This is a genomic window from Pseudoalteromonas sp. SG43-4 (assembly GCF_014164325.1).
GTDB classification, from domain to species: Bacteria; Pseudomonadota; Gammaproteobacteria; order Enterobacterales; family Alteromonadaceae; genus Pseudoalteromonas; species Pseudoalteromonas distincta.
In genome coordinates this window covers 1-88157 of the sequence record NZ_JACJFB010000017.1, presented here as the reverse complement: position 1 = coordinate 88157, position 88157 = coordinate 1, and the positions used below count along the sequence as shown (strand labels likewise).

General features: G+C 38.6%; 79 protein-coding genes, 6 tRNA genes, 1 pseudogene and 1 riboswitch. Of the genes and pseudogenes, 46 read left to right on the top strand and 40 right to left on the bottom strand.

The window, feature by feature from the left end; translation table 11 throughout:
• The 8 genes from H5160_RS15890 to murB all read right to left on the bottom strand — a co-directional run.
• On the bottom strand, positions 1-125 hold a 125-nt coding region (locus H5160_RS15890; RefSeq protein WP_033023824.1), incomplete at its 3' end, for a GTP-binding protein.
• A 129-nt stretch (positions 126-254) separates the two neighbouring features.
• A tRNA-Thr gene (locus tag H5160_RS15885) sits at positions 255-330 on the bottom strand.
• Between the two features lie 11 nt (positions 331-341).
• A tRNA-Gly gene (locus H5160_RS15880) sits at positions 342-416 on the bottom strand.
• A 44-nt stretch (positions 417-460) separates the two neighbouring features.
• A tRNA-Tyr gene (locus H5160_RS15875) sits at positions 461-545 on the bottom strand.
• 40 nt (positions 546-585) lie between these two features.
• Positions 586-661 (bottom strand) — tRNA-Thr (locus H5160_RS15870).
• A gap of 126 nt (positions 662-787) precedes the next feature.
• Positions 788-1498: a type III pantothenate kinase gene (locus tag H5160_RS15865; RefSeq protein WP_182737951.1), complete on the bottom strand. Its 711-nt coding sequence runs from the start codon at positions 1496-1498 to the stop codon at positions 788-790.
• Positions 1495-2487 carry a bifunctional biotin--[acetyl-CoA-carboxylase] ligase/biotin operon repressor BirA gene (gene birA / locus H5160_RS15860; RefSeq protein WP_182737950.1) on the bottom strand — a complete coding sequence of 331 codons (993 nt, stop codon included), beginning with the start codon at positions 2485-2487 and terminating at the stop codon, positions 1495-1497. Before birA ends, H5160_RS15865 begins: the two co-directional genes overlap by 4 nt.
• Positions 2487-3494, bottom strand: coding sequence for a UDP-N-acetylmuramate dehydrogenase (murB, locus tag H5160_RS15855; RefSeq protein ID WP_182737948.1), 1008 nt, complete (start codon positions 3492-3494; stop codon positions 2487-2489). The genes birA and murB overlap by 1 nt, the downstream gene beginning before the upstream one ends.
• A 143-nt stretch (positions 3495-3637) precedes the next feature.
• Here murB and H5160_RS15850 point away from each other — a divergent pair, with 143 nt between their 5' ends.
• Positions 3638-5479: a M1 family metallopeptidase gene (locus tag H5160_RS15850; protein WP_182675545.1), complete on the top strand. Its 1842-nt coding sequence runs from the start codon at positions 3638-3640 to the stop codon at positions 5477-5479.
• 58 nt (positions 5480-5537) lie between these two features.
• Here the strand turns inward: H5160_RS15850 and H5160_RS15845 are convergent, their stop codons facing one another.
• Positions 5538-6137, bottom strand: coding sequence for a DUF2057 domain-containing protein (locus H5160_RS15845; protein ID WP_182693370.1), 600 nt, complete (start codon positions 6135-6137; stop codon positions 5538-5540).
• A gap of 92 nt (positions 6138-6229) precedes the next feature.
• Between H5160_RS15845 and H5160_RS15840 the strand changes: the two genes are divergently transcribed.
• The 3 genes from H5160_RS15840 to H5160_RS15830 all read left to right on the top strand — a co-directional run bounded on the left by H5160_RS15840 (position 6230) and on the right by H5160_RS15830 (position 9797).
• Positions 6230-6598: a histidine triad nucleotide-binding protein gene (locus tag H5160_RS15840; RefSeq protein WP_182737946.1), complete on the top strand. Its 369-nt coding sequence runs from the start codon at positions 6230-6232 to the stop codon at positions 6596-6598.
• A 219-nt stretch (positions 6599-6817) separates the two neighbouring features.
• Positions 6818-7474, top strand: coding sequence for a response regulator transcription factor (locus H5160_RS15835; RefSeq protein ID WP_004334929.1), 657 nt, complete (start codon positions 6818-6820; stop codon positions 7472-7474).
• Positions 7475-7640: 166 nt separating this feature from the next.
• Positions 7641-9797 (top strand): response regulator, encoded by a 2157-nt coding sequence (locus H5160_RS15830; protein WP_182737944.1) that lies wholly within the window; start codon positions 7641-7643, stop codon positions 9795-9797.
• A gap of 29 nt (positions 9798-9826) precedes the next feature.
• On the opposite strand, the gene H5160_RS15825 is transcribed toward H5160_RS15830, so the two are convergent.
• From H5160_RS15825 to H5160_RS15815, 3 genes are all read right to left on the bottom strand, one after another.
• On the bottom strand, positions 9827-11242 hold the full coding sequence (locus tag H5160_RS15825; RefSeq protein ID WP_182696399.1) for a mannose-1-phosphate guanylyltransferase/mannose-6-phosphate isomerase: 1416 nt from the start codon (positions 11240-11242) through the stop codon (positions 9827-9829).
• A gap of 75 nt (positions 11243-11317) precedes the next feature.
• Positions 11318-12091, bottom strand: coding sequence for an amidohydrolase (locus H5160_RS15820; protein ID WP_182716472.1), 774 nt, complete (start codon positions 12089-12091; stop codon positions 11318-11320).
• Positions 12079-13221, bottom strand: coding sequence for a methionine aminotransferase (locus H5160_RS15815; protein ID WP_154903835.1), 1143 nt, complete (start codon positions 13219-13221; stop codon positions 12079-12081). Before H5160_RS15815 ends, H5160_RS15820 begins: the two co-directional genes overlap by 13 nt.
• Positions 13222-13329: 108 nt before the next feature.
• On the opposite strand from H5160_RS15815, the gene H5160_RS15810 reads away from it, so the two are divergent.
• The 3 genes from H5160_RS15810 to H5160_RS15800 are packed head-to-tail and all read left to right on the top strand — an operon-like array spanning position 13330 to position 15181.
• Positions 13330-13959: a methylthioribulose 1-phosphate dehydratase gene (locus H5160_RS15810; protein ID WP_004334937.1), complete on the top strand. Its 630-nt coding sequence runs from the start codon at positions 13330-13332 to the stop codon at positions 13957-13959.
• Positions 13956-14642, top strand: coding sequence for an acireductone synthase (gene mtnC / locus H5160_RS15805; RefSeq protein WP_182737942.1), 687 nt, complete (start codon positions 13956-13958; stop codon positions 14640-14642). The genes H5160_RS15810 and mtnC overlap by 4 nt, the downstream gene beginning before the upstream one ends.
• Positions 14639-15181 carry an acireductone dioxygenase gene (locus H5160_RS15800; RefSeq protein WP_182737940.1) on the top strand — a complete coding sequence of 181 codons (543 nt, stop codon included), beginning with the start codon at positions 14639-14641 and terminating at the stop codon, positions 15179-15181. The genes mtnC and H5160_RS15800 overlap by 4 nt, the downstream gene beginning before the upstream one ends.
• Before the next feature lie 63 nt (positions 15182-15244).
• Here H5160_RS15800 and mtnA read toward each other — a convergent pair whose 3' ends face one another.
• A complete protein-coding gene (gene mtnA / locus H5160_RS15795) occupies positions 15245-16270 on the bottom strand; it encodes an S-methyl-5-thioribose-1-phosphate isomerase (RefSeq protein ID WP_182737938.1) in 1026 nt (341 codons plus the stop codon).
• A 129-nt stretch (positions 16271-16399) separates the two neighbouring features.
• Between mtnA and mtnK the strand changes: the two genes are divergently transcribed.
• Complete coding sequence (mtnK, locus tag H5160_RS15790; RefSeq protein ID WP_182737936.1) at positions 16400-17617, top strand: S-methyl-5-thioribose kinase; 1218 nt, start codon at positions 16400-16402, stop codon at positions 17615-17617.
• Positions 17618-17663: 46 nt separating this feature from the next.
• Here mtnK and H5160_RS15785 read toward each other — a convergent pair whose 3' ends face one another.
• Complete coding sequence (locus tag H5160_RS15785) at positions 17664-19145, bottom strand: FMN-binding glutamate synthase family protein (RefSeq protein ID WP_182721082.1); 1482 nt, start codon at positions 19143-19145, stop codon at positions 17664-17666.
• 175 nt (positions 19146-19320) lie between these two features.
• Entirely contained in the window at positions 19321-21099 is a 1779-nt protein-coding gene (locus tag H5160_RS15780; protein ID WP_182712702.1) for a DUF885 family protein, read from the bottom strand.
• Between the two features lie 334 nt (positions 21100-21433).
• Here H5160_RS15780 and H5160_RS15775 point away from each other — a divergent pair, with 334 nt between their 5' ends.
• The 14 genes from H5160_RS15775 to mdoH all read left to right on the top strand — a co-directional run bounded on the left by H5160_RS15775 (position 21434) and on the right by mdoH (position 37942).
• Complete coding sequence (locus tag H5160_RS15775; RefSeq protein ID WP_004334947.1) at positions 21434-22420, top strand: GGDEF domain-containing protein; 987 nt, start codon at positions 21434-21436, stop codon at positions 22418-22420.
• Positions 22421-22503: 83 nt separating this feature from the next.
• Positions 22504-23259: a bifunctional demethylmenaquinone methyltransferase/2-methoxy-6-polyprenyl-1,4-benzoquinol methylase UbiE gene (gene ubiE, locus H5160_RS15770; protein WP_024597074.1), complete on the top strand. Its 756-nt coding sequence runs from the start codon at positions 22504-22506 to the stop codon at positions 23257-23259.
• An 11-nt stretch (positions 23260-23270) separates the two neighbouring features.
• Entirely contained in the window at positions 23271-23954 is a 684-nt protein-coding gene (locus tag H5160_RS15765; protein WP_004334950.1) for an SCP2 domain-containing protein, read from the top strand.
• Between the two features lie 9 nt (positions 23955-23963).
• A complete protein-coding gene (ubiB, locus tag H5160_RS15760) occupies positions 23964-25565 on the top strand; it encodes a ubiquinone biosynthesis regulatory protein kinase UbiB (RefSeq protein ID WP_182737935.1) in 1602 nt (533 codons plus the stop codon).
• An 80-nt stretch (positions 25566-25645) separates the two neighbouring features.
• Positions 25646-25894 carry a Sec-independent protein translocase subunit TatA gene (tatA, locus tag H5160_RS15755; RefSeq protein WP_004334954.1) on the top strand — a complete coding sequence of 83 codons (249 nt, stop codon included), beginning with the start codon at positions 25646-25648 and terminating at the stop codon, positions 25892-25894.
• A gap of 5 nt (positions 25895-25899) precedes the next feature.
• Positions 25900-26232 (top strand): Sec-independent protein translocase protein TatB, encoded by a 333-nt coding sequence (gene tatB / locus H5160_RS15750; RefSeq protein WP_024599713.1) that lies wholly within the window; start codon positions 25900-25902, stop codon positions 26230-26232.
• A 48-nt stretch (positions 26233-26280) separates the two neighbouring features.
• On the top strand, positions 26281-27021 hold the full coding sequence (gene tatC, locus H5160_RS15745) for a twin-arginine translocase subunit TatC (RefSeq protein WP_024599712.1): 741 nt from the start codon (positions 26281-26283) through the stop codon (positions 27019-27021).
• Between the two features lies 1 nt (position 27022).
• Positions 27023-27538, top strand: a complete 516-nt coding sequence (locus H5160_RS15740) for a hypothetical protein (RefSeq protein WP_138489908.1) — start codon at positions 27023-27025, stop codon at positions 27536-27538.
• Entirely contained in the window at positions 27538-28323 is a 786-nt protein-coding gene (locus H5160_RS15735) for a TatD family hydrolase (protein WP_182737934.1), read from the top strand. Before H5160_RS15740 ends, H5160_RS15735 begins: the two co-directional genes overlap by 1 nt.
• On the top strand, positions 28323-30176 hold the full coding sequence (locus tag H5160_RS15730) for a diguanylate cyclase (RefSeq protein WP_182737933.1): 1854 nt from the start codon (positions 28323-28325) through the stop codon (positions 30174-30176). Before H5160_RS15735 ends, H5160_RS15730 begins: the two co-directional genes overlap by 1 nt.
• A 12-nt stretch (positions 30177-30188) precedes the next feature.
• Positions 30189-31199, top strand: coding sequence for a porphobilinogen synthase (gene hemB, locus H5160_RS15725; protein ID WP_024597079.1), 1011 nt, complete (start codon positions 30189-30191; stop codon positions 31197-31199).
• Positions 31200-31326: 127 nt separating this feature from the next.
• Entirely contained in the window at positions 31327-34059 is a 2733-nt protein-coding gene (locus H5160_RS15720) for an ExeM/NucH family extracellular endonuclease (protein ID WP_182737932.1), read from the top strand.
• Between the two features lie 330 nt (positions 34060-34389).
• Positions 34390-36009: a glucan biosynthesis protein gene (locus H5160_RS15715; RefSeq protein WP_182725046.1), complete on the top strand. Its 1620-nt coding sequence runs from the start codon at positions 34390-34392 to the stop codon at positions 36007-36009.
• Positions 35981-37942, top strand: coding sequence for a glucans biosynthesis glucosyltransferase MdoH (mdoH, locus tag H5160_RS15710; protein WP_182696413.1), 1962 nt, complete (start codon positions 35981-35983; stop codon positions 37940-37942). Before H5160_RS15715 ends, mdoH begins: the two co-directional genes overlap by 29 nt.
• Positions 37943-38413: 471 nt before the next feature.
• On the opposite strand, the gene fusA is transcribed toward mdoH, so the two are convergent.
• Together fusA and H5160_RS15700 are read right to left on the bottom strand one after the other, a co-directional pair.
• On the bottom strand, positions 38414-40498 hold the full coding sequence (fusA, locus tag H5160_RS15705) for an elongation factor G (RefSeq protein WP_004334977.1): 2085 nt from the start codon (positions 40496-40498) through the stop codon (positions 38414-38416).
• 206 nt (positions 40499-40704) lie between these two features.
• Positions 40705-40908 (bottom strand): annotated as a pseudogene (locus H5160_RS15700) (HTH domain-containing protein); the annotation flags it as partial.
• Between the two features lie 245 nt (positions 40909-41153).
• Between H5160_RS15700 and H5160_RS15695 the strand changes: the two are divergent.
• Positions 41154-44132, top strand: coding sequence for a DUF3857 domain-containing transglutaminase family protein (locus tag H5160_RS15695; protein WP_182716482.1), 2979 nt, complete (start codon positions 41154-41156; stop codon positions 44130-44132).
• A gap of 553 nt (positions 44133-44685) precedes the next feature.
• Here H5160_RS15695 and ylqF read toward each other — a convergent pair.
• Entirely contained in the window at positions 44686-45630 is a 945-nt protein-coding gene (gene ylqF, locus H5160_RS15690) for a ribosome biogenesis GTPase YlqF (RefSeq protein WP_004334981.1), read from the bottom strand.
• A 91-nt stretch (positions 45631-45721) separates the two neighbouring features.
• On the opposite strand from ylqF, the gene H5160_RS15685 reads away from it, so the two are divergent.
• Positions 45722-46258 carry a YaeQ family protein gene (locus H5160_RS15685; protein ID WP_024593828.1) on the top strand — a complete coding sequence of 179 codons (537 nt, stop codon included), beginning with the start codon at positions 45722-45724 and terminating at the stop codon, positions 46256-46258.
• Positions 46259-46441: 183 nt separating this feature from the next.
• Positions 46442-47047: an alpha/beta fold hydrolase gene (locus H5160_RS15680; protein WP_149601930.1), complete on the top strand. Its 606-nt coding sequence runs from the start codon at positions 46442-46444 to the stop codon at positions 47045-47047.
• Here the strand turns inward: H5160_RS15680 and H5160_RS15675 are convergent.
• Positions 47044-47253 carry a hypothetical protein gene (locus H5160_RS15675; RefSeq protein WP_024597139.1) on the bottom strand — a complete coding sequence of 70 codons (210 nt, stop codon included), beginning with the start codon at positions 47251-47253 and terminating at the stop codon, positions 47044-47046. The two genes, H5160_RS15680 and H5160_RS15675, sit on opposite strands and share 4 nt — an antisense overlap.
• A gap of 334 nt (positions 47254-47587) precedes the next feature.
• Between H5160_RS15675 and H5160_RS15670 the strand changes: the two genes are divergently transcribed.
• Entirely contained in the window at positions 47588-48061 is a 474-nt protein-coding gene (locus tag H5160_RS15670) for a Dps family protein (protein ID WP_004334993.1), read from the top strand.
• A gap of 282 nt (positions 48062-48343) precedes the next feature.
• On the opposite strand, the gene H5160_RS15665 is transcribed toward H5160_RS15670, so the two are convergent.
• On the bottom strand, positions 48344-51286 hold the full coding sequence (locus tag H5160_RS15665) for a TonB-dependent receptor domain-containing protein (RefSeq protein ID WP_182716496.1): 2943 nt from the start codon (positions 51284-51286) through the stop codon (positions 48344-48346).
• A gap of 238 nt (positions 51287-51524) precedes the next feature.
• Here H5160_RS15665 and H5160_RS15660 point away from each other — a divergent pair, with 238 nt between their 5' ends.
• On the top strand, positions 51525-52277 hold the full coding sequence (locus tag H5160_RS15660) for a LytTR family DNA-binding domain-containing protein (protein ID WP_024597141.1): 753 nt from the start codon (positions 51525-51527) through the stop codon (positions 52275-52277).
• A gap of 22 nt (positions 52278-52299) precedes the next feature.
• On the opposite strand, the gene H5160_RS15655 is transcribed toward H5160_RS15660, so the two are convergent.
• From H5160_RS15655 to H5160_RS15640, 4 genes are all read right to left on the bottom strand, one after another.
• Complete coding sequence (locus H5160_RS15655) at positions 52300-52698, bottom strand: hypothetical protein (protein ID WP_024597142.1); 399 nt, start codon at positions 52696-52698, stop codon at positions 52300-52302.
• 60 nt (positions 52699-52758) lie between these two features.
• Complete coding sequence (locus H5160_RS15650) at positions 52759-54834, bottom strand: S9 family peptidase (protein ID WP_182737931.1); 2076 nt, start codon at positions 54832-54834, stop codon at positions 52759-52761.
• A 137-nt stretch (positions 54835-54971) separates the two neighbouring features.
• A complete protein-coding gene (locus H5160_RS15645) occupies positions 54972-55535 on the bottom strand; it encodes a hypothetical protein (protein ID WP_024597144.1) in 564 nt (187 codons plus the stop codon).
• A gap of 96 nt (positions 55536-55631) precedes the next feature.
• Positions 55632-55719: riboswitch (cyclic di-GMP riboswitch) on the bottom strand.
• 88 nt (positions 55720-55807) lie between these two features.
• Positions 55808-56464, bottom strand: coding sequence for a cytochrome b/b6 domain-containing protein (locus tag H5160_RS15640; protein ID WP_182737930.1), 657 nt, complete (start codon positions 56462-56464; stop codon positions 55808-55810).
• 107 nt (positions 56465-56571) lie between these two features.
• Between H5160_RS15640 and H5160_RS15635 the strand changes: the two genes are divergently transcribed.
• From H5160_RS15635 to H5160_RS15625, 3 genes are all read left to right on the top strand, one after another.
• The gene (locus H5160_RS15635; protein WP_182737929.1) at positions 56572-57276 is read left to right on the top strand and encodes an AzlC family ABC transporter permease; all 705 of its coding nucleotides are present in this window, start codon (positions 56572-56574) and stop codon (positions 57274-57276) included.
• Positions 57273-57572, top strand: coding sequence for an AzlD domain-containing protein (locus tag H5160_RS15630; protein ID WP_004335020.1), 300 nt, complete (start codon positions 57273-57275; stop codon positions 57570-57572). Before H5160_RS15635 ends, H5160_RS15630 begins: the two co-directional genes overlap by 4 nt.
• A gap of 73 nt (positions 57573-57645) precedes the next feature.
• Positions 57646-58143, top strand: a complete 498-nt coding sequence (locus tag H5160_RS15625; RefSeq protein ID WP_024597148.1) for a glutathione peroxidase — start codon at positions 57646-57648, stop codon at positions 58141-58143.
• 118 nt (positions 58144-58261) lie between these two features.
• On the opposite strand, the gene H5160_RS15620 is transcribed toward H5160_RS15625, so the two are convergent.
• The gene (locus H5160_RS15620) at positions 58262-58447 is read right to left on the bottom strand and encodes a PA3496 family putative envelope integrity protein (protein ID WP_007579801.1); all 186 of its coding nucleotides are present in this window, start codon (positions 58445-58447) and stop codon (positions 58262-58264) included.
• 387 nt (positions 58448-58834) lie between these two features.
• Between H5160_RS15620 and H5160_RS15615 the strand changes: the two genes are divergently transcribed.
• Entirely contained in the window at positions 58835-59629 is a 795-nt protein-coding gene (locus H5160_RS15615; RefSeq protein ID WP_182737928.1) for a YggN family protein, read from the top strand.
• A 238-nt stretch (positions 59630-59867) separates the two neighbouring features.
• Here H5160_RS15615 and H5160_RS15610 read toward each other — a convergent pair whose 3' ends face one another.
• Positions 59868-61310, bottom strand: coding sequence for a PLP-dependent aminotransferase family protein (locus H5160_RS15610; protein ID WP_182737927.1), 1443 nt, complete (start codon positions 61308-61310; stop codon positions 59868-59870).
• 102 nt (positions 61311-61412) lie between these two features.
• On the opposite strand from H5160_RS15610, the gene H5160_RS15605 reads away from it, so the two are divergent.
• Positions 61413-62342 (top strand): DMT family transporter, encoded by a 930-nt coding sequence (locus H5160_RS15605; RefSeq protein ID WP_182737926.1) that lies wholly within the window; start codon positions 61413-61415, stop codon positions 62340-62342.
• A 37-nt stretch (positions 62343-62379) separates the two neighbouring features.
• Here the strand turns inward: H5160_RS15605 and H5160_RS15600 are convergent, their stop codons facing one another.
• On the bottom strand, positions 62380-63249 hold the full coding sequence (locus H5160_RS15600) for a diacylglycerol kinase family protein (RefSeq protein ID WP_182737924.1): 870 nt from the start codon (positions 63247-63249) through the stop codon (positions 62380-62382).
• Positions 63250-63573: 324 nt separating this feature from the next.
• Between H5160_RS15600 and H5160_RS15595 the strand changes: the two genes are divergently transcribed.
• The 4 genes from H5160_RS15595 (at position 63574) to H5160_RS15580 (ending at position 64963) form a co-directional block, all read left to right on the top strand.
• Complete coding sequence (locus H5160_RS15595) at positions 63574-63714, top strand: hypothetical protein (RefSeq protein WP_164487637.1); 141 nt, start codon at positions 63574-63576, stop codon at positions 63712-63714.
• A gap of 218 nt (positions 63715-63932) precedes the next feature.
• Positions 63933-64023: transfer RNA gene (locus H5160_RS15590), tRNA-Ser, on the top strand.
• A gap of 51 nt (positions 64024-64074) precedes the next feature.
• Positions 64075-64167: transfer RNA gene (locus H5160_RS15585), tRNA-Ser, on the top strand.
• 307 nt (positions 64168-64474) lie between these two features.
• Positions 64475-64963, top strand: a complete 489-nt coding sequence (locus tag H5160_RS15580) for an RNA-binding protein (protein WP_024597153.1) — start codon at positions 64475-64477, stop codon at positions 64961-64963.
• On the opposite strand, the gene H5160_RS15575 is transcribed toward H5160_RS15580, so the two are convergent.
• Together H5160_RS15575 and H5160_RS15570 are read right to left on the bottom strand one after the other, a co-directional pair.
• Positions 64947-66071: an aminotransferase class V-fold PLP-dependent enzyme gene (locus H5160_RS15575; protein ID WP_182716503.1), complete on the bottom strand. Its 1125-nt coding sequence runs from the start codon at positions 66069-66071 to the stop codon at positions 64947-64949. The two genes, H5160_RS15580 and H5160_RS15575, sit on opposite strands and share 17 nt — an antisense overlap.
• Before the next feature lies 1 nt (position 66072).
• Positions 66073-67242, bottom strand: a complete 1170-nt coding sequence (locus H5160_RS15570) for a monodechloroaminopyrrolnitrin synthase PrnB family protein (RefSeq protein ID WP_182737922.1) — start codon at positions 67240-67242, stop codon at positions 66073-66075.
• A 136-nt stretch (positions 67243-67378) separates the two neighbouring features.
• Here H5160_RS15570 and H5160_RS15565 point away from each other — a divergent pair, with 136 nt between their 5' ends.
• The 4 genes from H5160_RS15565 (at position 67379) to H5160_RS15550 (ending at position 73163) form a co-directional block, all read left to right on the top strand.
• Positions 67379-67834, top strand: a complete 456-nt coding sequence (locus H5160_RS15565; protein ID WP_039488718.1) for an Lrp/AsnC family transcriptional regulator — start codon at positions 67379-67381, stop codon at positions 67832-67834.
• 72 nt (positions 67835-67906) lie between these two features.
• The gene (locus H5160_RS15560; RefSeq protein WP_182737921.1) at positions 67907-70627 is read left to right on the top strand and encodes an ATP-binding protein; all 2721 of its coding nucleotides are present in this window, start codon (positions 67907-67909) and stop codon (positions 70625-70627) included.
• Complete coding sequence (locus H5160_RS15555) at positions 70617-72017, top strand: carboxylesterase (RefSeq protein WP_182737920.1); 1401 nt, start codon at positions 70617-70619, stop codon at positions 72015-72017. The genes H5160_RS15560 and H5160_RS15555 overlap by 11 nt, the downstream gene beginning before the upstream one ends.
• A gap of 6 nt (positions 72018-72023) precedes the next feature.
• Positions 72024-73163, top strand: coding sequence for a GNAT family N-acetyltransferase (locus H5160_RS15550; protein ID WP_138489881.1), 1140 nt, complete (start codon positions 72024-72026; stop codon positions 73161-73163).
• Here the strand turns inward: H5160_RS15550 and H5160_RS15545 are convergent.
• A complete protein-coding gene (locus tag H5160_RS15545; RefSeq protein ID WP_039488722.1) occupies positions 73140-73730 on the bottom strand; it encodes a DUF938 domain-containing protein in 591 nt (196 codons plus the stop codon). The genes H5160_RS15550 and H5160_RS15545 overlap by 24 nt on opposite strands.
• 200 nt (positions 73731-73930) lie before the next feature.
• Between H5160_RS15545 and H5160_RS15540 the strand changes: the two genes are divergently transcribed.
• From H5160_RS15540 to H5160_RS15520, 5 genes are all read left to right on the top strand, one after another.
• Positions 73931-74116 (top strand): hypothetical protein, encoded by a 186-nt coding sequence (locus tag H5160_RS15540; RefSeq protein WP_024596419.1) that lies wholly within the window; start codon positions 73931-73933, stop codon positions 74114-74116.
• A 101-nt stretch (positions 74117-74217) separates the two neighbouring features.
• Positions 74218-74583 carry a hypothetical protein gene (locus H5160_RS15535; protein ID WP_223231703.1) on the top strand — a complete coding sequence of 122 codons (366 nt, stop codon included), beginning with the start codon at positions 74218-74220 and terminating at the stop codon, positions 74581-74583.
• 11 nt (positions 74584-74594) lie between these two features.
• Positions 74595-75971 carry an aspartate ammonia-lyase gene (locus H5160_RS15530; protein WP_182725032.1) on the top strand — a complete coding sequence of 459 codons (1377 nt, stop codon included), beginning with the start codon at positions 74595-74597 and terminating at the stop codon, positions 75969-75971.
• A 109-nt stretch (positions 75972-76080) separates the two neighbouring features.
• Positions 76081-76614, top strand: a complete 534-nt coding sequence (locus tag H5160_RS15525; protein ID WP_182737919.1) for a hypothetical protein — start codon at positions 76081-76083, stop codon at positions 76612-76614.
• Between the two features lie 10 nt (positions 76615-76624).
• Positions 76625-77026 carry a hypothetical protein gene (locus tag H5160_RS15520; protein ID WP_024597425.1) on the top strand — a complete coding sequence of 134 codons (402 nt, stop codon included), beginning with the start codon at positions 76625-76627 and terminating at the stop codon, positions 77024-77026.
• Between the two features lie 29 nt (positions 77027-77055).
• Here H5160_RS15520 and H5160_RS15515 read toward each other — a convergent pair whose 3' ends face one another.
• The 8 genes from H5160_RS15515 to H5160_RS15480 all read right to left on the bottom strand — a co-directional run bounded on the left by H5160_RS15515 (position 77056) and on the right by H5160_RS15480 (position 83080).
• Positions 77056-77241 (bottom strand): hypothetical protein, encoded by a 186-nt coding sequence (locus tag H5160_RS15515; protein WP_024597424.1) that lies wholly within the window; start codon positions 77239-77241, stop codon positions 77056-77058.
• A 15-nt stretch (positions 77242-77256) separates the two neighbouring features.
• Positions 77257-77577, bottom strand: a complete 321-nt coding sequence (locus tag H5160_RS15510) for a hypothetical protein (RefSeq protein ID WP_024597423.1) — start codon at positions 77575-77577, stop codon at positions 77257-77259.
• Positions 77574-78212 (bottom strand): DUF4178 domain-containing protein, encoded by a 639-nt coding sequence (locus H5160_RS15505; RefSeq protein WP_024597422.1) that lies wholly within the window; start codon positions 78210-78212, stop codon positions 77574-77576. The genes H5160_RS15510 and H5160_RS15505 overlap by 4 nt, the downstream gene beginning before the upstream one ends.
• 74 nt (positions 78213-78286) lie before the next feature.
• Positions 78287-78979 carry a PspA/IM30 family protein gene (locus H5160_RS15500; protein ID WP_004335088.1) on the bottom strand — a complete coding sequence of 231 codons (693 nt, stop codon included), beginning with the start codon at positions 78977-78979 and terminating at the stop codon, positions 78287-78289.
• Positions 78980-79003: 24 nt separating this feature from the next.
• Positions 79004-79417, bottom strand: coding sequence for a YjfI family protein (locus H5160_RS15495; protein WP_004335098.1), 414 nt, complete (start codon positions 79415-79417; stop codon positions 79004-79006).
• Positions 79418-79496: 79 nt separating this feature from the next.
• The gene (locus H5160_RS15490; RefSeq protein ID WP_182737918.1) at positions 79497-81218 is read right to left on the bottom strand and encodes a polyamine aminopropyltransferase; all 1722 of its coding nucleotides are present in this window, start codon (positions 81216-81218) and stop codon (positions 79497-79499) included.
• A gap of 3 nt (positions 81219-81221) precedes the next feature.
• On the bottom strand, positions 81222-82121 hold the full coding sequence (locus H5160_RS15485) for a DUF350 domain-containing protein (RefSeq protein WP_024597420.1): 900 nt from the start codon (positions 82119-82121) through the stop codon (positions 81222-81224).
• 26 nt (positions 82122-82147) lie between these two features.
• Positions 82148-83080 (bottom strand): CHAD domain-containing protein, encoded by a 933-nt coding sequence (locus H5160_RS15480; protein WP_182696304.1) that lies wholly within the window; start codon positions 83078-83080, stop codon positions 82148-82150.
• Between the two features lie 259 nt (positions 83081-83339).
• On the opposite strand from H5160_RS15480, the gene H5160_RS15475 reads away from it, so the two are divergent.
• The gene (locus H5160_RS15475) at positions 83340-85433 is read left to right on the top strand and encodes an EAL domain-containing protein (RefSeq protein WP_182737917.1); all 2094 of its coding nucleotides are present in this window, start codon (positions 83340-83342) and stop codon (positions 85431-85433) included.
• Positions 85434-85473: 40 nt separating this feature from the next.
• Here the strand turns inward: H5160_RS15475 and H5160_RS15470 are convergent, their stop codons facing one another.
• Together H5160_RS15470 and H5160_RS15465 are read right to left on the bottom strand one after the other, a co-directional pair.
• On the bottom strand, positions 85474-85935 hold the full coding sequence (locus H5160_RS15470; protein WP_024597417.1) for a hypothetical protein: 462 nt from the start codon (positions 85933-85935) through the stop codon (positions 85474-85476).
• The gene (locus H5160_RS15465; protein WP_182725029.1) at positions 85935-87128 is read right to left on the bottom strand and encodes a porin; all 1194 of its coding nucleotides are present in this window, start codon (positions 87126-87128) and stop codon (positions 85935-85937) included. Before H5160_RS15465 ends, H5160_RS15470 begins: the two co-directional genes overlap by 1 nt.
• Positions 87129-88157 lie beyond the last annotated feature (1029 nt).

Below are 88157 nucleotides of genomic sequence, written 5' to 3'. Positions count from 1 at the left end.
CCGCCGTATACTTTTGCAAGTACGTTAGTGATTGCTGCAGTTAGTGTAGTTTTACCGTGGTCAACGTGGCCGATTGTACCAACGTTTACGTGCGGTTTTACGCGTTCAAACTTTTCTTTTGCCATGACGGAACCTATCAGTTTTGTGTATCTAAATTACATATGAAAATAATCCACCAAAGGTAGATTAAGTTAATCTTTTTCAAATAGTATTTTCTGACAGATAAAGGAAGTAATCAAGGAGATTCTTAGGACTGGTGCTGATAGGCAGAGTCGAACTGCCGACCTCACCCTTACCAAGGGTGCGCTCTACCAACTGAGCTATATCAGCAACACAAGAACTGGAGCGGGCAGCGGGAATCGAACCCGCATCATCAGCTTGGAAGGCTGAGGTAATAGCCATTATACGATGCCCGCATAAAAATCTGTTCTTAAACTACCTCTAACCGTCAAGAATAAAGTGGTGGAGGGAGCTGGATTCGAACCAGCGAAGGCTGAGCCGTCAGATTTACAGTCTGATCCCTTTGGCCGCTCGGGAACCCCTCCACGATAATTCTCTACTAATTCACTTCCGGTAAAAGGAAAGTGGTGCCGACTAACCGAGTCGAACGGTTGACCTACTGATTACAAGTCAGTTGCTCTACCAGCTGAGCTAAGTCGGCACTGCTTTAGTACGGGGCGAGATATTAGAGTAAGGTTTATTGGGATGCAACTATAAAATTAAAAAAAGTGTAAATTTTTAGTTTAAATGCTCAATATTCACGCGAAAACACGTTTTTTGCACTTTTTTATGTTGTTTTGCTTAGCTGGTGCCAGTAATTTAACCCCTTCATTACGAGTAATGAATCAAAAATACTTCCCTCAAATTGCTGTTGTAAAAGCAAGCCATAGCCACCAGCAAAAATTATTTGTACTTTTTGCTCTGTTTTTTTATCCATTAAGTGCAACTTAGCTTGCTCAATTGCTCCAATGGTTGCCACTAAAGCACCATTTTTTAAACCATTAGGCGTATTTTTACCCAGTTCATTAGTAAATAGAGTTTTACCATCATCAAAAACACGTTGAGTATTTTGTGTAAGTGATGAGGTCATTAAATCAAGCCCAGGTAAAATCCAGCCACCTAAATGCAACCCTTCACTACTAAGCACATCAATTGTTGTCGCGGTACCCGCATCAACAACAATGCATGCTGTGTTTGGATATAACGTAAATCCAGCAATAAGTGCAAGCCACCTGTCTATGCCTAAGTTAGCTACATGCTCGTAAGCGCATACAAGATCTCCAAGCGTTTTGTTTACTTTGGCTTCAAAACAAATAATATTATTGCTAGCCGCTTGTGCGAGAATATCGTTTAGTAAATCACTGCGCCCTACACATGCATAAATCACTTCGGTTATTTGTAACCAAGGCAGGTTATTTATATCTGCCGGTTGTGTTTGCTCGTTATGCCACAACACAGCTTTTAATGATGTATTTCCTACGTCGATCAATAATCTCATAATTGCGCCTTTCTAAGGGAGACTTCCCCACCGTAATAACTTTTTACTTCCCCGTCTTGGCGAATTCGTATTCCACCTTGTGCGTCAATACCTTCACATATTCCACGCCAGCTTCGGTGCCCTGTGTTTAGTTCAACATATTCACCAGCAAACGCATTGAGCGAATTCCATTGCTCATACATAGCTTGCAAACCCGTTTGACGATACTGCGCTAAACGCTGCTCTAAATGGTGAGTAAGAGAAGCCACAAGTTGGTTTTTATCGAGCTTTTGAGTATGTTGATTTAAGTCGGTCCACGCTTGGTCTATATGTTGGCTAAAGCTCTCAGGCATTTGTAAATTAATACCGATACCAATCACTAACTGACAAGGTCCTTGCGGTTGTCCATCTAATTCAACCAATACACCTGCAAGTTTTTGCTTATTTATATAAATATCGTTAGGCCACTTAAGTTCTACCTCAACTTGGTATAACGCTTTAATAGCATCATAAACAGCTAGGCCTACCGCAATTGATACGCCCATTGCAGCTTGTAAGCCGTCATCTAAACGCCAAAAGTAACTGTAATACAGATTAGCGCCAAATGGGGATTGCCAAACACGGCCGCGTCTACCACGTCCTGCTTGCTGCATTTCAGCAACAATAACAGTGCCAGACTCAAGCGTTGTTTTGGCCTGTATACGGCGCATAAGCTCGCTGTTGGTCGAATCAATAATAGGGTGTACTTCTACATCGGCAGTATTTGCACCTAGCGCTTTGTAGTGCTGATCAATTTGCGTTTTACTTAAAAGGCCCACCTGACTATTCAAACAATAGCCTTTGCCAGTCACTTTAAAAATATCCAAGCCCATTTCTTGTAACGTTTTAATATGTTTACTTACCGCAGCTCGGCTAATACCTAGCTTTTCACCCAAGGCTTGACCAGATACAAACCCTCCTTGGTTGAGTGCATTTAAAATAGCGAGTTTGTTTCCATCAGGTGCTTTCATTACTTAGGCTCCGCGTTAATATGGCATTCGCTGCGTGCATCCATTAAACGTACTTCGTGCTCTAACATAATGTTGTAACGCCTATAAACAACTTGCTGAATGTGTTTAATCATATTTATTAGGTCGCTGCCTTCACTATTTCCGTGATTAACAAGTACTAGAGCTTGTTGTTGATGCACTTCTATACCTGCCTCGCGGTGCCCTTTTAAACCACTTTGATCGATTAACCAACCTGCCGCGACCTTGTGATGACCTTGCCCATATTCGTAATGAGGTAAATCGGCAAATTGCTTTAATAGTTCAGCTAACTGCTGGTTGGTTATTATAGGGTTTTTAAAAAAGCTGCCCGCATTGGCAAGTGTATATGGGTTAGGTAATTTGCTATTACGCGTTTTTATAACCTGATCGAATACAGCTTGCGGGGTGATGCTTGAGAGCTGCTGCAAAGGGCCATAACTTAATGCTGGTTGCCATTTTTTTGGGAGCGCTAAGTGTACTTGCGTGATCACCGCTTTATTTTTAAGGGCATGTTTAAATATTGAGTCTCTGTAAGCAAATTCACATTGCTCGTTATTTAATGAATGCATAGTGTTAGTGGTTATATCAAAGTACTCTACCAACTCAACAAATTTAGCTATCTCAACGCCATAAGCACCAATGTTTTGTACCGGCGATGCGCCAACAGTGCCCGGTATAAGTGCTAAATTTTCAAGCCCGGGTATATTTTTCTCTAATAAATAGCTAACTAGTTGATGCCAGTTTTCGCCTGCGGCAATACTTATTAGTGTGTCGCTCTCGCGCTCAGTAATTTTAATACCTTTTAAAGCTATTTTTATAACCGTACCCATGTAGTCATTTAAAAATACGGTATTACTGCCCTCGCCCAGCAAACAAAACGGTGCACTAAAATTTTGCGTTTTAAGTTGCTCAAGCTGAGTAATTTCAACAAAATTTTGGCATTGGCTGTTTAATGCGAATGTATGTAAGGAGTGTAATGAATGCGCCACAAAGCTCTCTAAAAATACCGGTAACTAATCGCAATAGTTTACCTCATCGTCGCAAATGTGGCACTAGATTGTAAAAATCACTCAACCCGCCGTGTCAATCGTGATATAAAACCAGCACTTTTTTATTTGTGTTCAGAGTAATGATGAAAATTAAACCTCTTTTTTTAAGCCTCGCTATGGCGGGTATGTGTTCGCAAGCAATGGCTAATGCGATTGACCAAAACTCGTATGCTAACCTTGATGATGTTGTTACTACTCACTTAAACCTTGATTTAGATGTCGATTTTGCCGACAAGCAGTTAGAAGGTTTTGTAGAGCATACTCTTCAGTGGAACAACAGCAAAAGTAGAACTCTCGTACTTGATACCCGCGACTTAGACATTGATAAAGTAATGTACAAAGATCAAAGCGGTAACTGGAAAAAAGCGACTTTTGATTTAGCTAAGCGAGATGACGTTAAAGGTTCAAAGCTTACTATTGTGTTTAAAAACCAAGCTGAAGTAGTTCGTATTTATTACAACAGTCGTCCAGAAGCTTCAGGCCTGCAATGGTTAACACCAGAGCAAACGGCAAGTAAAACGCATCCATTTATGTACAGCCAGTCGCAAGCAATTCATGCACGTAGTTGGATCCCAGTGCAAGATACACCCGCAATGCGTGTAACTTACTCTGCACGAATTCATACACCAAAAGATATACGTGCTGTAATGAGTGCCGATAACAAAGATGCGCTTTATAAAGATGGCGACTACATTTTTGATATGCCACAAGCAATTTCACCTTACCTAATTGCTATTGGCGCAGGTAACTTAGAATTTAAAGCAATGTCGCATCAAACAGGCATATTTGCTGAACCGACAATTTTAGATGCCTCTGTTGCTGAATTTGACGACACCCAAGCCATGATCGATAAAACAAACGCGATGTACGGCGAATATGCATGGGGTCGCTACGACTTATTAATGCTACCACCAAGTTTTCCGTTTGGTGGCATGGAAAACCCACGCTTATCATTTATTACTCCAACGGTTGTTGCCGGTGATAAAAGCTTAGTTAACCTTATTGCTCATGAGCTTGCTCATTCTTGGTCAGGTAACTTAGTAACTAACGCAACGTGGGAAGATTTATGGTTAAACGAAGGTTTTACCTCGTACGTTGAAAACCGCATTATGGAAGAAGTATTTGGCCGTGACCGTGCGGTTATGGAACAAGCACTTGATTCAGCGTCTTTACGCGCACAACTTAAAACAATTGATGCACCAGATACACGCCTTAATTTAAAACTTAACGGCCGCGACCCAGACGATGCATTCAGTTCAGTGCCTTACACTAAAGGTCAATTATTTTTAATTTACCTAGAAAACAAATATGGTCGCGATAAGTTTGACCCGTTTGTAAAAGCGTACTTTAAAGAGTTTTCGTTTAAATCACTTACTACCGCGCAATTTGTTACTTACTTAAAAGCTAACTTAATTGAAAAGTATCCTGGTGTTGTAAGCATGGATAAAGTAAACGAATGGATTTTTGAACCTGGATTACCAAATGATGCGCCAAACCCTACTTCTGATGCATTTGATAAAGTAGATACTGCAACAGCAGCATGGCTAAAAGGCGACACAACTGCAGCTCAACTGCCAACAGCTGATTGGTCTGTGCATGAGTGGCTACACTTTTTAAATAACTTACCACGTGATTTAAGCCAAGAGCACATGGTAGAGCTTGACTCAGAATTTAACCTAACACAGTCAACTAATGCTGAACGTGCATTTGCTTGGTTTATGCTAGCAGTAGGAAATGGTTATCAACCAATTTACCCTGCACTTGATAAGCACTTATCAGGTATTGGCCGTCGTAAATTAATTGTCCCATTATATAAATCCCTTATCACTAACGGTAAAAAAGAGTGGGCACAAAGCGTGTACTTAAAAGCACGCCCTGGGTATCACCCTCTTGCACAAGGTACTATTGACGCATTATTTGAATAAATAGCGTTAACTAGAAACTAAAAAGGGCCAAATTTGGCCCTTTTGTTTTGCTATTTTTCTACTTTGTCACTTTTTCTAAAAAAGCTTTACGCTCTGCAGTTGTGGCTTGTTGCCACCAAAAATCAAGCATTTGCGGCGCACTTGGCATGCCTTTATCTGTAATGGGTGCTATCGGCTTTATTGGCTGACTAGGACGAGAAGGTCCTGCAGGCATTGTATTTTGCATTACCGGTTTATTGCTTGCTAGCTGCGTGTTAGAAATAACACTTAAAGGCTTAGCAACAGCGCTACTTTTTGCTTTTAAACTAACTTGTGGTGCTTCTGCAAATACTTTTGCAGATACTGCATTTTCAGCACGATTAAACACTAAGGTATAATCTTTACCTGCTTCAACAGTTACACTTACCCAAAATGGTTCCGACTCCACAACTTCATGCGTGTCATAATCATCTTCATATAAATCAGTATATTTTAGCCTAAGCTGGTAAGTTCCTGGCGCAAGCTCTACATCATCAATACGGCTAAACAAAGAGCTTTCTAGCATTTTATCGCCCACTTGTAGTGGTACAATTTCTTCTGGAAAGTGAATATTTTCAGCATTAGCCGAAAAACTAAGTAGTAATGCAACTGCACTACTTATTAAAATTGGTTTAAGCATATTAACTCCTTTATCTGATTTCAGTTTGACACTGCTTTGAAAGTTTGTCATTAGTGAGCTTAAAATTCATAACACTAAATTAGGAACACACTATGAACCAAGAGACTATTTTTACCAAAATAATTAATCGTGAAATTCCGGCCGACATTGTCTACGAAGATGAAGACACCCTCGCATTTAAAGATATAAATCCACAAGCGCCATTTCATGTGTTAATTATCCCCAAAAAAGCAATTGCTACTATAAATGATATAAATCCTGAAAACTCACATTTAGTAGGCAATTTATACGTTGTTGCGGCAAAATTAGCTAAGCAGCACAATTTTGCTGAGGACGGATACCGCGTGGTCATGAACTGTAACGAACATGGTGGACAAACCGTTTATCACATACATTTACATATGCTTGGCGGTAAAGAAATGGGATGGCCACCTTACCAAAATGTAAAAAAAGTAAATTAATTAAAAATTTTTATCTAACTATTCTGCTCAACCAATTAGTTACAAATGTTATGATTTTTCATGGTTATAAAGAATAAATAGTTACTTATTTGCAACATTTTATGTTTAAATAATCGTAAAATCGTATTTGTTATTGAGTGCTTCAGCGACTTTCTAATACAAAAGGTGCGGAAGTCGTGATAAACTTAAACAGTCAGCTTTATAAAAGAGTATAAAAACATGAGCAGTTCAGCCTTTTTGTTATTAGATCAAGAGCCAATTAACACTATTGGTATTAACGTTTTAGAACCTTTGTTAAAAACGCAAGGCCTTGACGTAACCACGGGTACTAATATTTTAGATATACCTGAAGGGACTCGACTTTTGTTTATCGAAACATCTAGCAAGGATGCATGGGGAAAACTAAAAGAACAACTAGTAAACCTACGTATTAAATGCGATATCATATTATTTAATCTAGACGAAAACCCTGAGCTTGCTAATCGTGCATTGTTGAGCGGTATTCGTGGCGTATTTTACACAACAGATAACGCCGATGTATTAATGAAAGGTATTCGTTTACTACTTGAAGATCAGCTTTGGTACCGTCGCGATATTATGTGTAATGCATTAAATCGCATGCTGCAATTTAATAAAGATGCGCTGCATAAACTAACCGAAGGCGATATTGAGCCTGTTAAACTTACTAAGCGAGAAAAAGCAATAATCTCATTAATGAGTAAAGGTTCGAAGAATAAAGAAATCGCAGAAGATTTAAGTATCAGTCCACACACAGTTAAAACACATTTATATAGCGCATTTAGAAAAACTAAATGTCGTAACCGTATTGAGCTCCTATCTTGGGCACAACAAAATATCCCTGATGAAATTCGTTAATCATATATTTAGTTTAAAATTAAAAACAGACACTTAGGTGTCTGTTTTTGTATGTGTTACACACTTATTTAATACCTATTTGCTTGCCTAAGTAATCTGTTTTGATAATTGGTATAAGTGTATACTTTTGATAATCTTAGTTTAAAACTACTTTGCTGGAATATTAATGCTCAACTCTTTCACTCTTTATTTTGCCAGCATTGCCATCATGGTTGTAATGACCTTACTTAACTTTTTAACATGGCGAACAAACAAACAAATATCGGGCACGCTGCTATGCATTTTCTATCCTATATTGCTATTAGGCTCTGTTATTGGTTTTACGCTTGTTGGTGATACACATAACTTAGTAATTATTAGCGCTGCCAGTAGCATGATGTTTGCCGCATCAATAGTGCATTGTTTATCGCTCAGTCAGTTTTTAAATTATCACGGCATTGGTTTTAAATTACTTTGCTCAGTGACCGCTTTTTGCACTGTAATGCTTGGCTATTACACCTTTTTTGACCCATCTTTACACGAAAGAGTGATTGCATCCGATATACAGCACATAGCAGAAGCCGGCTTTTTACTCTTTATATTTATTAAGTACGCGCGCAAACCCTACCCTAATGGCAGCATTGTATACATAACCATTTTAACGCTTGTTGCTTTGAGCTTTATCGGCCGCTCGTTATTTATGGATAACATTGAACAAAAAAATCTTTTAGTAAACGGCTGGTTTAGCTCTTTATTATTTTTAAATGGGGTAATTGCGCCCATGTTTTATGCTTCAGGTATGGCGTTATTATGTAATGAGCGCAGAGAACAGCACCTCAATAAACTCGCCGATAAAGCACAAAAAGATTTAGAAATACGCGGGCTCTTTTTATCAACAATAAGCCACGAAATTCGCACCCCACTAAACGGTATTTTAGGCAGCGCCCAACTTGTTATGAACCAAACAAGTGATACCCGCAATAAAGCCTATTGCGAGGCAATTATAAATTCTGCCGAATCACTTAACTTGTTGGTAGATAAGGTCCTTGATTACGCGAGCCTAGATCAGAGTGACGAAGCGCTTTACGAAGAAGATGTAGAATTTAAAACATGGCTTAATAATTTATGTTTATTACTAAGCCCAATGGCCGAGCAAAAGCAGCTAAAATTTGAGCTTATCTATAATATTCCTGAGCAAGCCTGTTATTACTGCGACCAACAAAAACTTAGACAAATAATTATTAATTTAGTCGGTAACGCTATTAAATTTACAGATCACGGAACCGTTAAAATTCAGGTTGATTTAGTATTAGAAAAACAACTTGAGCACACGATAAAAATTAGTGTCAAAGATTCAGGACCAGGTATAGAAAATGACGAGATAGCCTACTTAACAGAACCTTATGTACAAAGTAGCGCAGGAAAAGAAAAAGGCGGAACCGGCCTTGGTTTAGCTATTACTAGCCGCCTGCTTGAAAAGCTCAGTAGCCGACTCGAAATAGCCAGCCAGCTTGGTACTGGTAGTGTATTTAGCTTTACCGTTACTTTTACTTTAGGTGAATTAAGCCTTGTAGAGCAGCGCCATCAAACTAAAGATTACTTAACAGGTCTTGATGTATTACTGGTTGAAGATTTAGATTTAAATCAAAAAATTGCTATAGAATTTATGGCCGACGATGAGCACAAAATTAAGCTCGCAAAAGATGGGAAAAGTGCCATAGAGCTCATGCAAGCTCACCACTTCGATGTTGTTTTGCTTGATATGAACCTACCTGATTTAACAGGCCAAGAAGTACTTAAACGTCTAAAACGCATTGATCATAAAAATCAACGAACGCCAGTACTCGCATTTACTGCAAGCCTTAGCCCTGACGAAGTAAAAGAGTATTTAAAATTAGGAATAAAAGACATTGTAGGCAAGCCTATTAAGCATGAAAAGCTTCGCCAAGCACTTAGTGACTCTCAATCTAATCAAGCTGCGAGCATTGCAGTAGAGCTTATTGATACCTTGTATGACAAAACAGCGGCCGAAACACTCACCAGCTCATTTAGTGAAGATGAAGTGTCTTCAATTTATAATGAATTTGTGCTTTCAGCCCGCAACAAGCTAATTCGCTGTCAAAAGCTTATTGACCAACAACCAGAGCAATGCATTAAGCTTTTACATCGCCAAGCAAGTACCGCTCTGCAATTAGGGTTTAACCGCTACGGCATTGAGCTTAAAAAAATAGAGCGCCGTTTACTCGATAAAAAGCCACATCACGACATGCTTGATGAAGCGTTAGAACTGTGGCAACGCAGCTTAGAGCAATATTTAAAGTTTGTGCGTGGGCAGTTAGAGTAATAGTGAATTAGCTTTAAAAAAGCTAATGATTAACCCCTTCCATATTTATCATCAAATCGCTCTATATCGCTTTCATCAAGTACAGTACCGGTTTGCACTTCAATGACAATTAACGGGTCTTTTTGATTATTAGCCAAACTATGAATTTGCTTAGCCGCGATATAACACGATTGGTCATGCGTTAGCGTATACGCTTGCTCATTAATACACACATCTGCAATACCCGAAACCACAACCCAATGTTCAGCACGATGCTGATGGCGCTGCGTCGAAAGCTTAGCACCGCTGTTAACAGTAATTTTTTTAACTTTAAAGCCAGTGCCTTCAACCAAAGTACGGTAATTCCCCCATGGGCGAAAAACCACTTGATGATGGTTAAGTTTATCAGCCTGTGTGGTAGCAATTTGCTTAAGCAACAAAGGCAGAGAATCTAGCTCATTTTGGTTTGCAATTAACGTGGCATCATGAGTATGAATAATTGCTAAATTGCTAACTCCAAGCGTAGCAATAGTGTGTTCAGCCTCGTTAATAACTAAGTTATTAGTGCTTTTTTGAGCCATATAATTAGCATTTAAGCTATTACCGTTTTCATCTTTTTTTGTAAGCGCATCAAGGGATGAAAAACTACCTACATCACTCCATTTTAAATCAACAGGCATAACAACTACGTTATTACTGCGCTCTAAAATGGCGTAATCAATTGAATCGCTTGGGCAGTGTTCAAGCGCACTGTTGCTTGGGCGGGTAAACCCTAAATCTTTAGTAAATTGCGCCGCTGCAGCGACACTCGTTGCTATTTTTGGCGCAAACCGTTCGAGCTCTTTTAAATAGGCTGCAGGGGTAAATAAAAACATGCCGCTATTCCAGCTATAACCACCTTGAGCTAAATAGCGGTTCGCTGTATCTACGTCAGGCTTTTCTTTAAATTGTGCAACATCGTAACAACCCGTTCCAACAATAGCCGCGCCTTGTTTTATATAGCCATAACCGTTATGAGGCTCTGTAGGAGTAATAGAAAATGTCACTAGCTTTCCTTGCTCAGCAAGTTTTACAGCTTCAGGGAGCTTAGCCGTTAATACATCAAAGTTTTTAATATGATGATCGGCAGGCATCACTAATAGCGGGCCGGTAATCCCATTTTGCAGCGCATAGTGGGCGGCTAATGCGATGGCAGGCGCGGTATTTTTACCTTTAGGTTCGAGTAATAATGCAGTAGGAATTGAGCTTTCAGCCTGCTCGGCGGCAATAAATCGGTGCTGCTCGTTACACACTAAAATAGCATTATCAAACAACTCATTAGAAACACGCGCCAACGTACTTTGTAGCAATGACATGTTTTCATTTAGTAGTGGTAAAAATTGTTTAGGCATTGCTTGGCGAGAAAGCGGCCACAAGCGAGAGCCTATGCCACCTGCTAAAATTACAGGAGTGATTAAAGTGTTCATAATGTACATTAGCCGCCAACAAAAATATCAGCGACTATTTTAACACTTTATTGGCTCTGCGCTAAATTAACGTGTTTATATTAATGTAAAAGAGTCTGCATCTAAATAGGCAGGAAACGCTGCTTTAAACTCATCCAGTGGCGCTTTTTCAAGCGTGATAGTAACTAGTTGCTCAGTGTTATCTTGCGCTTTAGTTAACGCATCGCCTTTGAAGTCGTATACTGCCGTACCGCCATTGTGCGCCACACCATTACCGTCTTCCCCCACGCGATTAACACCTACTACGTAACACAGGTTTTCCATTGCACGCGCCATAAGTAACGTATCCCAAATATGGCGGCGTACAGCAGGCCAATTTGCTACGTTTATCATTACATCGTAGTCGTTATTATTACGTTGAAATACCGGAAAGCGCAGGTCATAGCATACTTGCGGTAATAGTTTAAAACCATTGATTTCAAAAACTTTGCGCGCTTGCCCTGCTACAACATAATCGCCCTCGCTGCCTAAGCGAAATAAATGGCGCTTATCGTAATAACTCACCTCACCATCGGGTTTTACCCAATAAAACCGATTCGCTTTTTTATCGCCTTGTGCAACAAGTACCGAACCCGCAATAACCGCATCATGTTTATGAGCCTGCGCCTTTAACCACGTCAGTACTTTACCGTTTTCAGGCTCTGCACAATCTAAATTAATGGCAAAGCCAGTCGAGAATGTTTCGGGCAGTAAAATAAGATCGGGCTGATGCGTAATTGCTTCAAGCTGCTTATTAAACATGGCTAAATTAGCATCTTTATCAAGCCAATAAAGCGAGCTTTGCAATGCTGTAATGGTTAAAGTTGACATAATATTTGCGCAGCCTCTATGAGAGTGTTGTCGTTTTTAGCAAAGCATAAACGAATTACTTTGTCGGTTGGTGGATTTTGATAAAAAACACTTAACGGAATAGCCGCAACACCGGCTTGCTCAACTAACCAATGGCAAAATTCAACATCGTTTAAATCCGATACATCGCTGTAATCTAACAATAAAAAGTAAGTGCCTTGGCTAGGTAAAATTTTAAAACGGCTGTTACTTAAATGACTCGCTAATAAGTCGCGCTTTTGCTGATAAAACCCGCTTAGCTCATCTATATGCTCACCTTGCTGCTCGAGCATATCGGCAAGCGCATGCTGTGCGGGGGTAAAACTTGAAAACGTAACGTACTGATGAATTTTTCTAAATTCGACAGCTAAATCGGCAGGTGCAATACAGTAACCCATTTTCCAGCCCGTGCTGTGAAACGTTTTACCAAAACTCGATACAACAAAGCTTTTGGCAAATAATTCATCATCGCGTAATACGCTTAAATGCGGTTGTTCATCAAACGTAATGTGCTCATATACCTCATCGCTTATTACATACAAATTGTGAGTACCAACTAACTCTTTAAGCGCTTTTATATCTTGTGGCTGTAATATTTTACCGCTTGGGTTATGAGGCGTATTTATAATAATTGCACGGGTATTTTTAGTAATTGCTTGGCTTACTACTTGCCAATCAATGGTGTAATTTGGCGCACTTAAAACAATGTGTACCGACTTTCCACCAGCGAGTTCAATTGCCGGTTGGTAAGAGTCATATGCAGGGTCAAATACAATCACTTCATCACTGGGGCGCACAATTGTTTGAATAGCCACAAACAATGCCTCTGTTGCACCCGAGGTAACAGTCACTTGATCAGCTGCGTTTATATCAGCTGCATATTTGCGCTTTGCTAAATCAGCAATTTGTTGCTGTAATCGTGGTACACCACTTGAAGGTGAATATTGATTAACGCCCTGCTGCACATAATAATTTAACTGCGTTTTTAAAAGATCAGGAGCATCAAACTCAGGAAAGCCTTGAGAGAGATTAATTGCCGAAAACTCATTAGCCAACCCGCTCATTTGGCTAAATATACTAACGCCTAAATTTGGTAATTTACTTTCAAACACGTGATGCCCTTAATGATGGTTTTGCGCTTAAAGCGATGCTATCATTGCTTAAAACAGAAGTATAGCCGTCTAAAAACAATTAACTTTACGCTCATTAGTGAGGAATGTATGCAAAACAATACCGCTATTTCACAACTTATTGAAGCCGGAAAATGGGTTAGCCAAAAAGGCTGGGTACCCGCAACAGGCGGAAACTTTTCAGCTCGTACTAGCACTGGCTTTGTTGTTACAGCTAGTGGGCACGATAAAGGCTCACTGACGCAAGAGCATTTTTTGCAATTAGATCATCAAGGCGAGCGCCTAGCAGGAGCTGTAAAACCATCGGCAGAAACACAATTACATCTAAGTTTGTATCAGCTTATACCTGATGCGCAGTGTGTTTTGCATACTCACTCTGTAGCCGCTACCGTACTGTCGCAAATTACCCAAGGGCATCAGCTTGATTTAACAGGCTATGAAATGCAAAAAGCACTGAGCGGCTTTACTTCGCATTTAGAAACGCTGAGCATTCCTATTTTCGATAACGATCAAGATATTGACCGATTAAGCCTACTGGTCAGTGACCATCATTTACACACGCCTATAGAGCATGGCGTACTGATACGTGGTCATGGTTTATATGCAGTAGGACGTAATATTGATGAAGTTCGTCGCCACCTAGAAGCCTTAGAGTTTTTATTTAGCTGCGAACTAGAGCGCCTAAAAATAATAGGTATTCAAGCGGGAGTAACTAAATGATTAAAGCCATTTTAACCGACATCGAAGGCACAATAACCCGTATCTCGTTTGTTAAAGAGGTGTTGTTTCCTTACGCAGCAAAACAGTTACCTACCTTTGTACGTGCCAATGCTAATAAGCCAGATGTAGCTGAGCAAATTAGTGCCGTAAAAGCCCTTATCGAAAAACCAAACGCCGATATTGAAGAGGTCATTAGCACTTTACTTACCTGGATTGATGAAGATAAAAAAATCACTCCACTTAAGCAGTTACAAGGCTTAATTTGGCAAACAGGGTATGAACACGGTGATTTTAAGGGTCATTTATACCCAGATGCATTTGATTTTTTACAAGCTCAGTACAACAACGATATAGCTTTATATGTGTACTCGTCAGGATCAGTAAAAGCGCAGCAGCTACTTTTTAAATACAGTGATTATGGTGACATTCGCAGCTTGTTTACTGACTTTTTTGACACCAAAGTTGGCGCAAAACAAGAGCAAATAGCCTATAACACCATTGTTGAGCTGTTACCGTTTAAAGCAGCAGAAATACTCTTTTTAAGTGATGTAGCCGGCGAGCTTGATGCCGCGCAAGCTGCAGGCTTAAAAACACTACATTTAATTCGTGATGGGCAAGCAAGCACTAAAGCACACCCTTATATTAATGACTTTAGACAATTTAAATTGGAGCAATTAGTATGAGTCAATTAACAATATATGCTGACAACGATGCAAGCAAAGCACTTGTAAGCACATCAAATGCTGATGATATTGCAAAGCAACTAGCTAAAGTAAACGTACGTTTTGAACAATGGCAAGCAAATGCAAATATTAATGAGCACACCACCCACGAGCAAATTATTAGTGCGTACAAAAACGATATAGATCGGTTAAAAACCGAAAATGGCTATCAAACAGTAGACGTTATATCTCTAGCTAAAGGTAATCTTGGCGCATCAGAGCTGCGCAAAAAGTTTTTATTTGAACATACTCATAGTGAAGACGAAGTGCGTTTTTTTGTAAAAGGCCAAGGGCTATTTTGCCTGCATTTAGGCAATAAGGTTTACCAGGTACTTTGCCAACAAGGCGATTTAATTTCAGTGCCTGAACTTACACCGCATTGGTTTGATATGGGAAGCGATCCTGAGTTTACTGCCATTCGCTTATTTAACAATACAGAAGGCTGGGTGGCAAAAAGCACTGCCTCGTCTATTGCAGAGCAATTTCCGCTATTATCGTAAGTTATTCATTCAAAACCTTGGTCCACACTAATAAACATAACGTGGACCAAAAATATTGCGAAGTTACTTAAGCTTTATGAGATCGCCATTTTTAACCTGACTTTGGTTATACACACCTGTATCTAACACCCACCCTGTGACCAGTTTTGCCGGCGTTATATCAAATGCAGGGTTATATACATTAGCATTGGTGGGTGCCCATAAAGCCTCACCAAAGCTACCGCTAACTCCGCGCACTTCTTGAGGATTACGTTGCTCTATTTCTATATCATTACCACACGCGGTGTTGGTATCAAGCGTGGTAATAGGCGCAACTACATAAAATGGAATGTTATGAAAATACGCAAGTACGGCTAAATTATAGGTGCCCACTTTATTAGCAAAATCACCATTGGCAGCAATACGATCAGCGCCTACTACTATTTTATCCACCTTACCTGCAGCCATTAAACTTGCCGCCATATTATCGCAAATTAATGTGTACGGTATTTCCCAGCGCTCAAGCTCAAAGGCCGTTAAGCGGCCGCCTTGTAATAATGGTCGTGTTTCATCAACCCACACATGTACGTTGCCATGTTTTTGCTGCGCTTTGTAAATAACACCCAGTGCAGTACCAATACCAGCGGTTGCAAGCGCCCCTGTATTACAATGAGTTAATATGTTGTCGCCACTATTTATAAGCTCGGCACCACGATTTGCCATTCGTTCACACAGCTCAATATCTTCAATAAACAACCGCTCAGCAGTACTAACAATACCGGCAACATAATCGCTTTGCGTTAAAGCTTTTCGCAATGCCGCCATACAATGCATTAAATTAACCGCCGTTGGACGAGTGGCTTCTAGTTCATTGATTGCTTTTTCAAGCTCACTTTTCACTACCCCTTGCTCAGCTAAATACGCCACTAACAAGCTCGCGCCTAAACCAATAAGTGGGGCTCCACGCACTTTTAAGTTAATGATCAGCTCTTTCATGGTTTCTACATCATGGCACTGATGCCATACCTGCTGGTGAGGTAGTAAATATTGGTCGAGCACACTAAGCGACCCGTTTTCATATTTTAAACTGCTTGCGATTAAGTTTTGCATAATGCTTAAGGTATTAAAAATGCGTAACGTTATTTTACACCACTTTGAATAACTCTCAAGTTAGACTTGTAGACATCTAAACATTTAAAAGTATAGAATGCTTAAAAGCTGATTTTTGAGATTTAAACCATGACTAACTATGTTGTTTTTAATGCACAGCGCGCTATCGATTACGTATCGACATTAATTGAATCTAAACAATGTAATTTTTTTGATTCCGGACAAACCTTAACGGCATATGAGTTTGGTGATGGCAATCTTAATTTAGTATTTAGAATTACTGATGAGCAAAACAATAGTGTTATTTTAAAGCAAGCTCTGCCTTACGCGCGTTGCGTGGGTGAGTCGTGGCCATTAACGCTTGATAGAGCCCGTATAGAAGCACAAGTTTTACTTAACCATGGTGCTATTTGCCCTACTTATACTGCTAATGTTTTACATTATAGTGAAATGCAAGCGCTGACTATTTTAGAAGATTTAGGTAATTTACAAATATTGCGTACTGCACAAAATAATGCAGAGCAATTCCCTAAATTAGCGCAGCACGTAGCGACCTACTTAAGCCACACCGGCTTTTATAATTCAGATTTTTACTTAACCGCGCAAACTAAAAAAGCACTCGTTAGCCAATTTACTAATCCTGAGCTTTGCCAAATCACTGAAGACTTATTTTTTAGCGATCCGTACATTGAGCACGAACGCAATAACTACCCAAAGCAACTACAAAACGAAGTTGACGCAATACAAAAAAACAACGCATTGAAGTTAGAAATAGCAAAACTAAAAGCTAATTTTTTATCTAACCCGCAAACATTACTTCATGGTGATATGCACAGCGGTAGCATTTTTGTTGATTGTAATAATACAAAGATGATTGACCCAGAGTTTGGCTTTTTTGGGCCTATTGGGTTCGATATTGGCTCTTTTATTGGTAATTTACTATTGAATTACTGCGCGCAAGCAGGTCATATTGATGACTTTGTAGCACGTCGCAATTACCAAACACATTTACTTAGCTGTATCGTAGACACCTATAGTTTATTTGAGCAGCAATGGCTTGAATTAATACGCACTAAAACAACAGATGAATCACTAGCGCCAGTAAGCTATGCGCAATACTTTATGAAAAACGTATTGCAAGATGCTGTTGGTTACTGTGGTGCTGAGTTAATTAGGCGCACTATTGGGCTTGCGCACGTAAGCGATATAGATAGTATTAGTGATGACAATGCGCGCCTTACAGTGCAAAAACAAACATTAGCACTAGGCGAGCAACTTATTTTAAATGCACAAACATGCAACAACAAAGAAGCATTCTTTAGTTTATTAATAAGCCAATTAAACTAACAAGCATTAAAAAAGGCGCTATAAGCGCCTTCTAGTTAGTTAAAACTTACTTGTAGTTTTCATAAATTTTATCAAGCGGCTCTGAAAGCCCACTTTCTTGCACTATACGTACATGCTTACGAGCCAACTCTCGTGCACTTGTTACACCGCATGAGTGAGCAATTAAACCGGCTCCGTAATGAATGTATTTATTATAGTTAGCTACTCGTTGCGCTTTATCAGCTACATTTAAGCCGCGTTGCAAACGCTCGTTATGCGTAGTGATCCCGGTTGGACAGGTATCTTTATTACATTGCATTGCCTGAATACAGCCCAGTGCAAACATATGACCACGAGCCGATACAACAAAATCAGCACCGAGCGCTAATGCCCATGCAACCTTTGAAGGAACGATTAATTTACCCGATGCAATAATTTTCACGCGTTCTCGAAGCCCGTGCTTTTCAAGCATATTAACAACAAGCGGCAAGCTTTCGCGAAGAGGTAAACCCACCGAATCCATAAGCGGCTGCGGTGCAGCCCCCGTACCACCATCAGCACTATCAATTGTTATAAAATCGGGTGCCGACTCAATGCCACGATGATTAATTTCTGCAAATAACGTTTCTAACCAGGTGTAATCACCAATAACGGCTTTAAAGCCTGTTGGTTTTCCTGTGGCATTACGTACAGTGGCTATCATATCGAGAATATCGGCTGGATTTTTAATTTCAGGGTGTCCATTTGGGCTAATCGAATCTTGCCCTTCTGGAATACCCCTAATTTTAGCTATTTCGGCGTTAACTTTGCGCCCTGGTAACATACCGCCTTTACCTGGTTTTGCACCTTGGCTCATTTTTAGCTCGAACATTTTGACTTGTTCGTGAGCTGCTATTTCTTTAAGTTTTTCGGTGCTTAAGTTTCCATGCTCGTCTCGGGCACCATATTTAGCTGTACCAATTTGAAATACCAGATCGGCGCCACCTTCAAGGTGGTAAGGGCTTAAGCCCCCTTCACCTGTGTTCATCCAGCAACCCGCTAATTTAGCACCTTTTGATAAAGCGCGCACAGCAGGCTTTGAAAGCGCACCAAAGCTCATGCCCGACACATTAAATAACGAATTAGTGGTGTAAGGTGTTTTACAATACGGACCTAAAGTAACATTACTCGGGTCGAGTGCTTCTTCATCTAAAGTAGGAAAAGCACAGTTCATAAACATAACCGTACCCGTCACTTCTAAGCTTTGTGTTGAACCAAATGCAGCGGTGCGATCGACATCTTTTGCTGCGCGGTAAACCCAACTGCGCTCAGCGCGGTTAAATGGCATTTCTTCTCGATCGAGAGCAAAAAAGTATTGTCTGAAAAATTCACCTTGGCGTTCAAAAAAATATCGAAAGCGGCCAATTACTGGGTAGTTACGCCTAATAGCATGTTTTGTTTGTGTTATATCGCGAAAGTAAAAAATAATAACAGTAAGCACAATTAACCCAAGTGCGATAATAAAAATACTCGCAAATACGTCAATACTAAACATAATGAAATTGCTCATCTAAGGCCCCTTGATGGCTATATTTTTAAATAATACCTATTGCGTAGTATGTGAATATTTTGACGATTGGAGTCGCTAAAATAAACTACATTACTAGGTCTGTGGTATAAAAAAGGTGTTGCGGTCAAAATGACACAACACCTTTGTTTGTTCAAGGTTTATAAGCCCTACAAAGCTAATTTTGCAGCTTAGTTAACTCATTTTTTATATATAAACGTACCTGTGTTTCTAATACTGACAAGGGCACTGAACCATGGCGAAGAACCTGATGATGAAATTCGCGAATATCAAAATTTGGTCCAAGCGCTTGCTCTGCTTCAACACGTAAACGTTTAATAGTTAACTCACCAATTTTGTATGACAGTGCCTGAGCTGGCCAAGATATATAACGATCAGTTTCTGTTTTAACATTATGCAGCGAAAGCGCGGTGTTCTCGCTCATAAAGTTCATAGCTCGCTCGCGGCTCCAGCCATACATGTGCATCCCTGTATCAACAACCAAACGTGCTGCTCGCCACATTTCATAAGTTAAGCGACCAAAACGGCTATATGGGTCTTGATAAAAGCCTGCCTCTAAACCTAAATATTCAGAGTAAAGCCCCCAACCTTCGCCAAATGCCGAAAGGTAAGCATCACGACGATAGCTCGGCAAATTTTCAAGCTCTGCATTAAGTGATATTTGTAAATGATGACCTGGCACTGCTTCGTGCAACGTTAATGCTTCTAAAACATACAGAGGGCGCTTATCTAAAGCGTAAGTATTTACCCAGTAGTATCCAGCTTCATCATTTCGATTAGAGCCAGAATACCGACCTGTTGTGTATTTAGGGGCAATACTTGCGGGTACCGGTGCCACGCCATAAGGTTTGCGCGGCAAGGTATGAAATAACTTAGGCAGCTGTGCATCCATTTTTTTAGCAATGTAAGATGCTTCTTTCAAAAGTTGCTCTGGTGTTGTTGCGTAAAACTGTGGGTCGGTACGTAAAAAGTGAATAAACTCAGCAAATGAGCCTTTAAAACCAACTTCTTTTATTACAGCTTCCATTTCACCTCGAATGCGAGCAACTTCTTTTAAGCCTAGCTCGTGGATCTCTTTTGGTGTCATGTCGGTAGTGGTGTAATGCTTAGCACGGTTTTTATAAAAAGCTTTGCCATTAGGGGTTTCTGAAATACCAATACTTGTGCGGGCGCCCGGTTGGTATTGCTCAGTAAAAAACGTTAAGTAGCCTTTATATGCTGGTATTACTTTATTTTTTAAAACAACTTTAGCTCGCTGTTGAAGTGCATAAAAGTCACTCTCACTTAAACTGGCAGTGTTAGCTAAAAACGGTTTATAAAATTCTGATTGAGTTACATCATCAACAATATAAGTACTTATGGAGTCTTCGTATCCTTCTAACACTGCTTTTGGTTGGGTGAGACCTGTTTCGAGCCCTTTTTTCATCCAATATATATTTTGCTCAAAAAAGCGGGGGATTTGTGCTAAACGTGCAAGGTATGTCTCTAAATCTTGCTCTTTTTTATATTGAGAACTGTTAACGATGTACGACAGACCGGAGTGAAAACCATACTCAGATGTAAGCGGCATGTAATGCGCATTAAACACATATTCGTCAACGCTATTTTGCACCTGAGCACGAATAATACTTAAGTTAATTTGATTTTCGTCACTAAGCTTAGTTGCATCTACGGCATCTAAGTCTGCTAATAATTGAGTATTACTTTTGTACTGCTTTGCTAAAAATTCTGGCGATAAATTGGCAAGTAAATAGCCATCAACCCCTTTTGAACTGCTATAAGGATTTATACTTTCTCTATATTGAACAATAGATTGTGCTACTTGAGTAAACTGCTCATCCGCATTGGGTGTGGTTATTTGACATGCACTTAACGAACATAAAGCAGTTATGCCAAGAAGCGTTTGGCGAAGCGTTTTTGGTAAAAAAAGATTCATTATTATTTAACTTGATGATGCAATAGATTGCATAAAACTATCGTAGGGTAAATAAATAGCAAGTAAATGAGACAAACTAGCATATTAAAATAATGCTACATACGTTAACAGAAGTAAAAACCAGCCGAATTGATGAGAAAAACAGCGATTGGGCTGCTAAAGTAAAATTTAAGTTCCCTAACTATCGTTTTTGCTTTTAAATAGCGCAGATAATGATTACTGTATAAAAAAATAATAAAAAGCTCGGACGCATAACCGCCTCATGGAATGAGATATTTTAAAATTTGCACTTATGCGTACTTAGTTGGTATTTAAAATGATGTTCCATGATTCCATGGCTATTGCACAAGAGAAGATGACTAAAGTGTGTGTGTTTTTAGAGCGCTATGCACTTTCTCCTACGCCGCTCAATTATCAAGTTGTTTATACCTATACTAGCCAAACTAACCTTGAGCTGAACAAAGCCCTAGACCGCGCTATTGCGGTTGAAGATAATATAGACAGTGTTTTAATTGAACAGCTCCATGCTGAATTTTTAAATACCGGTCACACAGAGCAAGTCAACATGATTCAAAATGTTGATGGTGTTATAAGTTCACTTTCTCAAAACTCTCAAGCTACTGAAAAACAGATAATTCGCTTTGCGGGTCAGGTGAGCGAATGCGTACATTCACTAGATGAGAACAACATAGAACAAAGCCGTCAAGCGCTTGAAGTACTTCATAATCAAACCGCCGAATTACTAAATCAACACAAGCAATTTAAGCAAGAACTAAGTAAAGCCAAACAACTACACGAAAAAACAAAAAAGCAGCTAAATCAACTTCGTAAACAACATATTATTGATAGCCAAACAGGGCTTTATAAACGCCATTATTTAACGCAACAAACTCAAGTATGGACTAATCAAAAAAAGTCTATTTGCGCCATTGCGATTCAAATAGATAACCTTGATCACTTTACTGAAAATTACGGTGATATAATTGGTGAAGTTATTTTGAATAAAGTAGCTAAACAAGTGCAAAAATATGTTTTTCAAAGTGGCTTGCCTGGCCGCACAGCTAAAGATCAATTTACTGTTTTACTCGCCGATATAGACCCAGAAACAGCCAATGTTATAGCTGAAAAAGTCCGAAATGGAGTCGAAAAGCTTCGCTTTGTTAGTTCAAAAACAGGGATTAAGTTACCTAGTATTGGCTTATCTCTAGGAATTGCTCAACATCTACAAGAAGATGATTTTAACCAGTTAGCTAAAAAAGCGTCTCATGCGGCTTTTAAAGCGCGGTCATTAGGGCAAAGTAGCTACACTGCAGGGCAATAAATTACCTGATAAATCATATTCAAATTGCACCTACTGCGTACAATAAAGTACACTAACCTCTATTGTCACGATAGAGATTAGTCATGAACGAAACCGAACAAAAGACCACGCATTTTGGTTATAAAACAGTAGCCGAGGGCGATAAAGCTTCTATGGTTGCTGATGTATTTCACTCAGTAGCTGCAAAATACGATGTAATGAATGATTTAATGTCTTTTGGTGTGCATCGTTTATGGAAACGTCAAACTATTGCAAGCTCAGGTGTTCGTAAAGGCCATCATGTACTCGATTTAGCCGGCGGCACTGGCGACTTAACGGCAAAATTTAGTCAACTAGTTGGCGAGACCGGTCAAGTTGTTTTGGGCGATATAAATTCATCTATGCTTAAGGTTGGTCGTGAAAAACTACACAATCTTGGCTTAGTAGGCAATATTGACTACGTACAAATGAATGCTGAAATGCTGCCATTTCCAGATAATAGCTTTGATGTGATCACTATTGCCTTTGGCTTACGTAACGTTACCGATAAAGACAAAGCATTACGCTCTATGTACCGTATTTTAAAGCCAGGTGGCAGATTACTTGTTTTAGAGTTTTCAAAACCAGAGCATGACGTACTTAGTAAAGCTTACGATTTTTACTCATTTAATTTATTGCCAACAATGGGTAAGCTAGTTGCTAACGACAGTGAATCGTACAAGTATTTAGCTGAGTCTATTCGTATGCATCCAGATCAAGACACATTAAAAGCGATGATGGAAGATGCGGGCTTTGAACAAACAACATACCAAAACCTCACAGGCGGAATTGTTGCACTGCATCGTGGTTTTAAATATTAAGGCTAGCAGTTATGGCGCTTGAAAAAATAACAAAAAGCAATAATGGTGCAATGTCATCTGAGTTTTTTATGTTACCTAATTTTGTACTTTCGCTTATTGAGCGTGTACTAAATCAAGCGCTTAGCCTTGACCCACAATTATCTCAAAAGCTAAACGCCGTTAAACATAAGCGCTTAGTGGTTGAAATAAGAGATTGGCAACAAAGCATCCAACTCGTTTATAGTGCTGATCAATTACACTTATACAGTGCCCAAAGTAACGAAAACGCAGATTGTATGATCAGCGCAGATATAGAAACACTTTTAGCGCTCAAAAACCCTGCAATGCTTACCCAATTAATTCGCCAAGATAAGCTCGACTTACAAGGCGATTTAAATATTGCGCAAACTTATAGCAATGCATTTTCAGGTATTGATATTGATTGGCCTGAACAACTTTCTAAATACATTGGCGATGCACCCGCTCAGCAGTTATACCTGCACTTAAAAGAACTAAAACAAAAGAGCAGCAAAACCAATACTAAAATAAGTACCATGCTTACAAGTTTATGCCAAGATGAGCTCGCAATTACTATTCATCCATTAGAACTTGAGCAATTTAAACAAAAAAATAGAGAACTCAAAGGACAAGTCGCTGCCGTTGAGCAACGCATTAACGCCCTCTTAAATTCTTTTTTACCTTCAAACACCCGCTAAGGATTTTTTGTGTCGACTGCACGTTTGTATAACATCTCCAAAACGTTACTTAGCTATGGACTAGACGAGCTAATTCCAAAGCATAAAGTGCCTTGGTTTGGTAAAATAGCCCGTGGTAGTTTATTTTGGCTGCGTAATCAGCACAAAGAAAAACCGGCGGGGCTACGTTTACGTTTAGCATTACAAGAGCTGGGTCCTGTTTGGATCAAATTTGGTCAAATGCTCTCTACTCGTCGTGATTTACTCCCTCATGATATCGCTTTAGAGCTTGCGTTTTTGCAAGATCAAGTTCAACCATTTGAAGGCGAACTTGCACAAAAAATAATAGAAAAAGCGCTCGAAATTAACGATATAAGTGAATTATTTAGTGAGTTTTCACAAACTCCACTGGCCTCTGCATCTATAGCGCAAGTACATACAGCAAAACTTATTGATGAGCAGAGTATTGAGCAAGATGTCGTAATTAAGGTTATTAGACCCAATATTTATGAGCAAATTAATGCTGATTTAGCGCTAATGGAAAAGCTCGCAAAGGTACTTGCAAAAGTACATAACGAATCAAAACGCCTGCGTCCTGTAGAAGTAGTTAAAGAATATAAGAAAACACTCCTAGACGAGCTCGACTTAATGCGAGAAGGTGCCAACGGCATTCAACTAAAACGCAATTTTGAAGGCTCTGATTCATTATACATCCCTGCAGTTTACAGTGATTACAGTCGTAGCAATGTGCTGGTGATGGAGCGTATTTACGGCATACCCGTCTCTGATACCGATGCACTTATGGCGCAAAACACTAATATGAAATTACTTGCTGAGCGTGGCGTAGAAGTGTTTTTTACGCAGGTGTTTAGAGACAGCTTTTTTCATGCCGACATGCATCCGGGTAATATTTTCGTCTCTCGAGAGCACCCTGAAAACCCAATGTATATCGGTATTGATTGCGGTATTGTTGGTACGTTAAGCAAAGAAGATAAACGCTATTTAGCTGAAAACTTTATCGCCTTTTTTAATCGTGATTATCGCCAAGTTGCACAACTACACGTTGATTCTGGTTGGGTACCACCAGATACTAGCATTGAAGAATTTGAATTTGCGATTCGCACAGTTTGCGAGCCTATATTTAATAAACCTTTGGCCGAAATTTCATTTGGGCACGTACTCGTAAATCTATTTAATACTGCACGTCGTTTTAACATGCAGGTACAGCCGCAATTAGTACTACTACAAAAAACTTTATTATACGTTGAAGGATTAGGGCGTCAGCTTTACCCACAACTCGACTTATGGAAAACAGCTAAGCCCTTTTTAGAAGACTGGGTAAAGCAACAAGTTGGACCGCTATCAGTACTGAAGCAAATGTATGCTAACTTGCCATTTTGGGCTGAAAAAATGCCTGAGTTACCGGATCTAATTTATCAAAATTTAAAGCGTGCACCACACATTCAACTTCAAGAACAAAAGGTATCTCATAAACCTTTAATATTGAGTTTATTTGGTAGTGCTACAATGATTATGGCAACACTTTGTTATTTACAGCACGATTTAATAGCTGCAAGTCTTGCAATAAGCTTATCGGCTATTAGCTTTATAGCGGCATGGCGCAGCGCATAAACTGGGTGCTATTTGCGCTAGTGAGCGTATAATTAGTATTTAAAATAAACATTTAACCGTTTTATATATTGGAGAAAACCATGGGTTTTGGTGGTATTAGTATTTGGCAATTATTAATTGTTTTAGCGATCATAGTTTTACTTTTTGGCACAAAAAAACTACGCGGGATGGGTGGCGATATTGGGGGCGCTGTAAAGGGCTTCAAAAAAGCAATGTCGGATGATCAAATGAGCGAGAAAGAGAAATCCGAGCAAATTCAACAATCAGAAAAAAACACTGCTGACAACTCAACCGATACTGAAAAAAACAAAGATAACAATAAGGTTTAATTAGTATGGGGATGTGGGAACTTGTTGTTATTTTTATTGTTGGCTTAGTAGTGCTTGGCCCTGAGCGTTTACCTGTTGCGATTAGAACAGTGAGTAAATGGGTTAAAACCGCTAAATCACTTGCCAACTCAGTAAAAGCCGAAGTAAGTGAGGAACTGCGTATTCACGAACTTCACGAAAACCTTAAAAAAGCAGAACAACAAGAACTAAAAGATTTAAGCCCTGAGTTACAAAGTTCATTAACAGAGTTACAAAAAGCGGCTGAGTCAGTTACTCACAGCTACAAGAAAAAACAACCGGATACATCAAATAACCAACAACTTGATGAAAAAAAGTGAAATTTATCTCTCACTTTGTGGTCAACTTATTACATGGTATAAAAAATAATGGCTGAGGAAGTAAAATCGGGATTTGTAGCCCATTTAATTGAGTTGCGTGATCGGCTAATAAAAGCACTATTGAGCATTTTCATTATTTTTATTGCCATAGTATATTTTGCGAATGACATTTATGCCTTTGTTGCACAGCCGTTAGTTTCGCATTTGCCAAGTACTGCAACTATGATTGCAACCGACGTTACTGCCCCCTTTTTTGCACCTTTCAAACTAACTTTATTTGTCGCTTTATTTGCGTCAATTCCGTGGATATTGCATCAAATTTGGGGGTTTATAGCGCCGGGTTTATATCAGCATGAAAAGAAAATGCTCATGCCTATTCTCGCCTCAAGTATAGTATTATTTTATGGCGGTATAGCCTTTTGTTATTTTGTAGTTCTGCCAATTATTTTAGGCTTTTTTACAAGTACTGGTCCAGAGATGATGACTCTTGCGCCCGACATAAGTAGCTATTTAGGGTTTGTATTAAAACTGTTTTTTGCATTTGGTGTCGCTTTCGAAATTCCTGTGGCAATTATGTTGCTATGCTGGAGTGGCGCAACAACAACAAAAAGCTTAAAAGAAAAGCGCCCTTATATCGTCGTGGGTGTTTTTGTAGTCGCGATGTTTTTAACACCGCCTGATGTATTATCACAAACATTGCTAGCATTTCCGATGCTTCTTCTGTTTGAGCTAGGTCTAATTTTAGCAAAGTTTTATACCGCTAAACCACAAAAAGAATCTGAGGAATAAAATGAAAAAACAACTACTCTCACTATTGGTTTTATTAAGCGCACCGACTTTTGCTGCGCAAACAGAGTTTAATACTCAAGCGTTACAAGCATGTAGCTTTATTGAAAACGATTTTAACCGCTTACTTTGTTACGATAATACCATCGCGGGTAAGTCACTGGTTAAGCCATCAGTAACAAAAACGCTCACACCACCAACAGCTAATAATGTACCTCAGGCAGTAGCCACAACACCAACAGAAGTGAAAAAGACAGCTGATGAGTTTGGGTTAGAGTACAAAAAATCACAGACAGAAAAAGACGCTGAAATTAAAGCGATGGTTGCTTCAGTTGAAGAAGCTGCTTACGGCGAGTTAATTATTTCGCTAGATAACGGTCAACAATGGCGTCAAATTGGCTCTGACAGCATGCGCTTGAAAAAGAACGATACGATTGTAATTAGCCGTGGTGTTTTTAACTCATTTTTACTTAAAATTGACGGTGAAAACCGCTCTATTCGCGTTAAACGTACTAAATAATGTCATATACGTTAATTGATGCTGGAGTTAACTTAACTAATCATCAATTTGATGAGCAGCATCACGATGTAATTACCCGTGCCAATGAAGCGGGTGTTACAAATATGCTTATTATTGGTTGTGATATTGCAAGCAGTCAGCAATCACTTGAACTTGCAACAAAGCATCTTCAATATTCTACGGCGGGTATCCACCCACATGATGCAAAATCAGCCACTAATGAGCTAGAAGCACAACTAACTGTACTTGCAAATAATAAGCATATTATTGCTATTGGTGAATGTGGCCTTGATTATAACCGCGACTTTTCGCCTCGCGATGTACAGCGTAGTGTTTTTAGGCGCCAATTAGCACTTGCAGAGAAATTAGATTTACCTGTTTACTTGCATGAACGTGATGCAAGTGACGACATGCTAAGTATTTTAAAAGAGTTTAGTATTCGCGGTGTACTCCACTGCTTTACGGGTAACTCAGCAGCTCTAAAGCAATATTTAGATTTAGGTCTATATATTGGTATAACGGGTTGGGTATGTGATGAAAGGCGTGGAAAAGATTTACAACAGCTAGTGCCTAGCATTCCTCTAGATCGATTATTAATAGAAACTGATGCACCATTTTTAATTCCACGAACAGTTAAACCAAAACCTAAATCACGTAAAAATGAACCTGCCCTGCTTCCTTATATCTGTCAAACGGTTGCACAACTTTATCAAATAGATGAAGAAGTTGTGGCCCGTAAAACTACAGAAAACTTTCACCGTGTTTTTGGTTTAGAAGATCGTTAATGGCCTATGCAAAGGCACTTTTAAGCCTATTAGTATTCCTTTGCACTTTTTGCTGTTTCGCAAACCCAGTAATAATAAAACACGATTTTAACTCTCAAAACATTAATAACCTGTATTACTCTTTTGAACCAACGTCGCTATTAAGTGCACAACAAAGTAGCCATATACAGTGGCAAAAAAACACAGCAAAACCCCTTAATTTAGGACTAGAGCAGCGTCCTGTATGGATAAAATTTAAAATAAAAAATACACTTAGTTATAATACTGAGCAAATATTGTCACTAAACAATCCTTTGCTAAACGACGTTCAAGTATATCAATTACATAACTCGCAATTACTTTCTTATACTCAAATTGGTGATGCCTACCCCTTATATAAGCGCACAATTAAAAGTGAATCTTTATTAGTTAAACTGCTCAGCCCTGCAAATAGCGAAACGCTTATTATAATGAAAGTGGCGAATAGTTCAGGCTTGCGAGTCCCTTTAACACTGTGGCAACCAGAAGCTTATTTGGCACACAAAGGAAAAATCAATTTACTCTATGGCTTATTGATTGGTTTTATATTTTCTTTGGGTGTGAGTTGCATAGTTTTATATGGTTTTTCACGTAAAGGTTATTTTGTTTATGCTGGGGTTATATCTCTCACATTAGGTAGTGTATTAGCCTACCTTTGTGGTTTTGGCTTAAGGTACGTTCATCCTAATTTGCCTGCATTACAGCAAGTTATGACCCCTATATTACTTATGCTTATCACTTTATTGTTTTTGCCTTTGCAGAAGCAAGTTTGCCATCCCAGGCCCTCTCTTCTGCTAACTATTCAAAAAGTTGTAGTTAACGCTTTAGCCATTTCGTTATTATTTATTTGGCTACTTCCAAACAACATAGTTACATTATTTTGTTTAATCACTACTCCAATCGTTTTAGGCTTTTATATTGTAACTACGTTTATGTGCGTGCGTTTAACGCCTTCTAAACCAAACAAAGCACTATTACTTGTATTGGTTTTTTTCTTGGTGGTAATGCTTTATTTTACTGTTGCAGTAATGGGCCTATACGCCTTTGACAGAAGTACGCTCGCATTTGTATTTGCATGCTTTTTTGGCTGCACTTTTTGCTTATGCTACAGCGTAATGAAGTTATTTATTTTACAACGCGATGAAGAAGTGATTGCTCAACAAACCTTGATTGCTGAAAACACAGCACAAGATACACTACTTAAAGAGCGCTTAAAATTACAAGAAAAAACTCGCCAAGAACTTGAATCTCAGGTGGACGAGCGCACCTTTGAATTACAAGTGACGCTTAGAGAGCTTGAAGAAAAAAACCGCTCACTTGAGTTACTAAATACTGAAGACGCATTGACTGGAATAAAAAACAGACGCTTTTTTGATAAAAAACTGGTAATGGAGCTTCGTCGCTCTCGTCGAGAACAAACGCCGCTTAGCATTGTTATGCTTGATATAGATCGATTTAAAAATATCAACGACACGTACGGCCATATCATTGGCGATCAAGTTATTAAAGCAGTGTCTGACCTTATAAAAGACCATTTAAAACGACCACTCGATGAAGTTGCCCGTTATGGCGGTGAAGAATTTGTTGTGCTATTACCTAATACCCCTAGTGAAGGCGCACAAGACATAGCTGAAAAAATACGAGCTGATATCTCAGTAAGTACAGTAACGGTTGCCAATAATGATATTCAATTTACTATTAGCGCTGGTGTATACACCAGTATTGCTGATGATGTTAGCAACCCTCAAATTTTTACTGAGTGCGCCGACAAAGCACTTTATTACGCAAAGCAGCATGGCCGTAATCAAGTAATTACTTTTCCATTACCACAGTAGGAGCATATTAACATGGCCCAATCAGGATTAGACCTTTTCCCATATACTCGCATGCGCAGAATGCGCCGCAGCGACTTTTCTCGCCGCTTAATGGCTGAAAACCAGCTTAGCGTAAATGATTTAATTTACCCTGTATTTGTACTTGATGGTAAAAATCGCCGCGAGGTAATTGAATCAATGCCTGGTATTGAGCGCCTATCAATTGATTTACTGCTTGTTGAAGCAAAAGAACTCGTTGAACTTGGCGTACCTGCCGTTGCTATTTTTCCAGTAACGCCTGCGGATAAAAAATCATTATTTGCCGAAGAAGCATATAACGATGATGGCTTAGCACAACGCACCGTAAGAGCGTTAAAAGAAGCTTTTCCTGAGTTGGGTGTGATTACTGATGTAGCACTTGACCCTTTCACTACGCATGGCCAAGACGGTATTATTGATGATTCAGGTTATGTTATTAATGATGTCACTACTGAAATTTTAGTTAAACAAGCACTTTCCCATGCAGAAGCTGGTGCTGATGTTGTTGCCCCTTCTGATATGATGGATGGTCGTATTGGCGCTATTCGCGAAGCACTTGAAGCTGATGGGTTTATTCATACTCGAATTATGGCCTACTCAGCTAAATACGCATCTAGCTACTATGGCCCATTTAGAGATGCTGTAGGCTCTGCTGGTAACTTAAAAGGTGCTGATAAAAAAACTTACCAAATGGATCCAGCAAACTCTGATGAAGCAATACGTGAAGTCGCATTAGACTTACAAGAAGGCGCTGATATGGTTATGGTAAAGCCCGGTATGCCTTATTTAGATATTGTACGGCGTGTTAAAGACGAATTTGGTGTACCTACTTTCGCATATCAGGTAAGTGGCGAGTATGCAATGCACAAAGCAGCAATTGATAACGGTTGGTTAAGTGAAGAGGCTACAATAATGGAATCTTTACTTGCATTTAAGCGTGCAGGAGCCGATGGAATATTAACCTACTTTGCTAAGCAAGCCGCAAAATATCTAGCTAAAAAGTAATTTTTTATTAAAAGGCGGTTAAACCGCCTTTTGTTTACATTCATTTACATTTTTGTATTATTTTCGTCATATTTATTCTCTAAACTGGTGTCCCATTTTGGGATTAATACACGGGAATAATAAAAAAATGTTTAAAACAAAAATAACACCACTCGCACTTGTTATAGCAAGTCTCAGTGCACCAGCATCCGCTGATCTAATCATTTCAGAATATATAGAGGGAAGCAGTAATAATAAAGCAATCGAGCTTTATAATAATGCTGATACGGAGCTTTCTCTTGAAGGTTATACTTTAGGACTCTATTCAAATGGTAGCAGTTCGATTGGCAACTCGATTGATTTAACCGGAACATTGGCCGCCAATACCACCTACATTATTTCAAACCCCAGTGCAGCAGCTGCAATACTTGATATTGCAGATGAAACCAGCACAGTAACCTACTATAACGGTGATGATGCCCTTGTTTTAACTAAAGACGGTGTAATTGTTGATAGTTTTGGTCAAGTTGGTGTTGATCCGGGTTCAGAGTGGTCTGAAGGGGGTGTAACTACGGTTAACAAAACGCTGCGAAGAAAAGATAGCATTACCACAGGCCGAACTGACTCGACAGCCATTTTTGATCCTAGCGAAGAATGGGAACAGTTTGATATTGACACCTTTGATGGATTAGGTTCACACACAGGAAACGGCGGTACCGCTCCTGTGCCAGACCCTGAGCCAGAACCACTTGAACCACTAGTTTGTGGTGCAGAAAAAACACTAATAAATGCTATTCAAGGTGACGGCTCTGCTAGCCCACTTGTAGGTACATTAGTAGAACTTGAAGGTGTTGTAAGCGCCGATTTTCAAGGTGATGAACAATTAAAAGGCTTTTTTGTTAACTCACTGGCTGCTGATATAGATGCAAATCCACTTACCTCTGAAGGTGTATTTGTATATTTTGCAGATACTGACGTGAATGTAGGCGACCATGTACGTGTACAAGGTACTGTTGAAGAATATTTTGATGCAACACAAATTGGCAGTGTTAGCCAAGTTGCGGTGTGTGGCACTGGTTTAGCTGCAGCAGCTACAAAAATCACTTTACCTTTAGCTAATACAACTGATTTAGAAGCTTTTGAAGGTATGTTAGTCACATTAGAGCAACCATTAGTAGTGACTAATAACTTTGGTCTTGGTCGATATGGTGAAGTTGAATTAGCAACAGAGCGCTTGTACCAAGGTACTCAGGTTGCGTTACCTGGCGATGCTGCTAATGCAGTTGAAACTGAAAATCTACTTAAAAAGATTTTAATAGATGATGGCTCTACAGTACAAAACTTAGACCCTACAGCTTATCCAACTCCAGGCTTATCGGCAGAAAATACATTACGAACTGGCGATACTGTTAATACTGTTACAGGGGCACTTGCTTATAGCTTCGGTCTTTACCGAATTCACCCAACTTTAGCGCCTTCGTTTATTGCAACAAATGCACGTGAAGATGCGCCTGAACTTAATGCTGAAGCAGATTTACGTGTAGCTAGCTTTAACGTACTTAATTACTTCAATGGTGATGGCCAAGGCGGAGGGTTCCCTACATCTCGAGGTGCAGATACTGAAGCTGAATTTATTCGTCAAGAAGCTAAAATTGTAAGTGCTATTAGCGCTATTGAGGCCGATGTTGTTGGTTTAATGGAAATTGAGAATGATGGCTTTGGCGAATTTAGTGCAATTGCTAGCTTAGTAGATGCATTAAATGATGCAGATAGTGCTAACAACTATGCTTTTGTTGATTTTAACGTAGATCAAATTGGTACCGATGCAATTACTACCGCACTTATCTATCGTGCTAACAAAGTAGAAGAAGTAGGCACTGCAGCCATTACAACTGAGGCTCCATTTGATTTTAGTAACCGTGCTCCAATTGCACAAAGCTTTAAATCAATAGAAACTGATGAAGTATTTACTGTTGCTGTGTCACATCTTAAATCTAAAAGTTGTGGTAGTGCTTCTGGAAATAATGCAGATTTAGGTGATGGCCAAGGCTGTTGGAATGAAATACGCACGCAAGGTGCTAATGCATTCGCAGATTGGCTTGATAGCAAACCAACCGGTGTTGATGACGAAGATACTATTTTAGTCGGCGATATGAATGCTTACGCAATGGAAGATCCAATACGTGCATTTGCTGATAAAGGCTACAAAAATGTAGTTGCTGAAATTGATGGTGATACACTTGGTTATTCTTATAGCTTTTCTGGTCGTGCAGGAAGTTTAGACCATGCAGTAGCTACACAATCATTACTTAGCAAAGTTGTCGCTGCAACAGATTGGCATATCAACGCAGATGAACCTATTTCACTTGATTACAATGTAGAGTTTAAAAGCGAAGGTCAACAATCTAGCTTGTACTCTGAAAGTGCATACCGCGCATCAGACCATGACCCTGTGATTATTGACATTAAATCTGAAATTACTTTAACGCCTGAAGAGCAAACACCTGTAATTGCAGCCGATCAAGTTTTTGCAATCGATGAAAACAGCGCAATTGGCACAATTATCGGCACGCTCGATTTTAGTGATCCAAATGCCGATGAATCACCTGTTGTTAAATTTATTACATCTGATAATGACAGCGTTTCTATTAACGATCAGGGGCAGTTAATTGTTGCTGGAGAGATTGATTACGAATTCGAAAATCGTATTACTTTAACAGTACAAGCTCAAGATAGTGCTGGTAACTTATCAAACATTGAAAAAGTAGCCGTTAAGGTAAATAACTTACGCTCAGATGATGATAATGATGCAGGTTCATTATTATGGTTATCACTTCTTTTAGCACCACTATCAATAGTGCGTCGATTTAAAAAGAAATAATTAAGTAAAATCTAAACATATAAAAAGCCGCTTTTGCGGCTTTTTTATTTTATACAAATGTAATTCAGACAAGCTTCATTAAACTCCCCGTAATATGTTCATACGATTAGTGAGTCTTCTAGTAATTAATCAGTAACAACTACATAATATTGAGTGAATTTTACACAACAAAAACCTCAATGAGTTACGTATATTGGTTTTCCTATTGAAAAATATGAACTTTTATAAGGGTTCACATTTTGCTTTAAGTAAATTAGAAGATACTTACAAAACAAAATCAATATTTACCCTAAACGTAAAAATAAGTCGTGTTTTTATAAAGGAATGAGAATGAAACAACTAACCCAAAACTTGCCTAAATGGCAAAAAAAGTCAGCACCACTACTGGGTCTACTTATTATTTTTTCGACTTGGGGCAATAGCAACCAAGCGATTGCTGCAACTGTTGATGTAGCAATTCCACAAAGTAGCTTATTTGATGTAATTAGCGCTCGCGCTAAAAAGTTAGCAAGCGAAGAATATGTGGCACCTAAAAACATCGAGCTTGAAGCACTAAATAATATTGATTATCAAGACTACCGCTCAATTCGATTTAAAAAAGATAAAGCGGTGTGGAAAGATGAAGGCCTGTACGAGCTGCAATTATTCCACCCTGGTTTTTTATATAAAACACCCGTAACAATAAATACTGTTGATAGCGACTCTAAACGTAGCCGCTTACCTTTCAGCACCGACTTTTACCAATACGATGGCACTGCTGCACCACTACAAGAAGAAATAGCTAAAAGTGTGGCGGGCACTCAACTAGGCCATGCTGGATTTCGCTTACATTACCCATTAAATACTAACGAGTATAAAGACGAAGTAATGGTATTTCAGGGAGCATCGTATTTTAGAGTCGTTGGCCCTCAACAAGTTTATGGCTTATCAGCAAGAGGCCTTGCCATTGATACTGCTGAGAATTCGGGTGAAGAATTTCCAATGTTCAAAGAGTTTTGGTTAGTTAAACCAAAGGCAGAGCAAACACAAATCATCATTTTTGCATTGTTGGATAGTCCATCTATTTCTGGTGCGTACAAATTTAGCGTCGACCCTACAACTAACATGCTAGTTGATGTTGATATGCAGATTTTTGCGCGTAAAGATATTAAAAAACTAGGTGTAGCACCATTAACGAGTATGTTTTATCACGGCGAAAACAGCACCAAATTTTTTGATGACTATCGCCCTGAAGTTCATGACTCGGATGGCCTATTAACTCAATCTGCTGATGACAAGTGGGTATGGCGTCCTCTTAACAACCCATCACAACTCAGCGTTACTTCATTTTCGTACAATAACCCAAAAGGTTTTGGGTTAGCTCAACGAGACCGAGACTTTAATAACTATCTAGACACAGAAGCACATTACCACGACCGCCCTAGCCTATGGATTGAACCACAAGGTGAGTGGGGGAATGGTCGTGTAGAGCTTGTAGAAATACCGACTGATACAGAAACTAACGACAATATCGTAAGTTACTGGGTACCAGAAAAACCAATGAAGGCCGGAGATTCATTAAAATTAAGCTACAAAATGACCACCTTTAATTCAGTTTTAACTCAGCACGAGAAAGCACGTGTACTACGTACAAGAATTGGTAGCGCCGCTTTACCTGGTGAGGACAACCCACCACCAAAAAGCCACCGCCAATTTACTGTTGATTTTACTGGATCAGAAATAAATCAACTGTCTAAACAGTTAAAACTAGATGCCGACATTCAACTTACAACAGGCGAAGTAACCGACGTGAATGTACAAAAACTTCCGGATTCACGTGGATGGCGTGTAGCCTTTAAAATTGCACCACAGGACGATCAACCCGTTGATATGCGTTTATCGTTAAAACTACGTGACAAAGAAATTAGCGAGGTATGGAGCTATGTTTGGTACCCAAATGACATCAAGTAATAAAGGTAGGGGCACTCCAATGCCATTCAAAACACTAAGAGTATGGCTATTTGCCATTGCGGCACTTGGCACATCTGGCTACGGCATATCTATTATGTTTGAGATTTTAAGCTCAAACGGTATGACACTACTTGAGTATGCTCTTTTAATATTATTCTCAATCACATTTGCTTGGATTGTAACGGCCTTTTGTAGTGGCACAATCGGCTTTGTACTACAGTTATTTCGAATTGACCCGCTTACGTTAAAACGTATTAAACCAATTGAGTTCAATAACGAGGCAATTAACGCTCAGAAAACCGCCGTTGTAATGCCTATTTATAACGAAGATACCCACCGTGTTATCGCGGGCTTTGAAGTAAGTCTACAATCGTTAAAAGAAACTGGTCAGCTTGATAATTTTGATTTTTATTTATTAAGCGATACACAAGACCCTCAAATAGTTAAAAACGAGCTAAGTGCATGGCATGCATTGTGCGAACGTTTAGGGGATACAGCAAAGCATGTTTTTTATCGTCGTCGCGAAGATAACAAACACCGCAAAGTAGGTAACCTAACCGACTTTTGTGAGCGCTGGGGAAGTAATTACGACCATATGATTGTGCTTGATGCAGATAGCGTAATGACCGGTAAATGTATGTTAGAACTTACTACAAGCATGCTAAACAACCCACAAGCAGGCCTGATCCAAACGATTCCAATACCTGTTCGTCAAGATACCTTTTTTGGTCGTTTTTTACAGTTTGCGTCAGTGCTATATAGCCCAATGCTCGCTACTGGCTCAGCATTTTGGCAAACAGATAAAGCCAACTACTGGGGTCATAATGCAATCATTAGAGTTGAAGCATTTATAACGTGCTGTGGCTTGCCAACACTCAAAGGTAACGCACCTTTTGGCGGTGAGATTTTAAGTCATGACTTTGTAGAAGCATCACTACTTCATAGTGCAGGTTGGGATGTACTATTACTATCAGATATTGAAGGCAGCTACGAAGAAGTACCAAGTAATATTCTCGATTATGCTGTACGCGATAGACGCTGGGTACAGGGTAATATTCAGCACTTAGGTTTACTATCGTCATCTAAACTAAAATTAATGAGTAAGCTGCACTTTCTATTAGGTGCAACCGCTTATATTTCATCACTAATTTGGCTCTCAATGCTAGCGCTAAGTACTATTGATGCAGTAACGCGCGCATTAAATAGTGATGTGTACTTTAACCGTGTTTATCAATTATTTCCTACATGGCAAATAGCTAAAACCGATCTTATTGATTCACTCTTGTATTTAACTATTGTTATTTTATTAATGCCTAAATTAATGGGCGTAATAGTCACCCTAATACATAGAAACAAACGCTTTGGTGGTTCAATTAAGCTCATACTAGGTTCAATCATTGAAACCGTATTTGCTATTATTGTTGCGCCATTAATGATGGTATTTCATGCTTACTTTGTTCTTTGCGTATTTTTAGGTAAAAAAGTGAAGTGGGATGCACAACCGCGCGAAGGTCGTATGGTTCCGTGGAAAGAAGCGTTTGGTTATACGTTATTCTCTACTATTGTGGCTATAGCATGGGGTAGCACAGCCTACTACTTCACACCTGTATTCTTTTGGTGGCTATCACCTATATTATTAGGCTTAGTATTAGGTGCTCCAATTATCCGTTATACCAGTAGTATCAAACTCGGCGTACAACTAAGAAAGTTAGGTATATTTATTTGCCCTAGTGAAGTTGATAACGACTCAACTCTAGAGGCGCTTAAAGTACATCTAAAAGAGATTTCCGTGCCAGAGGAAGGAACTTACCCACAAACAATTCCGGCACTGCCACAAGAGCATATGGTATCAATGCCTATACAATCTTTTAAAAAGCCACGCAGGCTAAAGATGAAAGCGCTAAAAGCTAAGGCTATAAAAAAGTTTAATTAGCGCGTTATAAAATAAAAACAAAAAAGGAGCAATTAATTGCTCCTTTTTTCTATCTAAATTAAAAAATCATGCGCTGTATTTGCCGCTAATATTTTCTACTTTTTTAGCTAACTTATTACAGTACATTTTAGAAATAACTGATTGCGTTTCATCATCAAGTTGCCAGTTATAAAAATGAAAAACCTTACCATTCTCCAGTTCTACTTTAAAATAGTGAAAAGAAAAAACGAGCTAAATGATACAACAGTAATTTCCTCACTATTGATATAACGCTCTGTGCATAGACGTGTATAACAAATCCCTGCTTTGTAACAATATAAATAAATTGCTCTAGTACCTTTTTATTAATTAAAAATATAGGACTAATTAATAATAAAAAGCAGTTATAAAAAACTATAAAAAATAAAACCAAATTATAGGTAATAAAAAACCCGCAACATGTGCGGGTTTTTTAAAGAGTTAAAGAGCTAATTACTTAGCAGCTTTTTTCTCTTTTTCTGCAGCGATTACTGTGTCAGCTACGTTTTGTGGACATGGTGCGTAGTGTGAGAACTCCATAGAGAACTGACCACGACCAGATGTCATTGTACGTAGTGAACCAATGTAACCGAACATTTCTGATAACGGAACGTCAGCTTTAATGCGAACGCCAGTTAAACCAGCTTCTTGGTCGCTTAGCATACCACGACGACGGTTAAGGTCACCGATTACATCACCAACGTGATCTTCTGGAGTGAACACGTCAACTTTCATGATTGGCTCAAGAAGTTGTGCGCCCGCTTTAGGGATCGATTGGCGGAAAGCACCTTTAGCAGCGATTTCGAACGCGATTGCTGATGAATCCACGGCATGGAAACCACCGTCAAAAAGTTCAACTTCAACGTCTAATACTGGGAAGCCAGCTAGAACACCTTCGCCCATCATTGACTTAAAGCCTTTCTCAACTGCAGGCCAGAATTCTTTAGGTACGTTACCACCAACAACTGATGATTTAAACGTGAAGCCTGAAGCAACTTCGCCAGGCTTGATGCGGTAGTCGATTTTACCGAACTGACCAGAACCACCAGATTGTTTCTTATGCGTGTAGCTATCTTCGATTTCACGAGTGATAGTTTCACGGTAAGCAACCTGTGGTTGACCAACGATAAGGTCTACACCGTAAGTACGCTTAAGGATATCAACTTTGATATCTAAGTGAAGCTCACCCATACCTTTAAGGATAGTTTCGCCTGAATCTTCATCAGTCTCAACTTGGAAAGATGGATCTTCTGCAACCATTTTACCGATAGCAACACCCATTTTCTCATTACCGCCTTTATCTTTAGGCTGTACAGCAATCGAGATTACTGGAGTTGGGAATACCATTGGCTCAAGTGTTACTGGGTGCTTAGGATCACATAGAGTGTGACCAGTTTGCACATTTTTCATGCCTACGATAGCAATGATGTCACCAGCTTGTGCGCTAGTTAATTCGTTACGGTCATCTGCTTGCATCTCAACCATACGGCCAACACGCTCAGTTTTACCAGTAAACGCATTAAGGATAGTGTCACCCTTATTAAGCTTACCTGAGTAGATACGTACGAAAGTTAATGCACCAAAACGGTCATCCATTATCTTAAATGCTAGCGCCTTGAAAGGTTCGTCAGCAGATACGATTGCGAATTCGCCATTTTCGTTACCTTCTTCATCCATAAGAGGTTGAGGATCAACTTCTGTTGGAGCAGGTAAGTAGTCAACAACAGCATCAAGGATTAGTTGCATGCCTTTGTTTTTGAAAGCAGAACCACAGAACGTAGGGAAGAAAGCAAGGTCACGAGTACCTTTACGGATACAACGCTTGATATCTTCGATAGAAGGAACTTCACCTTCCATGTACGCTTCCATAAGGTCATCGTCTTGCTCTACAGCAGTTTCGATAAGCATTTCATGGTATTCATCAGTTTTTTCTACCATGTCTGCAGGAACGTCAGTGATTTCGTAGTTTTCTGGAAGACCAGTGTCATCCCATACGTACGCTTTTTTAGTTAAAACATCTACAACACCAACAAACTCATCTTCGATACCGATTGGTAAAGTCATGATTAGTGGAGTTGCGCCAAGTACTTTACGTACTTGCTCAGTTACACGGTAAAAATCAGCACCCATACGGTCTAATTTATTTACAAAGATAATACGTGCAACTTCTGATTCGTTAGCATAGCGCCAGTTAGTTTCTGATTGTGGTTCAACACCACCAGAACCACAGAATACACCAACACCGCCATCTAATACTTTAAGTGAACGGTATACTTCAACTGTGAAGTCAACGTGTCCAGGAGTATCGATAACGTTAAAACGGTGATCTTTCCAGAAACAGCTTACAGCCGCAGACTGGATAGTAATACCGCGCTCAGCTTCTTGTTCCATGAAGTCAGTAGTAGATTCACCATCATGAACCTCACCTGTTTTATGGATTTGACCAGTAAGCTTTAGGATACGCTCAGTAGTCGTGGTTTTACCCGCATCAACGTGCGCGAAAATACCAATGTTTCTGTACTTCGATAAATCTGCCATTAATTTTACTCTTAATAAAGTCGATAAATTATTCGGCAGGAGTATAACATCACTTAATGCGAACATCACCATACAAGCCGCTTAAAATGCAATCAATTCAACATATTTTTTTTATCGTCAGAATCTATTAAATATCAAACATAACAAAAAAAACGCAAGACATTGAAATTAATAGCGTTTAATACTTAAGTTTCAGATACACCAAGTTACTTCGCTATTTTATAGCAACGTTCAGGACGGCCAATACTGCCATAACTTTGATCCGCTGTTAACTTACCTGATTCAAGCAAATACTCTAAGTAACGGCGTGCTGTAGAGCGACTCACACCGACCAAATCGCCCATTTGCTGAGCAGTAAATGCAGTGGTTGCGTGCTTTATAAAAGCATAGTGTATTTTGCAAAGTAAAATGTGTGCCGAGCAATAAGACAAACAGCAAAGGCATTTTTAGAGATAATTAAATACCTTTATGCTTTCATTGTATTTATAACCCATGCCTATAAATAATAAGCTAAATTGAGCTGAACTTATTCATTATCATAATTATAAATATAAATATGTCGATGGATTCTATTAACATCTCATTGTCAAAAAAGCCTAAATTTGGTACATTATTCCTTCAATAGTATTTATAAAAACAACTATAAGACCCCACAATGAAATGGAACTTCCTTCGACTCAGCTCTTGGCTAATTGCACTTACCTTATTAATTTTCTCTCATAATATTTTTGCGCAGCAATATAAAATAGATAAACCAGCTAATTGGGTTAATACACATATTATTGAGCAACCCAAACATTCCGACATAACCAAGGTACGTGACGGCACACTTTATTTGTTACTCGATAACCAATCCTATATACCGAGCAGACAAAAACAGCAACGCTATACGCGTTTGGTTATGAAAGCTTTAAATCAAAGTGGTGTTGATTATATAAGCCAGCTTAGTCTTGATTTTGATCCAAGTTACGAGTCGCTAACACTAAATAGCTTAACGATTATCAGAAATAATGAGCACATTGATAAGCTTGATAGCGCGAGAATGACGGTTATACAGAGTGAATCTGAATTAGCTGAGCGTATTTATAATGGTAGCTTATCACTCAATATTATTATTGATGATATGCGCAGTGGCGACATACTCGATTACAGCTACACAGTGACAGGCAGCAACCCTATATATGCTAATAAGTTTAGTACAAGACGCACGCTGAACTGGTCGGTACCCGTAGTGCAACAAAATATGCGTGTACTTTGGGGTAAACAAACACCTCTACATATAAATACAATAAACGGCACAGCAGATATTCAAGAAACGCTTAATAAATATGGCAAAGATTATTCTATAACTCTTTTTGAAGAACCTTTACTGGAGCAGAATTCTCAAACCCCAACGTGGTACGACCCATATACACAAGTTTACTTTTCTGAGTTTGACGATTGGGGTCAGGTAGTTAACTGGGCATATCCGCTTTATCAATCAGCCATAGAAACCCCAAGCAGCATTTTGGATATAGCTAAAAAAATAAAAGCAAAACACACAAAAACATCAGATAAAATTGCAGCAGCACTGCGCTTTAGCCAAGACGAAGTTCGATATTTAGGGCTTGAAATGGGCACTAACTCGCATCAACCAACGTCAGCTTCAGAAACGCTTTCGCTACGATACGGCGATTGCAAAGATAAAACAGTACTGCTTATCTCGTTATTAAAAGCGATGGATATAGAAGCCTTCCCTGCGCTAGTTGATACAGAGGAAACCAAACGTTTAAAAGAACTTCCACCTTCTGCAAGTGTATTTAATCACGTTATTGTTACGCTTAAACAAAACGGAAAACGCTACTGGCTCGATCCTACGGTTAGCTACCAGCGAGGTACTCTCGAATATTTAGCACAGCCTGATTATGGCTATGCCCTAATTATTGATAAAGGTGAAAGCGCTTTAACTTCAATGGCGCAAAAACCTGTACATACAAATGTATCTGTAGAGGATAACTTTTTTATTGCTGAAAAAGTATCTGAGTCATCACGTTTTGAAACCCAGTACACTTATGCTGAATTTGAAGCAATTAACCGAAGAAACAATATAGCCAGCAGTGGTCTAAATAGCGTTGCTAAATCTTACTTCGAGTATTACCAAGGTTTTTTAAATGGCTTATCAATCAATGAAGCAATGGCAATTAGTGAGCAAGAAAAAACGGGGAATCTAATAACCAAAGAATCGTATTTAATTAGTGAATTTTGGGAAAAAACAGACGAAGGCTACGAAGCTAGTTTTTATGCGAGTGAAATACAAAATAGCGTTTACGAACCAAAGCAGGTAAATCGTACCGACCCACTTTACTTTGACTACCCCAATATAATTAACACCACAATAAAACTACATTTTGCAGAAAAAGGTTGGGGATTTGATAGCGATCAAGAAGAAATTGACAACGACTACTTCAATCTAAAAACAACTACTGAATTTAATGATAATGTTTTAACACTGAGCTATAACTATTACGCAAAACAAGATCATATTAAAGCGGATCAAATAGATGATTATTTAGCACAGCGTAAAAAGTTAATATCAGCAACCCATTACCCTATTCTAAAATATGCAAAGGCGAGCGAAACGCCTCAAACAACAGCTGATGTGCTAGATAGCTTTGGTTATAGCTGGCTTAAATATGTGTTGGCTGGCTATATTTTAGTGCTCATATTCTTCTTCGCCGATTGGCGATTAGAGTCAGCAAAAAAAGTTAAATTTGAAGATAGTCCATTTTATGCTGTATCTGTAAGTAAGTTTATTATTTACAGTATTTTAAGTTTAGGCATATTTGTTAACTACTGGAGTTATCGTAACTTTAAGGCCATTAAAGAGCGCGATAACTCAAGTATTATGCCTATTGCTCGAGGTATATTTGCATTTTTATGGTATTACCCTTTGTATCTCGCACTTGCACAGCACAGCCAACAACAGTTAAACAAAAATAGAGTAATGCCTAACTGGACTGCCTTAACACTCTGGCTAATGGTACTTGCCAGCGCCTTTGCTTATCGTATGGACGAATACGCAACCATAGTGATTTGTATAATGCCATTTTTATGGTTGCCCCTAGTTAGTTACATTGAGCAAACCGATATAAGTAAAGAAGCCCTACATTACAACTCATACTGGCGAATTAGACAGTATTTAATCTCGCTTGCGTTTGCACCTCTATTATTTCTAGGCGTACTTCAAGAAGTAAATATTTTACCCAATGCTGCAATTATAAAAGGCGATAGTTTATGGCCTTACCAAGTACACTTTTTAAAACGTAATCGCCTAACACCTGAAAACGAAGAAATACTTTATTTTTATAGCGATGCAGTATTTGATTACCGAGAAGACGGTAACGGAATAACCGAGAACTATGTTTTTAGTTACTACAAAAACGATGACGGTAAGCTTGAATCAGATCTTAGTCACTTTAAAGACATAGAAAAAATAGAAACCACATACGGTAAAACCAAACTTGATAACACAAGCATTAAAGTAATAAAAACTGACGGTAGTGATTTCTTGCTCATTGTAGGGCGTCTAAACAAGCAGGATAAAGTACTAGTGGAGCAGATTAATTTACGTATAACAGCAAATAAAGTGCGTTAGTGGCTTAAAATATCCAGTTAAGTACGAATATTTTTAGCCATAAATTAAAGGCTGTTGATCTTTAGGGGCTAAGGTTTTACAAGCAATGCTTTTATAATAAAAATCCATATCAAATTATTTAATAAGTATTAAGCATCTATTTTTTATTCTTAATTGTTCAACCAAAGTAAGTATTTTTATTAAATGTCAGTGCTAACTAGCCGATTTATATATGAATAAAAAACAAACTCACCAATAATAAGAATTATTTGCATTTAGATATTGACAGATAGTTAGATCTAACTGATAATCAATATCAACAAGACGGATTGCATACCACTTGTTAAGGAATGAATTGATTTGTTTCTCGACCCTGAAACAACGTGTGGCGCACGTAAACAGCTATGGTTACTTGTTATGAACCGCAACGCCCCTTGATGTTGATGATGAGTAACCGCCCTACTATTTTACTTGCTACATTGCTCATATCGGTGACGGTAGATATGAAACTAAAAAAGCCCTTACGGGCTTTTTTTATGTCTGTAATTTAGTTGGTTAAATTAAACTAAATCAATTAACGACGGTTTTTACGAGCGCGTGCTCGGCGTTGTTTTTTCTCTTCTTCTTTAGCTGCTTTTTTAGCTTCTGCAGCGGCGCGTAAACCAGCAACCATTACTTCTTCTTCCTCACGCATTTGCGGAGTTTCCATAGTAATACGGCCAATGATACCGTCGCGTAATTCGTTGATTAGTATTTCAGACATTTTATATGTGTCTATTTGATTACCACCACGAATACAGCCGCGTTTTTTCCCCGCCATTTCAACAAATTCCCAATCACTTTGTGGTAATTCATCTATTTTATAACGCGCTTTTAATAACTCAGGGTATGCACGCAATAGGTACTCAGCTGTGTAACTTGCTACTTCTTCATACTCAAGTGCTGTATCACGAATGGCACCGGTGGCGCCTAAGCGATAACCTGAGTTTTCGTTTTCTACTTTTGGCCACAACATACCTGGCGTATCGTAAAGCATAATACCGTCTTCAAGCTTAATGCGTTGTTGTGCTTTGGTTACCGCAGGTTCATTACCTGTTTTTGCAACTATACGCCCAGCCAATACATTAATTAACGTAGATTTACCCACGTTAGGAATACCCATGATCATGGCTTTAATTTGCTTATCTGCACCCACTTTATGCGGCACTAGCTTTTTACAAAGCTCATTAATACGGTGTACTTCAGCTGCTTTATCATGCCCAAAAGAAATCGCTTTAACACCGTTTTCTTGCTCAAAATAATCTTTCCAGATTTGAGTCATTTTAGGATCAGCTAAATCAGCTTTGTTCAAAATTTTGATGACCGGCTTACCTTCACGCAAGGTTGCCACCATCGGGTTTTCACTACTGTAGGGAATGCGCGCATCAAGCACTTCAATGATCACATCCATTTGTGGCATTATTTCTTTAATTTCATTGCGGGCTTTATTCATGTGCCCAGGGAACCACTGGATAGCCATTTTTAACTCCTAACGTATAATTAACCGCTATTTTAACTGGCAATTCATTTAATTGCGCTATACTGGCGCAAATTTTTTCAGATTAGTTGTTATGGCTCTTAAATCCACCATTATGAAAGTGCAGTTATCGCTTAGCGATATGGACCGCCACGTTTATCAAGATTTTAATTTAACCTTGGCTCAACACCCATCAGAAACCGACCAAAGGTTGATGATTCGCTTACTCGCTTTTGCGCTAAATAGCTGTGATGGTTTAGAATTTACTAAAGGGTTAAGTGCTGATGATGAGCCTGAACTTTGGCATGTAAGCTATAGTGAAGAAATAGAACTATGGGTTGAACTTGGCTTACCAGATGAGAAACGCCTTAAAAAAGCCTGTAATAAATCTAAAAAAGTGGTGCTATATACTTATGGTGAAAACAATCAAGCAATTTGGTGGCAAAAACATCAACCTAAATTGTATGAATTTAAAAATCTAAGTATTTTTAGCCTTGATTACGCAGCAACACAAGCACTTGCTGCTTTGGTTGATCGTGGAATTAAGCTCGCCATTACCATTCAAGATGGTGAAGTATGGGTAAATACCGATACAACCAATATTGAAATAAAACCGCTACAGTTAATGTAATTACGGTAGTTATATCAATTGCATTAAATTAGTTATCTATTATAGCGACAAATAAATAAGTCGATAACAAGGCGAAAATTATGACATATAGTTGTTCTATCTAAATAACTTTTAACGCAGGTAGCGGATTATCTAATACGCTAGAATGATCATGTTTTTAATAAAATTGGTATTAGAGAGCATATGAAAGTTAAACACGTTATTGTTTTACATGGCTTGTATATGTCTGGCTTTGTTATGCGCCCACTTTGTTCACGACTTGAAGAGTCGGGTATGACGGTATTAAACATTACCTATAATACGCTCGACCCTCACCGCGATACCATATTTGCACAAATTGATGAGTGTATTTCTAACGAACCTGCAGCGCTTGTATGCCACTCTATGGGGGGGCTTATTGCACGTGCTTACCTAGAGGCAAACTCTCCTGCTAGCCAGAATATTACGAAGGTAATTACACTGGGTACTCCACATAAAGGCAGTCATATAGCGCAAAAAATGAAGCAAAAAGGGTTTGAATCATTTTTAAAAAATAGTGTTGAATTTTTGCTTACTAAAAATGGTAATTGGCCTTTTAAAGCTAAGCTTTACAGTATTGCGGGCGATTTACCTATTGGGCTTATGCCCTTAATAGTCAAAGGCAGCAAATCAGATGGCACTGTATTACTCGATGAAACAAAGCTCAAAGGTATGGCAGAACACAAGGTGTTTCATTTAAGCCATACCAGTATGATTTACTCGCGCCAAGTACTCGATTACATTTTAAAGTGCTTAAACGAGAAAGATTAATCCTCAGCATTGGCTGCTATTTTATAACTAATTAAAAATATCACAGCCAGTATCAGCGGAATGGGCGCCGCAATGTAACCAAAAAAATCTGAGTTCGCAAAGCTTGCTCCTGCTAAGTGCGCGACTAGCCCAAGCACAAATGCGATGACTGCAATTCCTACCACGATTAACTCTGCTTTATTTTGTTTCGCTGTTTTTGCATGCATGTTATCTCTCCTAATTATTTCGACAACATTATTATGCGCCGTTAGGGTGGATGATTTTTGACCTACATCAATAAAAAAATAGCTAAGTTATTACCTTGAATAAAGTTTGTTTTAGATCATGATTTATATACTTCTGGGTTTTATTTATTTTTGAGGGGTAGTATTTTTATTAATCAGTCCCATTTCTATTAATAGTCTAAAGTGAATACAGGTATCAAAAACAGCTAATAGGTTAAAACTATTAACTAGATACATTTAAACGATTTTACTAATTTATCGAAATTAGTAATACTTATCACAAGTTCACAAACAAACGGTTATTCAGGAGCAAGTTATGTCACATGTAAACGCAATTGGTCTAAACAGCGCAAAAAGCGAAGACATCATAAAGTCACTCAATACATTATTGAGTAGCTACCAGATTCAATACATGAACGCGCGTGGCTTTCACTGGAATATTAAAGGCCGTAACTTTTTTGAACTACACGTTAAATTTGAAGAAATTTATAACTTACTACTTCTAAAAGTAGACGAAGTTGCAGAACGTATTTTAACGTTAGATGGTGCGCCTCTACATGCATTTTCTGATTACCTTGAAGTAAGTAAAATTAAAGAAGCTAAAGGTATTAGTGATGGCGTTACAGCCGTAGAAAACCTACTTGCTGGTTACAGCACATTAATTCACATGCAGCGTGATATTTTAAGCCAAGCTGGTGATGCAGACGATGAAGGTACAGCCTCACTAATGAGCGATTACATTTCAGAGCAAGAGAAACTGGTTTGGATGCTAAAGGCTTACTTAGACTAAACCAGCAAAAAAAAGCCCTCAATGAAGAGGGCCACAAATAGGGATAAATCGTTAAATAATCAAGCGATTCGGTTACTATATTAGCCTCCTCCCAATACTAAACAACGCCCCTGTTACCAGTGGCGTTGTTTTTGGTTTAAGTGGGTAGAATGCTCATATATTGGGATAAACAATGTATAAGCATTACTACTACATTATTTTTCCCCATGAAAAAGCCCCAGCAATACTGAGGCTTTGTGAACGTTACGAATTAAGTAACTATATTAGTGTCGTTATTGTTGGTTAGAATTTACTTCTAAAACCTATGTAGAATGATTGACCAATTGGGTCATACGTACCTGCATCTGTTTCAGTACCAGTACTTGAACCGCTCACACCCGATAAAATGCGTGGTGGCTCTTTATCAAATAAGTTACTCGCACCAGCGTAAAGCTCTGTTGAATCGCTGATATGGTAACTTGCTTGAACATCATGATATGTCACTGAACCAATCCCTACTCCACCTGGAGCAATACCAAAACCACTTAAGAATTGATCATCAAAGTCTGCAGCGCCAATGTAAGTTAAGCTCCAGTTAAAATCAAAGTCGTTAAGTTTATAACCAAAGTTCCAGTTAGCTTTATGCTCTGATGCACCAATTTCTCCAGCAAACTCATCTTTATCAGCGCCTGGAAGTGGGATGCTATAACCATCAATTAGGTAAGTATAAGCAAGGCGAGTTCTAAACGCACCTGGGCCAATATCAGTAGAGTACGTTAGTGTTAAATCAACACCTTCTGTACCTAAACCACCACTGTTAGATACACCACTGTCAATAAACTCTAGTGAACCAGCACTATTATTACCTGATGGCGCACTACGACGAGTTACAAAGTCACAAAAGCTTGTATCGCCACCACCATAACATTGGTCAAGAATAAACTGACGAGGTGTTGATACGATTGCATCTGTAATTTCGATATCAAAGTAATCAAGCGTAATGTCTAGGCCTGATATTAGATTTTCTGGTGTAAATACTAAACCTACTGTTACAGAGTCACCAACTTCTTCTTTTAAATCTTGGTTGCCACGGTTAAAACCACTAATACCTTGTAAGTCAGACTGGTTAAGCGTGAACTCGCCATTTGAGGCGATATTAGTTGTAACACCAACATCTGTACGACAAGCATCACCTGCAGCACCACCGCCACTATTAGTAACACCTAAACATGGATCGTTTAAACCACTTGGGAAAGTTTGTGAAGGTGGAGAAAATAGTTCATCGATATTTGGAGCACGTGTTGAACGTGCACGGGTAGCACGTAAACGTAAGCTATCCATTACTTCCCAGTCTATACCCACGTTCCAACTTTCAGTATTGCCTACTGTTGAGTAGTCAGACAAACGAACTGCTGCATTCATTGTTACAGAATCAAGCACGGGGATGTTTGCTTCTACATAATATTCAGTTACATCAAACGAGCCTTCTGTTGCTGGAATTGCATTACCCGCATTAAGGCCAGCTTGCTGTAGAGCATCAAATTCACTACGTGAGAACTCTTCACGGTATTCAAAACCAGCAGCGATACCTACCGTACCTGCCGGTAAATCAAATAAATCACCTGAAATATTACCACCAATGATTTCTTGCTCAACCGACGTTGAAAGTGAGCTAGGTGCACTTACAAAATCAATAGCACCTTGCGATAGCGAATTGAAACCGTAAATGTCTACCGGCGCACAGTTAAAGCCACGTGCTGTCGCATCGATACAAATAGCCTCATCAGTAATACCATCACCATCTAAATCTTGGCTATCGATAACAGCCTCTAAACCTTGACGAAAGCTTTGTACGTTAACTAAACCACCAGAAACTTGCTGCTCTTTTGTTTTACCGTATACATAGTAAGTATCGTAGAACCAACCATCTGCTATTTCACCTTGAAAGCCTAGTGCTAAACGGAATGTATCACGCTCAGCTCGTGCTCCACGGTTACCGATATCACTTAAGCGCTTTGCAAAAAAGATATCACGCATACCATCACCATCGGTGTCGGTTGCTGCGTTATATATATCATCAGGTACAAATGCGTTACGCAATATTTCACCGTTTACATTAAATTCAATTGGTACTTGGCCATTTGCATAGATGTCGTCAGAGGCAAAAGGAAATGGCTCTAATTCAGAAACGGTTGTTGTTGCAGCGTAAGTACCTTCATAAAAAAAGCTATGCTTGTCGCTTAGCTCGTAGCTACCATTTGAGGCAAATAAGTAACGTTCTGTAGGTATCGCTATCGTACGTACGCCACTTCGGTTAAAACCATTTGCAGCTACGCCATCGCCACCGTTAGTACTAAACGAGTTTTGTAGGGTGTTTGCATCATTAAACGTAAATGTTTCATCCCCAGCGCTAAAGCGACCCTGTGGCGGAAATGAAGATAAAAATGGGCTTACAGCATCAAATACAGAACCTGGGTTTGCTACTGGATCATCTTCAAAGAAGATACCTGAAAATTGGTCTACTGCCGAGCGGTCACGGTCACGTGAAAAAACAGCACCTTGATCAGAATACCCAAGATGGAACATCGCGTGCCCTTTCCCATCTGAGCTTGATAAGCCCGAGGTAAAGTTGAATTGACGTGATTCATCATCGCCTTCGCTTGATTCACCATATTGGCCTTCGAATTCAATACCTTCAAAATCATCTTTTAGTACAAAGTTAACTACACCAGCAACAGCGTCAGAACCATAAACAGATGAAGCACCACCTGTCATAATTTCAACACGTTCGATGAATTGACTCGGAATAGTATTTAAATCGACAGCAGAGCTACCTGGTACACCTGATACATAACGACGACCATTCACTAAAACCAATGTGCGGTTAGAGCCTAAATTACGTAAATCAACAGTAGCAACACCCGCACTTGCGGTATTAAAGTTTGAGTTAGTACGGCTAATAGCTGGTGTACCAAATGCAGGGTTCTCTAATAATAAGTCTTGAATATTTAACGACCCTGATGCATCGATAGCAGCACTATCTACAACTTGAATAGGAGCCGATGACATTGCCTCAGCTGAACGAATTCGAGATCCTGTAACTTGTACGCGTTCTATTTTAGTTATTTCGTCATCTTCTGCTGCAACACCTTGAAATGAAAAGCTTGCAAGTATCGCGCTGCTTAGCGCAACTGTTAACGACGATTTTTTAAATAATCGCGCGCTACCTTTGTTAGTTAATGTCATATAATTCCCCTGAATTGTTATTTTTGTAACTAAATGGTTACTTCGCGGATTACAGTAAGGGGATTTATTTAAACACTCTACGGGCATTATTTATGAGGCGTAGTCTTTGGTACGAATAGCAGCTTTTATGGGATGAATCAGTACGTCACAATTATTTTATAAATATATTGTACTTTTCATAACAGTTTTTCCGCTAAGCACGGTCTTTATTATTATATACAGCAAGAGATATAAAATAATGATCGCTTCTTTTCATGCATTAACTTTTGTTAGTAACACTAAGTTTGCAACATTTTTAACAAAGCGTGTGCAAGATCACCGACACTTTGAATCTCAATCTTTTCTTCAAACAAATAGGTTAGATCAAATAGACACAGATCAATACAACGTACTGTTTTACGAACTAACCAACCTAGCTGACCCTATGCAAATAGTGCATTTAACTGAGCTTGCTAAAAAGCTGAAGTTAGTCATTATTGCTCAATCGGGACATTTTGCGAGTTTTGCCTTTGAAGTTGGCGCTGTAGATTTTTTAATATTAGATTCAACTGCATCACGTATTGATAAATGCTTTGATAAGCTGATTCACCTTTGCCCGATTGCAAGTGCGGCCGAACGCCAATACCAGCAAAGCACACAAGCTGAAAAGCCATCATCACACATTGTGGTTAAAGATGTAGGTAAGGTAAGGCTAATTGATATCAATGATATTATTTGGATTAATGGCGCGGGCAACTATGTAGAGCTGCATTTTACCCAAGGTAATACGCCGGTACTACATCGCGAAACCATGAAAAATATTGAACAACAACTAGAACCTGAAGGATTTGTTCGCATTCATCGCTCTACGCTGGTAAGAAAACAAGCTATTTGCGAACTGATGCCTACTGACAGTGGCGATTATAGAGTAAGACTGAAAAACGATATGTGTTTAAACCTTTCACGGCGCTATAAAGGGTGTTTAGAGAGTATTATAAGCCCTCTTCAATAGCGGTTTATAATACTCATATTAATTACCAGTTCTGTTTTATATAACTGTCATTTGGGTGCACTAATAAATAGCTTTCGGTATCTTTATAAAAATTAACTTCTACATCGCTATTTTTCCATACTTTTTCAAACATATTTTTAGCTATGATATTAATGTTTATATAATCAACTCGTTGATAGCCACGTTCTTTTACACCGGCAAAATAGGCCTCTAATGAATCGAGGCCATCCAAAGTTAACAGCTCAAACTCTTTTAAATTAACAACCACAAACTTAATCGTATTTTCAGGGTGAGTGCTCAACTCCTGAACAACTCCATTAGTTAACAGCGTAATGCCTTCATTATTAAAGCTCCCTTTCAATTCTAAATACATCTGAGGGGGCTGTGAACAAATTTGAAATTCACCATGTGCACCAAACATATATCGCCTTACATATATCAACTTCTATATATAGGATAATACAATTTTCCGATTTTGCAGTTAATTTAATAAAGCAATAAAAAAGGCCATTTCGAGTGCTTTTTCCTCTAAACTTTTAAAGCGACCTGATGCACCGCCGTGCCCTGCATCCATATCGGTTTTAAATACTAAAATATTACTGTCAGTCTTAAGTTCACGCATTTTTGCAACCCACTTCATAGGCTCCCAATACTGCACTTGTGAGTCATGAAGACCGGTAGTAACGAGTATGTTCGGATAGTTTTGGGCGCGAATATTGTCATACGGCGAGTAAGCTTCAATTACATCATAAAACTGAGGCTCATTTGGATTACCCCATTCATCATATTCATTTGTTGTGAGCGGAATACTTTCATCAAGCATCGTGGTTAATACGTCTAAAAAAGGTACATGACAGCCAACACCGCAATATAACTCTGGTGCTTGGTTTACAACCGCCCCCATTAATAAACCACCAGCACTGCCGCCTGAGGCAAACACCTTGCTGCTATCACAATAGCCTTGTGCAACAAGCGCTTTTGTCACATCAATAAAGTCACTAAAGCTATTTTGTTTATGCTCTTTTTTACCTTGCTCGTACCACTCGCGGCCTAGCATTTCAGAGCCTCGAACATGTGCTATTACATAAACAAAACCACGATCGAGCAAGCTCAGCGATGAACTTGAAAAACTTGGATCAATCGTATAGCCATACGCACCATAACCGTATTGAAATAACGGATTTGAGCCATCTTTTTTAAAGCTGTCTTTTCGATAAACAACTGATACGGGTACTTTAACTCCGTCGCGAGCAGTTACCATTAATCGCTCAGACTGATAGTCATCCGCATTAAAACTACCGAGTACTTTTTGCTGTTTAAGTAGTGTTTTTTCGCCAGTTGCTAAATCAACATCATATAAAGAGCCTGGTGTTGTTAAACTTGAGTAATAAATACGCGCAGTGCGTGTGTCTGGCTCTGGGTTCATTGCTATTGCAGCATAATAACAAGGATCGGCAAACTCAAGTGCCATACGATCCCCTTGCCTATTAACAACTACAAATCGAGCTTGCCCTTGCTCGCGTTCACTCAATACTAAAAAGTTATTAAATAACTCTACACCTTCAAGCAGTACATTTTCTCTGTGAGCTGTATATTCAACCCATTGTGTTTTATCAGCAATTGTTTCGTTTGTTGCCGTCATTAATCTAAAGTTTTTAGCTTGCCAGTTAGTCACAATATAAAATGTGTCACCTAGCTTATCTACGTCAAACTCGTGGCCATCTTCACGCGGCATTAATGCTTTAAATTCGCCAGTGGGCTTATTAGCATCAAGCACCCATGTATCATTGGTCTCTGTCGATGCTAAATCAATAATAATTAAGCTTTCATCGCGGCTTTTACCAAGTCCCATAAAAAAGCTGCTGTCTTGCTCTTCGTAGACCATTACGTCTTGGCTTTGCTCGCTGCCAAGCTCATGCCTAAATACTTGGTATCCTAATAGCGTTTTTAAATCTTTTTTTACATAAAAAACAGTTTTATTGTCGTTAGCCCAAACAACTTGTCCTTCTGTATTTTCAAGTACATCAGGTAGCATTTCACCGGTCGCTAAGCTTTTAAAGCGAACATTATAAATACGACGACCTTCAGTATCTTCAGAGTAAGCCATAAGCTGCTCGCATGGACTTAGTGCGACTTCGCCCAGCTCAAAAAACTCAAATCCTTCAGCTAAGACATTCACATCGAGTAAAAGCTCTTTATTATCGGCCTTTATGCTCGTACTTCTATAATGACGCGAGTATTCATCATCACCACGAACTTCTGAGTGATACCAGTATTTCCCGTCTTTAACGGGTACCGAATTATCATCTTTTACAATGCGTGCTTTTAACTCTTCAAAAAGTGTATTTTGTAGTGGCTTCATAGCAGCTAACTGTTCATCGCAGTACGCATTTTCAGCATGTAAATGCGCAAGTACTTGCTCATCCTGGCGATCGTCATCACGCATCCAATAGTAATTATCGGTACGTATCTTATTATGAGTACTTAATGTATGGGCTTGCTGTTTAGCAATCGGGAAATTAGGTAATAAACTTAAAGAGTAGACAGGACGAGACACAACAAAACCAATTAAAAAAATAATGTGATTTGCAGTTTATCATAAAAATAAAAAAGCCCATCCAATAGTTGGATGGGCTAAAACGGTAAACGCTTCATTACTAAAACCGCTATACCTTTGGGAAGATAATTTAAGCTTTATATTTGCTGCCAAGCCATAGCCCAGCTTTGCCCTACACCGGGCTCGAACATAGACTTATTATCGTCATTCGTGCGGCAAAACTCATTAAATGGCCAAGGCCTGCATTGATATACATGCCCAGTTTTTGGCTGCAATACCTTTGTACCCGCATTATAGTTTTCACAATTTTCAGGGTACACGTAATCATAAGTATCAAGGTTCTTAACAACACGCTCATCGCATTTTGCAATACAATGAAAGTCGACGTGTGCTTTACATATACCACTGCTTTGCAAAGCAAAAATTTCATTATTTCTATAGGCTACAATTAAACCCTGTTCGGTCATTTTACCTGCGCTAACCAGAGGAACATGCACATTAATATGCTCGGCAACTAAACGTGGCCATGCGTGAGGCTCACCTTGCTCAAGCGAGGTGATCTTGTAATCAAATGATAAACTAACCAGCTCTCCTTGCATGTCGTAAAAGGTTACACTCACCACATCACCAATAAATAATTGGGTATGATGATTTAAGCAACCTATTGTTGACCACTTTCCACAGGCCAACGACGTATGCATAAACACGGCAACACCTTAAGAGTTACAAAATCTTATCCATAGACTATGGATACACAAAAAATACACTGAGGGCAAGTGATACATAACAACACGTTATGCAGTAGTCCCGCTACCATAGCTTTTAAAAAGCCTTAGACCGGAAACTTTGCGTCCTAACCTTTCGGCTAGTTTGCCAGCAATGCGGCGATTATAATTCGACCCCGCATAACAATCAAACAAAAGAATGTAACCAAAAACAAAAACCAACCCTTTAAGGTTGGTTTAATGTGTTTTTAACTAAACAAATAAGTTAAAGGCTCTTTCGCCCACGTAAATACCAGCAACACCAATAAAGATATAAATATTAACCACGCAGGCCAAGACGCTTTAGTTACTTTAGCCTCAGAGTCATCCGCTTTTAACTCTTTTGAGCCTGTGATCATCGCCTTAACTAGCGGTTTGCCTTTTATTCTATAAATGATAATAGCCAATACATGCAAGCCAATAGCATAAAGTAAAATGTCAAAATTCAGCTCATGTAGCCAACTGGCAAAATCAATCGTATCGCTAGACACATATTGAGCAAGCGGCCCGTCAGTTAAAATACCATCACTGCTCATTAAGCCACTTACAAGTTGCGTTATGATCAATATAAAAAAAACTATCACCATACAGCTGCCGGGTGCTGAATGGCCTAACGATTCGCTTGGTGTTTTTAGCGCCTTTAAGATAGCACGAGGAGAGTGCAGTAACCCACTTAATCTCGCGGTTTTACTACCAATAACACCCCAAATTAAACGTGTTACTATAAGTGCTAAAGTAAAAAAGCCAGCAACAAAATGAAGCTCAATCATGCCCTCTTCAATACTAAAATAAAGCACTGCAATACTTACAACCAAAAACCAATGAAAGCATCTAATAAACCCATCCCACACTTTTAACGTCGTCATTGTGCCTATCCTTAAAAAAACAGTATTATTTAATTTGTTAACTACTTTAACATCATAATATTAAGGTATCCTTATGAGCCATTCTACAAGCCGTGAGAGTAAATATCATGCAACCAGTTAAAAAAGCTATTTTAAAAGGCTTTTTAGATATGCTACCACTGTGTTTAGCCGTTGTTCCTTGGGGTATTTTATGCGGCTCTTTAGCGATTCAAAATGGTTTTAGCGCCTTTGAAACCCAAGCAATGTCGTTATTAGTATTTGCAGGCTCTGCACAGCTTGTTGCGATTGAACTTATGGCGGGCAACACACCATTGCTCACAATTTTATTCACAACATTTATTATTAGCTCTCGGCATTTTTTATACGGGTTAGCCGTGCGTCATAAGGTGATTGATCAACCTATGCGTTGGCGCTTACCAGTAAGTTTTGTTTTAACCGACGAGCTGTTTGCGTTTTCTCATCATCGAAGAGCATATAGAACAAAAACACGCTTAATATACGCATTAAGCGCTGGTTTTAGCTTTTATATTGCATGGAATATTTGGACGTTAATTGGTATTGTAGCGGGAACAATGCTGCCCGACCTAACTAATTTAGGGCTCGACTTTGCAATTGCTGCCACGTTTATCGCGTTGGTTATTCCGGGAATCAAAAATTTGGCCTCACTCGTTACGGTAATTGTAGCTGGTGTTAGCGCAACGCTTTTAAAAAGTACAGGATTTGAGTTGTGGCTTGTTTGCTCAGCGCTGCTGGCAATGGCCGCAGGTTACAGCACAGCAAGACTAACCACTAAAAAGGAAGCAACGCCATGATGACAACTATTTTACTCATGGCGTGTATTACATTTTTTACGCGTTATTTATTTTTACACCGCGCTTTACCGTTTAAAGTAGGTCCTAAAATGCAGCAATTTTTAAGCTTTAGCGCACCTGCGGTGCTTACAGCAATTTGGGTGCCTATCGTGTTTTTGAATGAAGATGGCATTAACTTAAACTGGCAAAACCCTTATTTAAGCGCAGCAATAGTCGCCATCATTGTTGCCTATAAAACACATAATATTTATTACACAACACTTGCCGGTATGGGGCTATTTTTAATATTAAATTAGAGCACTCTTTGTACTTTATGAAATACTGTACTCAGGTTAAAATACCAATAACAATAATAAAAAAGACGCCAATATGCACAAATTCCATCAATTAAGCGCAACAAGCTTGCAGGGTCAACCTATTAACTTTAGTGATTTTGAAGGTAGGGTTGTGCTTATTGTTAATACCGCAAGTAAATGTGGATTTACCTACCAATACGAGTCGCTTCAAGCTTTGCATAATAAATATGCTAGCCAAGGTTTAGTTATTTTAGGGTTTCCGTGTAATCAATTTGGTCAGCAAGAACCCGGCGACGCTACACAAATAGAGCAAGGGTGTTTAATTAATTTTGGTGTGAGTTTTTTAATGGCGGCCAAAGTAGATGTAAACGGTAAGCATGCTCACCCAGTCTTTCGTTTTTTAAAATCGGCTTTACCTGGTTTTTTAACACGTAAAATAAAGTGGAATTTTACTAAATTTTTAATTGCTGCAGATGGCACGCCAATTAAACGTTATGCACCTTTTACTAAACCAGAAAAGCTAGAACTTACAATTCAAAAAGCTTTGGCACAAACTAAAAATGCGCTTTAAAAAGTAATAAAGAGGCGCAAGGCCTCTTTATTGCCAATACTACTGAAACTTAAACATACGCATAACTGCACATTTAAACTCTCAATATTAATTGGTATTTTATTTATACTAGTGAAATTTAATCGGTGTAATCGCTTAAATCATCTTCGCCTAGATTTTTACGCAAGCGTTTTTGCTCAAGGTAGTCTTCCAACTTCTTTTTAACCTTTTGCTTGTTCTTATCGTGTTGATTACGGCCGAGCATTTCGTACTCGTCTTCAACAAAATCGTCATCTAGCGCATCGTAACTAAATGTCTTACCCACAACCCACTCCATAAAGTGTTTGAGACCAACCAAGGATTTTATTATCGCAATAGTCGGTAAAATTAAAATGTTTAACGTCAAAATGCTGTGCAAATTAACATCAAAATAAAGCCACGTGACTACTGTAAATAGTCTTCATGTCAGTAATGTGAATAAATAGCGCTAAATTTGAATTGAGGAAAGTGAGAGTTTTTTATCGTATCGATAAATAAAATTTATTAATTTTTATTAGTTAGCCAATTTGACTAAAAAATAGTTATTTATTAATTTATTTCATTTACTAAAAAACAAACAAAAACAGTTAACCATATGTTTTATATTAAAAAATAAAACTGGCATCAAACTTGTTATTAATTAATCGTCATCAACAAAAAGTAGAGAACAAACATGAAAAAATTACTATTAGTTAGCGCATTAATTTGTACGCCAGCCGCTATGGCTCATAACGATAACGATTCTGCAATTTCATTTAGTAATGATGAATGTAACGTCGAATTTAAAAATGATGTGCGCATTAAGCCAAACGAATTGGAAATTTTTACCGTCAACAATAAAACCATGCAGTTTAATACCCATGGTGACTTAACCGTAAATGGCGAATTTGTAGCACTAAATAGCTCACAACGCGAAGCGCTAAACAAGTACTCTGATAGTTTACGCACACAATTACCTGAAGTAGCCAATATAGCGCTAGAAGGCGTTAAAATTGCCGGAGTAGCATTAGAAGAAGTAGGCAATGCATTTAATATTGACGGTCTTGATAATATGTCTGAGCTTATGGATGATATTAAAATCGAAGTAGAAAACACATTTTACCAGCAAGGTACATTTGTGATGGGCCAACAAAGTTTTAATCAATTTGGCGAAAACTTTGAACAACAATTTGAGCAGCAGATAGAAACAGCGGTTGAATCAGCAGTAATGCAATCAATGGGCAGTATTTTAGTAGCTTTAGGTTCTGAGTTACTTGGTTCAGGCGGTGATATGGATGCCTTTGAACAACGTATGGAAAATATGGGTGCACAAATAGAAGAAAAAGTAGAGCTACATGCAAGCGCACTAGAAGAACGTGCCAACTCTTTATGTGGAAACTTTGCTGATATTGCAAAACAAGAAGAGCAATTAGTAATGCAAGTGCCTGAGCTTGAAGGTTACCAGTTATTTAGCTTTAAACAAAATTAGTACAGCAAATGTTATTTAACATCCCTTTGGCAGCACTTAAGTTTACTTAAATGCTGCTTTTTTGTGTTTCGCAAACTTATACCAACCTGCATAAATCTTTGAGCAATTTAACGAATTAAATTGCACTATAACGTCGTTAAAAATTTTTTATTTAGAACAACTCGATACAAAAACTTTTGCCTAGTTCTAGCGTAATTTTCTTAACGTTAAATAGACCCCATATATAAGCAGATTGGTATTACTTTTTAGCTAATAAAGTAAGCTTACCCAATGTAACTATTGCTTGCTCAATTTGCGCGTTCCATTGCACACCATAACTTAATCTTACGCAGCTTTTATATTTATTAGAGGCCGAAAAAACAAGCCCAGGGGTAATACTAATACCAACCTCAAGCGCAAGTAAAAACAATGTTTGGCTATCGTACTCGCCTCCTAAATCTAGCCACATAACGCAGCCTCCTTTTGGATCGCTTATACGTGTATTTTTTGGCATAGCGTGTTGTAAACACCATCGCATACGCTCTTTGTTATCGCGCAGGCGCTGCCTGAGTACCTTTAAGTTACGGTCGTACTCGCCGCTGGCAATAAATTCTGATAACGCCCATTGATTTATTAACGAAGCGGAGCAACTTAGTGCTCTTTTATATCGCCTCGCTTGCGTTGCAAATTTACCGGCAACTAACCAACCTACACGATAGCTCGGCGCAGCCGTTTTAGAAAAAGATGAGCAACTGATCACTAATCCTTTTTTAGAATACGCTAAAGCAGGTGTGCCTCGTTTCGCCGTAAAATATAAATCGCCGTATACGTCATCTTCAATAAGCACTACGTCGTGGCTTTCGAGTAACTCCACCAGCTGCTGCCTGTTTGTATCTGGCATAAAGCTGCCTACAGGGTTGCTAATTGCTGTCGAGAATAAACACGCTTTTATGTCATGCTCATTTAAAGCTCGCTCCAAATCGCTTAACCAAATGCCATTATCTGGACACAGTGGTATTTCGAGCGCTTTAAGTCCCAAGCTTTCTATTAACTCTATAATTCCGTGATAACAAGGAGTCTCAATAGCCACTACATCGCCTGGCTTTGTCACGCACTTAAGCGCAATAGCCATAGCCTCTTGCGCACCATTGGTGATCACAAGCTCGTCCATATCAATACCAATGCCAAAATCTAAATAGCGATGCACTAATTGTTTTTTCAGTGGTACAAACCCATCAGTTGGGCCATAATTTATGGCTTTACTGCCCGCAATTGTCATTACACGGCGCATGTTTCTGGCGAGTGCTTTATCGGTAGGTGCTGCTGCAATTGGGTTGGCGATACCAAAGGGGACTACGTTAGCTTGATGGATCGCGCTATACACCTGCTCTATTAAGGCTTGTTTATTTACCACAACAGGTTCACGACTTAATTTAACTCGCTTAGGTAAATTATGAGCCATGCTAACGACTTTTAAAAAATATCCTGATTTTTCACGCGCCTCTACCAACCCTTGATCTTCAAGTGACTGGTAAGCCTGTTTTACAGTGGGGATACTTATATTTAAGTTATCTGCCATTTTACGCAGTGATGGAAGTTTTTCGCCGGGGAGTAAAACTTGTTGAGCGCTCATATCTCTAATCAACTGAATAACTTGCTGATATAAAAACTCATGCCCTTGGCTATTTTTTTGTCTTATCATCACACACCAAATCTGTATAGGTTACATTTTTACTTTTCTGTATATGGTAAGTATACAGATAGGTCTTAAAATAGCCATTCAATCGGGCTTTGGAGACTAACCATGAAAAGTGCAGCGCTATACATTACAACCGTTTTAATTTGGGGCTCAACTTGGTTAGCCATAGAGTTTCAGTTAGGTGATATTGCGGTAGAGTTATCGTTATTTTATCGCTTTGCTATTGCAGCGCTTTTAATGTGGTTATATGTAGCGTACAAAAAACCCGACATGCGATTTAAGTTACTGGATCATGGCTTTTTTGTTTTATTAGCTATTTGTAATTTTGGATTAAATTATTTAATGCTTTACTGGGCACAAAATTACTTAACCTCAGCCATGACCTCTATTGCCTTTTCAATGCTGCTGGTTATGAACATAGTCAATACTCGGTTATTTTTTGGTAAGCCAATCTCAAAACGAATTTATACAGGTGCTGTTCTCGCTGTATTAGGTATTACGTGTCTGTTTTGGCCACAGTTACAGCAGTTCGACTTGAGTAATGGTGCGTTGGTCGGGTTACTACTTGCCCTTGGTGGCACCTTTGTGGCTTCATTAGGAAACATGGTAAGCGTTCGTAATTCTCGTAAACAAATTGGTGTATTGCAAGGCAATGCATGGGGCATGCTATACAGCGCTATAGGCTTGGCTTTATATGTATTAATGAACGATGTGCAATTTAGTTTGAATGCTCCACCAAGTTACTGGTTATCACTACTTTATCTATCAATATTTGGCACTGTAATCGCTTTTGGTTGCTACTTTGCTCTACTAAGAAATATAGGCCCTGAAAAAGCCAGCTACGTTATTGTTTTATTCCCATTAGTGGCAGTAACACTGAGTAGCTTTTTTGAAGGCTTTGAATGGCACGCAAATACCTTTGCAGGATTTAGCCTAGTGCTATTAGGTAACGCCATTGTGCTTACCCCAACAAAACGAATTAACGCCTTTTTAGCTAATAGAGCAGTAGCTAAAAGTGGCTCCGTCCCCAGTTAGACGCGTTATTAACGCAACTAACACAAAAGCGCCTACCCTACTGTAGGCGCTTTTTTATTGGCATATGAAAAAGTAAAGCCTGCCCATGCACACTAATAACGGCTGGAGTTTTACCTACCAGTTCACCATCTGCTTCAATCAATAACCCTTCAGTTTTTATAGAAGCTGTATTTAAGCGACTGTAGTTAAGATTTTTTATATGCTGATGGCGCTTAAAAAATAACTTCATAAAGCTTATTACATTATAAAAAAGCCCACCCGTTCGCATTTGATAACACTCAAGCAACCCATCAGTTAAATCTGCTTTTGGCGCTATTTCTAGACCACCACCAAAGTACTTATGATTAGCAAATACGGTAATTAAATTTTGATACTGCTGAGCATCGTTATTAAACGTACCTTGTAACTGCTGAGCTTGATAATAAAATAGCTCTTTAATGCTCGTCCAACTGTAATCAAAAGATGAAAAACTAGCTTTAGCATTAATAGCTTTAACTACATGAGCATCAAACCCTACCCCTGCAATATTAATAAAATAGCGGCTATTAATTTTTCCTACATCAATTGCTGTCGGTGTATTAAATAATGCCTTTCGCCAATCATCTTCTTTGCAATTAAACCCTCTCGAGAAATCATTACCTGTACCGCAAGGCAATAATGCTAACGTACAGCTACTCCCTATTAACGCATTAACCGCCAAGCTCAATGTACCGTCTCCGCCAAGTACAACTACTTTGGTAAATTTACTCAGTAGCAACCTTATTTGAGCGCAGTCATCGTCAAAGCTTCCCGTTGTAGTAAATATACAATAAGAAAAGCTGCCTTTTTTACAGATATTTTTAAGCCATGCCAATGATTTTTGGCTCTGTTTTTTGATACTTGGTTTAATAATTATAAGTAGTGACAAGCTTTTGTTTCCAGCAATGTATTTTAGAGTGAGATAACAAACGTTTAATTAAATTTTTTTAATCTGAATAAATAATCAAAAAACATTGTATAAAATGCATAAAAATAAATTAAAAAACCAAAAACCCCAACATCAAGGGGTTAAAACCAACCGTCATATAAATAGCTATGCAAAAACAGTAATGCAACTTACTGAATCGCATATTAATAAAATCAATTCAGATTAGTTTAACTAATCCCTCAGGCTCAATTTTTATCGTTGTATTTTTAATCAAACAACGTGCAAAATGCACGCGATTTCAACAGATACGACCGGAGCAAAATAATGAAACCAATTAATACATTAAATCAAACAGCAGTAGCGCAAGTAGCCGTTAAACCAACTAACCGTAAAGCAAGAATGTTAGCTAAACTTAACACGATTGGTAAAAGACTAGCACTTAGCGGTGCAGCTCAATATAAATAATCACCCAACCATGATTATTTTTCGGTGCAGCGAACACTCAACCACTAAATGAAGTCACTTATTTAGCTCCCATTGTTTGCTGCAACCTATTTATTTTATTAAAAATTGCCTTAATTTCCCCTTATTTACAAAAAAAACCTCATTTACGTATATTTTTTAGGCAAACAGTCATTTTGCTATTTACACAGCGGTATCACCTAAGTATTATTCTGCGTCACGGAGAGATGGCAGAGTGGTCGAATGCACCGGTCTTGAAAACCGGCATGGGTTTATAGCCCATCTAGGGTTCAAATCCCTATCTCTCCACCATATTTTAATTGGTGGCTTTTTTTATTCCATCAATACAACCGGTTATGCGTTGGAGAGGTGTCCGAGTGGCCGAAGGAGCTCCCCTGCTAAGGGAGTATAGAGTTTGTAGCTCTATCGAGGGTTCGAATCCCTCCCTCTCCACCATACTTAATTTAAACCACTTAATTGTGGTTTTTTTGTGCCTAAAATTTAACACCGATACTAAATTGGGAGGGTGAGAACACTCGACATGGTTCGACAAAATGTCTGGAATATTTTAGGCCGCTGCAAGCGTCGCGCAGCGATTGATTACATGGATGTAAGCAAGTCTATCCCTCCCTCTGGACCATACGTAATTTAAACCACTTGATTGTGGTTTTTTGTGCCTAAAATTTATAAAAACTAAACAAATTGTGCCTAGTAATAACTTAGGGCATTATTAACACAACTTTAGCCACTTTTAGGTTTAGCTATGATCCGGTTCATATTGCTATCATTTTGCGCGGCAGCACCATTTTTTACCTTGGCACAAAGTACAACAGTGTATAAGTGTGTAATTAAGGGCGTTCCTACTTTTAGCCAAACGCCTTGCGCTAAAGATGCACAAGTTATTACTCTAAAAGATATAAATGTAATTGAAGCATATAAAAGCTCTACGCCCGGTAAAGGTATTACCGATACCTCTGTTGATGACTACTTAGAGGTTCAGCAAATAGAGCGTGAAATAAAGCGCCTTGAGCTATCTATTGAACAAAGCCAAAAAGAATACGCAGCTAAAAAACAACAAATAGATTATATGACCCAAGATAAGGCCAATCGTTTAGGCGCTTCGTCTATTGCTGATGCTATCGCAACTAAAACAAATTCATTAAAACAAGCCTACGACGCATCAATTAGTCAAACGCAGCAAAAAATAGAGTCATTAAAGCAAAGAAAGCAGCAGCTTAGCCAAAACCCTTAAGCGCTCGTTTTACTATAGAAATAAATTGCGCAACGTCTTCTTGAGTATTATAAATATGTGGCGATACTCGTATTCCAAATTTGCGAGCATCTACACTGACTTTCGCTTTATTAAGCTCTGTAAGTACATGGTCTTGCTGCTTGTTAAAAAACAAAATAACAGTCCCGCTGCATTTATCACCACTCATAGGTGATACAACATATTCGCTTAGTTGCTCATGAATAAGCGTAAGCATCGCTAAGTTATGCACCCTTACCTTGTGAGCTGTTAGCTCTGCAAAGTAGGTAATACTATTTGCGGCAATAATATAAGGCGCTACAGAAGGGGTGCCACCCCAAAACTTGAGCGCACTGGCGTTATATTCAAAGTGGTTAATATCGAACTCAAATGGATTTTGATGCGAAAACCAACCCACATCTTTAGGCTCACAATACTCTATTTGATTTTTGTTAACCCATAAATAAGCTGCACCTGGGCCACCACATAACCATTTAACGCTCGAGCCAATCATAAAGTCCGCATCGAGCACGCTTAAATCAAGCGGTATAACACCCGCTGACTGAGCAACATCAACTATTGATAAACTATTGGTAAATTTACTTATAGCTACAATATCGTATACAGGCGCCTGTACACCTGTATTTGAATATACATGACTTATAAAAACTAAATCGATGTCGGCGGTTATATAACGCTGCCAAACACTAATATCAGTTAGGTTTTCGTGCTCAGGTATAAATATGATTTGCGCGCACTTTGGCAACGCTTTTTGCATTGCAAAACCCATACTCGGAAAATCACTTTGCGCCATAAGCACTTTACAATTTTTTTGCTGTAGCCGTGGATGCGACATAAGCAATTTTGTTAAGCCACTTGATAAATTAACCTGAGGACAAAACTGCGAACTAGGCGCATTAAATAACTTACCAAGCGCGGTAGTAAATTGCTCAACTGCGGGCAGCCATTGTTGCCAAGGTTCTTTATTTGAGCTCTCCCACGGTAAAAAGTAGTGCTGTGCTAAATATTGCTGCGTATTTTTAAGAGGACGCCCTACCGAGTGGTTTAATAAATAACAGCCATCAGCCATACAAAAATCATTTTTAAGCATGCTATTTAACCCATTCTTTAAGTGTATTTAGATCGTCAAAACGTGTTTTTATATCGTCGCGTTTGGCACTGGCTCGCCTATCTCTTAATTTTTCGAGCGAATCAAGTAACACATTAAGCGGCGGACCACTTGCTGTTACCTTGCTCATATGCTGCTGTTGCATATTTTTTGAAGGCTGAGCAATAAACTTTTCAACCAGTTGATTATGATGACCGACTGCGGTGTCCCCATGTAATTTACACACTTGAATAAATAACGTTGCGTGGCTTTTAAACCAATCTGTATTTTTATATGGCTCTGCTTGTAAAAAGTCATCCATAAAGCTTTGCATACGCATGGCTTCTCGCAGGATTTGTTGATCCTCTGGCATCATATATAAAAACTTATCCACCAGCATTTGCGAGTAACTAGGCTCGTTTGCACTACACAGCCCTAACAGCATATCAATCACGTTAATACCTGCAAAGTCACCAGCATTTGCCCCTCTGTAAACCTCTTTACCTACACGGTACGGTTTATAATAAGGGCGAACGCAGTTAAAAAAGCGATCTGTATCGAGCTCAGAATAAAGTGCATTGTTTGACTCAATTACATCTATAAGCGCTTGTTTAGCTACTTTTAATAACTCACCACACAAGGGATGTGAAATACCTAGCGGCAATATTTTTAGTAAAGCATCACTTGCCCGTTTGTAGGCCAAAATACCTTGGGTGTTGTAATCAAGAAACAGCTTTTCATCAGGTAAATTAGTAAATCGTTTATAAATACCGTTAAGTGCTTTGTTATGAGTAGTTAAGTGGGCGGTAGCAAAACGAGGGGTTACGCCAATAGATGCGCCTATATGCATAGCAAGCGCTGAGGCTTCAATTAGTGGAGAAGTTGTTTCTCTGCTTGGCTCAGTAATTTCATGGCGCCTGCACGCTGCCATAAATAATCCTACGTTACCGAGTAAGTCAAAAGCGCTATCAAAGCCTTGATCTGTGTTTCCCTCGGCTAATAAATTGCTAATTAATACGTTGCCTTCCTTTTCTAATTGTTGCTTTAAGGCCTCTCCTATTCCTTCTACATTTGCTTTATCGGTTTGCTGCCAATAAAGCTGCTCTAATTCACTATTTAAAGTGACAAACTCTGTTCGTATCCAGTGATCGAAAATAGCGGTATGTGTGTCCATTGTTGTGCTCTATTATTTTTATAGTTAAATGCTAACAGAGTTCAATGAGGGTAAAACGCCAAAAAAATTAGTAAAAACTACAATACTTAGCAATAATCACTACAAATATAAAAATAATCAATAAAAGCCGACAACTATGTTAGATAAAAAAGACCAGCAATTACTCATTGCACTGCAAAGCCAAGCTCGTATGTCGGTTTCAGATTTGGCCAGCAGTATTAACCTATCGGATACACCTTGTTTAAGGCGTATAAAAAAGTTAGAGCAAGAAAACATTATTACCGGCTACCACGCCGCCATAAATCCTAAAGCACTTAACCTTAATGTGTTGGTATATGCGTTTGTACGATTAAGCCAAAACTCGGTAAGTGCTGCAGAGCAATTTGAGCAACATGTAGAAAAGTTACCACATGTATTAGAGTGTTGTGTAATATCAGGCAGCTATGATTATTTATTAAAAATCATTGCACATGATCTTGAGAGCTACGAAACGTTTGTGAAACATCAACTAGGTGGCTTAAGTTGTATCGCAAATATAGAATCAACAGTTGTGTTAAAGCAGTCATTTAGCAAAAAACAGTTACCTTTATAAAAATAACCAAAATAACTTACTGTTAGCTATACTGATATTTCAAAACGACAATAATAATTGCTTGGACCTTATGTGAAAAATTTTAACTCTAAAAATCATTCCATTATTTTTTACATCATGTTTGCCTTGGCATATTTTTTAGTCGGCATAGCACTCACTAAACTTGCTTTTAACTCGCAAATAATTCCAATTTGGTTACCTGCCGGCATAGCTTTAGTTGGCTGTTATATTTGGTGGTGGCGCTTTATCCCGCCTCTATTTGTAGCTGCAATTGCATTTAATCTAAATATTTTTGATAGTTCAGCTCATGAGCTAGTCCTGGTCGGTAACTCATTTAACGAGGCTATGTATATCGCCTTTGGTGTTGTTATACAGGCAATGGTCGGCGCAGCTCTTTTAAAGTATTGGCTTGGGCACCCGCTGCGCTTTAAAAAGCGCAAAAATATAATTTACTTTATCCTTGTCATAGCAATATTGGTCAGCTTAATTTCGGCTAACTTTGGCGTATTTGCCTTAAGCCAATTCAACTCGGTTTACAGTGTTGATAATCATTGGAAGAATGTTACTTACTGGTGGCTTGGTGATACATTAGGAGTATTAATTGCGACTCCGCTTTTACTTTCTTTATTACCACAAAAGTCTAATCAACATAATATATCGGCGTTTCCGACAATTGCAGTATGCTCTATTTTATTTTTATCAGTCGCGGTAACAACGCAGTTATACGATCAAGAAAATCGTATAAACACTATTAAAATTGCTGAACGTGAAGTCCATGTTATAGAAAACAGCCTTTATAGATATACAAATCGTAGTATTATTGCAGTGCAGAGCCTAGCAAGTCAGGTACAGTCATCTCCCATGCTAAGCCAGCAAGATTTTTATTCTTATGCTAGCCAGTTACTAACTCAGCACGCATTTATTAACGCCTTATCATGGAACGCAAAAATACCTCAAGATCAACGCGACGTCTTTGCCCAAGAAATATCAAACATTTATCATTTAGATATTGATGTAGTTGGCGAACCTCTTGAAAGTAGCGATCCCCTTGTGATAGTAAAATACATAGCTCCTTTTAATGGTAATCAAAAAGCTATTGGCTTTAATGTATTTTCAAACCCTGATCGAAAAAGCTCTCTGCTTAACCCCGCTATAAAGTACATGCCAGTAGGAACTAAAATAATTCAGTTAGTGCAAACCAAACAACCTAAACCAGCCTATTTATTATTTGCCCCTGTGTACTCCCAGTATAGTGATGAAAAAACAATTAAAGGCTATGCCACTGGTGTATTTTTAGTGCGTAGTATTATTGAGCAGGCAATTTCTAAAGAACAGTCTGATATGTTTTCGATTGGTATATACGAAGATACAAACACTCCGCCGTTTTATAGTAATTACTCTCAAAATGTTCAGCAAGCTAAAGGCAGCCGCTTAATGTCGTTTGATGTGGACTTTGCAGGGCAAAAATGGATTGTAAAACTAGCCCTTAAAGAAAGCTTTTTAACACAACATAATAGTCAACTAACTTTATTATTACTCATACTTCAAGTTGCCGTATGTTCTTTAATTTTAATGGTTTTACTGCTGTTTAATCAGCAACAAATCGCACTTACACGTCAAGTTGCAGAGCGTACTCACTCACTCGCACAAGCAAAGAAGCAGTCCGATTTAGCTAATCAGGCTAAAAGCCAATTTTTAGCGAATATGAGCCACGAAATACGAACACCATTAAACGCCGTTATTGGTTTTTCTTCACTTGCTAGAGAAACAGACAATGCAAATACACTCATTGGCTATTTAGATAAAATAAACTCAGCATCTAAAAGCTTATTAAACTTAATTAATGACATTCTTGATATATCAAAAATAGAATCCCAAAAGTTAGTTATTGAATCTATTGCATTCGACTTAGGTGCTTTAATAACACGTATAAACAACATGTTTGAGCAAAGCGCAGTTAACAAAGGTATTAAATGGCAAGTTAATTCAAAGCTACCTGTTGATACCTGGTTTATTGGTGATCCTATGCGAATTGAGCAAATATTACTTAATTTATGTAGCAACGCGATTAAATTTACAAGCCAAGGCAGCGTTACTTTAAACATAGAAACAGAGTTTACCGCCGCCAATAAAGTACAGCTAGTTATAACCGTTAGTGATACCGGCATAGGTATAAAACCAAGCCAACATAAAAAATTATTTAACGCATTTACCCAAGCGGATAGTTCTACCTCAAGGCAGTTTGGTGGTACAGGCCTTGGCTTAACCATAGCGAAAGAGTTAAGCCAACTAATGGGGGCTGATATAACACTTAAAAGTGAAATAAATAAAGGCTCTACTTTTACATTTTCAATGCGATTAGAAACAACAGAACCTAAAAAAGAACATGTTATTACATTTGATAATACTAATATTACTTCGCTAGATATTTTGGTCGCAGAGGATAACCCAGTAAATCAAATGGTTATTAAAGCGATGCTTGGCTCGTTAGGAATTGTGCCGTATATAGTAGAAAATGGCGAACTGGCCGTTGATATAGTTAAAAAGCAGCATTTTGACTTAGTGCTTATGGATTGCCAAATGCCTGTAATGGATGGCTATAGAGCAACGGCACTGATCCGCCAGTTTAAAACTGAACAAGAGCTCCCGATTATTGCTTTAACTGCCGACGTTATGCCAGAGGATAAAGCACATGCACAAGCCGTTGGATTTAACCAGCACCTTGCAAAACCGCTTGAACTCATTAAGCTAACCGAGTGTCTTGTCCAATATGCAGAAGTTAATGAACAATAGTGGTTTAATTTTAAGAATAGTTTTAAGAATAGTTTTAAGAGTCGCTTTTGGTTTTGTTTTAAGTGTTTTTTCGCATATTGCTGTCGCTCAAAACTGTATCTCGCAGGCGAGCGACTTTAAATTTATAACAAAAAGTAAGCAACAAGGCTTATTACGCTTTGAAAAAGAGCACAACCACCAGCGCTTTAATTACCACGCACTTTTACCATTTAACGATTACTTAGATTTTGCATATAAACATATAAATAAAACCAATCCACGTGCAGATATGCCATGCCCTGTTATTACACAAACGTACCAGCAATTAGTAACACAAGGTACGCGAAAACCTGACCCTACTATTGCAGATATTATTGCCCCTTTTGAGCTTACGCATCCAAACAGCAATAAAGTTGCACTACTAATTCACGGGCTAACTGACTCACCCTTTACGTATCACGATTTAGCACAAGTGTATTATCAACAAGGCTATACTGTGCGTACTATTTTATTACCAGGACATGGAAGCGCCGCAAGTGCATTACTCAATGTAGAGGTTAGCCAATGGCAACAGGCAATAAAATACGGTATTAAACGCTCGGTGCAAGACTTTGATGAGGTGATACTCGCAGGTTACTCTACCGGTGCAGCGTTACTTATTGATTACGCAACCAAGCACACTGTTTCACCCAAAATTAAAGCGCTTATGCTTTATTCGCCAGGCTCCGAGCCACATAATAAGTACGGCTGGATAGCAAAGTGGATTGATGACATACCCTTTGTTAATTGGATAGATAAAGACGCCGATGTAGACTTTGCTAAGTATGAATCATTTCCTTTAAATGCAGCTGCCGCGTCGTACGATGCAATGTCACTTGCAAGCGTAAGTAGCTTAAACAAACGCTCTGCACTTAAATTACCTATTTTTAGTGTACTTAGCGATATTGATACCACGATAGATACGCGTGCCACGCTAAAATTATTAAGTGCGTTACACAAAGATAATTCAGTAAAATATAAGCCGCTCGATACTTTAGTACTTTATGGAAACACTGATATTTTACCGCCAGACTTTGCTAGTGACTACACAGTAAATAACCCGCAATGCACATCGCCTCAGTGTAAAAAAGTTCATGGTATGTCGCATATTGCTATTGTTAACTCACCGCAAAATCCACATTATGGGATTAACGCAACCTATCGTAATTGTGGCAGCTTTATTAACGACGAGTCCCTGTACAAAACATGTAAAACAACAAAAAATCCACAACTAGGAGAGCGTACAAGCGCCAACTTAAAACACTATCCGGCTTTACAACGCTTAACTTATAATCCTCATTTTACCGATCTTAAAAAGCAAATTAGTACGTTTATTAAAAACGTAGAACAGCTTAGAACAACTACAAGGTAAGTAGTCATGGGAACGTTTTCGCACCAATGGTTTAGCAGTATTAATGAGATTGATCAGGCGCAGTGGCAACGTTTATTTGGTGATGAACCATTTACTCAACATGCTTTTTTATATGCCCTTGAACAAAGCCAATGCGTAACACAAAAAAGCGGTTGGCAGCCCCATCACCTCGCTATTTTTGAAGATGATACGCTCATTGCGCTTGCACCTGGGTATTTAAAAAGTCATTCATACGGCGAGTACGTATTTGACTGGGCATGGGCTGAGGCATACGAAAAACACGGTTTAGAATATTATCCCAAGTGGCTATCTGGCATTCCCTTTAGCCCTATTGAAGGCAAGCGTATTGCTATCGAGCACGCGAATCCAAATGCGGTGTATCAGTACATTACAGAGCAACTTAATATACACAGTGCTGAGCAAAGGTGGTCGGGGTGGCATGTTAATTTTTGCGACCAAGCCCAAGCAACATCATTAACTGAGCAACATGCCATGCTAAGAGTGGGTGTGCAATTTCAGTGGTTTAATAAAGGTTTTGAAACCTTTGACGATTTTTTGCAAATACTTAACTCACGAAAACGTAAGTCACTTAAAAAAGAGCGAGCTAAAATAGCGCAACAAAATATTGATATTGAATGGCTGCAAGGAACGCAAATTACGCCCGAGATAATGCAATTGTTTTGTGAGTTTTATCAGCGTACCTACTTAAAGCGATCTGGTCATTTGGGCTATTTAAATATGGAGTTTTTTACGCTTTTACATGCATTAATGGCTAATAACCTCGTTATTATGCTGGCCAAAAAAGACGACAACGTGATTGCTGCAACACTTAGTTTAGTAGGTGAGAATACACTTTATGGGCGCTACTGGGGAGCAAGTGAAGAAGTAGATTCGCTTCACTTTGAGCTGTGCTATTACCAAGGTATTGAGTTTGCAATAAAGCATAAACTCAGCTGCTTTCATTCGGGAGCACAAGGTGAGCACAAAATAGCACGCGGATTTGAACCCGTACTTACCTACTCTGCTCACCATATTGTTGATGGCGATTTCAGTAATGCAATAAGCGACTACTTAAAGCGTGAACGCGGCCATATTGATATATATAAAGAGCAATGTAGCTCATTACTGCCGTTTAAAAACGAGTAACTGATTATTTGCAGGCATGGCAGTATCGCTAATAAGCGTAAGCCCTGCTTGCTTAGCTAGTTGTTCAACTGCTTCAAAATCTCTTATTCCACTTAACGGATCGCGCTCTGTTAAAAAGGCACTAAAGTCATCATTACTTGGGCTGGTAAATTCACCTTGGTACTTAAATGGTCCGTAAATACACAACATACCGTCGCTATTTAAGTGACGTTTAACACCGTCAAAAAAACGTTCAACTAATTGCCAACTTACAATATGAAATGTGTTTGCAGTATAAATAGCGTCAACCTTATCTACAGGCCATTCATTATTTAAATCAAGCTCAAGTGGTGCATGTAAATTAGTTAAATTAGCTTCGCGGTGCCATAAATTAATCCCTTCGTGGTTTATAGCGCGATCACTTGTATGCCATTGTAAATGCGGTAATTGCTCTGCAAAAAACACACTATGTTGGCCGGTTCCTGATCCGACTTCGAGGACTGTTTTAGTATTTTTTAATACGTCCTTTAATTGCTCTAAAATAGGGGTTTTATTGTTTTCACAGGCTTGTGAAAATGGCTTTGTCATTACTGTGCACCAAAATTGTAGATTAATGCACAACAGTAAAGCAAATTTAGCTTATTTTGTCGTGATGAAAAAAAGGTAATTTTTAAATACTATAACTATCATATGGTTGAGCTGGCTCATTATGGTTGGTACGTAATATGCTTTTATATTGTTAACCCACTAAAGGGTTTAACTTATATTAAATTTCAAAGGATAAAATTATGCATATACCCCCTTATACCGCTGTAGACGCGGCCATTGCTATAACCGAAAAAACCACCGACGATCATAGTTACGCCGTTGATATGAGAGCTACAGTAATCGATTTACTTTCGCACCCTAAACATAATCAACAGGCGATGAGCAAACATGAAACAGATCAGATATTTATTCTTGGCTACAATTAATACTCAAATTAGTAACGCAAATAATTTTTATAATAACTGTTTACACTGAAACCGATTAAATGTAATGATAACTATTATCGTTAACTTGAGTCGGTTTTTTTATGTCTTCAAATTATGCCCAGCATCGCTACCATCAAGAACTCTCTTGTCATTGCTTAAGACCTGGCCTGCATGCCCCCATGCTCGTTGCCGATTACATAGAAACCGCCCTTAACGTCGCCAAAAAATTTGAGCAACAACATAATCCCTTGCTTCAAGAGTTTTATCTTAGGCGCACACACCATGAAATTATGAACAAAATGTGCGACCCTCTTATACATAATGCTATTCGTAAACAATGTTTAGAGCAGCTATACAAGCCATTATTAGCATTAAAACGGTTTTATAAGGTGCATAACAATACTGCACAATTTTTAATACTTGAGCGTGAAGCTCGTATTCTTAGTCACGAATTCAACCCTTTTTAAGGAGCACACTTATGAGCAACTTTAGAACAGAATCAGACAGCATGGGCGAGCTACAAGTACCTACTGATGCGCTCTATCAGGCGCAAACACAACGAGCAGTTAATAACTTTGCCATTAGTGGCTTATCTATGCCAAAGCAATTTATCACTGCACTGGCTTATATAAAACAAGCTGCTGCGCAAAGTAACTGCGAGCTTGGCCATTTAAGTAAAGACAAAGCAAATGCTATTGAGCAAGCTTGTCAAAGTATTATTGATGGCGAGCATGTTGAGCATTTCCCCGTTGATATTTTTCAAACCGGTTCGGGCACAAGCTCAAATATGAATGCCAACGAAGTTATTGCAACGCTTGCTAGCCGATTAGGCAGTGAAAGCATTCACCCTAATGATGATGTAAACATGGGGCAAAGTTCTAACGATGTAGTCCCTACTGCTATCGCACTCAGTAGCGCAATAAATGTAGTGTATGAATTACTTCCTTCGCTTGAAAACTTATCGCAAAGCCTAGAAAAGAAAAAAGCTGAAGTAGGTCATATAGTTAAAACGGGCCGTACGCATTTAATGGATGCAATGCCTGTTACATTTGATCAAACACTAAGTGCATGGCAGTCACAAGTTAACCATGCCGCAGCAGGAATTAGACATAGCTTAGAGCGTGTATGCGAACTGGCACAAGGCGGTACAGCTGTTGGAACAGGAATAAATGCAGATCCTAAGTTTGCAGCCAAATTTGCAGAAAACCTGAGTGCCAATGTAGGCATTAGATTTACGCCTAGTAGTAACTTTTTTTATAACATCGGCTCACAAGACGCCATAGTAGCGCTTTCGGGGCAATTAAAAGTACTCGCTGTAGCACAAATGAAAATAGCGAACGACCTACGCTGGATGAACTCAGGACCACTTGCGGGCTTAGGCGAAATAGAGCTAGAAGCACTTCAACCGGGCTCGTCTATTATGCCTGGCAAGGTAAATCCGGTAATACCAGAAGCCGCAGCCATGGTAAGCGCACAAGTAATCGGTAACGACGCGACCATTACAGTAGCAGGCCAAGCGGGTAATTTTGAGCTAAACGTTATGCTGCCAGTCATTGCGTATAATATTTTGCAAAGCATAGAATTACTTGCCAATAGCGCACAAGCATTGGGCGATAAAGCCATTGCCAGCTTTAAAGTAAATAAGCCTAATATAGATAAAGCACTCGCTAAAAATCCAATTTTAGTGACTGCGCTCAATCCGGTGATCGGTTATGAAAAAGCAGCAAAAATAGCAAAGCAGGCTTATAAGGAAGCCCGCCCTATTATTGATGTAGCCGAACAAGAAACCGATTTACCACGCAATGAACTCGAAAAGCTACTTAATCCCACCAAACTAACGCAGGGTGGACTTTAATAAACGATATTTTTCACGGCTTTAATTACTTGATAATATAGTTTTTATTGCCGTAAAAAATGCACCGTGTATGATAGTGATGAATATTTCATCACTATCAAGGTTTGTTATGCGTACCCCATTGTTAGCCATACTTTTACCACTTTGTTTAACTGCATGCTTAGATAAAACGCCAACTGAAACGCAGCAAGTAACAATAACCTCAGAAGCTGAAGCACCAAAGCAAGAGCTACAAAAGCTAAAAGAAAACACTCAATTACAAGAAAATACTAAAAAGAACCTAGTTGCTGAAAAAATACCAAAAGCTGATTTAAAAAACGTTTCAATAGACGATATAAAAACAGCTAAAGCCGAATTAAATACGCTAATTACAGATAAGCAATGTGATACCAGCACTCAATGCAGAATAAGTGCAGTAGGCAGTCGCGCGTGTGGCGGGCCAAGTAGCTTTGTTGTGTATTCAACAAAATCAGCGTCTGAAAAACAAGTAGCAGCCCTTAGCGACAAAATTACTAAGCTTGAAAGTAGTTATAATTCACAAAAAGGGATGATGAGCATTTGTCAGCATTTAACAACGCCAAGCACGCAGTGTGTTGAAAATAAATGTGTTAAACTTGAAGGTTCAGCGGTAAGTGCATTTTAAGGATAACGTTATGAGTTGTTTACCATCGGCAATTAAACTATCAATTTTAAGCATTGCTAGCAGCATTTTACTACTAAGTGGTTGTGCTAGTACTGTGACGTCAAATGAGCAAAGTAAAAACTTATCTGACTTAAACTATGATCTGAATAACATGGTGAGTAATAACAGCTGCACTGCAAGCTTTCAGTGCAAAGTACTTGAAGTGGGCGCCCGCGCATGCGGCGGACCGAGTAAGTATGCTGTTTATTCAACGCTGAACACATCTCAAGAAGAAGCAGAACAGCTTGCTCAACAAATAACAAAACAAGAAAAAATACAAAATAAAGCACAAGGCTTAACCGATTGTTCACCAGTACTTGAAGTGCAATCGCTGTGTATTAATCACCAATGCCAGTCGTTTGATATAAAATAAAAACGGTCGCGTATAAGCTAATTTCAGCGTTAACCTAAATACGGAATTAACGCTGAAATTACAACAACCAGCACTACGCAAATACCCGCTTTTATAATGTACTTCATGGGCATTGTTTTAAGCACCCAATATGCATAAATAAAGCGTACAAAATAACTCGCCGCAGTACCAAACAACGCAAAAATAAGTAGATAAGCAATTAGAGTAATATTCATAATAATCTAGTGCAACTACTTAGTTTTTTTAGTGTGAGCAATTAGTAAGTCAGCTACTTGTTGTTTTACGGCTCGCTTATCATCACTTGGGACATCAAAGCGACTGGCTAGTTGCGCAATCTCATCATCATTTAAATTAAACGATAAACGTTGACGCGTTTTTTTAGACTTTACATCTAAGCCAAGTATTTTACGGATCATATCTGACGGCGTTAACTCTTGGTCAATAGCTTGCTTTTTTATCAGCTTTTGAACTTCACTGCTTAGATCAAATGCCATTTGTGTGGCACGTACAGCTTGTTCCTGACGCAACCACTTGTCTTTAGCATCACTCACTTAGCATCTCCGGGAAACAAGTCTACAATATCAGACATTGGACGCATGAGCGTTAGCGATACTTCGGTTTCGCCGCCATCCCAAATTTCGATATTTAAACCAAAGCCTTCATTATCTGATGCTAAACAAATCATTTCGCATGGTTCACCACCTTCTTGCTCATAGCGAGGCAATGTTTGGTTGCGGTAATCTTTATTATGGAAATAACACACATAAGGCGACTCGCTTTGTTGATAACTTTTAGCTAAAAACTGCATAAAGCGCTCTGGTGTATTTTGCACTGTAATGTGGGTTAACGACTCTTCATCAAAAATACGCGCAAACTCATCAAGGCCAAATATCTCTTCAACTTCGTTGCGCTGAATTTTAATAGAAAAGTTAGCCCACTCTTCGCCGTCATCTTGCTCAATTTGTAAAAATACAACTTGGCCGCTATTTGTCTCAAGTACAAATTCAGTATCGCTGCTGTGCTGATATTGGTAAGTCTGAATATCAGTAACACGTAGCGTTTCACCTTTTAACCATGCCGGATAAGCAAATGAGTCGATAACGCTAAACATGTCGCCTTTTTTTAGCTCGCTCGGATGATTAAGCTGACGCTCTGGCTCTTTTTTAGATTTGAAAAAATTAAACATAGGAAGGCTGCCTTCTAAGCAAAAAAGGTAACTGAGCAAAACTCGGTTACCTTTTTAAAGTATAAACGTAATGGTTAGCTATTTTGCTTCGCTTTGATGCGAGCTAAAATATCAGCACTTTTTGGACTTGTGTCGCCAATGCCTGCTTCAGCCATTTTTGCTTTTAAGTCATCGCCATTTACGTCTGACTCAAGTTGCTTTGCAGCACCTAGCTGGTCGCTACGATCTTGTTGACGCTGTTTAATGCGTTCAAGCGATTGACGAGCCGATGTCATAGACGAGCTGTTTGTATTAAGCGTGCTGTTAACAGCCATTGTTGCTTGCTGTACGCTTTCAGTGGTTTTAACCATTGTAAGCTGGCGCTGATTCTCTTTAATTGATTTTTCAGCATCTTTAACTTGCTGCTTAAGCGCAACAATATGGTTACTAAAACCAGATAATACTTGCTCGTTTTCGGCTTTTTCTGCTTCAAAGTCACCAATTTTTTCTGCAATTTCTAATGCTAACGCTTCGTTGCCCTTTTCAAGAGCTTGGCCTGCATACGCTTCATGTTCAGCGATTGATGCATCTACAGCGCTAATTTTACGCTTAGTCTGCATTTCTTTAGCCATTACTTCTGTAAGGCTTTTTTTTGCGCGGTGAAGTGCATTTTGCGCGTCTGCAATTTCTTGCTCAAAAATACGGATGCCATTTTTGTCTACAATTGCTTCGCCTGCTTCACGAGCGCCGCCACGTACTGCTGTAAATAATTTTTTTAAAATACTCATAATCTTAACTCCACTAACTGGCTATTAATCGTTTAAATACAAGGTCACGGCTTCTAGTGCATCGATAGCGTTATCGGCTAAAGTCACTAGTTCGTGGGTAACGTCATCTAATGATGAATTTACCGACAGTGCACCAAAAATCGCGTATTTGTTATCGATTTTAGCAAATGCACTCAGTGGAATTGGCACGTTTAAACGTAGTAATGTTTCGTTTAACTCGTTGCGTAATTCACTCTTAACTTCATCTTCGTCAAACAAGTAGCTAATACATAACAACTGCTCTTGCGTTTGTGTAACAAAAATTGGAAGTTCATCATTTCCATCAACAATGACTTGTAAAACATCTTGCTCGCCTGGGTTGGCAATCAAGAAAGACTCAAAGTTAGCGCCTTCAGTTTCAAAAGAAGCTAATTTTATTGAAAGTTCATTTAATTCCATGTCTCTGCCTTTTGTCGTTTGACATATTATGTCTGAGTTAAGATTCTCATGGTCGACATATTATGTCAACCATGTTTTGTTAGTTTTTATACAATTCGCTTTCTATTTGCCATGCAGTTCGGTAGTAATCATAAAGCTGACCAGATCCTAACCTATTGACCTCAATACTTTTAACTTGTTCAAAGTATTGGTTAGGAAATACAAAACTTGCCAATAAATATTCTTTACTAATCCATCTTGATGGCACAGGCATAGCCGTCGCATCATTAATACGGCCACTAGCCGACTGACCCATTTTAGTGGCTATAGTCCAGCCCCACTGCCCAAACGAAGGTATGTTTTGCTGATACTGCTCAACATACTCAAACCCTGCGGCTTTAACTGTTTTAGCAATGCTTAAAAACGCTTTTTTAGCGTGGTAAGGTGAAGTTGATTGAACCGCCATTGCGCCATCGGGTGCTAATAACTGACGTACATGATTATAAAAGTAATCACTGTACATTTTATTTAGATCAGGGTGATTTGGGTCCGGTAAATCAATTAAGATAGTGTCGAACTGCTTAGATTGATCAAGTAGCTTTTCTACTTCTAAAAATGCATCACCCACAATTATGTTGGCTCGCGAGTCTTGCATCGATTTATTGTTTAGCTGTAGTAATCGCTTATTGATGTGCTCTGGCGGGGTAAAGTCACCGTATTTATGACCAAATAAATTGAGAAGCTGCGCGTCTAAATCTATTAACGTTACTTCACTCACAGGCCATTTTAAAACATCTCTAAGTGCAAGCCCGTCACCACCACCAATTATTAATACACGGTCGTGTCTGTTAGAGGCAAGCATTGCAGGGTAAACCAGCATTGAATGATATATTTGCTCATCAATACTTGAGAACTGCAAACGTCCATTTAAATATAAATCGGTGATTGGCTGAGGTTGGTTTTTGCTTAACCTTTCGGTTAAAACTACGTGCTGGTATTTGGTTGCTTGCGAATAAATTACTTTATCTTTGTATAAAACATTACTTAGATTGTTCATCCAGCTACTGCCAAATACTAAAATAAAGCCAAACAATGCCAACAGTACTATATGGCAAACTAAAAGTGCCTTAGCAAAGCGCACATGGGCATGGTAACGCCATAAAAAAGCGAGTCCTGCGATGATATTAAATAACGCCGTCCACGCTGCAGCTTGCATTATAGGCATTGAGAGCATGATACTTACCCAAATGGCTGCACCAATACCAGCACCGATATAATCGGCACCATAAATAGTCCCTGCGTTGTTTTCTAAAAAACGGCCATAAACGTGCTGACGAATGCGCGCTATAAGCGGTATTTCCATACCAATAAATAAACCCAGTATTAAACCAAAAACATAAGGTAGAAAACGTGACCACTCTTGTAGCTTTTGAAATACGTAACCATTAAGTACAACGTCTGGGGGTAAGTTAAAAATGCTCGAAAATAAATGAGGAAGAGAATAACTTACAGCTATTACACCCGCTATCGCTAAAATGCAGCCCATGCCAACCAAAGCAATAATGCTTTCTAGCCAAGCAAAAGCGGTAAATGCATCTTTAAACCAGCGCGCTAAAAAAGCGCCTAAGCCCATTGCTACAATCATAGTACCGATCATGGCGTAAATAGCGCTTTCTACTGAGCCAAGTACACGGCCCGCATAATGAGACAGTAAGTATTCATAAATAAGGCCGCACCCAGCAAGCACGGCCATAACAGTAATTAGTAATATATCGTGCCCAAGTAAGCGAGACTTACTTGGGGGAGTGTTGGTTGATGACACTGATTATGCGCCTAGTAAGGTTGCCATAGTGATACCTACAGCAAATGATACTGCTGCAGAAATAGCTGCTACACCTACATTTTTTTGACGATTAACTTCATCTGAAATATCGCAACCAGATAAAATTATTTTAATTGTCACTAAGTGCAAAATAATAAATGCGACAAGGCTCACTACAGCGCTAATAGCCCAGTATAGTAAACTCGCATTAATGTTATCAGCAGCGTATGGCGCAACACCCGTTGCAGCTGTAATAGCTAATGCACTACCTATTAAAAATCCAGCGTAACGAATACCCACAGCTAAGTTACCATCAACAATTGCTTGTTGTAGGCAGTCGCCACTTTTGTTTGTACGCTTAAATAACTGCACTCGGTACTGGCTAACAAGTAGTAATACAACACTACCTATAATAAAGGCAGCAATTACAATTGGAAGGCCATGCCAGCCATCAGTAGCCACCCATAAAAGTGCTGAGCGAATAACTATTGCAACGCTAACAACATGACCAAAATCAATTATTGAAGCTGTAACGTTACCTTTAACTATTTCGTCGTGCAGGCTTACTTTACGAAGCGCTACTTTATCTTGAAAAAAGTGACCCAACTTAATAAGTACAATTGCTAATGCGCCGTAAGCTAACATTTGCAGTGCTTCTTGTTGCAGTGTTGCAGCAAAAGCACCACTACTTACACCTGTTAATACAATCGCCAGTGCCACTAAACCAGCGGCAAAGCTAATACCAAAAGCAAAGTTATCACGCTCTGTTATTTCATCATTTGCGTGTAAGTTTGAAACCCAGCCTTTTATATATTTAAGGCTTACAAATAATAAAACAATAATTGCAAAATCAATCGCCAATGCTTGTAGCGACCACATAGTTATTCCATTAAATTCATACATATTATTCTAACTCCAACTTTATTCTTTTACTTACCACGGCTCACGCCACGAGAGGTTCTGCTACCGCTATCACGCACCGATCCTGAGCTATTGCTATAACTGCTAGAACGAGAATAACTACTGCGGCTTTTTGGTGGCGTATAACTACTACGGCTTAAACCGGATGCACCTGTTTTTTTACTCGCATAAGGGCTTGTAAACTGCTTACCTTGGCGTTGGTATGTTTGGCGCGTGCGTGTTTCTAGCGCGCTTTGGGTTTTAATTTGTTTAGGGCTTGAATAACGCGAACGGCCATAGTCATTGTAATAACTATACTTTCGGCGCTTGCTCCAACTACCATATTCAACGCGGTCAAATACATCGCCTAAAATACGGTACATGCCGTACCATTGCCAAAAGCTAATACCATTACTATTTGTTTGCCAGTTACCATAGTTAGGGTTACCTACCATTTGGTTACCAACACCCTCACCTTCAGCTTGCTTACTAATTGCGCCTACACGCGCTAAAGTGCCTTTGGACATATCAGCTAGCATATTAATAGGATCGGTTAACGCATCAGAAAATAGCGTAGGTTTAGACGCATCACGCAACAAATCAATGCTATGCAACGTATCTTCGTAAGGAGGAATTAAGTAAGTTCCTTTAATATCTTTAAGTCGCTGTGTTAAACCACTATAAAGTGCACCTTGGCGCGTTGCATCAAGGGTAATTACATCAACAACTTTTGTAAGCTCTGGTTGTTGTTTTTTAAGGAGCTCGCCATATCCTTTAAGTAATACAGCATTGCGCACATTCCCATTATCAAGCGCAGTACCAAGCTGTGACAGCTCTGTATCTGCTTTTTTAATAGACTCTTGAATTGTTTGTTGCAGCTGCTCTTCTTTAGATTGACAACCCATAAGCACTGCGAACAAACAAAACAGGCTTATAAGTTTCCAAGCTTTAATATTCGACATTCATGTCACCTGATTTACTAAATTAACTTAGGTAGTTTTACACAGGTCACTTATTAAACCAAGAATGAAATTGCAACAAAGTAAGTCAGTACAAAATTAAATAAACAGCTATATTTAGTATATGAATTTAAAAGCATTCTCAATGTTAAGCTTTTAGTGCTACAAAGGGCGTAGTAAGTAACTTTTTTGTAATTATGGATTGCCTGATTACACAATAATAACTAAAACATAATTAAATGATGGTTAAGGGTTAGATTTGATGCTTCATAGTATTCGATATAAATTTATTATAATAACAACGGTTTTAATTATATTTAGCGCAAATTTAGTTTTTTTCCTCGCAATTAATGAACACGAAGATTTATATCGCCAATCTGTTAAACAAAACTTAGATGCAATGTCTTCAAATATTTCCGATAGCTTATTACGTGTTATGTCTGAGCAAGTTGATTTGTTCTCTATAACCACCGAATTGCTCGGTTTTGATCGATATGAACACATTAAGTTTGTTAATGTATTTGACGCTGACTGGCAATTAATCCAATCGTATGTCCACCCTAACTATTTAGAGCTTGAGAGCTTTAAGCCTGAACTTATAAGTATTCAACCAAAAAATTTACCTTATGCGGTTACAATAACCAATGAAGGACTAGTGGCCTTAAAGGCAATTGGGGAGGAGCAGTTTCCTATTGGATATTTGCTCATTGTGCAAGACTTTAAAAAGCCACTGAATGAAAGTAAAATTAGCCTTTTTTATAGTGCAGCTCCATTTGTTGTTTTAATTATTGCACTCACCATTATTATTTCATTTTGGATATATCAGCGTTTATTAAGCCCACTTTTAGCGCTCTCGAAGTTCACACAGAAAGTTGAAAAATCAACAAATTATAAGCTTCAATACCAAGTCACTGGTCATGATGAAGTATCTCAACTTGGTAACGACATTAATGCATTACTACAAACAATTGACTCCCAAGTTCAAACCAATCATAAACATACCGCACAACTTTTAGTACAAACGCATTCAATGGAGCGCCTCGCCAACTACGATATATTAACAGGTTTACCTAATCGCATGTTTTTTATGGACCTACTCAAACTCGAGCTGGCTAGTAGTAAAAGTAACGACCGAGACGTTGCGATTATGTTCTTTGATGTTGATAGTTTTAAAGGCGTTAACGACACCCTAGGCCATGAAACCGGAGATATGCTTTTACAAGCTGTGGCTAAAAAAGTGAAAAGTTATCTGCGTAGTAACGACATAATTGCACGCCTAGGCGGTGATGAGTTTTTAATTATGCTACCTAATATCACTGAGCAATCTATTGTTATAGATATTGCCGAAAGTATCATTGAGGGTATGAAAGAGCCATTCACTATAAATGAGTGGGACGTACCAGCGGGTATTAGTATTGGTATTGCAAGTGCCAAAGAAGCTGAATTTGATATAAATACATTTATCAGTAATGCCGATATTGCAATGTACACATCAAAAGAAAAAGGCAAAGGCGCATATACAATATTCCACCATAAAATGCTTGAAGATAACAAACGAAAAGCGCAAGTCGCTAACTTAATATCTCACGCAATAGCGCAAAATGAATTTGAGTTATTTTATCAGCTTAAAATGTCGAATACAGGCGAAGCTCAAGGCTTAGAAGCCTTAATAAGATGGCAAAGCAAAGAGCTAGGCTTTGTTTCTCCTAGTGAGTTTATACCTATAGCGGAACAAGCAGGTAAAATAAAAGCGATTACCCAATGGGTGATCACACAAGTATTTAAAGATGTGCAAATGCTAAAACAACTTATGGGGAATAATGTACTCGTCTCAATGAATCTTTCAAGCCATGACTTAAAAGATCATAACTTCATTCATACTGTAAAAAGTAAACTACTTGAACATAGCGTCGATATTTCAAATATTCAGTTTGAAATAACAGAATCAAGCTATTTAGAAAATTTTGAAAACGCGAATCAATTTTTTAATCAAGTTAAAGTTATGGGAGGCTCAATTGCATTAGATGACTTTGGCACAGGTTACTCTTCATTGAGTTACCTTACTAAAATTGAAATTGATACATTAAAAATAGATCGAATGTTTGTAAATCAATATGCAAGCTCAGCAAAAGACACTGCAGTATTACAAGCAATACTCGATTTAGGCCAACGCCTTGGTTTAAAAATATGTAGCGAAGGAATTGAAACAACCGACCAAGCTAACTACCTAGTATCAAATGGTAGTGATGAAATGCAGGGCTATTACTTTGCAAAACCAGTGTGCATTGCACAACTACCACACGCAATTGAACGAGCGAAAATATTATTTAAAGAACTAACAATAACTTCAAAATAACTCAGTGCAATTGATTTTTTACTAAGCAAACGGCTTACTTTTAATTTAGTGCAATTATGGTGAGCTCTTTAGGTATAGTAATTCCTGCTGGAAGGTAAGCTACTGAGTCTTCAACGGTTAGTAAGTACTCTATAACCTCTTCTGTAGACTCAAATTCGACAGGGGGCTTGCTGCGCCCCGTGAATCGCATTTGGGCCCAATAAGCTTGTATTCTAGATTCAGTAAGACCTACCATCCTAGTGTTAAAATTTATTCTAAGCGGATTGCCGACAAATAGGTTAACTGCTTTAAATTGTCTGCTCATAGCTCCGCCCATATAAATATGGCGAATTTGTTGCTTACTAAAAGATAAGTTTTTATCTGTGGTATTTACTACAATAATGACGTTCGAGGGGTTTGTATTTTCTGCATAAACTGAAATGCTAAAACCAAATAGACTACTAGCGACTACAAAGAGCATCATTATTTTTTTAATGTTATTAATAGGTTTAAAAAATATCATTAAAACACCCAATCCAAACCAATAAGATAAAGATTAGTTTTTTTATCAAAATCAGAGTCATCAGGAGTAACGAAAAACGAGTCTTTTACATCGTCACCTTCTAGGGTTGAAAACTCAGCTTTTAAGGCAAGGTTTGGCAGCACATCCCAGCGTACACCAACCGTCCAACTCTTAATTGAATCAGGCGTAGATTCATCAAAAATACGATTGTACCCATATGCAAGTTGATCTAAGTCGCTATTAATACCTAACGGAATTTCATTTTCAGCAGAACGAGTTTCTACGTCGCTATCTGCAAATGTTAAGTGGTAAGTAAAAGGAGCATGATTAACACCGGCAGTTAAATAATAGCTTTGAATTATAGGCACTATCCCCAAATCAGTTTTAATGCGGACCCATTCACCTCTAAAAAAATAATCTAAATTGTCGTAAATTACGCCAAATTGATTTGCATGTGCTCTACCTTTTGTTTTTACCGAGCTGGCGCTTTTTGTAAAATTAAGGCTATTAAGCACATTTTCTAGCTGTCTTATCTCATCAATATCAAGCTTGATATTCCCATTATAACGGGAAACTCTAAATTCTAAGTTTTCAATATTAATCTTACCAATGAACCCTAAAAGATTATCAACTTCAAAGCCCGTTCTTAAGGCGCCAATCCCTATATCACCCGACTCTTCACCAAAGTAACCTTCAAAGCTCAAATCAAAGTTTTCTGCACCAAATTTATAAACAGCATCTATGCCATTAAACGTTTTAAATAAATAAGTATCATAAACTTGTTGAGGTGGATTGATCCATGGGTACGCAAAACCAACATCCGAAAAGTCACTCATGGTAAAAAAAGGTGTGCGTAACTTTCCGAGTTTTATTTGAATATTATCTGTCGGTCTATATGTTAAATATAACCACTCTAACCCTGAGTTATCGGAAGCTGTTGTGTTATTGCTTCTTAACAAAAATTGAGCTGTTGCAGACCACTTATCATCAAACTGATACTCGCCTTGGAATCCAATTAAACTAGATGGAGAAAATTTAAGACTGTCTTCATATCCCTTATATTCGACATTTTTTTCGTCTAAGTAGCCACCAATAACTCGAGCATAACCAGAAAATTCAAACTCATTAGAAAAAGCAGAAAAATGAGTAAGCATAGTGGTAAAAAGTAAGCACCAAGATATTTTATATCGCATCAGAGAAAATTAAATCCTTTGTTGAATTATGCAAAATACAGTGAAGATTAATTATGCTAACGATGAAATAACTCACCTGTTCGGATAATCAATTATTTAATTATTTTAAGTAGCGCATTTTACCGCTATCTAAGCTTAGCTAGCAAAGTCATAACTAGGATTAATCATTATAGTCAATGAATTACATGTTGGAACAATATATGTGTTCTATAAAAACATTAAGCATCTAGGTAATACTATTTACATGGAAAAGCACCTCACCCCTCTTGAATATTACTGAGATAGAGCTTAATTATACTTATATAGATACTTATCAACTAAGTAGGAGATAAAACAGATTCTTAATTCATGTCGTTCACTAGGATTGAGTGTTTAATGTGGGTGTTTGATAAAGTGTAATTGATTTAATTATAATCCGATATATGAAAAACCCACCCAAACTTTACTTTTTTGCAGACGTAAAAAAGCCCGAATCGTTAAATCCCGGCTTTCTACAATGTGAAGCCTCCGTAATGTCACGATACCTACAGCGGTGGAGAGTCACGTAGCAAATGCTACTGTATTGGCCGACTGAGATATTGAGGGGTTTTGTTGTGATTTTAACGGCGGGAGTCGCTATGCTCGCCCGACCTACGTGATAGGTGTTGATGTGAAAGTGTGTTAATTGTGCGCATTTCACTTTTCTGCAGACGTAAAAAAGCCCGAATCGTTAGATTCGGGCTTTCTAGAATTTGAAGCTTGGAAATGTCGTGGTGCCCACAGCGGTGGAGAGTCACATAGCAAATGCTACTGTATTGGCCGACTGAAATACTGAGAAGTTTTGTTGTGATTTTAACGTCGGGAGTCGCTACGCTCGCCCGGCCTACGTGATAGGTGTTGATGTGAGTGTGTGTTAATTGCGCGTATTTTACTTTTCTGCAGACGTAAAAAAGCCCGACTATTTCTAGTCGGGCTCTCTACAATTTGAAGCCTGGTAATGTCCTACTTTCACATAGCAAATGCTACACTATCATCGGCGCTGTTTCGTTT

Excerpts from the sequence above, each read along its gene's own strand:
- H5160_RS15695 (WP_182716482.1), top strand. The coding sequence starts at position 41,154 with ATGAAATGGAACTTCCTTCGACTCAGCTCTTGGCTAATTGCACTTACC.
- H5160_RS15545 (WP_039488722.1), bottom strand. The coding sequence starts at position 73,730 with ATGACAAAGCCATTTTCACAAGCCTGTGAAAACAATAAAACCCCTATT.
- H5160_RS15605 (WP_182737926.1), top strand. The coding sequence starts at position 61,413 with ATGAAAAGTGCAGCGCTATACATTACAACCGTTTTAATTTGGGGCTCA.
- H5160_RS15735 (WP_182737934.1), top strand. The coding sequence starts at position 27,538 with ATGTCATATACGTTAATTGATGCTGGAGTTAACTTAACTAATCATCAA.
- H5160_RS15655 (WP_024597142.1), bottom strand. The coding sequence starts at position 52,698 with ATGTTTGGTGCACATGGTGAATTTCAAATTTGTTCACAGCCCCCTCAG.
- H5160_RS15850 (WP_182675545.1), top strand. The coding sequence starts at position 3,638 with ATGAAAATTAAACCTCTTTTTTTAAGCCTCGCTATGGCGGGTATGTGT.
- H5160_RS15530 (WP_182725032.1), top strand. The coding sequence starts at position 74,595 with ATGAGCAACTTTAGAACAGAATCAGACAGCATGGGCGAGCTACAAGTA.
- H5160_RS15485 (WP_024597420.1), bottom strand. The coding sequence starts at position 82,121 with ATGTATGAATTTAATGGAATAACTATGTGGTCGCTACAAGCATTGGCG.
- H5160_RS15540 (WP_024596419.1), top strand. The coding sequence starts at position 73,931 with ATGCATATACCCCCTTATACCGCTGTAGACGCGGCCATTGCTATAACC.
- mtnK (WP_182737936.1), top strand. The coding sequence starts at position 16,400 with ATGACTAACTATGTTGTTTTTAATGCACAGCGCGCTATCGATTACGTA.
- mtnC (WP_182737942.1), top strand. The coding sequence starts at position 13,956 with ATGATTAAAGCCATTTTAACCGACATCGAAGGCACAATAACCCGTATC.
- H5160_RS15555 (WP_182737920.1), top strand. The coding sequence starts at position 70,617 with ATGAACAATAGTGGTTTAATTTTAAGAATAGTTTTAAGAATAGTTTTA.
- H5160_RS15570 (WP_182737922.1), bottom strand. The coding sequence starts at position 67,242 with ATGGACACACATACCGCTATTTTCGATCACTGGATACGAACAGAGTTT.
- H5160_RS15775 (WP_004334947.1), top strand. The coding sequence starts at position 21,434 with ATGGCTATTGCACAAGAGAAGATGACTAAAGTGTGTGTGTTTTTAGAG.
- H5160_RS15800 (WP_182737940.1), top strand. The coding sequence starts at position 14,639 with ATGAGTCAATTAACAATATATGCTGACAACGATGCAAGCAAAGCACTT.
- H5160_RS15840 (WP_182737946.1), top strand. The coding sequence starts at position 6,230 with ATGAACCAAGAGACTATTTTTACCAAAATAATTAATCGTGAAATTCCG.
- H5160_RS15610 (WP_182737927.1), bottom strand. The coding sequence starts at position 61,310 with ATGATAAGACAAAAAAATAGCCAAGGGCATGAGTTTTTATATCAGCAA.
- H5160_RS15740 (WP_138489908.1), top strand. The coding sequence starts at position 27,023 with ATGAAAAAACAACTACTCTCACTATTGGTTTTATTAAGCGCACCGACT.
- H5160_RS15670 (WP_004334993.1), top strand. The coding sequence starts at position 47,588 with ATGTCACATGTAAACGCAATTGGTCTAAACAGCGCAAAAAGCGAAGAC.
- H5160_RS15615 (WP_182737928.1), top strand. The coding sequence starts at position 58,835 with ATGAAAAAATTACTATTAGTTAGCGCATTAATTTGTACGCCAGCCGCT.
- H5160_RS15525 (WP_182737919.1), top strand. The coding sequence starts at position 76,081 with ATGCGTACCCCATTGTTAGCCATACTTTTACCACTTTGTTTAACTGCA.
- H5160_RS15640 (WP_182737930.1), bottom strand. The coding sequence starts at position 56,464 with ATGACGACGTTAAAAGTGTGGGATGGGTTTATTAGATGCTTTCATTGG.
- H5160_RS15665 (WP_182716496.1), bottom strand. The coding sequence starts at position 51,286 with ATGACATTAACTAACAAAGGTAGCGCGCGATTATTTAAAAAATCGTCG.
- H5160_RS15465 (WP_182725029.1), bottom strand. The coding sequence starts at position 87,128 with ATGCGATATAAAATATCTTGGTGCTTACTTTTTACCACTATGCTTACT.
- H5160_RS15675 (WP_024597139.1), bottom strand. The coding sequence starts at position 47,253 with ATGCATGCAAAAACAGCGAAACAAAATAAAGCAGAGTTAATCGTGGTA.
- H5160_RS15495 (WP_004335098.1), bottom strand. The coding sequence starts at position 79,417 with ATGGAATTAAATGAACTTTCAATAAAATTAGCTTCTTTTGAAACTGAA.
- ubiE (WP_024597074.1), top strand. The coding sequence starts at position 22,504 with ATGAACGAAACCGAACAAAAGACCACGCATTTTGGTTATAAAACAGTA.
- H5160_RS15645 (WP_024597144.1), bottom strand. The coding sequence starts at position 55,535 with ATGCATACGTCGTTGGCCTGTGGAAAGTGGTCAACAATAGGTTGCTTA.
- H5160_RS15765 (WP_004334950.1), top strand. The coding sequence starts at position 23,271 with ATGGCGCTTGAAAAAATAACAAAAAGCAATAATGGTGCAATGTCATCT.
- H5160_RS15630 (WP_004335020.1), top strand. The coding sequence starts at position 57,273 with ATGATGACAACTATTTTACTCATGGCGTGTATTACATTTTTTACGCGT.
- H5160_RS15520 (WP_024597425.1), top strand. The coding sequence starts at position 76,625 with ATGAGTTGTTTACCATCGGCAATTAAACTATCAATTTTAAGCATTGCT.
- H5160_RS15835 (WP_004334929.1), top strand. The coding sequence starts at position 6,818 with ATGAGCAGTTCAGCCTTTTTGTTATTAGATCAAGAGCCAATTAACACT.
- tatB (WP_024599713.1), top strand. The coding sequence starts at position 25,900 with ATGGGGATGTGGGAACTTGTTGTTATTTTTATTGTTGGCTTAGTAGTG.
- H5160_RS15720 (WP_182737932.1), top strand. The coding sequence starts at position 31,327 with ATGTTTAAAACAAAAATAACACCACTCGCACTTGTTATAGCAAGTCTC.
- H5160_RS15575 (WP_182716503.1), bottom strand. The coding sequence starts at position 66,071 with ATGCTTAAAAATGATTTTTGTATGGCTGATGGCTGTTATTTATTAAAC.
- H5160_RS15660 (WP_024597141.1), top strand. The coding sequence starts at position 51,525 with ATGATCGCTTCTTTTCATGCATTAACTTTTGTTAGTAACACTAAGTTT.
- H5160_RS15480 (WP_182696304.1), bottom strand. The coding sequence starts at position 83,080 with ATGTCGAATATTAAAGCTTGGAAACTTATAAGCCTGTTTTGTTTGTTC.
- H5160_RS15780 (WP_182712702.1), bottom strand. The coding sequence starts at position 21,099 with ATGAATCTTTTTTTACCAAAAACGCTTCGCCAAACGCTTCTTGGCATA.
- H5160_RS15810 (WP_004334937.1), top strand. The coding sequence starts at position 13,330 with ATGCAAAACAATACCGCTATTTCACAACTTATTGAAGCCGGAAAATGG.
- H5160_RS15785 (WP_182721082.1), bottom strand. The coding sequence starts at position 19,145 with ATGAGCAATTTCATTATGTTTAGTATTGACGTATTTGCGAGTATTTTT.
- H5160_RS15475 (WP_182737917.1), top strand. The coding sequence starts at position 83,340 with ATGCTTCATAGTATTCGATATAAATTTATTATAATAACAACGGTTTTA.
- H5160_RS15565 (WP_039488718.1), top strand. The coding sequence starts at position 67,379 with ATGTTAGATAAAAAAGACCAGCAATTACTCATTGCACTGCAAAGCCAA.
- fusA (WP_004334977.1), bottom strand. The coding sequence starts at position 40,498 with ATGGCAGATTTATCGAAGTACAGAAACATTGGTATTTTCGCGCACGTT.
- H5160_RS15715 (WP_182725046.1), top strand. The coding sequence starts at position 34,390 with ATGAAACAACTAACCCAAAACTTGCCTAAATGGCAAAAAAAGTCAGCA.
- mtnA (WP_182737938.1), bottom strand. The coding sequence starts at position 16,270 with ATGCAAAACTTAATCGCAAGCAGTTTAAAATATGAAAACGGGTCGCTT.
- H5160_RS15680 (WP_149601930.1), top strand. The coding sequence starts at position 46,442 with ATGAAAGTTAAACACGTTATTGTTTTACATGGCTTGTATATGTCTGGC.
- H5160_RS15535 (WP_223231703.1), top strand. The coding sequence starts at position 74,218 with ATGTCTTCAAATTATGCCCAGCATCGCTACCATCAAGAACTCTCTTGT.
- H5160_RS15515 (WP_024597424.1), bottom strand. The coding sequence starts at position 77,241 with ATGAATATTACTCTAATTGCTTATCTACTTATTTTTGCGTTGTTTGGT.
- H5160_RS15470 (WP_024597417.1), bottom strand. The coding sequence starts at position 85,935 with ATGATATTTTTTAAACCTATTAATAACATTAAAAAAATAATGATGCTC.
- tatA (WP_004334954.1), top strand. The coding sequence starts at position 25,646 with ATGGGTTTTGGTGGTATTAGTATTTGGCAATTATTAATTGTTTTAGCG.
- H5160_RS15685 (WP_024593828.1), top strand. The coding sequence starts at position 45,722 with ATGGCTCTTAAATCCACCATTATGAAAGTGCAGTTATCGCTTAGCGAT.
- H5160_RS15550 (WP_138489881.1), top strand. The coding sequence starts at position 72,024 with ATGGGAACGTTTTCGCACCAATGGTTTAGCAGTATTAATGAGATTGAT.
- H5160_RS15730 (WP_182737933.1), top strand. The coding sequence starts at position 28,323 with ATGGCCTATGCAAAGGCACTTTTAAGCCTATTAGTATTCCTTTGCACT.
- H5160_RS15845 (WP_182693370.1), bottom strand. The coding sequence starts at position 6,137 with ATGCTTAAACCAATTTTAATAAGTAGTGCAGTTGCATTACTACTTAGT.
- H5160_RS15580 (WP_024597153.1), top strand. The coding sequence starts at position 64,475 with ATGATCCGGTTCATATTGCTATCATTTTGCGCGGCAGCACCATTTTTT.
- H5160_RS15505 (WP_024597422.1), bottom strand. The coding sequence starts at position 78,212 with ATGTTTAATTTTTTCAAATCTAAAAAAGAGCCAGAGCGTCAGCTTAAT.
- tatC (WP_024599712.1), top strand. The coding sequence starts at position 26,281 with ATGGCTGAGGAAGTAAAATCGGGATTTGTAGCCCATTTAATTGAGTTG.
- H5160_RS15500 (WP_004335088.1), bottom strand. The coding sequence starts at position 78,979 with ATGAGTATTTTAAAAAAATTATTTACAGCAGTACGTGGCGGCGCTCGT.
- hemB (WP_024597079.1), top strand. The coding sequence starts at position 30,189 with ATGGCCCAATCAGGATTAGACCTTTTCCCATATACTCGCATGCGCAGA.
- H5160_RS15595 (WP_164487637.1), top strand. The coding sequence starts at position 63,574 with ATGAAACCAATTAATACATTAAATCAAACAGCAGTAGCGCAAGTAGCC.
- H5160_RS15830 (WP_182737944.1), top strand. The coding sequence starts at position 7,641 with ATGCTCAACTCTTTCACTCTTTATTTTGCCAGCATTGCCATCATGGTT.
- H5160_RS15635 (WP_182737929.1), top strand. The coding sequence starts at position 56,572 with ATGCAACCAGTTAAAAAAGCTATTTTAAAAGGCTTTTTAGATATGCTA.
- ylqF (WP_004334981.1), bottom strand. The coding sequence starts at position 45,630 with ATGGCTATCCAGTGGTTCCCTGGGCACATGAATAAAGCCCGCAATGAA.
- mdoH (WP_182696413.1), top strand. The coding sequence starts at position 35,981 with ATGTTTGGTACCCAAATGACATCAAGTAATAAAGGTAGGGGCACTCCA.
- H5160_RS15820 (WP_182716472.1), bottom strand. The coding sequence starts at position 12,091 with ATGTCAACTTTAACCATTACAGCATTGCAAAGCTCGCTTTATTGGCTT.
- H5160_RS15825 (WP_182696399.1), bottom strand. The coding sequence starts at position 11,242 with ATGAACACTTTAATCACTCCTGTAATTTTAGCAGGTGGCATAGGCTCT.
- birA (WP_182737950.1), bottom strand. The coding sequence starts at position 2,487 with ATGAAAGCACCTGATGGAAACAAACTCGCTATTTTAAATGCACTCAAC.
- H5160_RS15625 (WP_024597148.1), top strand. The coding sequence starts at position 57,646 with ATGCACAAATTCCATCAATTAAGCGCAACAAGCTTGCAGGGTCAACCT.
- H5160_RS15865 (WP_182737951.1), bottom strand. The coding sequence starts at position 1,498 with ATGAGATTATTGATCGACGTAGGAAATACATCATTAAAAGCTGTGTTG.